Here is a 115,343-nt window from a genome sequence, read left to right on the forward strand (position 1 = left end):
GAGATAACAACTTCTCAGCGACAACGCAAGAAGTATCAGTATCTAAAGCAGGAACGTACACAGTAACAATCACAACTAATGGTTGTACAGCAGTAGCCACGACAACGGTGGAAGTGAAACCAACGGCAGACATTAAAGCTACTTCAGCAGAAGTTTGTACAGGTGGAACAACAACCTTAACGGCAACGGGCGGTGTAACTTACGCATGGTCAGCACCAGATGGTTTCACGGCCACAGGAGCAAATCCAACGGTGTCGGTTCAACAAGTTTATACCGTAATCGGAACAACTGAAGGTGGATGTATCGGAACAGCAACGGCTACTTTAACAATTAAAGATAACCCAACTGTTAAAATTACAGGAGACACCGTTACTTGCTCAGGTGGAAAAGTTACTTTAACTGCCAACGGTACAGGAACATTCGCATGGTCTGGAACTAACAATTTCTCTGCAACAACTGCATCGGTAGATGTATCAGCAGGAACTTATCAAGTGACAGTAACAAATGCAGGATGTAGTGCAGTAGGAACAATTAAAGTGGTTAGTGATAACTTGTCAATCCAAGTAGGTGGAGCAACCATTTGTGAAGGTGGTTCAACAGCCTTAACGGGTGATGCAACCGCAACAACAGGTATTAAATCTTACGCATGGTCTGGTCCAAATGGATTTACTTCAACAGAAAAATCTCCATCGGTAACTAAACCAACTGAGTCAGGTACATATACTTTAACGGTCATCTCAAACGCAGGTTGTACAGCCACAGCAACGACAACGATAACGGTAACACCAGCATCGCTTTCGACGGCAGCAGTTGCCTTCTGTAATGGAGGAAAAGCTACCTTGACTGCAACAGGTGGAACAGGAGCAACGTACTTATGGACAGGCGGATTAACTACTTCAAGTATCGAAGTAGCTACCGATGGAACGTATGATGTAACAATCACGGATGTAACAGGTTGTATCTCGAAAGGTAAATTCACCGTAACGGAAACAGCTAAACCAAATGTGTTAATTACTGGAGCAACTGCATTATGTACATCAGCTTCAACTGAATTGACTGTCAATAAAGAGGTAACCAACGGTGAGACTTACTCATGGTCTGGACCAAGTGGATTTACAGCAACAACTCAGAAGATAAATGTTTCAACTGCTGGAGACTATTCAGTATTAGTGAAAACAGATGGCGGTTGTGAGGTAACAGCGAAAGTAACGGTAACAGCAGGATTTACACCAACCGCAGTATGTGGTCCAGTTTGTGAAGGTCAAGACTTAATCTTGAATGTAACAGGTGGTTTAACTTACGCATGGTCAAGTCCAAATGGTTTCACGTCATCGTCGCAAAACCCACAATTACTGAATGTTAAATTAACTGATGCAGGAGTTTATTCAGTAACTGTTACAGGAAATGGTTGTACTGCAACAGTTGTAGCAACGTTAATCGTTTATCCAAAACCAACGGGTATTACAGTAACAGCTCAAGTTTCAACTTGTGACCAAGATACTCCTAAGAATGACGGTAAAGTTATCTTAGCAGGTACATTCACAGGATTGAAATATGACATCGTTGAAGGAAGCACTTACACAGGAACTAAGAAATACGCAGATGCAACAGATATTCCAACAGATGGAGTTGTTAAATCTGGTATTGCTAATCCAAGTACAAATGCAGGCACGAAATTCACAGTACGTGTATTCAATGCCAACGATTGCTACACGGATTACACCGTAACAATGCAACAAGTTGTATGTTCATGTGGAGAAGCAAGATGTATTCCTTATGGTATCATCAAAACGAAAAGTGCGAAGAAGTAATTAGGTAGTAGGTATGAAGTAGTAGGAATGAGGTATTAGATAAATTTGGAGTGAAGTGGGAAAATGGAACTTGAGATAATCAAAATCCATTTTCTCTAACCTCTAACCTCTAACCTCTAACCTCTAACCTCTAACCTCTAACCTCTAACCTCTAACCTCTAACCTCTAACCTCTAAAGCCTAAAAAGATAATAATAAAAGTAAAGATGGGAGAATCAGGAAAAGAAGTTTTCAATGCGAGCGAAGACTAACCCTAACCCACGTATGCAAAGCCCTCGGACCAATGGTCGAGGGCTTTCTTTTTGACTTTAAGATAAAGAGGTTTTGTAAATGAAAATATTTTATCTTCCAATTGTCTTAATAAGCCTTGAATAGAAAATTTAAAAGATTTTCGTTATCCTATCAACAACAAATTTTGTCAAAAAACGTTGTCGGTAGTATATTTACATATATTTTTCTAACCACTAATTGTTAAAAAGTAAAGTTTTAAACAGAAAAATATAGCAATTGTGCTTAAACAAATACCCCATAAAAATCTATTATTTCTCTTTTTCTTCATTGGTTATACTTGGGTAAGTCACGCCCAAATTACTATCATGAAGAATGGAGCAGGTATTTGCCCAAATGGAAGTATTGGATTATCCTGTTCTGCCCCCAATATAGTTGATTATACATGGGAGTTTTTACGTCCCGCTCCAATAGGGTGGTCAACTCTTACGGGCAAAAACTCAAGTAGCATTACCCATAATGAAATTGGTCAGTATCGTTTAACTGTCAGAGATAACGTTGGTGTAGTTTCTATTTCAAATACCCTTGATATTGTCGGACTAAATAATCCACCAATACCGATAATTACACCAAGTAGAGCAGTTACTCAAATTTGTCAAGGAGATTCTATTATCTTAAAAACGAATTTTCAGTTAGGATTTCAATACTTTTGGTTTTTGGATAATAATTTAATAACACCTTTGCAATACTTTGAAATTACGGCAAAAAAAGCAGGTGAATATATATTGAAAGTAACCGACCAAAGTTCACTGAGTAATGCGTGTTCATCTTTTTCATTACCATACAAACTTGATTATACCTCAGTCATTACGGTTAAAATAGACTCTCTTCCGCCTTTTTGTGGTTTATCAACACCTCCCATTAATTTAACAGCAACACCTGCAAATGGAAAATTCAAGGGGAAAGGTATTACTGATGCAAATGTAGGAACTTTTAATCCTGCAACGGCGGGTGTGGGTAAACACGAAATAACTTACGAAGTTGCTCAAAATGGTAGTTGTCCAAGTGTTTTTGATAAACGAACTTTTATGGTTTCTGACCCAAAATCTATCATTACTACCAATACAGGGAAAACACAATTTTGTCAAGGTGATATTGCAACACTTTCTGCCCCTGCTGGAATGAAAAACTATGAATGGTTTTTAGGGGGGAATTCAGTAGGAACATTAAACAAATTGGACGTTGGAGCAGGTGGAGATTTTCAGTTAAAAATTACTGATGAAGCTCCCTGTACAGATACTTCGCCAGTAGTAAAAATAGAATTTTTCAACGCAACAAGTGTGACAACTGACCCAATTCTATCGGTTTGCGGAACAGAACACGCTGCAATACCACTAAAAGGTACGCCCTCTGGCGGAGCTTTCAGGATTAATGGGGAATTTGCTACAACCTTTGATTATAAAAAGTTAGGTGTTGGCACTTATAAAGTCTTCTATAAATTAGATGGTTCATTGCCATGTTTACAGGGAAGTTCTGAGCAAGAAGTTGAAATTCAAGATTTTCCTAAACCAGAATTGGGAGATGATATTCTGTTAGGAAAAGGCAACGGAATCACACTAAAAGGCTTTATTAACCAACCTAAACTTAGTTACTTATGGTCGCCAGCAACAACTTTAGACGATGCCACAATCGCCAACCCTACTGCTAAGCCTATTGTTAGTACCAAATATTTTGTAACTGTCAAAACAGATTTGGGTTGTGAAGGTAAAGATTCAATCAATGTTGTAGTGTATCAACCTGTTTACATTCCAACGGCATTCACTCCTAATGGCGACGCAAATAATGATACTTGGGAATTAAACGGTTTAGAGGTCTATCCTAATCCAGAAGTTCAGATTTTTAACCGTTGGGGAAATATGATTTTTTATTCAAAAGGCACATATACGCCTTTTGATGGTACAGATAGTGGCAAAACCCTCCCCGAAGGTATGTACGTTTACAAAATTAATCCTTTCCCAGACCGCCCCAATTTTCAATATAAAGGCACATTTATGCTTTTTCGCTAATTTTTTACGCTTCATGCAACCCTTTTTGATTTGACTTCCGTCCATGTTTTTAGAAGGACGATAATTGTTGTATCTTACTATTCAGATAATAAACAACGTCGAACCATAAAAGCATGATGGTATTTTACAAAAAACATAATCAAACGCAAGAAAAACAGCAAAATGGCAGGATAATACAAATTGTCCTCTATTCATTGTTGACTATTTTATCACTACAAAGTTGTGATAAAGTGGTTGATGAAACACCGCCTACTTTACCTCCAACCATTCCACAGGCAACTACTGAGGTTTTCAAATTGACGTATCCCAATGTAAGTTCATTTATTTTCAAACCCTTAGAGCAAGACAAAACCTGGCAGACTGATTTTGTCACTCCTGCTGGAAAAGTATCGTCTTTAGTTGATTATCAAGGTGAAATAATTGACTTGAATGAATTGGTTGGTATGCCCAAAAGCCTTCCAATTACCATAAAACAACACTTTTTGAGTAATTATACTACTGCCGAAATTGTGATGGTTTATGATGTAATGAAATCTCTGACTGTAACAGATGGTTATAAATTAGTTATTCAGACCGATAAGAATACAATTATAAACCTGTATTATGATGCCAATAATAATTTTGTCAGGGAAGAAAATCAACCAAACGTAAAGCCCTCTGCTATCACTTTTACCAGTACCGACCAGATAAATTTTGATGCTTCCATTCCGACCGTAATCAAACAGTTTTTGAGTAATAATCAACTAAAAAGTGCCAGTGTGATTATCTATAATTTGGCTGATAAATCGTATAAAATAGTCTTGAATTTTAGAGAACATCTCAATGGTGCTTTGCAAACGTCCGAAATATTCCTTGCAGATTCGGGACAAATTTTGCAATGGGTATCTACCATTGAAAACGAATATACTTACAAAGTTTTAACCAAAACAAATCTACCAACAGACCTTACCACTTATTTAGAGGCTAATTTTCCCAATTGGCAATTTGATTATGGTGTGTCAGAAAGCATTTTTGGAAACCACAAAACCAGTTTTGTAACCGTGAAAATTGGTCAAAATGATCGTTATTTACTTATTGATGAAGAAAGTAAGAAGAACGATTTAAAACTAATTCGAACTCAAGTATTAGGTGAAAATTATTTGCCCGAATCGGTCAAAACTACCTTGAATAATAATTTTGCCAATTGGATATTTGTAAAAGCAAATGTAGTTTATGAACCCTACAATCAGGGTGCTTATCAGATTGTTACGAGTGTAAACCATTTTCAGATTGAAGTAAAACAAGGAACGGACCGCTATTCAGTTCGTTTGGCAAGCGACGGAAATATTTTATATAAATTCCGAATTCTATAAATTTTAAGAAAGATTTAGACTTGGAAAGTAATACTTTTTCTACTTGACCACCACAAGTTCATCTCGAATAAAACGTACCTAAACTCTAAATGCCCAATAACGAAAGAGAATTAGTCCTTGCCTGTAAACGCAATGACCCCAAAGCACAAACTGCCTTTTATAATCTGTATAAAGGTCGGCTTTTGGGGGTATGTAGGCGTTATGCACGTACAGAAGCAGAGGCTGAGGACATTTTTCAAGAAGCATTTATTAAAATTTTTAAAAACTTACACACACTCGAAAAGATAGAATCAGTTAATTATTGGGTAAAATCTTCGGTAATTCGTACCGCCATTGACCATTACCGCCACACCTCTCACGAAAGAGAACAGGTTGGTTATGAGTATGTTGCAGAGTTTAGTGAAAATGATGAAAATATATTTTCACGTTTGAGTAGAGAGCAAATATTGAATATTATCAATACCTTGCCCGACGGTTATAGGATGGTGATAAACTTGTATTTGATTGATGGTTATAATCACGCTGAAATTGCTGGAATGTTGAATATAACCGAAGGAACATCAAAATCGCAATTATCAAGAGGGAGAGATTTATTGAAAAAAGAGTTAATAAAAATTGGTTATCAAGATGTAACAAGAGTTTATTGAGTAGTAATTGGGAATTAGCTGTTCGGTGAATTTGTACCCCTCCCAAGGGTTTAAAACTCTTAGGAGAGATAACAGAGAGATTTTATCGGGTATAACTTAGCTAACCAATTCAACTAAAAACTCCCATACTTAATTTGTAAAAATACAAAAATGCAAAATCCAGAAGAAGATATACTCAAACGCTTTCTCCAAGATACTTTCTCGGATTATGAGCCTGAGCCATCCGAACAAACTTGGGAAAATATATATACTGCCATTCAGCCCGATAAACCTCGTTGGGACGGTGGAATGAAACGGTTTTTGATTCCCGTTGTGGCTTTGCTTTTGTTATTGAGTGGTGTAATTATTTGGGAGAAAAAATCGACTGAAAAGGTAGAGAATGAATTGGTTAAAAACACTAAAGTAACGCCTTTTAATAGCCCAGTTGTTGGTCAGAGAATTGAAAAGTATATTGAAAAAAATAAATCAACTGAAAATAAAAATCAGATTTATTCGACAAAAACATTAATTGTAAATAGCGTTACGCCCTATTTTGAGGAGGATGAAATACTTCCGATTGTCCAACAACAATCGGAAGTATTAGTGATTGGAGAGCAAGTGCTTGAAAAAACAATTGTTTCAACTGAGAAAATAAACACGCAGCCACTTCTGGTAAGTTTAGATGAAAAAAATGCTTTGATAGTAGGTGAAAATAATGAAATACAAAATGTTGCGATTGAGCATAAAGACGTAGAGCGAGAAAATATATCACCGATAAATCATGTAAAAACTAAAAAAACACAGATTAAAATTGGACGTGTTTTGAAAGAGAAAAACGTTTCTAATGTGTACAATGAAGAAATAAAATTGGGTGAAGAATCAGCTAAAAATATATCAGAAAATCAGATTGCTACTAATGAGGCGACAATTGAAGAAGTGAGATATACAAAACCTCTTGAATTGCTCAAAAATAAGGATATTGTCTTTGTAAAAAGCGATTTGATAACTCCCCAAATCTCTGAAAATCCATTGAGTAAGGAAATCAAACCAATTCGTAGAGCCATTTATTTGAGTGTCAGTATCACACCTTTACAAACGTATAGAATATTAACGGTAAATAATCGTGCTATTCAGAATTTACAAAAAAATGGGCTTTTTGATGCTGAACGAAATGGTTATGCTTTTGAGATTGGTGTGACAAAACCTATTGGTAATACTTGGAATTTTAGAACGAATATTTCGTATTTAAAAATGCGTCAATGGGCTGACTATCAGGTTTCTACTGATGAATTATTGGTGGAGAATATTGCTGCAAATACCAACAACAGGATTGAACAGGTTGTGCAACATAGAACCGAAAGCAATACCCTCGAAATGATAGGTTTGAAAGCAGATGTTCAGAAATTTTTAAGAATATCAGGACGAAATCGTTATTTCATTGCCACAGGTACGCAATTGATGTATGACCCCGCTAATCGTCAGACCAACGTGTTTCTAAACGCTTCGGCTGGTTTTCAGCACATTATCAATAAAAATTGTTTCTTGACGGTAGAACCAACCGCCAATTATTTATTAAACAATATCAATAATTCAAAAAGCCTCATACAGTCCAATGCGTATAATTTAGGGCTAAAAATTGGGCTGAATTTTAAAGTTCAATAAATCTAAAAATCATGAAAAAATTTACACTTTTATTCGCTACGTTGCTGGCGATGTTTGGCGATGCTTTTGGGCAGAAGGAAGGGAAGGTTTTATGGGAGAAAAAAATAGACGAACTCGATACTAAAAATATGGATACGTTTTTTTATAGAACATCTATTTTTGCTTCTCCTAATGGTAATTTATTACTATCAAGTGAAGAAACGCCACCACGTCGATTTATGAAGCCGACAAATCAGGAACTTATCAAGTGAAAGTATCCAAAGATGGTTGTGTGAAATTATCAGAGCCGTTCAAAATCAGTATTTTAATTCCTTTGGCAAATGAAAGCGAAGTAGGAGAGGAGGAAGTTCAAGTTTATCCCAATCCGAGTAGAGGAGAGTTTAATGTTATACTTTCAAAATCTTTGCAAAATGCTGATGTTCAATTATTTGACAGTTATGGACGTGAACATTTACTTAATTATGTCAATGAAACCGTAGCAATAAGAGGTTTTCAACAGGGCATTTATTTCTTGCGAGTATCTAAACATGATAGGAGTGTGACCTCTAAAATTGTGATTGAGTAAATTTATTGAGCAATAAAAAGAAAGCCACTCCGAATATCGGGGTGGCTTTGCTGTGAAACCTCTTTAAACTTCTCAATTAAATCTTTTAGTATTTATGATGAAATATAATTCGACCATTGGAGATTTGTAAATATTGAACTTTTCTAAGAAATCAAATATTTGGCTACTAATCTTTATCTGTTACTTAACTACCAAAGTGAAAATGCTATTTAGATAACACCACACTCTCAATATTGAATAACATCTTTTGTCTATTACTGAAACTAAAATTAGTGGATGATTTTTACTTTTTCTTGAGAATGAGACGAAACCTTAAAAAGAAAAGACGAAAATATTATTTCATCATAATTGATGTAGTTTTTAGCAATTTTATGATTTTTATCATTTCAAAGCTTGATTTTTAATCCTTACCCTGTCAAGTGTCAAAATGTTGGTTTTTAATCAAAAAATGGTGTTTTTTAAAAAAATAGGGTTTGTTGGATAGCCATTTTAAGTAAAAAAACTTGTTTTGTTTAAAACCCAATTCCTTTGAAACATACTCTCTGAAATTGTACTTTTTTACCTGATTTTCAACATGAACCTCTTTTGCCAATAAATACATTTTTTACTAAAAAGCCGTATTTGACTGATGATTACATTTATGATACGTTTTTGAAAAAATCTTATTAATGCTTGGAATTATTATATTTAATCGTAAAATTTATGTAACAACTGAGTAAAAGCACTCAAACATCAACGTAAAATTTTAAGAAAATGACAGTAGAAAATCAATTCCAAGCCATAACAGATAACTTAAATACAACCAATAATGAGGTGGAAATACTTGATTTATTAGTTGATAGCAACAATATGTTTTATGATTATTCTAAGAATAGAGTGATTTCATTTATTCATGGAAGAAATTATCATTTAGTATTATTCAACGCTCAAGACAATGACAGAGGTTTCACGATGTACACCGTTGAGAATTTTTGTGAGTATGAAGCTGATTTAGTGATGTTGCGTAATATTTTTGCTTACGCTATTCATAATGGCTTGAATAATTATCTCATGCGTTTGGCACGTAGTAAAGTGGAGGACATTTTCTACATGACAGATACTTTTAGAGCTTTATTTAATAAGCCAAAACCAATTGACGACTACGAAGTACAAACGCCAAGATTACCTTCTTCGTTAACATATTGATACGGAATAAAAATGTTAAGGGAATTGCTCGTCGGTGGTTCTGGTACATAAACGTCACAATTCCATACAGATAAAGCAAGCCTCTCTAAATTATTAGGGAGGCTTTTTATTTATTCAACGGTAAAGGTCAATTGAAAAAATATAGGGAATTTCATAGAAAAATAAAACCAATTTTCATGAAAAAGAGACTGTTTCCCATACTGTTGGTGTGCGTATTGTTATTTTCCTGTGGAAAAGTAAAAGATGCCGCAAATGCTGCTGAAGGTTTGAAAAATTATGCTGAAGGCATGAAAGAATCTGACAATAAAATGAAAGAAAGAAGAGCCAAAGGTGATACTATTTCGATGCCTTATGGTGAATTGCAAAAATTACTTCCTTTGAGTATTGCGGGCTATGCAAAAGATGGAGAACCCAAAGGTGAATCAGTAAATATGGCAGGAATATCGTATTCGACGGCATCGCAGATTTATAAGAATGGAGATGCTGAAATAACCGTAAATATTATGGATTATAGTGCTTCGTATGCAGCTTTTGGGGCAGCAACAGCTATGTTTTCAACAGGTTTTTCGGTAGATAATGACCAAGAACATTTGGGTGCCGTTGACCTTGGAATTAGTGGAATAAAGGCTTGGGAGGATGTTAAGAAAAAAGAGAAAAAAAGCACCATTATCGCAGGGGTCAATGAACGTTTTTTAGTAACTGCCGAAGGACGAAATGTTGAATCTGATATGGTAAAAGAAGCCGTAAAAGCAGTTGATTTGAAGAAATTAGCAGGAATGTAAATCAAATTTAAAAATAGTTATTTACTTAATTTGAAAATGAAGTATTGGGTAGTAAATTGGTCTCAATGATTAAATCAAGACTATCCAAAAGCTTTAAAATGATTATCTTAAAACGTATTTTTTTATTGGTATTGACAGTCGTAAGTCTATTTTCATGCAAAAAAGACTTACGACTTTTTGATAAAGACCCTAAAACATTCTTGACTGAATATGGAAAGGAAAATCCTGAAAATGAGGTAGTTATTAAAACCGTTGGAGGTGATATTACGATAAAACTTTATGATAAAACGCCTTTGCATCGTGCCAATTTTATCAGATTGGTCAAATCAAATTATTATATTCACCGTACTTTTTATCGCAATGTTTATCTGACAGCTATTCAAGGTGGAGGCGAATATTTAGACCAATTGGATTATCTCGTTCCGCCCGAATATTTCCCAGAACTTACCCACAAACGTGGAGCAATTGCGATGGCGAGATACGACGAAGGCAATCCCGAAAAAGCGTCGTCACCTACGGAGTTTTTTATCGTAACTAATGCGGCAGAAGCTCAAAAATTAAATGGACTTTATGTGGTTTTTGGAGAAGTAATCAAAGGAATGGATGTAGTAGATAAAATTCAACAAGCTCCAGAATATTACGAAAAACCAGCCATTCCTGTTTTTTTTAGAATTGAAATGCCGTGAGGGAGGGGATGTGGTTGTGAGTTATGGAGTTAAGGGTTTATGAGGGTATGGAGTTTATGAAGTTATGGGTTGTGAGTTTATGGGTTAATGAGTTAAAGGGTTTATCAATTTGACATCATAATACATTACGCCATAACCACTTCACCCATAAACTCTTAACCCCATAACTCCTTCACTCATAACCTCATCAACTCTTTAAAACCATTCTCATAATTGACTCACTATCGTTGAGTTTTTGTACTTCTGAAATCGCAACCCATGCTAAATCTGAAGATTCTGACGAAATCGTTAATGGTTCGTTCATATCAGCTTCTAATAAAAATCTTACATCATAGTGCAAGTGGGCAGGAATACCTTTTCGTTCAGGAATTTCGTGAATGTCAATGTCAAAAATATCAGAGCTAATAACTTCAATATCAGTAAGTCCTGTTTCTTCTTGAGCTTCTTTTAAGGCAACATTTAGTACGTCAGAATCACCATCGCAATGTCCGCCTGTTTGAAACCATTTATCTAATTTTCGATGATGAGTCAACAAAGTGAATTGTCGAGATTTATCAACAATCCAAGCCGACCCCGTAACGTGTCCGATGAGTAAAGAGCGTTCAAAACAATCAGAATGTTCTTTGACAAATGCTATCATTTGTTCAGTAAAAATAGCCTCTTGTTTGTTGAAGGGTTTGTGTTTTTGTAGTAGTTCGTTTAATTGATTTCTGTGCATGATTTTAGATTAATGCGGGTAAAAAATCGGAAAACCATTTAGGCAAAGAGTCCGAGATATATAATTTTTGATGATTTGAAGTTACTAATAAGATTTGTGGTATTCCAGAAGATGTATCCCAAATGTGTAAATTATCAATAAGATGAAACTTCTGATTTAAGAAACGTAAATTGCCAAAATAGTTATGATAAATTGCGTAAGAAGGTACTAAAAAACCATTGCCTTGAACTCTATCTTTTACCCTTTTTTCAGATAATTTTAAAGTAACTAAGCCCAAGAATATCATATTTATAGTATAGCCATTTTCTTTAAAATGAACAATGGTGTCCCATGAATTAGCATTACTAAAATGTCCTTCATAAGCGAAATCATTCTGCAAGGTAATTGCCTCGCTACTTAATTGTTTAAAGGTTATAACTGTTTCTTCCTCAGCTTGTTGTATTGCATATTTATGTACATTGATTGATTCTTTTACTAATTTTAGCTTTTGACTAAAAATGATGTCTCCGTCAAAAATGGGCAAATTTTGAGCAGAACTGGGCAATAGTTTTCTTCCAAATGTAGATTTCCCAGCACCGTTATGTCCTGCAATTATGTATAAATTGGGCATGGTAATAAATTGAATTTTTCTCGTAGTTTTTCTGCTTCTTCAAAGGTTAAATAGCGTAGAGTTTTATGATGTTTTTGGTGAGTTTCAAACTCAGCTATCGAAATATCTCCATTGGCATATTCATAATAAAATTGGTTGTCTCTAAGGTCTAATTCACCAAGCATAAAAGGCAGATTTTGAGCAAATTTTTGTTCTCTTAATTTTTCAATAGATAGACTTGCTTGCGTTTCTAAATCAAGAATAAAATCGGGCTTTTGCATAATATTATTGTTTAGTTTAATGGAACAAATCTACTAATTTGTCGTGAATAATTGCCCATTCGACATAAAACTAAACTCTTTTGAAGATATACTGTTAAATTTGAGGAATTCAATCTAATTTAAAATAATCTAAAACAAATGAAAAAACTGTTTCTTGCCGTTTTAACGTGCATTTCTCTATCTGCTACGGCTCAACTTCGTTTACCACAACCAAGTCCAGTGGCTTCGGTTTCACAGGTAGTTGGTACTACTGATGTCTCTGTGAAATATTCTCGTCCAGGATTAAAAGGACGTGATGTTTTCGGTGGTGTTGTTGCTTACGATAAAGTTTGGAGAACTGGTGCAAACGGTGCTACTCAAATTACCATTTCAAATGATGTATTGGTGTCAGGACAAAAATTGACAGCAGGTACTTATTCTGTATTTTCAATTCCTACTGCTGGTACTTGGACGTTGATTTTCAACAAAGATATTTCAGCTTCTGAGCAAACGTATTCACAAGATAAAGATGCTTTGCGTGTGAGTGTAAAACCTACTTCGGTAGCTAAAACAGAGTGGTTTACGATTGATTTTTCAGACCTTTCTGATAGCACTGCCAACATGAATATCACTTGGGCTGATAAGAAAATAGTTGCTCCTTTGGCGGTTGAAACTTCTAAAATGATTGAAACTGCTATCACAAAGGCTACTACTGACAATGCAGGTTTAATGCGTGGTGCGGCTGATTATTTGCAAGGAAAAGGTAAATTAGACCAAGCCTTGAAATTGGTAAATACATCTATCGCAGGTGCTGAAACTTTTCGTAATCTTTGGACTAAAGCTCAGATTTTGAGTAAATTAGGAAATTATGGTGAGGCTTTGCCATTGGCTCAAAAGGCTCTTGCAATAGGACAAGGCGACCCATCTTTCGGATTCTTTAAAGATGCTATCGCAAAAGGTGTTGCTGACTATACGGCTAAAATTCCTGCCGCTGTACAAACTGTTCCTTTGAAAAAGAAGAAATAATCTTAAGGGAAATTGTAAAAAATAACGTACCATATTTGGCTTGGACAAACTTCCCGAAAGTTTAAAATTTTCGGGAAGTTCAGCGGCGAATAGTTGGTACTTTTAATTTTACAATTTCCCTTAAGTAAAAAGGAGGGAAGGGGCAAAGTAACTAATTCTACTTTGGCGTTTCAAAGATAAACGTGATAATTTAGGTTTTTGGGGTTCAACTTCCCGAAAGTTTTAAGCTTTCGGGAAGTTCCTCAAAATTCTACTTCTTCTTCATATAAGTAATCAAAACTTTTCTGACATCGTTACGAATATCGTTTATATCTTTTTCGTCTGATTCAGTTACTTTAATGACATCAGGATTTTGGTAGGTCAAAAAGCCTAAATTAGTTTCTTTTCCTTCCATCATAAATTTTGGAATTGAAACGTAATAATCTTGATTTACGTCCAATAATTTACCGTTGATTAACCACTCATTTTTAGCTTCATCGTGGCTGATTTTATCCCATTGTAAAAAACCTCCGCTTCCTTTATTTTTCAAACCAGTTTCTAAAACACGTTCCAATAAACGTCCTTTCATGGCAACTTCGACGATTTTTCCACCGTAAGGTAAAATTCTCATGATGTCCAATTGCGTAATTCTTCCCGAAACTTGGTCGTCAATTCTTACCGAACCACTATTGAAAACAGTACAATCAACAGGTTTTGAGGCCGAAGCAGTCATAGCTTGTGCAATCAAATTTCCTAAGTTGGTACGTCCATTTCTAATGCTACTTTCACGTCCGTCTAACGGTTCAGAAAGTTCTGCCACAACATCATTTCTGCTCATTCCTACTTTGGTCAAAGCCACATCCATAATGTCGTCCCATTTTTTTACAACTGCTGCCACGGTCGAATCTTGTGGAATACTATCGTCAATTTTACGCAAATCACTTTTAACGGTTGCCGTTTTAGTTTCAGTATCATAAGAAATAGTATGAACATAAGCCGTTTTTGCGTTTGCATCAGCTTTGGCAATGACTACGCCTTTTACAGTTTCTATCATATTATCATGGTCATGTCCGCCCATTAATAATTTTACATCGGGCAACATTTCAGCCAATTTTGCATCATCAGCTTTGTTGATATGCGTAATACCAACCACAAAATCACATTCATTTTTAAGAATTTCATACGTATTTTTGGCACTTTCAAAAAAGTCTCCATAATACACAAAATCCTTTTTATTAGACGGTAAAACGATTGAGAACATTCCCATTTTTACCGATTTACCTTGTGCATTTTTGAAAGTCAAAATTGCCGTTTTCGGGAATGGGACTTTTACGCCATCAACAGTTTTACTGAAAGGCTCTAAAACACCTTTTTTGTTTTGTAATGCGTTAGAAGACAGCCAATTAAACTTAGATTCGTCGATGCGTTTTTGTAAATCTGCTTCGTCCAAATCAAATTCATGGTTTCCTAAACCAACCCAGTCGAAACCAATGGCATTCATCACTTCTACCATTTGGCGACCTTTGATGCTTTTTCCCTCATATTTGAAGGTACTGATAAGGGCAGGGTTCAAAAAATCTCCTGCTAAAACTGTAAGCGTATTTGGATTTTTCTGTAATAATTCTTTGCGTAAAGTAGCTATACGAGCCATTCCGCCTACTTTTCCTCCTTCTAATGGCGAGATTTCGTACACGTCATTTACGTGAAGAAAGGTAATATCTACCGTATTGTCGGAAGTTTTATTAGTTGTGTTTTGTGTTGATTTACACGAGAATAGAAGGGCTGTAATTAAACAGCCATATAAGAATAGTTTGTTCATATTGGTTGATGTTTGCTGTTCCAAAAATGGTTTTCGAAAGTAAAAGTAAATTTTATTTTAAAGACTTTCAATCAAATACTGATGAAACCCCGAAATCTGCCATAAGAGGGATAAACTGGTTATTTCGTTTTTGCAAGCTAACAAAAATAGACATCTGAGCGAGAAGTTATAAACTCAATAGTTGACCAATGACATTCGCAAATAAACTTGTTTTCAACGCTTGAAAATCCATCAATTCTACATAAATTCAATAAATCAATATTGCCTTGTAGTTTAATGTATAATTGATGAAAATGGTAGTCTTCCATTCGTTGTTCAATAATGACGAAACCTTTTTCTAACAATTCGTTTACCAATCGGTTGACAGGTTCGCAGGCTTGGCAATCATCTACTATCATTTCATCTATTATTTTAAAGGAATTTCTTTCAGGAAAGTTAACTTTTTAGTGTAATCATTTACAAAAACTTGCCAAGCTCCGCCTACTCCATGTTTGGGATTAGCCAAAGTTAACGAAACCGCTACTTTTATCATGTTGTTGACAGAATATTCTCCCACTTTTGGACGAAACCCAAATTGCGGGTGCGGACTAACTTGTAAACTCGCCCAGTATTTTACTTTGTCGTAATTGACATCCGTTAAAGATTTTTCGATGCTGTAAAACTCTGACTGTCCAGGTAAGCCACCATACAATTTTGTTTGGGCAGGAATTTCAAAAACTTCCCAATTATCCACACCAGGGTAATTTCCAGAACCTTGCCAGCGTTTTGCTTTTATCAATAAAGAATCGTCGGTAGCCTTAACCGCTTTGATGCCCGATTGTGCGATGAAAGAAGATAAAAGAGCCGAGTTTTTTAATGTTGGAACATTTTTCTGTCCGCAGGCAAAAAATAAATATGTTGCAATGAGGAATAAGGAAAATCTACGTGTCATAGTTTTAAGGTTTTTATTTCTAAAATTAACAAATGTTACTTTTAGAAATCTTGAAACAGTAGATTTTTATTTTTAGAAGACAATCTTTCAGAGCGATGGCGTTAAATTGGAATAATTATTGAAAGTAGAGACAAGGCACTGCCTTGTCTAAAATCGGGGTATAATCGTATATTGCCTTGTCTAAAATCGGGGTATAATCGTGTATTGCCTTGTCTAAAATCAGGGTATAATCGTATATTGCCTTGTTTAAAATCGGGGTATAATCGTATATTGCCTTGTTTAAAATCGGGGTATAATCGTATATTGCCTTGTCTAAAATCAGGGTATAATCGTATATTGCCTTGTTTAAAATTGGGGTATAATCGTATATTGCCTTGTTTAAAATCGGGGTATAATTGTATATTGCCTTGTTTAAAATCGGGGTATAATCGTATATTGCCTTGTTTAAAATTATAATTCAATTTCCTGAGATTAGACAAGGCATTGCCTTGTCTCTACCTGTTTGACAAATTGATACAAATTCATCATTATACCATTTTCCGTTTATCTTTGTTATTGTTACTACAAATAACGCATTTACAAAATATATGCAATTTCTATTTCCAACCTTTCTTTGGGGACTTTTGGCTTTGTCAATTCCCGTAATTATTCACCTGTTCAACTTCCGTAGAACTAAAAAAGTGCTGTTTACCAATGTCGCTTTTTTGAAGGCAGTTAATACCACAACGTCGTCTTTTCGCAGATTAAAACATTTGCTGATTATGGCGGCTCGTATGGCGTTTATTGCTGCTTTGGTTTTGGCTTTTGCACAACCTTTTTTACCCTCAAAATCGGGAAAAGGCGTAAATGCGGGCGGTGTGGCGAGCATTTATGTGGATAATTCGCTTTCTATGCAAAATGAGTTGGATAAAAAATCTTACTTGGATAAAGCCATCGCCAAAGTGGAGGAATTATTGACGGCTTTTCCGCAAGGTTCTCAATTACAATTAATTACGAATGATTTTTCGTCGGACGAACATAGCGTTGGCAATACGCAACAAATAAAAGACCGAACTACCACCATCAAGTTTACGCATACGCCACGCACTTTTGAGAATATTCTGAAACGTCAGGCGAACTTGGCTTCAAAGCATAATTCGCAAGGAGGGAATCAATATTTATGGTTTTCAGATTTTCAAAAATCTACTTCTGGGGATTTAACAAAACTGAAATTAGACTCGTCTTCACGCCTTTTTATTGTACCTGTACAAGCAAAAGCCTTGCAGAATGTATTTGTAGATTCAGTTTGGATGAGTACGCCTTTTGTACGTGAAATGTCCACCAATCAATTGACCGTCAGATTGTTTAATACAGGAGAACGTACCGTTGAAAATTTACAAGTAAAGTTGTTTATCGACGATACACAAGTTTCTTCAACCATTGCCAGTATTCAATCAAAGTCTTCAACAATCGCAAATTTTGCATTTACCGTAAAAGGAAAAGGCTTCAAAAAAGCTCGAATTTCATTTGACGATACGCCCATCACTTTTGATAATGACTATTACTTTGTGTTGAATGCCGCTCCAACCATTAAGGTTTTACATCTTTATGGACAAGCATCAGTTGGTAAATATGTTCAGACGGTTTTTGATAATGATAGTGTTTTTGCGTTCAGAAGTTTCTCGGCTTCTAATGTGGACGTTGGGCAGTTCAAAACCGCAAATTTAGTAGTTTTAGAAGGTGTACAAAATATTGATGGAAGTATCAAAACGGCTTTACAAGACTTTGTACGTGCGGGCGGAAGTTTGTTTGTGATTCCTGCTCAAGCATCTGATTTACAGAGTTATAATAATTTTTTGGGTTCGTTTAATATTCGGAGTATTCAGTCGAGAACGATTACGCAAGCTGATTTTACACCATTGGCTGAACCCGTGAAATCTTCATCGTTTTTCGTAGATATTTTTGATAATTCAACACAAAAAGAATTGCTACAAATGCCAAATCAGGGTGGTGTTTTGACGTGGCAAGCGATGGGAGATAAGCTCTTGAATTTTAGAAATAATCAGCCGTTCCTGACGGTTTCTAATGCTGGAAGTGGGAAGGTTTATTTATTGGCTTCACCATTGGATGCAACCTTTGGCGATTTTGCCCGCAATGCCCTTTTTGTACCCATCATGTACAAAGTTGGAGCGTTGAGTGTTCGTCAAGAACCAACGGCTTATTCTTTTGAACAAAACACGTTTACGGTAGAAGTGGACGATATTCCGAAGACTTCCACTTTTAAATTGAGAAAAGGAAAATTAGAGATTATTCCAGTACAAAATCTCAACGGAAAACAATTAACGATTGAATTGCCCAAAGCTAATCAATTAGCCGATAATCAAGCAATTGAATCGGGTTATTACGAATTAGTTTTGAACGGAAAAGTGGAAAGATTGGTGGCATTCAATCACGACAATAAAGAATCAATGATGAATTTTTATAGCGTTGATGAATTGAAATCTATCTTTAATGGAAAGAAAAACGTACAGATTTTTGATAAAATTGACGATGCTGATTTTGTAAAAACTTTCAAAGACCAAAACTTTGGCGTTGCTCTATGGAAATACTTTGTAATAGCCGCTTTACTATTTTTAGCCCTTGAAATTTTATTGGTGAGATTGATGAAATAATTTTCCCCAAAAAAGGAGTAAAAAAGAATCTCTATTTTACTCCTTTTTCCTTTCTTTTTCCATTTTTACCCTTTCCCTCTTTCTCCTTTTCCATCTTCCCCTTTCCCTCTTTCCATTTTCACCCTTTTCCTCTTTCCATCTTCCCCTCTTTCCATTTTCACCCTTTCCCCTTTTCCCTCTTCACCCTTTTCCTCTTTCCCTCTTCCCCTTTCCCTCTTCCCCTCTTTCCATTTTCACGCTTTCCATCTTTTTGGGCTTAATTTGACATTCAAAGATAGGATTAATCAAATTTTCGACTAACTTGTATAAAAATTAATCAGGCATTTTAAATTTATAATCGTATGCTTAGTAGAGTCGCAAATTCTATTTATTGGATGAATCGGTACATTGAACGTGCCGATAATTACGCCCGTTTTATCTCGGTAAACTTCAACCTTGCTTTAGATTTACCTCCGAATGTTCCAGAACAATGGCAACCTTTGATTATTGCAACTGCCGATAATTTTATTTTTGAACAGTATTATGACGCTCCCACTCGTGAGAATGTTTTATACTTCATGGCCTTTGATGTCCGTAATCCTAATTCTATTTTATCGTGTTTGTTAGAAGCTCGTGAAAATGCAAGAACGATTCGTGAAAGTATTTCTCGTGAAATGTGGGAATATGTCAATCAGATTTATTGGACAGTAAAAGATGCGGCGGCAGAAAGTAAATCGTGGGAATTAGCTCGTTATCAAGGATTTTTAGAGAATATCAAAACGGGAAGTCAGTTATTTTACGGAATTGTTGATTCAACCATTACACGTGGAGAAGGTTGGCATTTTGGTCGTTTGGGAAGACTTTTAGAACGTGCAGATAAAACAACTCGTTTCTTAGACGTGAAATATTTTACGCTCCTTCCCGAAATTGATGCCGTAGGTTCGCCACTTGATTTATTATTGTGGTCGGCGGTTTTGAAATCGGTAAGTGCTTACAATATGTTCCGTCAGCAATATCAAATTGTTAATCCGACTGCCATTACAGATTTTTTGTTATTGGATAAAAAATTCCCTCGTTCGGTCATGCACTGTATTCGTCAGGCTGAATTATCATTATATGAAATTTCGGGAACGGCAATTACCAATTCATATTCAAATCCTGCCGAGAAGGCACTCAGCAAATTACGTTCAGAAGTAGAATTTACGGAAGTAAAAGACATATTTAAAACAGGATTACATCAATATTTAGATGAATTTCAACAGAAAAATAATGGCGTTGGGGCGGCTATTTTCAAGACTTATTTCGATTTAAAACCAGTTATTGAAGAAGAATCTATGAATCTTGTGGTTAATCAATAAGGAGTTTTTTACTTTTGTAAACTCATAGGTAATAGGTGAAAGGTATTAGATATCAAATTAACACAGTAATTTTCTAATACTTAATACTCAATCCCCAATCCAAAAACCACAAAATGACATATTGTTTAGGAATTAAAGTTAAAGGCGGTCTCGTTGCCATAGCAGATAACAGAATTACAGCGGGAACAGAAGTTTACTCAAACAAAAAAGTTTCGACGCATCAAATCGGAAATCACTCGTTGTTTATTATGACGGCAGGTTTGCGGTCAATTAGAGATAAATCTATTATCTATTTCAACCAATTAACAAAAGAAAAAGGCTTCACTTTTGACTATATGTTTGAGGCTGTGAATGCTTTTGCGGAGATGGTTCGCAAAGTTGCTGAAGAAGATAAAGCGAGTCTAAAAGAAGAAGGATATAAATTTAATTTGCACTCCATCATTGGTGGGCAAATGGAAAAAGATGATGAACACAAACTGTTTTTAATTTTTCCAGAAGGCAATTGGATTGAAATTAACGAAGGCTTGAAATTTCAAATTATTGGTAATTCAAATTATGGAAAACCTTTATTAAATAGAGCATTATCTTATGAAACGTCAATTGAAGAAGCCTTAAAATTAGGTTTTCTTTCTTTTGATGCTACTCAAGTAAGTGCCAGTGATGTTGATTATCCGATTGATGTAATTGTTTATCATAAAAACTCTTTTCATCTTATCGAACATCGTTTGGAAAAAGAGCAAATGGAGGGCGTTACCAAACAATGGAATGCCTTGATGAAAACTTCGGTTGATAGTTTACAAACTGAATGGATTAATGATGTACTTGGTAATAAATAAGCGAGTTAGATAAAACCTTGAATAAACAAATCAATACGACAGCTTTATGGCTAAACATAAGGTTGTCGTATTGATTTGTTGAACCTGTTTAAACTTTCTGTTTTGAGGAGAAATTTGAATCATTTTGAATCTGATACGTTGAGGAAACAGGTTCATTTACTACCCAAACACTAAATATACTAAAAGCTTAAAATTATGCTTCTAAAAATCGAACATGAACTTGACTATCAATACTCAAATGCGGTTTTTTTAGAACCGCATTATCTTTATTTGCATCCCAAACGAAGTTCTTTACTGTCGCTACAATCATTTGATATTCAGATTAGCCCAGAGCCTACTACAATTGCCAAAAATCTCGATACTTCTGATAATACCCAATACATTCTCTTTTTCAAGAATACAACTTCTGCTCTCAATATAAAAGTAACTTCCATCGTCGATACGACCGTTTTCAATCCGCTTTCATTTATTTATCATCCTTTTGAGAATAGTTCTTTGCCCATTCAATATTCAGAGGAGGTAGCTCAAGCATTGAGTCCGTATTTGGTGAAAGATGGAATTACAACGCTAATTGACCAAACGGCGAGACAAATTGCAGGAAGTGTTGATTGGAATACGACATCATTTTTAACAAGATTGAATGCTTATATTCATGAATTCGCCTATGAAGTTAGAGATGAAGGTGAAGCACATTCACCCGAAATTACGCTTCTGAGTCGATACGGGTCGTGCCGAGATTATTCAGTCTTGTTTATGGCAATGTGCCGAGTTATGGGTATTGCGGCTCGTTTTGTGAGTGGCTATTATTCAGCCGTAGAACCCGAAGACCCAACGCAACCACAATATCTTCATGCTTGGGTAGAAGTTTATTTACCAGGAGGAGGTTGGCGTGGTTTTGACCCAACCCAAAACTGTTTGGTATCGGGCAATCATATACCTGTGGGTGCATCTGCTATTCCCCATTTAGTTACGCCCATCAGAGGAACTTTCAGAGGAAGTGCATCGGGAACTTTTGAGGCAAAGGTAAACATCACGAAACTTGATGAATTACATTAATTTCTTCATCACAGGTGAATGCACGATGATTTTACCGTTGATAAACTCTACCTTTTCTTGTTCGGTAATGTCGTTGTAAAAAGCGATTCTACGTGCTTTTTCGTCTTCGAGAATATTTTCTATTTCTTGGATTATCAAATAAGCATCAGGTTCTTTGAGGAGTTCGGAAATTAGACGATTACTCATTTGTTTAAGATTTATAGTCAAATATACAAAAAAGAGATTTTACTTGTATCATTTATGTAATTTTGAGTAGAACCTTATTTTTAGTCTTATGATTTATTTAAACGGAGAAATCCTTCCTTCTGAAAAAGCTCAAATCCATGTTTCTGACCTTGGTTTATTAAGAGGTTATGGTATTTTTGACTTCTTCCGTGCCATTGACGGACAACCGATTTTTATCGAAGACCACCTCGACCGTTTTGAAAATTCTGCTCGTTTAATGGGATTGCCAATTCCTGAATCTCGTGAACGTTTGCGAGAAATTATTTTGGAAATTATTCGCTTAAATCCGCACCCTTTATTGGGAGTAAAAATGATTATGACGGGTGGTTATTCAGAAGATGGTTATACGCCCGCTGAGCAATCCAATTTGATAGTGATGGGAAAACCTTTTGAGTTTAAACCTGCTGATGTTGGCATGAAACTGATGTCTATGGAATACCGCAGAGAAATTCCCGAAATCAAAACGCTTAATTACATCGTACCTATCAGAGCAATCCAACAAATGAAAGCTCAAGGTGCGGATGATTTGCTGTATTATCGAGACGGAAAAATCTCAGAATCGTCGAGAAGTAATATTTTTATCATCAAAAATGAGAAAATTATCACACCAGTTGACGGTGCATTATTTGGTGTTACGAGAAAACATATCCTAAATTTTGCCAAAAAACATTTTTCTGTCGAAGAAAGAGACGTAACCATTCAAGAGTTTTGGGAAGCCGATGAGGTATTCACTACGGGAAGTACAAAACGTATCGTGGCGATTACCAAGACTGATAATCAAGTGTTTAGTGACGGAAAAGTTGGGCGTATTACTAAAAAACTTCAAGAACTATTTTTAGAGGAAGAAAAAGCTAATGAAAAAATTATGCTCTAAATTTTGAGGGAATGTTTAAAAAATCTACATTTGAGTAGATGTTTAGAGAATAATAGGTGACGGAAAAACAATTTATACGTTTTAACCCTATAAGCTATTATTTTGCTATTATTCCTAATTTTAAACTTTAAACAATAAACTGTCGAACAATTATGGGCTTAATGTCATTTTTTAAAGGTGTCGGAGAAAAAGTTTTCGGAGGACACAAAGAGGTAGAACCTGCTAAAGCTGCGGAAGTTGAACCACTAAGAGCAAGTGCTTTGTTGGCACACGTAAAGAGTTTAGGTTTACCTTACAACTCTTTGACCGTGAAAACTGCTGGTGATACAGTAATTTTAGAAGGTGAAGTTGCTAAACAAGAAGATTCAGAAAAAATTGCTTTGGCTGTTGGTAACGTAGAAGGCGTAACTGTGGTTGATAATCAATTGAATGTTGCTGAACCTGCTGAAGAAGCAAAATACCATGAAGTAGTTAAAGGAGATTCTTTGTCTAAAATCGCTCAAGAATACTATGGCGATATGATGAAATACCCTGTGATTTTTGAAGCTAACAAGCCGATGTTATCACACCCTGATAAAATTTATCCAGGTCAAGTATTACGTATTCCACCATTGGCGTAATTTTTTAAGGATAGTAAAGAAAGAAGGGAGGAAGAAAAATAAGAGAGAGACGAATAAGTCTAACTTCTATTTTTCTTTCTCCCTTTCTCCTTTAACCCTCTTCTCCTTCCTGCTTTCTACTCTTTCCTCTTTTCGCTTCTACTTCTTTCTGTTTCTTTTCTCGGCTTGCTAAGGCTTTTAATTTCTTTTCCATTTCTACTGGATAACCCAATAAATCCCGTAAAACAACTGAGGCACAACCGCCACCAAATGCTGCTGGCATATAAGAAATGGTACCATAAGCAGATTTCTTGAAGTTTGAACCATCCGTTAGCATTAAAGACTCCTCAATCATTTTTTCGGTAGAATAAACGGCTTTTATTCCCGATGAAATACCCAATTTACGCAAACGTTTCCGCATGAGTGATGCCAAGTAACATTCACGAGTATCAAATAAATCGGCTGTCCTGATTTTGGTAGGGTCAACTTTTCCACCTGCACCCATTGATGAGACGATTTTTAACCCTTTTTTATGTGCCGTTGTCAATAAGGTCAATTTTGGCGTAATGGAATCAATACAATCCATTACATAATCAAAAGGTTGACTACTTAATATTTCTTCGGCGGCTTCGGGTGAAAGAAATTCACGAATAGAAGTCAGCTTTAATTCTGGATTAATTGCCAATAAACGTTCAGCCATCAAATCCGCTTTGGGTAGTCCGTGCGTAGTAGCAAGGGCAGGTAATTGACGATTACGATTTGATGGGTCAACTACGTCACCATCCACAATGGTCATTGTTCCCACGCCCGAACGAGCAATAAATTCGGCGGCAAAAGAGCCAACGCCACCCAGTCCCACGACTAAAACATGGGCATTTTGCAATTTTTGGAGTCCATCATCTCCAACTAATAATTTGGTTCTTCCAAGCCAAGCTAAATCACTCATTTAATTGGTGTTAGGATTTAGGTGTTAGGGGTTGGGAGTACATTCATAATCCCTAAAACCCAACTTTCAACAGAAACGTCTGCCTTCCCTACTCACTAACTTTATAATCTTTAAAAATATCTGCAACACTTATTTCAAAATCCTCTAAAACGGGTTTAGCGGAACAAATATCGTCATCAAAACAAATTTTGACATCTTTCCGAGAAGTGTAAACATAAACGACTTCTTGCTCAGGAATGATATGCCAAACTACTTTTACATCTGCTTTGAAATACTCAATTAATTTTGCTTCAACATCAATCAGATGGTCATTTGGCGAAATCACTTCGATAGCGAAGGTAGGAATAACATCAATTCCTTCTCGACCTTGATAAATTTGTTCTCTGCTAAAATAAGCAATATCGGGTCTTCTCATTTGGAATTGAGTAAGCATCACGTCAGGTTCAGCCATCAATGTCCCTTTTCTGTGATACCCTTTCTCAATAAATAATATATTAAGAATATCAAAGATGTAGTATTGTTTCTTTTTCATACCTTCAAATTGAACTAACTCATCGTTATACCATTCATACTTCACGCCATCGTTGGGTTGTTGCCAATCCAAAAATGCTTCCAACGTTTTGGGAAATTGTATGATGTTATCTTGTATCTTGACCATTGGAATATTATTTTATTAAGAAAATTAAGTGCTTCAACAAGATTAGTTTAGCTTATTTTATCTTAAAGTGTTTAACGTGTTGAAAGTTAATGCCTTATGGAAACAAATCAACCAATAACTAATTTCCAGTAACTAATTTCCAGTAACTACTTACCCTACCGTTTCCCGAATTTGATAATCGGTAGCTTTATCTGAATTTCGGGTCATTAATTCCCCAATAAATCCTGCTACAAATAGCTGAACGCCAATAATAATGGCAACTAATGCCAAGAAGAAAAGTGGATTATCGGTTACATTTCTGAATTTTAAATGATTGGCAATGGCATAAATTTTATCCCCAATCAAATACAAGGTTATGATTGTTCCAATCATGAAGGACAGTATGCCGAAACCGCCAAAAAGGTGCATCGGTCGTTTGCCGAATTTTTGGACAAAAGTAATAGAAAGCAAATCTAAAAATCCGTATAAAAAGCGTTCAATACCAAATTTGGTTGTACCGTATTTTCGGGCTTGATGTTGTACTACTTTCTCACCAATTTTATCAAAACCATTCCATTTTGCCATTACGGGAATGTATCGGTGCATTTCGCCGTAAAGTGTTATTGTTTTGATTACTTCATTTTTGTAGGCTTTTAATCCGCAATTAAAATCATGTAAATAAACGCCTGACATTGAGCGGGTTGCGGCATTGTAAAGTTTAGTTGGAATGGTTTTAGTAATTGGGTCAAAACGCTTTTGTTTCCAACCTGAAACTAAATCAAAATCATCTTCCATTATCATTTTGTACAATGCTGGAATTTCGTCGGGACTATCCTGCAAATCGGCATCCATCGTGATAACTACCTTTCCTTTTGCATCCTTAAAACCTACATGAAGAGCCGCAGATTTACCGTAATTTCTACTGAACGAAATACCTTTGATATTTGTATTTTTCTCTGAAAGATTTTTGACCACTTTCCAAGAATTATCACGACTACCATCATTTACAAAAATGACTTCGTAGCTAAATTTATTTTCATTCATCACCCGTTCTATCCAAGCGGCAAGTTCGGGTAATGATTCATCTTCATTATAAAGTGGTACGATGACTGATATGTCTAACATATTTATATCTGTAAGGTTTTACTTTTTGTTGCCACGAAGGCACAACGTTTCAAAGTTTTAGTTATTAATATTTTGTGACTTAGTGTCTTTGTGGCTAAAATCAAAATATCAAATAATATTCTTTTAAAAGCTTTTGAAAATCATGGGTATAATTTTCGTTTGAATCTTTGATGAATAGTTCTTGGTTTTCAAACTCTTGATTTGCTTGTCCAAAGGTCGTAATAATTCTTAATATTTTACTTCCTTCTCGATGTCTAATCGTAAGTTTTTTGTGTGGATAAAGTTCTTTTGAAACAGATAATTGCTCAAAAACTGAACTCTCATACGCAGGCAATAAGACAACAAATGTGCCATTAGGAGAAAGTAATCTTAAAACAGCCTCTACCAAATCCTCAAAAGAAAGCGTATCTGTATGCAGTGAATTATTACGAGATTCGGTTTCAGACTTTAAATGATTCTGGAAAAATGGTGGATTACTAACAATTAAATCGTACTGATTTTGATGTTCAAGGTGTTCCGCAAATGATTGAATCGAAGTATTGAAAACATTTATTTGCTCTTTGAAAATACTCTTTTGAATATTATTAAATGCCTGATTATAAGCATTTATGTCAATTTCTACGGCATCAATTTTTGCATCAGTGCGTTGGGCGAGCATCATGGCTACCAATCCCGTTCCTGTGCCAATATCCAAGACTTTTTTAGCTTTATCAACACTTGTATAAGCACCCAAAATACAAGCATCGGTGGTTACTTTCATCGCCGTTTGGTCTTGATGAATAGTGAATTTTTTGAAAGAAAAGTGCGTATTAGCAGGCATAATTTTGATAAAATACAAAATTACGGGCTTTCGGGTCATTGAGGTTTATAAAGTGCTATTTATTCTCGCATTTGTATGCTAACTCATTGTTTCTTCATTATTTATTTAACAGTGAAAATTAATCTTCTTATAAGATTGGATACTATTTTGACACCTTAAAATAAGTAATATTTTACAAAACATTAAAAACTTTTATGATTTAATAATAAATATTTAAAAACATTTTAATTTTTTTATAAAAGTTTTCTATATTTGGCATATCATTTCTATTTAAGTAAGTGGGATATTTAAAAATATAGAATTAGTAAGGGATAGAATTAGTAATTTGGTTTGATATTTAGCAGACTTGCCACTTGCTGCTTTCAATATATTTAACCAATACTCAAATGAGCACTAAAAAACTATCAAATAAGAACCGAATAATCAAGCAACTGTATTTTTCTGGTTCGATGTCGTGTGCAGACTTTAGTATGCAACTCAACAAAAGTCTTCCATTTATTACCAAATTGGTGAATGACTTGGTGGAGGAAGATGTCATTGTAGAAACAGGGTTTGCTCCTTCAACGGGAGGACGAAGACCATTGATGTATTCTCTTAAACCTGAAACATTGTACATTGTCTCGGTTTCGATGGATCAATTTATTACGAGAATTGCTTTGATGGACACGAATAATCAAGTAATTGGGGAAGTTGAGAAGGTAGAGTTAGCCCTAAGTGATAATCATAATTCATTGTTAACGCTTTATGAAGAACTCGAAAAATTTATTCAGAGCTCCAAAGTTGATAGGAAAAAGATTGTTGGTATAGGCATTGGAATGCCTGGTTTTGTGGATATTAAAAATGGGATTAACCATAGTTTCCTAAAAACTCCGCTTACGTATGGTAATGAGAGTATAACCCAATTTATCTCTGAAAAACTGGATATTCCCGTTTTTATTGATAACGATTCGAGTGTAATTGCTTTGGCTGAACTTCGTTTTGGGGAAGGTATCAATCGAAAAAATATAATGGTTGTCAATGTGGGTTGGGGAGTGGGTTTAGGAATGGTTTTGAATGGCAATTTGTACCGTGGAGCAAGTGGATTTGCTGGAGAATTTAGCCATATTCCACTTTTTACCAATAATAAATTATGTAGTTGTGGCAAGAGTGGATGTTTGGAAACAGAAACTTCTTTATCTGTTTTAATAGAAAAATTCAAAGAGGCTATTGCACAAGGAAGGGTGTCAAGATTAAAAGAAGTTCCCGCAAATAATATTGAACAAGCGAGTGAATTGATTGTTCAATATGCCATTGAAGGTGATAGACTTGCGGTTGAACTTTTATCAGAAATTGGGTACAAAATTGGGCGTGGAGTAGCTATACTTATTCATCTTCTGAATCCAGAATTAATCATTTTGAGTGGAAGAGGAACGCAAGCAGGACAAATTTGGCAAGCTCCTATCCAACAGGCACTTAACGAGCATTGTATTCCAAGATTATCACACAATACACCTATTAAAATTTCAAAATTAGGCTTCGATGCTTCACTGATTGGTGCGGCGGCTTTAGTGATGGAAAATTATGACCATATTTATTCTTCGTAATATGGAATCATAATTTTGAGGAGAGGAAAGGATAAAGCGAAGTCATGAACATAAATTATCTGTTTTTTTATAATTTATACTTACTCACTTTATCACTTTTATCCTATGGGAAGAAAACTACTTCTCCTTGTCGTTATGCTCATAATGATAAGCGACCCCGTATTTGCTCAATCAATCACAGGGCAAGTCGTATCTAAAACCGATGGACAACCACTAATTGGAATGTCCGTCAAAATTAAAGGTACAACCGCTGGAACAACCACCGACTCTAAGGGAAAGTTCAGCTTAAACACTTCATCACAAAGTACCCTCATTTTTACTTACATTGGCTACAAAACACAAGAAGTATTAATTGGTGGACGCTCAGTCATTAATGTTGAAATGGACGAAGATGCTTCGCAACTCTCAGAAGTTGTGGTGACAGCTTTGGGTGTGTCAAAAGACCAAAAATCACTTGGTTATGCTACCACGACTATTAAGGCAGAGTCTATTACTCGCACAGGTTCGCCCAATTTTGCTTCGGCACTTTATGGAAAAGCCCCAGGTGTGCGTATTGCTTCTGCCCCAGGTGGTGCTACCAGTGCAGTAAACATTACTATTCGTGGAACAAACTCAATTACTGGAAGAAGCCAGCCATTAATCATCATGGATGGTGTGCCAATCAGAGATGGAGAAGTAAACAATGGTAATTATTGGGGCGACCAAAGACTAAGAGGAAATGGTTTATTAGATGTAAACCCAGAAGACGTAGAAAATATTTCTATTCTAAAAGGTGCTTCGGCAGCGGCTCTTTATGGTTCGGAAGCGGTAAATGGCGTTGTTTTAATCACTACCAAAAGTGGAAAAGGTAAAAAAGGTTTTAGTGTTGATTTAAATGCTAATTATAGTGTTGATAACATTGCTTTTTTACCAAGATACCAGAATGTCAGAGGACAAGGTTACATGACAACTTTTGCCAATGCAGGACAAGATGCCAACGGATTTTTGTATTATGACACCAACGGAGATAACGTCAAAGAAACCAGAGGTTTAATTGGAACATCGGTAAATTTTGGTCCTAAATTCGATGGAAAACCAGTTTTGTCGTGGGATGGCGTGATGAGACCTTACGAGTCGCAAGGAGATAATTATGCAGGTTTATTCCAACAAGCACGCAATTCAAATGTCAACTTGGCAATTTCTCAAGCATCCGAAAATGCTAATATTCGTTTCTCTTTAACCCATCAAGAAAATCAAGGTTTGAGCATTGGAGCTACCAATAGTAAAAATATCGCCAATCTTAACAGTTCGTTCAAATTAGGCAAAAAATATACTGCCGACCTTGTGGTAAATTATGTCAATCAATACACACACAACCGTCCGTATTCAATTGACCGAATGATGAACAACTTTACGGGTATGATGCCTCGTTTTGATAATGCCGCATGGTATCTGAACAAATACAAAACAAGTTTAGGGTATCGTTTTGTAACAGGCTCAAATCAAAGTTTAACGCCCGACGAAAACATTAAATATGGTGGTTTCAGAGGAGATATTGCTGATTATATCTGGCGTGTCAAAGAACACAATGAAGATGAATATAGCAATCGTGTTATTGCGAGTATGACTCATAATTTCCAGATTACCGATGACTTGAAATTGAGAGGAAGAATTGCCACAGATTTTACCTCTTTAAGAAGTGAAAGCAAACAATCAACTGAAATTCCATTGGCATTTGGCTACTCAGGTTATTTCGGTATGACTTCAAATCTTTATAATATTCTTTATGGAGATGTATTGTTGACATACACCAAAAAAGTATCAAAAGACGTTCAGTTGACTGCAATGGCTGGTTATACTGCTACTAAAGAATCAAGAAGTTATTTAGAAAGAGGTACAAATGGCGGATTAAGTACGGAAAATCTATTCGACGTGGCGGCATCAGTAAACACGCCAGTGAGTAATTCAGTTAGAAATTCGGTGGCAAAAGACGCTTTTATCGGAACAGTTAATTTTGATTACAAAGGTTTCTTATTTGTGGAGGGAACATTGAGACGAGATAGAACGTCAACCATGAACCCAAATAACAATACCTTCCTTTATCCTTCAGTCAATTCAAGTCTTGTATTCTCTGAGGCACTCAATTTACCAAATTATGTAACTTATGGTAAACTACGGGCATCGTGGGGTATTGTAGGAAATTATCCGCAGATGTATTTGGCCAATATTGCTTATCAACAAAATACGTATGGTATCCAGCAAACAGGCGGAAAATCAGTGCTTTATACAACATTACCAAGTGCTTTTGGTAATGATTTAATCAAACCAGAGCAAAAACACGAATTTGAAATCGGTTTAGAAACTAAGTTTTTCAAAAATCGTCTGGGTTTAGATATTTCTTATTACAACGCCAAAATTGTTGACCAAATCTTACCACTAACCTTAGCACCTACTACGGGAGCAGCATCGGTTTTAAGTAATATTGGTATTTTGAGAAACGAAGGAATTGAAGTTGCTTTGACTGGTTCGCCTATCAAAACCGCAAAATTTTCTTGGGATGCAGGAATCAACTTTGCTGCCAATCGCAACGTAGTTGAACAATTAGCCAATGGTTCAACTGAATTACTCCACGCAGATTATGACGGAAATGCCGCTCAATTACGCTCAGTGGTTGGTCAGCCAATGGGAGATTTTTACGTTCACCCAATTGCAACGAATACCAAAGGAGAGAAAATCGTAAACGCTTCGGGTCTTTATGTTTTAGACAATGATAAAATGATAAATGTTGGCAATGCCATGCCTAAATTGACAGGCGGTATCACCAATACTTTTAGCTACAAAGGTTTCACATTAGACGTTTTGGCTGACTTCCGTTGGGGCGGTTATATTATGCCTACGGGGTTAAACTGGATGATTAGTAGAGGTTTGTTAGAAGAAAGTACCAAATATATGGATGCCGAAAGCGGAGGCTTGAAATATTATGTAAGCAACGGAAAAGGCATACAAACAACGGCGGATAAAGGACCAAACGGCGAAACTGTTTATAACGACGGTATGCTAATGGATGGTGTTTCGGTGGGTGGCGAAAAGAATACAAACGTCATTTCACAAGCCGTTTATTATTTCAATACTTATAACTGGGGTGGGCCACAGTATAGCTCTGCCCGTTATGAATTGTATGTACAAGAAAATTCATATATCAAGTTGAGAGAACTTTCTTTAGGCTATAATGTTCCTGCGAATATCGCCAGAAAGATTGGAGCAAAGAAAATGACAGTATCGGTATTTGGCAGAAACTTAATGTACATCTACCGAACCATCAAAGATATGGATGCCGAACAAACAACGGCTGGTTCTCGTTGGTTTGAAACCCTCACGAACACAGGAACGAACCCTGCAACTCGCTCAATTGGTTTTATGGTAAGAGCAAGTTTCTAACATCAAATTCATTCTGATATAAATTCTGAAAATATGAAAAAAATACTTTTTATACTATCAATGGCACTTTCTATGACTTTTGTGGCTTGTCAAAAGTCAGATTTTGAAGAAAGTTATGCCGACCCTTCAAAGATTTCTGTAACCACCGTAGAAAAACAATTTACAGGTTTTTTAGGCTCAAATAAAAGCTACGTTTTGCCTGATTACGGTAATTACTTCGTAGTGCTTAGAACAACGCTCAATCATTACACACAAGTGGTTGGTTGGGAAAATTCGCCAAATCAGTATAACCCAGGTTCGGCAGGAATCAACGACAGATGGACAAATTATTACAATTTTTTAGCTCAATATCGTGAACTTGAAAAAATATACGCAAAGTCAACCGCCGCCGAGCAAGCTGATAAGCGTATTTATAAAATTGCTTCTGCTATTTATTTTTATGACCATACTCAAAAAGTGGTTGATTTGCATGGTGATATTCCGTTTTCAAGTGCAGGAATGTTGAGCATAAACGGTGGTGATTACACTAATTCATTTGCTAAATATGACAATGCGGAGACTGTTTATACCAAAATGTTGGACGATTTGAAGGCTTTTGCTGATGAAATGAATACGATTACGGTAAAAGCTGGAATTTTGACGGGATTCAAAACTCAAGATTTTGTGAATAAAGGGGATTTGATGCTTTGGAAAAAATATTGCAATTCATTGAGAATTAGAATGTTGATGAGAGCATCGTCTTCAAGCAAATTCCAAAGCAGAGCAACGGCAGAAATGACAGAAATTTTAGCTAATCCAACGAAATACCCTGTTGTTTCTGCTAATGCCGATAATATCCAAATTAATGTGTTTGATATCAATACTGAAATTCATTCAAAAGGGTTTCGTAATGGTTTAGAAGATTGGGACGGGAATTTGGCAGGAAAAGCAATGATTGACCACATGAACGCCAATAAAGACCCACGTATCAAAGTGATTTTTGAAGCAGGAGATAATGCAGTTGGCGTTTATAAAGGTTTAGACCCATTGGCGGAATCAGCGGTACAATCAGCGGCTATTGCGGGCGGAACACTTTCTCGTTACAATCGCTCAACATTTAGCCGTAACCAATTTTTTCCAGGTGTACTCATCAATGCCGCAGAAGTTAGCTTTTTCATTGCAGAGTTTTACTTGAAAAATGGAAATAATGCTTCGGCAAAAACGGCTTACGAAAATGGAATCAAACTTTCAACGGAGGCATATTACAAATATCGTACTTTGAGTAACGACAATACCGTTCCTGCTGCCACCGCAGCGACTACGGCAGAGGTTCAAAGTTATATCAATAGCTCAGGAATTAATTGGGCAAATGCCAATACTGATGCCGATAAGCTCAGCTTAATTGCAAACCAAAAATGGATTCATTACGGAATTTTACAACAAACTGAAAACTGGGCGGAAATTAGAAGATTTGATTTGCCGAAACTTTCTTTCCAAGCAGATAATTCGAGTGTTCAGAAACAACCGCCTTTACGTTGGGTGTATCCGTCGAGCGAAGCGGTTTATAACACCGTGAATTATAGCGAAATAAAGGCTAAGGATAATTTGACAAGTAAAATATTTTGGGATAATCAGTAGTGGTTTTACGTATAAAATCACCGAAGATTATAAAATGAATTCAAATATAAATTGGGATAATGGTTGAATATCTCTACACCTGTTACATTTTATTTTAAAAGGCATTGAAATATACTTCATCATAATTTATCAAACCTATTTACCATAAAAAGCCGTTAAAAGTAAAGTGATTTACGATTAACGGCTTTAATTTTGAGAATATACTACGCTTCTTCTTTCGTTCTAACTTTAATATTCAAGACTTCCACCAATAAAGAGAAAGCAATGGCAAAGTATAAATATCCTTTGGGAACAGCCCCAATGTGCGAGCCTAAAATAGAAACATTGGCATTATGAGCAGCCTCAGCAATGAGCATAAAACCAATCATAATCAAGAATGCCATACCTAACATTTGAATAGAAGGGTGACGATTCACAAACTCGCCCACTGGCCCAGAGAAACCCATCATAATAAAAATAGAAAGCACCACAGCGGCAATCATAATTGGTAAAACCTGCGTTAAACCGATAGCCGTAAGAATAGAATCAATCGAGAAAACAATATTAATCAAAGCAATTTGAATAACAACCGCCGTTAATTTATCTGAAGCAGAGGTTTTTGGTTTCGCTTCATGTTCGTGTTTTTCCAACTTCTCATGAATTTCTGACGTTGCTTTGTACAATAAAAATAATCCACCAATGAATAAAATTAAGCTCTGTCCTGATATTCCTGCATGAAACCAACCCCAATTAATGTGTGTAAAAGGTTCTTGTAGAGAAATAATAAATGACAACCCAAATAATAGGATGACCCTAAAACCCATTGCCAAGAGCATACCGATATTTCGAGCTTTAGGTTGGTCTTTTTTGGATAATTTATTAGCGGCAATTGAGATAAAAATGATGTTGTCGATTCCTAATACAATTTCGAGGAAAGTCAGGGTGATTAAACTAACAATATTGTCGGCTGAAAGTAATTCTTGAAAATTCATTGATGTTTTGGTTTATTTAGTTTAACGAATAATGAGTTGCTGATTTTAGCACTAAACTCTGAAATCTTAATTATGAGAACCAATCTACTAATAACCAATTCCCAATAACTACTTATAACTCCTTTCTACAAAAATATTGAGATTCGGGGATATTCAAAACTCATTTCTTTATAAATGGTTATATTACGATGTTTTTTCTTGTAAAATCTTTATGAATAGTTTTATAAAAAAAATTAGACCTTTAAACCCAATATGAGTAAAAGTCAGGGTTAATTTGTAGTTTTGTAACAGATTTTATAATTTCAATGTCATATTAAATTTAGTGTATGCCATTTACAGAACAATTCTTCTACTGTAATGGTATAAATTTTGGTGACTCATTGTTAGTTTTTAAATTATTCCCCTGACATTTTCCTAAAAATATATTTCAATAATGAAATTCGTCGTATCTTCTTCAGTCTTACTAAAACAGCTCTCGGCAGTTAATGGCGTTATCGCTAACAACCCAATTGTTCCAATTTTGGAGAACTTTTTGTTCCAAATTGACCAATCTCAACTTACCGTAACAGCCTCTGATTTACAGACTGTTATGATTACGACATTGACAATTGAGTCAACCGATTCTGGTGCAATTGCCGTTCCTGCTCGTTTGTTGTTGGATACCCTTCGTGGTTTACCCGACCAACCAATTACGTTCAAAATTGATAGTGAAACTTTCGGAACAGAAATTATTACCGAAAATGGTCGCTATAAATTATCGGGCGAAAATCCGATAGATTTCCCGAAAGTACCACAAGTAACTAAAAGTCTTTCGGTACAAATTCCTGCTGATGTATTAGCAGCAGCAATTGCGAATACAATCTTTGCCGTTTCAAATGACGATTTACGTCCAGCCATGACGGGTGTTTACGTACAATTATCACCAGAATACACCAATTTCGTAGCCACTGACGGACACCGTTTGATTCGTTACAGAAGAGCAGACGTAAAATCTGAATATGATTCTACGATGATTATTCCACGTAAGGCATTAAACTTGTTAAAATCAACGTTGCCATCTGACGATACCACCGTTACGGCAGATTTTAGTTCAGCCAATGCGTTTTTCAGTTTCAATAATATCAGAATGATTTGCCGTTTAATCGACGAGCGTTTCCCTGACTATGAAAATGCGATTCCTCAGAACAATCCAAATGTCATGATGATTAATCGTGCAGAGTTTTTAGGTTCATTGAAACGTATTTCAATTTATTCAAACAAAACAACGCATCAAATTCGTTTGAAATTAGCGAAAAATGACTTAGTTATTTCAGCGGAAGATTTGGATTACTCAAACGAAGCCAACGAAAAACTCATGTGCGACTATGACGGCGAAGAAATGGAAATTGGCTTCAACGCAAAATTCATGGTAGAAATGTTGGGTAACATCAGCTCAAACATGATTTCGTTGGAAATGTCACAACCAAACCGTGCAGGCTTAATCATTCCTTCTGACAAAAAAGAAAACGAAGATATTTTATTATTGGTAATGCCAGTAATGTTGAATACTTATGCGTAATTCAGTAAACAGTTATCAGTTAAAAATGAAAAATAACTCTCTTGAAGATGAATTATCGCCTTCTCAGAAAAAAACTTGGACAACAATTAAAGAAGGTTTTGAAGAGATGAAATTGATTGAGGCGGGGAAGATGAAAACAACTCCTGCAAAAGATTTCTTACTTGAATTAAAAAGAGAAGGATATTTATAAAAACAGGCTTGCGAAACATATTCGCAAGCCTGTTTTGCTTTAAGGGCTTTATAATCATATATTAGCGTATAATTTACGCAGATAAATAGGCAATAACCGCATGAATAAGAACTCTATAGAATATTTAGCTTACCTATTAGACAAAGCCAAACAAGACCGAAAAGATAATGCTATCGTTTTTTTAGGGGCGGGTGCTTCTGTTTCTGCAGGCATTCCGCTTACTCATGTTATCGTTAGACATATCAAATTAAAATTCAGAAAAAATCCTATTATAAAGCAAAACACCAGTAACGATTATTATCAGTTGATGGGTGCTTTAACTGCCGATGAAAGAAGAGATTTGTTTCATGATTATGTTACAAGAGATAAAGTAAAACTCAATATTGCCAATGTCTATTTAGCTCAATTACTGAAATTAGGCTATGTAGATTATATCGTTACTGTCAATTTTGATGACCTGATTTTAAAGGCGTGTACACTATTTAATTTCTTGCCCCCTGTTTATGATATTTCTAACATCAAAACAATCACCACTACTGATATCCGTACCAATTCTGTCATATATCTGCACGGGCAATATTTTGGGCAGTGGTTGTTAAACAATGAGGAAGAACTTATAAAAGTTGAAGATGAAATTTTAAACTTATTCAATACCATCAAAACCCGAAGAACGTGGGTTGTGATAGGTTATAGTGGTAACGATGGCATCTTTGAAAAAATTAAAGCATTAGGGAGTTTTTCTAATGATTTGTTTTGGGTTAAGAAGCAACTGAATGCTGTGGACGACAAGCACGTGATTGATTTTTTAGAAACTCCCAATGTAAATGCTCATAAAATAGAAGGCTATTATGCCGATTCATTCTTTTTGAAACTTCATGCCGAATTAAACAGATTAGACCCTAACCTCAAAGCTCCTGATATTTTTTATAAACCATTTTCTTTCTTAAAATCTATGATGCAGAGTGTGAATGAGTTGAATGAAAATGACGACCTGAGCAAGCAAACCGCTAATTTGATAAAAGTTTGCAATAGTAGAATTTCAAAAGCTATTGACACCTTTGAAAATGAAAGAACTATTGAAGCCTTGAACCAAAATATTATTGATGCTTATATTAAAGGCGATTTTAGTGAAGAGCAAGCGAAGGAGTTTGAAAATGAAATAATAACTCATAACTATATTGATGCGAAAGAAGAACTATCTGAGTATTTTAATAACTGGGGAAATAGCTTATCTGATTTAGCTAAACTAAAAAGAAATGAATCTTTATTTTTAGAATCCTTTGAAAAATACCAAAAAGCAAGTGAACTAAATCCTAATAATGGTATTATTTATAATAACTGGGGATGTGCATTATCTGATTTAGCTAAACAAAAAGGCGATGAATCTTTATTTTTAGAATCAATTGAAAAATACAAAAAAGCAAGTGAGTTAAATCTTAATAATGTCGTTATTTATTCTAATTGGGGAAATACATTATTACAATTATTTAGATTAAAAGGAGGTGAACAGTTACTCATTAAAGCAGAAGAAGTATTAAAAAAAGGCATTGAATTAGGTGGAGGTGTATATAACCTTGCCTGTTTGTTTGCCGTTCGTAAAGACAAAAATAATGCTTTAGCATATTTAGAAAAATCATTAATAAATAAGGGAATTTCTATTAAACATATTGAAGATGATGATGATTGGAAAGATTTAAAAACGGATATTGATTTTATGAATTTGTTAAACAAATATAGGTAAAATAATGCTATTAATCTTTTCAGAAGGCAATAATTGAGTAATTTGAGGTGAAGTAACAGGCTTGCGAATATGTTTCGTAAGCCTATTTTATTTTTTCTGAACTAATAAAAATTAATTAAATAATTCAATCTGATAATTGGCAAGATTCTTGAAAGTGTAGAGATAGAAATAATATCTATCAAGTCTTTTTCGTTTAGGTACAAAGACACAGACACATGAAAAAAACACAAGTATTCATTTTTGCTATATTCGTTTCTTTAACTTGGCTTTCGGGCTGTAAAACGGTTCAACAAGCACCCGTAATTACAAAAACGGAAGAAGAAGTTATTGCAGAAATACCTCAAGAACAAGGAGTTACTTTTTTTGAAGGAACATTGCAAGCAGGTTTAGAAAAAGCAAAAACTGAAAATAAGCTAATCTTTGTAGATTGCTATACTACGTGGTGTGGCCCTTGTAAAACCTTGAAACAATATACTTTTAAAGATGCCAATTTAGGGGATTTTATGAAGCAAAATTATATCTGTTTGGCCATTGACATGGAAAAGCCAGAAGGAATAACTATTGCAAAAAAATACGGAATAGAAGCCTATCCAACGCTTTTGTTTTTGGATAAATACGGCAGAGTAGTCAATCATCAAGTAGGCGGAATAGGAGCGGAGGCATTGTTAGCAAAAGCAGAACAAACCGTCAGAAAATCAATGTAGCCTTAGTAAATAGTTTAATAATACGAAGCCTTCGCAATTTGTGAAGGCTTTTTTTTATTGTAACTTTGCAATCGGGTTTTGTGTGTAAATATTCACTCATTCACTCATTCACTCAATCACCATTGCAAGAATGAAAATATCTCTTAATTGGCTTAAACAATTTGTAGAAATAAATGAAAATGCTCAAGAATTAGATGAGCTTTTGACAGGTACAGGTTTAGAAGTAGAATCTATCGAACGCCACGAGGCTATCTTGGGTGGTTTACAAGGTTTTGTGGTGGGCGAAGTCCTTACTTGCGAACGTTTTGAAGTTAAAGAAAAACAATTGAGTCTCACAACGGTGGACATCGGTACGGGTACGCCTTCGCAAGTAATTTGTGGTGCATCTAACGTGGATGCAGGACAAAAAGTGATTGTAGCAACTGTTGGCACTACGCTTTATGACCATGCCGCAGGTAAAGCAATTTTCCAGATTACGAGCAAAAAAACCTATGGACATCTTTCGGAAGGAATGATTTGTGCCGAAGACGAATTGGGTTTAGGAACATCACATGACGGAATTTTGGTACTTGATACTGAGCTTCCAAACGGAACGCCTGCTGCACAATATTTCAACTTAGAAGCAGATTTGTTAGTTGAAATTGGTTTGACACCAAACCGTGCTGATGCGGCTTCGCATTGGGGCGTTGCTCGTGACGTGAAAGCAAAAACGGGTCGAGCTATCACGTTGCCTTCGGTTGAAAATTTCAAAGTTGAAAATAATAATTTCCCGATTGAATTAGTCGTAGAAAAACCAGAAGATTGTCCTCGTTTTTGCGGAGTAACGATTGATGGCGTAAAAGTGCAAGACTCGCCAGAGTGGTTACGTAAGTATTTGGAAACCATAGGTTTGCGTCCAATCAATAACATTGTGGATATTACCAATTATATCTGTCACGGACTTGGTCAGCCAATGCACGCTTATGATTGGCACGCTATCAAAGGGCAGAAAATTGTTGTAAAAACATTGGAAGCAGGTACAAAATTTACAACATTAGATGAAGTTGAGCGTACTTTGGGTGAAACCGATTTAATGATTTGTGATGCTGAAGAAGCTGTTGGAATTGCTGGAGTTTTTGGTGGAATGAAATCTGGAATTAAGCCAGAAACTACTCGTGTTTATTTAGAAGTGGCGTATTTCGACCCTGCTTCTGTACGTAAAACGGCTCAACGTCATGGCTTGAAAACAGATGCTTCATTCCGTTTTGAGCGTGGAACAGACCCAAAGGCAAAATTATTTGCTTTAAAACACGCTGCTTTGTTGATTCAAGAATTGGCGGGTGGCGTAGTGGCTTCGGAAGTTACAGATTTTTATCCTTCTCCAATTGCTGATTTTAACATCAAGGTTTTATACAAAAATATTGATCGTTTGATTGGTAAAAAGTTAGAAAAAACGCTGATTAAAGATATTCTGACGGCTTTGGATATTCAAATTCAGGATGAAAATGAAGATGGATTTACGGCAATTGTGCCTCCATTCCGAGTAGATGTGACCCGTGAAGCAGACGTAATTGAAGAAATTTTACGTATTTATGGTTTCAACAATATCGAACTTTCAGAGAATTTAGGAACGGATTATCTTTCGAGTTTTCCTGCGAAAGACCGTGATAATTTACAATTGAAATTGTCACAAATTTTGGCAGCCAATGGTTTCAACGAAATCATTACCAACTCTTTGACGAAACCTGTTTATGCAGAATTAATCAAGGCTGATTTGCCGAATGATAACGTTGAAATTTTGAATAAACTTTCAGAAGATTTGGGCGTAATGCGTCAGACAATGTTGTTCTCAGGTTTGGAAGTGTTGGCTTATAATATCAACCGTCGCCAGAAAGATTTACGAGTATTTGATTTCGGAAAAACGTACCATAAAATCAACGATAAATACGTAGAAAAACGTCATTTAGCCATTTTTATTACGGGTAATACCGAAAATGAAACTTGGCAAATGAAATCTCAAAAAGTAGCATTCCATACGCTTGCAAGTGCGGTGAATAAAGTTTTGGGCAGTCTTGGTGTGAAAAATTTCGACAGTAAACCTCTTGAAAATTCGGCTACTTTCGAATATGGTTTGAGTTATTTAGTGAATAAGAAAGAAGTCGTGAAATTAGGTTTAGTTAAACCAAACGTAGCCAAAAAAGCAGAAGTAAAACAACACGTTTTCTTTGCGGATATTGATTGGGATTATTTATTCAAACAATATAATGATAAGGCGGTTTTTGCTGAATTACCGAAATTCCCAGAAGTGCGTCGTGACCTTTCATTAGTAATTGACAAAACGGTAAGTTTCGACCAAATTCAGAAATTTGCTCGTAATTATGAGAAAAATTTGTTGAAGCAAATCAATGTTTTTGACGTGTATCAAGGCGATAATTTAGGTGAAGGTAAAAAATCATATTCGGTGAGTTTCACTTTACAAGATTACGAACAAACGCTTACCGATAAAGTTATCGACAAAACAATGGAGAAATTGATGGGAGCATTTGAGAAGGAAATTGGGGCGGTGATTCGGAAATAATATTTAGGTATAAGGGTTTGTAGATAAGTTTACAAACCCTTATTTTTAGCATATCAATTGAGTTTTACCTACTTTAAAATTAACAAAAAAGCTATGTCAATTATCAAACAACCTTTACTTTTTGCAGGCTCATTAGGCGAAAAGCATCTTTATACCCTTTATGATTCTGGGGCAAATCTTTCATGTATAAACCCAGAGTATTTAGAAAATTTAGAAAACCCAACTCAATTGGGGCGTATTCGTATGATGGGTACTGCCGCTGAAGGACATTATATTGAAGTAACACAAAGAGTAAGTCTTGACTTTTATATGGACGATGTACTTTTATCGGATGAATTTTTAGTGATTCCTGGATTGAGTGAAGAGGCTATTATTGGTGCCGCAACAATGCAGAAATGGAGAATAAAATTAGATTTTGAACACGATGTAGCTATTGTCGACCCGAAGGTTGCAAAAATGCAATTAGTATAGCATAATATTTGTCATAATTATTCGTATATAATTCAAATTTAAAAAAATAATAAAATGTTAAAATCAAATTTCTTAACCGCTTTACTTATTGTTTTGTCAATCAGTGTTTTTGCGGGAAAAAATCCAGCTAAAAAAGACGGAACCACAGGAATCCAATTCTTTAACGGAACCTTTAAAGAAGCCTTAGCGAAAGCTAAAAAAGAAAATAAAATGGTGATGATGGACTGCTACACTACTTGGTGTGGACCTTGCAAAATGCTAAAAAAGCAGGTATTTGTGGATAAAGCATTAGGTGATTACATGAATTCAAAATATGTTTGCGTAGCAATGGATTACGAAAACGGAGAAGGCCCAGCAGTAGCCCAACAATATCCAGTTGAAGGTTATCCAACACTTTATTTCTTAGATGCTTCTGGAAAGGTGAAAAAGACAATTGTAGGTGTGCCAAATCCAGTTTCTGGAGCAGCAGGGGCAATATTAAAAGAAGCTAAAAAATACGGGAAGTAGATTTAAGTTAAAATGAAAGAGGGAAGATTGTAGATACTTTTAATCTACAATCTTCCCTCTTTTTGTTACTCGCTAAAATTAGTTTCTTCTTCCAAATTTACCTTTCATACGGTCTTTTGCCTCATCTTTAATATCTTCATATTTGGTATATTGCTCAGCAGAAAGAATTGTTTTCATTTTTTCATCTTGCGATGTTACCAAATCTTTCATTTCCTTCATAGCAGCACGTTTGTCAGGGGCATCACGCATCGCTTCTCTTTTCTGATTTAATTCTAATAATAATGGTTTAATTTGACCAACTTGGTCTGTTGACAAATTCAAAGCCTTTGTCCATCTTTGAATTTGATTATCTACTTTTTGAGCAGGAGTTAAATTTTGTTGTGAACGTTCCCCTCTACCATCTTGGGCTTTTACTGATTCTGTGCTAAGAGCAAATGTGGCTGCAAAAATACCTAAAGCCAATACTAATTTCTTTTTCATGCTTAATGTGGATTAATATATTTATTGATTTTTCTGGTTAGATAACAGATAATATTAAAGGTTTAACGGAAAAATTAAAAACATATTTTGTAGAAATGGTCATAAAGCTGTAAATTTGCACTACAAAGAAATTAAACGCTTTGTAGGGCCTATAGCTCATTCGGTTAGAGCAACTGACTCATAATCAGTAGGTGCTTGGTTCGATTCCAAGTGGGCCCACTTAAAGGACTTATAATCAATTGATTATAAGTCCTTTTTTGTTATATCGGCAAATCCTTTCTTCGCTTTATGACTGATTACTATAAAATATCGTTAGAAATATTATCCCAAATCCTTAAAACTGAAGGCTACGACCATTGGGAAAAATGGATGCAAGAGGATATGAAATTATGGGAAACTTCAAAAAGTGTCGAACATCATTTGCATGCTTATGGTGGAATGGGGTCATTTAATGATGTAGTTATTGGCAATAATGATATTGGTGGTTTGTGGAAAGGGAGAATTTTTGGAGCTTTTCAATCACTCGCTTACGGACTTGCTTCTGGGGATTCTTTAGCAACTATTCTCGACCGAATGCAAAATGATTCTCACATAATCAGCGGGTGGAGATGTTTAGCTTGTGGAAATGCTAAAATCACAATAACAGACGTTGAGGCTTACGTTGCGTCATATTTTATTCCGAAGCTTTTTGTCGAATATATCAATAAAAATCAATTGGTAGATTTAATTGATGTTGATAAAATACTAACTTCTGAATTTATTACAAATAAGAGAAACGCTATCAAAAAGATAATTATTGAGGCAAGTATTACTTTGAGTGATGATACTAATTGGCAGTGGAAATGTCCGAAATGTGGCAGTAATGAAACTTGTGCGTATCGGTGGGAATTATTGGAAAATGAAACAAAAATCGTTGAAGCTAATGATAATTTACCTTTAAAAAAGTAAAACAGTATAAAACAAAGAAAGCACCTCATTTGAGGTGCTTTCTTTGTTTTTATGTATTCAAATCTTAATAAAACTTAGCTCTGTTATCAACCACTTTAGCATTTTCTTTGATTGCTTCGTTGATATAGAATGATGTTCTTTGTGCTGCCATCATTTTTGCTGAATTTTTATACATTGTCAAATCTGCAATAGCTGGAGCTGGAGTAGATTTTGTTGTTTCCATTACAAATACACCTGCTTCTCCTTTGAAAGGCTTAGATTTTTGTCCTACTTTTAAACCGAATGCTTTTCCTAATGCAGTTGGGTCAGCACCTGCACTTGTCAATACACCTTGTGCAAGCGTTAAATCGCTTACTGTTTCAACTAATGCACCTGCACCATACTTCTGAGCAATTTGCTCTAAAGTACCTGAAATACCACCTAATTTCTTCGTGATTTGCTCTGCTTTTAAATCACCTCTAACACGAGCAGTCAATTCATCACGGAAGTCATCAACTTTCACAACATCTTTGCTTGTTGCACCAGTTTCAAGAGCAACGATATATTGATTGTCATTTTGGAAAACTTCTGAAACCTCACCTATTTTAGTATCGTTATTAAATGCCCAACGAACAATATCACGAGCATTTTGCAAGTTATTTACACCAGTTGCTCCTTCTTGGATTTTGTCAGCACGAAGCATCAATAATGATTTATCTTTTTTCAAAGCTGCTTCAAATTTATCTTTAGTATCATTTGCTGAAGCAAAAGCATCTGCTTTACGTAATATTTCGTCCATTGTAGCTTGGCTTGGAGAGATTGTACGGTTAACTGCTGCTAATTTATAACGAGTGTTAGTTTTAGCTTCTGTAACTTTTACTACATGATAACCGAAATCTGTTTCAACAAGACCTGGTAACAAACCTGTTCCTGAATAACCAAATACTGCGTTTTCAAACGACTTAACCATTCCACCATTATTTTTGAAATAACCTAAATCTCCACCTTGTTGAGCTGTTCCGTCTGAACCAAACTGTTGTGCCATCGCTTCAAAAGATGCACCACCTTTAATTTGTCCTAAGATTCCCTCAGCACGTTTACGAGCTGCAGCTTTTACTGAATCTGGTGCGTTTTTGTCTGCATTGATTAAGATATGGCTTGCACGAACTGTGTATAATGAATCTTTCTGAACACCACCATATTTATAGATTGAATATGATAAACCGTTTTTGAAAGGGCCATAAATACCTCCAACTACCATTGAACTTAAAGAACCTTTTACTGCTTCTGGAATTTCAGCTAAAGTAGCATAGTATGGCGTTTTCACGTCTGAATTCATCATTGCAAAAGCTGAATCATTCTTTGTTACCGCTAATTCTTTTGCTAAACGCTTAATGTCGTTATAAAAAGATGCTGTATCGGCTTTTGAAGGAATTACAGGGAAAGTAACATACTGTAAAGAACGAGTGCTTTGTCCTTTGAAAAGGTCTTTGTGGCTATTCAAATATTCTTCCAATTGTGAGTCTGATACTTTAATCGCAGAATCAGCAACTGAATAGAATGGAACATACAAATAACGAACGTCAACTTTAGCAGTTTGAGCAGTATATTCTTTCTGAGCTTCTGCGTTAGTTGTGTAGGTTGACATTCTCAATAAATTCTCATACTTGCTTCTCAAACGGTCTTGGCTTAATGATTTTTCAAAATTTGCCCATGCTTGTTGTTGTGCTACTGGCATCGTTTTGAAGTTTTTCAAAAACTGAATAACGTAGTTTTTATCAAACTGCCCTGTTTGTGGATTTGTAAATTGTTGACGTACCGAAGGGTGAATATTTTCACCTTGAACCATGTCAACTAATTCTTTTGGCGTAACCGCTAATCCTAAAGATTCGTACTCTTTTCCATAAGCCAAATCCATAATGTATTGATTCCAAACTTGTTCACGCATTTGAGCTAATTCTTGCTCACCCGGACCACGACCAGCCTGTTGTGTATAGTTTTGAGAAAGTTCTTCAACCTTCTTTTGGAAATCCTGAAACTTGATGTTTTCACCACCAATTTCTCCCACAACATCACTTGAGCCGCCAAAGAAGCTTGAACGACCTTGGAAAATATCCCCACCGATAAGGAAGAGAATTAAACTGATAGCAATAGCTGCTGCTGCCACTCCCGACTTCTCTCTAATTTTGGTAATTAATGCCATTTTTAAATAGTTATTTATTTGTTATCTGCTGTTTGCCTCTCTTTCAGAAAGACATATTGTAATACAAAATTATTAATGAAAGTTTCTTTTAATTACGTTTAAAATAACGCAAAAGAAACGCAAAAGAAACGCAAAATAATCACATTCTGAGTTAATATCAAAATGTATGGCGGTCTATTGCTGATACCTCTTTTACAAAACCCTTGCCAAAAATATACTATACACGATAAGGAGGGTTGTTTTAATGGTTTATTAATTGCTAATTAGACCGATAAGTATTTGATAATCATCTCTTTTAGGATTTATAAATCGTAAAAGTCAGTGAATTGAAAATTTCTACTTGCATCTGTCAGATTCGAGAGTTTTTTTAAGTTTTTTTATTCAATTTCTGTTACCTATTCACTAATTTTCAGTCTTCAATTATATAAACTGTAATTATTTCGCTAAATAAGTCGCCTGTTTTACGGCGTTTTTATTTTCATAAAATCTGAATTAGCCCTAATGTTAAAAATAGACTACATATTATTGGCAAGGCATTTTCGTGGGGAAACTTCCGAAGAGGATAGTATTACAATTGATTTATGGAGAAACGAATCTGTGATGAATGGATTAACTTATAAAAGATTAGAGAGTGTTAGTAAATCTGAAAATTCAACAGAAGAGAAAATTATTAGCAAAGAAGAAACGATTGTATGGAAAAAAATAATTACTAAAATTTTAGCTGAAGAAGATTCTCCGATATAAGTAAGTATAATGACGAATTACAATTATTATAAGATTGATTATCAATGGTTTGTGGGATTTAAAAATGGTGTTTTGTCCTATTACTTAATCGCAAATAAAAAAGGCTGATAAATCAATTATCAGCCTTTTTATATTTTAAATTAGTTTATGATTAATAGTACGTTATAGCACTAATAACTAAATGCTACACTTTTACTGTTTGCGATAACGCTTCTAAGAATCTATCACATTCCGCTTGTCCTAAAGCTAAACTTGGTAAAAGTCTGAGTGTATTTTTACCTGCGTAACCACAGAAAATTTTGTGTTCAAACAATAATGTATCTCTAATGGCATCGACTGGTTTTTCAAATTCAATACCAATCATCAAGCCACGTCCACGAAGTTCTTTGATGCCATTTATTTGCTTTAAATTTTCAAATAAATATTCTCCTTTTTGAGTGGCATTTTCCATTAAATTCTCGTCTTTCATCACATCTAAAACCGCTACTGCTGCCGCACAAGCTAAGTGATTTCCTCCGAAAGTGGTGCCTAACATTCCAAATTTTGCCTTGAATTTTGGAGAAATTAATACGCCACCAATTGGAAAGCCATTACCCATTCCTTTGGCAGTAGTCATAATATCAGGACGAATTCCAGAGAAATCATGCGAGAAGAATTTTCCTGAACGACCGTATCCACACTGAACTGAATCCAAAATTAAAATGGCTCCAGTTTTATCACACATTTCACGAACAGTTTTCAAAAATTCGTCAGAACAAACATTAATTCCTCCAACGCCTTGAATTCCTTCTACAATAACCGCACAAACTTCTTCCGTGATGTTTTCTTTTAGAGCTTCAACGTCATTAAAAGGTAAAAACGTTACGTGTTCGTCGTAATTGATAGGGGCGATAATTGCTTTATTATCAGTTACCGCTACTGCACCTGCCGTTCTTCCATGAAACGCTTTTGAAAAAGCAATTACTTTTTTACGACCATTATAAAATGATGCTGTTTTTAAAGCATTTTCGTTGGCTTCTGCTCCCGAATTACAAAGGAATAACTCATAATCATCATAGCCCGAAAGCTCGCCCAATTTGGTAGCTAATTCTTGCTGAATGGGAATATTTACTGAGTTTGAGTAAAATCCTAAGTTGCTTAATTGTTCCGTTAATTTCTGTACATAATGTGGGTGAGAATGTCCAATTGAAATTACGGCATGACCTCCATAAAGGTCAAGATATTCTACGCCATTTTTGTCCCATAATTTGCTCCCTTGAGCTTTAACAGGAGTAATGTCGTAAAGTGGATATACATTAAAAAGATTCATTGTATCAGTTATTGGTTATTAGTTATTGGTTATCAGTAAAGCAAAGCAGTACTGTGCTTGTTTACCAGTAACTGATAACCAATAACTATTTTATTTATTTCTATGTCTTCCAAATTTGTAACCCAATGCTCCATAGAACTGACCAAACCAAATGCTTTGTTGAGCATAATCTGTGTCGTCTCTACCAGTTGTATGAACGTTGGTCATCCGAACGAATCCTCCCATCACGTCCGTTTGGAAAAAGAGCCTTCGTGATAAGTCAAATCGTAATCCAGTTTTGGCAGAAAAACCATAGCCTGCAAAATTGAAATGGTTATTTTTACCGACTTTAAAAAGATAAGAATCTGTGCGTGGAATTAAAGTTCCTGCACCCACGCCTACAAGCCAATCAACGCCCTGAATATCATTTTTGGCTTTCCAAAGGCGGTCATAACGGTCGAGTTCAAAATGGACGTAGTTAAAACCGTCGGTGTGTTCGTAAGTCAAAAAATCCTTATTTATTTTAAAGGGTTGATTGTCAAAATCCCCAACATAGGCAGGATTTATTGCTTGAACGTCAATCGCAGGAGAAGAAACCTGTGCTGAAATATGCCCCGAAATGGTTGACATTTGCTCGTTGACCATTACGTATTTCATGTGGTCTGAACCAAATGAAACTGCCCAATGGTCTTTGAAGAAATAACCAACTCTGAAATTATACTGTGGAATAGAAAGTCTGGTTATGTCTAAATATTCTTCCGCACTAAATGGAATTGGTAAATCATTGGCAACCACATCTTTTAACGTAAATTCATAACCAATTCCTTTAAATGTAATATCTGATTTGGCGTATTCTGAACGGTTATATCCCCAAAAAAAGTAATATTCTCCTTTGCGACTATATGGTTTCTTTTCTTGTCCTAAACTGTTGAAAACTATTGAATTGAGCAGTAAGATTAGTAATAATAGCTTTTGCATTTTGTGGGTTTATTAGTAACACAGATTTTAGTCTGCTTGGAATTTAACAGATTGAAGTCTGTGTTACGATTACATTCCAACAGATTTTAAACCTAATCCTGTTTTTTCATCAAGACCAAACATCAAGTTCATATTCTGAACCGCTTGTCCTGATGCTCCCTTCGTAAGGTTGTCGATGATGCTGGTTATCAATAAATTACCATCGTGAACTTCTAAAGAGATTAAACATTTGTTGGTATTAACTACTTGTTTCACATCCACAGCTACATCACTTACGTGTGTGAATGGGTGCGATTGATAATAATTTTTATAAAGTTCAGTTGCTTCTGCTAATGTTCCCGAAAACTTGGTATAAACATTTGCCATAATTCCACGAGTGAAAGTACCACGATACGGAATAAAATTAACCGTTGGATTTGTTCCTTGAAAAGAAGAAATCACCATGCCGATTTCCGTTAAATGCTGATGCGTGAAGGCTTTATAAATGGAAATGTTATTGCTTCTCCAAGAAAAATGCCCTGTTGGCGAAAGGCTTTGTCCCGCCCCCGTAGAACCCGTAACTGCCGACACATGAACATCGTCATGGATTAAACCCGCTTGAGCCAAAGGCAATAAAGCCAATTCAATGGAAGTCGCAAAACATCCTGGATTAGCAATATGATTTGCCTGACGGATTTTATCACGTTGCAATTCTGCCAAACCATACACAAAACCTTCCGATTGGTCACGGTAGTCGGTACTTAAATCAACGATTTTAACTGATTTGAATTCAGGATTTGCCGCTAAAAATTTCTTAGATTCTCCGTGTCCAGAGCAAAGAAAAATAACATCAACGTTGGTATGTAAGTCGTCGGAGAAGCGTAAATCTGTATCGCCTAATAAATCAGTGTGCGTATTATAAACAGGTTTTCCTGCTTGCGATTTTGAGTTTACGTAAACTATTTCTGCTTCGGGGTGATGGATTAAAATTCTGAGTAATTCGCCTCCTGTATATCCTGCACCGCCTATTATTCCTATTTTCATTTTTTTAGTTTATGAGTTCAGGAGTTTATGAGTTTATGAGTGCTAAAGATGACAATTTGTAAGATAGATATATTTTCTTTACTCATGTTTCCTTTAATTGTACTGCATAAAATTAACCCGTAAACTATTTATTCCGAACAGTTTTTATTAATGCAACCAACATAGCCTTAACTTCTCTAAATTGTTCCTCTAAGTTTTTGTACTCCTCTTCAGAGATATAAGCTAAATCTTTACTTAATAAATTGTAATATTCACTTTCATGGAGTGAACCAAGTGCAATCTGAAAGAAATTAGCAATATCATTTGATGAATATTTGCCACATCCTTCTACCAAATTTGCTGAAACAGAAACCGCACTTCGTCTATATTGACTTACCAAGCCGTAAACTTCACTTTTAGGAAAGCCATTCGTGAGTTGATAAACTTTTAGAACAATACGGTGTGATTTCTGCCATACTTTGAGGTCTTTGTAGTTTTGCATAATATATTGATGTGGTTTGTAGAATTTTTATCAAAGAAAATATTGATTAAGTGCCTATGAGAATACTTCTTAGAAAGATAAACTCATAAACACTTGACTCATAAACTTTCTTTATTTCCCCGCATAATCCGTCACCTTCCGATGAATCATCGTCTGATTTGAAACAATTTTTGAGAATCCTCTTACATCATCACCTGTCCACGAATTATTCATCTCTCCGTAAGTTCCAAAAATAGACGACATCAAATCGTATTTAGATTCAATTCCAATCATTTGATAACGATATGGTGCTAAATGAATATTAACCGTTCCCGTTACATTGTCTTGAGTATCAGCCAAGAAGGTTTCAAAATTACGCATGACAGGCTCTAAGAATTGTCCTTCGTGGAGCATTGTTCCGTAAGATTCCCCCAGAGTCTGTTTCCAGTATAATTGTTGCTTGGTAAGCGTGTGTTTTTCCAATAAATGGTGAGCTTTGATAATCAATAAAGGAGCAGCGGCTTCAAAACCAACACGTCCTTTAATACCGATGATTGTGTCTCCCACGTGAATGTCACGACCAACGCCATAAGGAGCTGCAATGTCAGTTAATTTACAAATTGCCGCAACTGGTGACATTGTCTCGCCATTGATTCCCACTAATTGACCTTTCTCAAAGTGTAATTTTACCGTTTCTTCGCCTGTTTTAGTCACTTGCGTTGGCCAAGCAGATTCTGGTAAATATCCGTTTGAAGTCAAAGTTTCTTTTCCGCCAACCGATGTTCCCCAAAGTCCTTTGTTGATTGAATAAGTAGATTTTGTCCAATCACGAACAACGCCTTTTCCTTTCAAATATTCAATTTCTGCTTCACGAGATAATTTCAAATCACGGATTGGCGTAATTACTTCCACATCAGGAACCATAATCTGGAAAACCACATCAAAACGAACTTGGTCGTTTCCTGCTCCTGTACTTCCGTGTGCGATGGCTTTTGCACCTAATTTGTTAGCATATTCAGCTACGGCAGTTGCTTGGAAAACACGCTCTGCTGATACTGAAAGCGGATAAGTATTGTTTTTCAAAACATTACCATATACCATGTAGCGAATACAATCATTGTAGTATTTTTCAACTACATCCAATGTTACGTGACTGGCAACGCCCAAACCGTAGGCTTTCTGCTCAATGTCTTTCAATTCCTCATCGCTGAAACCGCCTGTATTTACAAGGGCAGAATGTACTTCAAATCCACGGTCTTCGGATAGATATTTTACACAAAAGGAGGTATCAAGCCCTCCCGAAAATGCTAAGATTACTTTTGGTTTACTCATTTTTTGTTGTCAGCACCACGTAAATTGTGATGGGCTGGTATTTTTGAATTTATTTTAAAGTCGTTTTGTAAATAGTTTTTTACTGCCATTGTCTGTGTCTCCACAGACGACTATATCAATTTAATTTGGCATGGTTGTCTGTGGAGACACAGACAACGGCGAGGAAAGCTCTCGAAAATGCTAAGATTACTTTTGGTTTGGTCATCATTTGTCCATTATTTCCGAGGTAAACGTCTGATAATTCCAAGTAGATATATACTGAATATTGTCCATGAAAGAAAACCAATAATTGTTAGTTTGTCTGCTTTACTGAACCCAATCTCCCCTCTGACATCAGAATCAATATCGTAATAGAATGCTAAACCAAGTAAAATATATATTAAGAAAAAAGCATAAACAATAATCTGTACTAATACGAAAAGTAATATAGAAATTTTTCGACCCATTTTTACTTTTGTTGGTGTTTTAAGCTCCCCATCAATCGCTCGCATCTTGCGAGTGATTAGTATTAACAGGCTTCCAGCCTATACAATTACATAAAATTAGGCTGGAAGCCTGTTAATACCAGTAACTCGCAAGATGCGAGCTACTAAACAGTGCTTCCAATTCCATTGTGGACAAGATGCGAGCTACTAATCGAGAGTTTGTAATATCCCTAAACCGCCTGTCTCTCAGCTCTTTTAGCTTGCATTTTCAAAAACATCTTTTCTTTGATAGACTTCAAGCGTTCTAATACTTTTACGTCTTTCAAGAAATTCCACGGTTCGTGTTCTTCTTGTTGTGGTTGTTTTATGGCTTCGCTTTCTCTTTTGGCTTTGTTTTTCTCCCACTCTGGGTCGAAAATCATACCTGTGCATAAGCAATGCTTACGGTCGGTGCGAGTCAAAACGTCGTAATTTACGCATGATTTACAACCATTCCAGAAAGCATCATTTACTGGTAATTCTGAGAAAGTAGTTGGTTCATAACCCAATTCAGAGTTAATTTTCATCACCGCCAACGACGTAGTAATACCAATGATTTTGGCATCAGGATATTTACTTCTTGATAATTCAAAAGCTCTTGCTTTTACGGCTTTGGCAATGCCATATTTACGCCATTCGGGTTTTACGATGAGTCCAGAGTTTGCCACGAATTTTCCATGTTCCCATGTTTCTACGTAACAAAAACCAATGAATTCACCTGCATCATCGGTAGCGATAATTGCCTTCCCTTCGTTGATTTTATCACGAAGATATTCGGGAGAACGTTTGGCAATACCAGTTCCACGAGCTTTGGCAGATTCTTCCATTTCGTAACAAATGGCTTCAGCAAGATGTAAATGTTCAGTTGTAGCAACTTGAACTGTATAATTATTGGTTAAAACCTCAGAAGCTGATTCTTTTTCCACTATAAGTTTTAGCTAAAATTGTTTTTGAGTAAAAAAACAAGATGATGAATAACTATGGCTTAATAGAAAGCCTTAGATTGTTAATAAATACACGAAAAATATTTCGATAAAATATCCGTCACATAGACAGACAAAAATGCATTAGGGTATCAGACCCTACGGAAGAACGTACACCTAAAAATAGGTGTGGGGAGATAAGAATATGATATGAATTTTACTTCGTATTCCATTTTTATTAATAAATTAACCGACCTTGAAATGCTTGAAATCGAATAATCATGCAAAGTTTACCAAAACAAAATGGAAGATGCAATGTTTTTTTGCGTTTTTATTTTTTTTAGGATATGAAGGCGACTAAGAATCGGTGTTTAAAAGTGATACAGACCTGTTTTTATTGTTCTTTTATAAAGATTTATAATAATTTATCTTTGAAAACATTTTGGTGCTATCTCCCGTTATTTATGAAAAATATCAAAAAGTTTCATTCTTTCACTACTCAATGTATTTTAATGGAAAAAGAATCGGATATATCGTTAAGGTATTAAAAATCAAATAATTAGTCATTTTTCGGGTTAGTAATATTTGGATTTTAGAGATATTTTTTATAAAATTGATAAATGCTTTTATGAAAATATGGCATTGATAAACCTAAAAATGAAATGTTGTGCGTTATATTAAGATTGAAGTGAAAATTAGGCTTGAAGTTTGAGATGATTACTTAATTTTAATTAGTACAAAATACTTAACATTAAAGAATGTCTGTTTCTCCGAAAATAAATACAAATAAGCTCACAGCAGATGACCTAATTTATGGCTACATGAATGGTATTTTCCCGATGGCAGATACTGATGGGACGTTATATTGGTATTCGCCAGACCCAAGAGCCATAATTCCGATTGATACTTATAAACCGCCCAAATCGTTGCGTCCTGTCCTTAATAAAAAAACTTTTGAGGTAAGAATTAATACCGACTTTGAGGGTGTCATGAGAAATTGTGCCGCTGCTCGAAAAGGAGATGACGAAACTTGGATTTCGGAAGAAATTATTGAAGCCTATTGCGAATTACACCAAATGGGATTGGCTTATTCTGTTGAGACGTATATTGAAAACCGTTTAGTTGGAGGTCTTTATGGTGTTTCTATTGGAGGAGCTTTTTTTGGGGAATCAATGTTTTATAAAGTACCCGATGGCTCAAAAGTTGCGTTTCATTATTTAATGGAAATTTTAAAGTGTCAAGAGTTTGAATTGCTTGATACTCAATTTATTAATGATAATGTTCGTCGTTTTGGTGCAATTGAAATTCCTCGTGGAGAATATGTAAAAGCTCTCAAAAAATCACTTGAGAAGCGTTGTCTATTTACTGAATCATCATTAGAGCATCTCTTTAGGGTTTGATAGAAAAGGAAAGAATAGCCGTTTGTAGAGAAAAGATATACTGAACAAAAAGTGATTTGCGAAAAGGCGAATACCACTAAACATGGATTTTCAAAAAGGCGAATCAATACACTTTCGTAAATCTAAATGTTTTCAGTATAATTCGTATTTTTGCAGGGTAAAATTAATCACTCATTCCATTATTCTTCAATCATATATTTAGAAATGTCTAAACCAATCATCGTTATAAAATTTGGGACTGCTTCAATTACGCATAAAACAGGCGAGTTAAATGAAGATATTTTGCAAGAAATAGCTCGTCAGATTTCGATTCTTCATGTTGATTATCAGATTGTTATGGTGTCGTCGGGGGCAGTAGGAGCAGGGAGAGGGTTTATCCAAAATTATAAAGGGACAATTTCAGAACGCAAAGCTGCCGCTGCCATTGGTAATCCTTTATTGTTGGCAAAATACACACAATATTTCTCAAAATACGGAATTACCGTTGCTCAAAGTTTGTGTGAAAGACATCATTTTGCCAACAGAAATCAGTTTTTACAATTGAAAGAAACCTATCAAGAACTTTGGAAAAATGGTATTATTCCAATTGCCAATGAAAATGATGTGGTTAGTAATTTAGAATTAAAATTCTCCGATAATGATGAATTGGCAACGCTGATTGCCACTGGTTTTGGGGCAGATACATTGCTTTTATGTACTTCTGTTGGTGGACTTTTGGATGCTGATAAAAATATTATTCCTTTTATTCCGAAGGTGGATTCTTCAGTGCTTGGATTAGCTAATGACGATAAGTCTTCTTTAGGTTTGGGCGGTATGATTTCTAAATTAACTTATACTCGTATGGCTACACGCATGGGTACACGAGTAGTTATTTTTGGTATGAAGCCGATAGACGGAATGTTGAAAGCGATTGAAAATCAGAATGGTACAAGTTTTTCTCCTGAAAAAGTAGCGTTAAATGCTCGCCAGAAATGGTTGGCTTCGGGCAGTCTAATTGCGGGAAAAGTACAAGTAGATGCAGGAGCGAGCAATGCTTTAGAGAATAGAAAAAGTTTGTTGGCAGTGGGTATCAAAAAAGTGATAGGTTCATTTGATAAAGGTGAGGTTTTTGAGGTTTTAGACGAAAAGAAAAACGTCATTGCTATTGCCAGAGCAAGAGAATCGTCGGAGGTAATTGCCGCAAATTTGAAGACGCAAAACTTTGAAGTGGCTAATGCTGATGAGATTGTGGTTTTGTAGTTCCCCCATTTAAGTGACCCTGTCTGCACTACGATTTTTAAGTTAACTTAATTTTATGATGATAAAAAACCTTAAAATTAAGTTATCCTTCAAATCATAGTTCAAACAGAATGTTTAATCTACGCTCGATGATTTTCCAATTTCTCCCAAGTATCGCCTGAAAGAATATTTTTTACATTATCCGAAGCTAAAAAATCATGCGGAAAACCTAAATCAAACTTACTTACTTCGTCTAATTTAATAATTTGTTCGGTAGATAATTTGAAATTTACACAACCCAAAGAATCTTCAATTTGCGTTAAAGACCTTGCTCCAACAATCGGAATTACCACCTGATTTTTCTGACGGCACCAGTTTAATGCTACTTGTGCGGGAGTTACGCCCATCTCCTCTGCCACATTTACAACGGCTTGAGCAATTTTCTGAGAACGCTCATTTATTCGTAAACTATTGTCTGGTACACGCCCTTTTTCACCTTTCAAATATTTTCCTGACAATGCACCGCCTGCCAATGGAGCCCAAGGTGTAACTGCCAAATCGAGCGACTTAGCCATAGGTAATAAATCACGCTCTGGGGTGCGTTGTATCAGTGAATATTCAACTTGTAAGCCCACAAAACGACTCCAACCTCTCAAATCTGCCATTGTATTAGCTTGTGCAACGACCCAAGCAGGCGTGTCCGAAATGCCTATATATTGCACTTTTCCTGATGAAACTAAATCATCTAAACCACGCATCATTTCGTCAACAGGTGTAGTGCCATCCCAAGCGTGAACCCACAAAAGGTCTATAAAGTCAGTTTTTAATCTTTTTAGTGATTCATTGACCGAACGAATCATATTTTTACGGTGATTTCCAGAAAAATTTGGGTCACCTTTACGGTCAAAAAGGGAATATTTTGTAGCTAAAACAAAGTGGTCACGGTCGGTATTGATAAAATCGGCAAGCATTTTTTCGGAAGTACCTTCTGTGTAACGATTGGCGGTATCAATAAAATTGCCGTCGGCATTGGCATAAGCATCAAAAATGGATTTTGATGTTTCATAATCCGCTCCCCAACCCCATTCTGTTCCGAAAGTCATTGTTCCCAACGCAATTTCTGCAACCCTTAATCCAGATTTTCCTAATAGTTTATAGTTCATAGATAATGATGATTTATGTTTTTCTTATTTGATGAACGCCTTTTAAAACTCAATGGTTCAGTAAAAATATGATGATAATTTTAGATTTTTTTGGACTAACATTCGGTTTATTTGTTTCTTTGTAAGATAATCAAAAACAATCAGCGGATGTTAGATAAAAATCAAATTGCTCAACGAATTGCTCGTGAAGTAAAAGACGGATATTATGTCAATTTAGGAATCGGGATACCAACACTTGTGGCAAATTATATCCCCGAAAATATAAATGTTGTTTTACAATCTGAAAATGGGTTGCTTGGAATTGGTCCTTTTCCAACTGAAGAAAACGTTGACCCTGACTTGATTAATGCAGGAAAACAAACGGTTACAATGGTTGATGGTTCGTCACTTTTTAGCTCTGCCGAAAGCTTTGCCATGATTCGGGGTGGTCATGTTGATTTGACTATTTTGGGAGCAATGGAAGTTTCTGAAAATGGAGATATTGCTAATTGGAAAATTCCGGGAAAGATGGTAAAAGGCATGGGTGGAGCAATGGATTTGGTGGCTTCTGCTGAAAATATCATTGTGGCGATGCAACACATTAATAAAGCAGGAGAGTCTAAGTTGTTGAAAACGTGTTTATTACCATTGACAGGTTTGCGTTGTGTAAAGAAAATTGTTACTGAATTAGCAGTATTAGAGGTTCTGCCCGAAGGAGGATTTAAACTGTTAGAAACGGCTCCAGGTGTTACCATTGAAGATGTTCAGAAAGCAACAGAAGGAAAACTAATTATAGGTGAGGATGTGGTAGAAATGAGTTTTGTTTAAAATTTAGATAAAAATAATAGCGTTCAGATTTTGAGAATTTCTACAAAATCTGAACGCTATTATTTTTACTCATCTTTCAAAACGATAGTACGATTGGTTGTCATCACTTCTTTTCCATTCACTTTGGCAGTTGTTAAATCACCAGATTGAAGGCTAACGTGTTTGATGAAAAAGTTATTTTCTGTTTTCACAACAAAGGTATATTCGTCGTCTTCAAGTGGAGAAAGCTCCAGAAGCATAGAAGCCTTATTTTCTTTACCTAATAATTTTTCAAATAAGAAGGTATAGTCATTGCGTCTGCGTAAATATGCCTTCATCGTTTCTTTTGAAGGATTACTGATATTTACTTTTAAGTTTAACGGATTTTTTTCATCTTCTGAAAGTGTGACTTTAAAAGCATTTTCAGCATTTTTTGATACTTTTTTCTTTGAGTCATTTGAAGTTGTTTGTGCGTCAACTTGCGAAATTGTACATAAAAAAAAGGCTGAAATTACTGCACCTTTCAAAATCATATTGGTTGATTTTGTCATGGTAAGTGTGTTGGTTAGGAAATTGTTTTAGATTTATGGGTTAAAATTGAAATAAACGTTATTTGGTATCTAAAATTTCTACTTTTCTATCTAAAAACATTTGTCCATTTCTTGTTCCCAATTCTTCTGTGGTAATAACAAAATTTTTCGTAAATGATTCGTAGTTGGTAGTAATTGAGAGGGTGTAAATGCCATCTTCTAATTTTTCAAGACCAAGAAGCATGGAGTAATTGGGTCTGCGATGAAAAATATCATCTTGAAAAAGCTGACCATTTTGATTTTTAAGGTTAACATTTAGAAGTTCTTGTGCAGGATTATTAACGACAATCCTAAAGTTAAGATTGCTGGCTGTTTCCTGATTGACAGAGACTTGAAATAAATTTTTAGTGCTTTTGTCTATCTTTGGACGTTCTTCACGCATAGATAAATACTGAGCTGAAGCGGATACGGTTATAATTGTAAATCCAGTAAGGAAAATAGACTTAATAATGCTGTTTCTCATTTTTAATGCTGTTTGAGGAGTTATAAAAACTCATTGGCGGAAACTCAAAAAACAGTGGTTATAAGTTTATGATAAAAACGTAAAAGTACCTTTTCTCGTGTGGAGAAGTTATTTTTTTACGTCAAAGTTAGTAAACGGTAGTTTTCGTAAATGACGAATTTAAGAGAATAAAGGTGAAGAAGGGATTTTTTTGAAAATTTGTATGAGAATAAAGTTTAGTGTATATACTTGACTAAACTCTATTCTCTATAAATTATACTCTAATTAATTTATCTTTTCATCAAATTTTTCATGTTTGGCATTTTCATTTTGCCATCTTGTACATTGTTCATCATACGCATCATTTTACGCATTCCGTCAAATTGTTTCAAGAGATTGTTTAATTCTGTAACGCTTGTTCCTGAGCCTTCTGCGATACGTTTCTTGCGAGACATATCCAAAATTTCAGGTTTCTGACGCTCTTTTGGTGTCATTGATTGGATAATTGCTTCGATAGATTTGAACGCATCATCTGGTACATCAACGTCTTTCACCGCTTGCGACATTCCTGGAACCATACCCATCAAATCTTTCAAATTACCCATTTTCTTGATTTGTTGTAATTGAGCGTAGAAGTCTTCAAACGTAAATTGATTCTGACGAATTTTCTTATTGATACGTTCTGATTCTTCTTCATCAAATGCCATTTGAGCTCTTTCTACCAAACTCAACACGTCACCCATGCCCAAAATACGGCTTGCCATACGGTCAGGATAGAATTGGTCAAGAGCGTCCATTTTCTCACCTGTCGATATAAACTTGATTGGCTTATCTACAATATGACGAATTGAAAGGGCAGCACCACCACGAGCATCACCGTCTAATTTGGTGAGGACAACCCCATCAAAATTTAAGCGTTCGTTGAAGGTTTTAGCAGTATTTACGGCATCTTGTCCTGTCATTGAATCCACCACAAAGAGGATTTCTGAAGGTTTAATTGCATCTTTTACCGCTGCAATTTCGTTCATCATCGCTTCATCAACTGCCAAACGTCCAGCAGTATCCACAATAATTACACGCTTGCCCATTTTACGCCCATACGCCAAAGCGTTTTGAGCAATTTCAACGGCATTTTTATTTTCAGGTTCAGCATAAACGTCCACACCTACTTGTTCTCCAAGCACTTTCAACTGGTCAATTGCCGCAGGACGGTAAATATCACAGGCTACTAAAAGGACGTTACGACCGCTTTTCTTGAGGTATTGGGCTAATTTTCCTGAGAAAGTTGTCTTTCCAGAACCTTGCAAACCTGCAATTAAGATAACGGCAGGATCTGGTTTCAAGTTAATGGCTTGTACCGACGAACCCATTAATTTAACGAGTTCTTCGTGAACAATTTTCACCAACATTTGCCCTGGGTCAACGGCAATCAAGATTTTCTGCCCCATGGCTTCTTCCTTGATACGGTCGGTGATTTCTTTGGCAACTTTATAGTTTACGTCAGCATCCATCAAGGCCTTACGGATTTCTTTGATGGTACTGGCTACGTTTACGTCAGTGATACGTCCCTTACCTTTAAGGGTACGCATTGCGGTGGTAATTTTACTGCTTAAATTTTCAAACATTACGTAATGTATTTATTTCAATAATTCTGTTAAAACCTTATTTGTCAATCGTTTATCAAAAATTACTTTCTCTCGAAACTTTTTCGTTGTGGTCTGCTTCTTTCATCATCATTGCTAAACCCAAATCTTCTTGAATTTCATCAGAAACTAATTGCGTTTGAATTTGCATTTTTTTGAATAAATCTGATAATAATTTCATCTCAGATTTATTTCGAGGAGTAATTACCATTGATGTCATATTCACGAACGATTTTATGTTTACAACAAAGGTACAAAATAAAGTCTAAACGGTTTTTTGCTTGTAGGTTCAAATTACATTAATTTCAAGCATGAAAACACTGCAAAGCCTTAAAATAGTTAGCATTTTATATTTATTGATTCCCTCAATTTTATTTTTACTCACTTGGATTCACCTTTGGATGGGTATTCCGTGTGTGCTTTTTGTTGCTTTTTATACTTGGAAAACCGTTTTTCAACATCCTTTTAAGCAAGAAACGGAGCATTTAACACTCCAAAATATTTTACTGAGTGTGGCTTTGTCGATTGCCATAAATTTTATTTTGGGTATTGGAGAGTTTCGCCCACAAACGTATGATTTTCAGGCAAATAATTTTAAATATTATGATTTAATGACTAATGATTTACCCGTTTACTACGCCAAACAACAGACTTATCTTTGCTATTACACGGGTTATTATTTGCCTTCGGCTTTGTTGGCAAAGGTATTTGGCTTGGCAAGTTGTAAGTATATTTCTTTCGTTTGGAGTGTACTCGGTTTAGCTCTTGTTTTTACTTGGATAACCACTTTTACAGTTAAAAGAACGTTTTATCTTTTGCTTGTTGTTGTGTTGTTTTCTAATACTTGGATAGTGGTTAAATTGCTCATGAATTTTGAATTTTTCCAAGAATATCTTCAGCCGTATTATTTCCAACTCAATCAATTTAAACTCATCACTCAGTCATTTGTCAAGAACTACGCATGGGCAACTCAACACACTTTGCCAGCGTGTTTGGGCGGGTGTATTATTATTGAAGATTTTAGAAAAAAACAAACTGAAAGTGATTTGAAATACTTGCTTTTGATGTTACTTTCAACCATGTTTTGGAGTCCATTAACGACAATTGGCTTATTTCCTTTTGTGGCAATTTGTTTTGTAAAGAACTTGAAAAACTTGTTTTCTGCTTCAAAAATGCAAGATTTAGGAATGATGATTTTGGTTGTTTTAGCTTTTTTTCCGTTGATGTTATACTTTATTAGTACCGAAGGCGTTCACGCTAATAATACCGAATTTATTTGGCAAACGGGTATTGCTTGGTGGTTATTCTTCTATTTACTTTATGCTTTTTCTAACTTTATCGGTTGGGGATTTTTCTTGAAATATTATAAAAATAATGCAAAATTACTTTGGAAAATTGCGGTGATTTTTCCTTGCTTAATAGCTATTTACAGAATTGGAATTTATAACGATTTTAATATTAGGGTTTCATTCCCTTCTTTTTTTATTCTCTCTATTTTGGTAGGAATTTCGATGGTGGAACGTTTAACTTGGAAGTCGGTGGGAGGGGCGATAATTCTGTTCATTTTTTTTCTGAATTCAATTTCAAACCTTAATCAGATTGCCAAAGGAATTTTACCTGCAAAAATTCTCACGACGATTGAAAAACCATTTATTTTCAAAGCTACCAATATGCTTGAATTTCAGCGAGTTGCTTATGGAGACGAATCGGCAGTGTTGGAATATTCTTTGAAAAAAGATTCTGTTTTTGAGCGGTATTTTTTGAAAAAATGATATTTGTGTACGCCACGAAGGCACAAAGTCTCTAAGTGATTGTGATAAAACTTATATCCTTAGCATCTTTGTGCCTTCGTGGCAAAACTTTTGAGAAACCATTTATTTTCAAAGCTACTAATATGCTTGAATTTCAGCGAGTTGCTTATGGATACGAATCGGCAGTTTTGGAATGTTTTTTGAAAAAATGATATTTGTGTACGCCACGGAGACACAAAGTCTCTAAGTTATTGTCATAAAAAAATATCCTTAGCGTCTTTGTGCCTTAGTGGCAAAACTTTACTTCAAAACCTTCTTTAAAAACTCATCAACATACTTAATTGTTGGCTCAAACCAAGGATTGAAAAGGCAAAACGAATGTGGGGCATCTGGAAATGAATGGACTTCTGAATAAATCTGATTTTGGTCTAAAACCTTTCTGAAATCGTCTCTGCCTGCGTGCATTCTATCTACGGAACTATTCAGGAATAAGATGGGAGGCGTGTTTTTGCCAACATGAGCAAGTGGTGATGCTTCTTCCCAAAGTTTTAAATTGTCAATTTTTGAATAGCCAAACCAATAAGTGGCGGCAGAAGTACGTTTGCTATCGTCGCCCTCACCTGATTCTGGATGTACAAAAGACAGCGTTCCATCAATATCAACGACTGCTTGTACTTTACTTGAATGGTTCAAATTACCGTTATTTCCTTCAAAAACTGGATTTTGAGCCGTTACACCCATGAATGCGGAAAGTTCTCCTCCTGCTGAAAAACCTAAAGTTGCAATGCGACTTGTGTCAATATGATAAGTTTGAGCATTGGCTTTCATCCAACGTAAAGCCGTTTTTAAATCATGAACTGCGGCAGGATAAAGTGCTTCCGTTGAAAGTCGATATTCGGGCGTAAAACAAACGTAACCCAACTCGGCCAAGCGTCTTGCTAATTGATAATGTTGCGTTCTGTTGCCCGTTCGCCAGCCACCACCGTGAATTATCATGATGGCAGGTGATGCTTTTTTCGCCATTTTTTTAGGAGAAAATACGTCTAATAATAAGGCTCTTTCTCCAATTTTTCCATAAGAAATTGCCTTTAATTCATTGACTGAATTCAATGTTTTTTCAGAAACGATTTCTGTAGTTGGGTGCGATTTTTTACTGCTTTGATAGGCACTAAAGTTAGAATATGAAGTGTCAACTTTGCCAGTAATTCCTATAAGTGAAGGTTGAGTCCAGAAATTGTTTAAGTTTGGGTTAATACTTCCCGCAAAAATCTTCTCATTACTGTATGTCAGTGCCTCATTATCAATTAGTTGATGCGACCATTTTGCTCTTGCATTGACGTTTGCTCCTTCGCCAACGTTTTTATATTCGGCATAAAAAGTGGTAGTTTCATTGGCAACATTCGACCAATTATCCCAACCCGAAGCGACAATATGTTTGCCTAATTCACAATTGATAAAAACTGTTTTGGCAAAACTTCTCCACGGGCGACCCAAAAAAACTTTGTCAACATTAGCTTCAGCAGTTAATTTGCAGTTTTTGAAAACGTAACCATAATTGACCCAGTTTGGCGTAGAAGCGGCTGAAACATAGCCATTTAACTTGCTGTGAATAGTGCAATTTTCAAATAAAGCGGTGGAAGAACCGAAAATAAAATCGACCGTTCCTTCAATGTAGCAATTGACAAAATGCTGACGAGCGTTTTCTCCAGAAGAAAAAATAGTGTCTTGATTTCCTAAAAATCTGCATTTTCGCATTACACAGCGGTCGCCTTCAATATGCAGAGCAACGGCTTGTCCAACTCGTCCAGCAGTATTTTCGATGATGAGATTTTCCAACGTAATATCGTTCCCCATTACTTTTAGTGTGTAGGAGTCAAATGTCTCGAATTTCCCTTTGCCCGAGTAATCATCATAGCTAATAACGGTGCCGTCTTCACCCAATAAAGTTACGTTTGATAGTGTGCTTGGAATGGAGATTTTCTCTTTGTAAATTCCCTTTTTGATGCGAACAGTAATACGTTTTGGAAGATAAACCCTAATGGCATCAATGGCATCTTGGATGTATCTAAAATCGCCAGAGCCATCTTTGGCAACTACCAAATCGTGCTGGATTTTAAGGGCTTGTGAATTTGCACTTAAAACCGTCATGAGCGATAAGAAAAGGGATAAGTAAATTTTGGATAGAGAGAATTGTGATAAATTTTTCATGAGATTATTAATCAATTTTATAAAACAGTAAATGATTAATAATCAATAATCTACTCTAAATTATGGTGCTATTTATTTTCTTGCCGTGAAAAAAAGAGAACTTCCAAAGAAACCCTTTTTGAGAATCTTTTCTTCAATTTTTACAACTTTATAAAACAGTTCATTGAGCCAATGAGGAGGCACATTTACGTCTGAAACCAACTTTGAGGTATCAATCAATCCTAATTTTAATTGTAATTGTTGAGAAATTCTGATAGCTAAAACCAAAGGAGAAAGTAAACAAGTCCAGTAAGAATGATATTGAATTTTCAACGTAGATTTTGCCGTAAATACCTGAAAATCCTGTAAGGTGAAACGCCATTTTCCACCAACTGCAATGTCGTGTGTTCCATAGAAAATAGGGAAGGCATTGTTATTAGAAAGGAAAATTCCGTTTGGTTTTAGAAGATGCGAAATATTCTGTAAAGCCTTGATAATCTGAGATTTTTCTAAACAATAAAATACATCATTGCAGATAATTACGTCGAATTGCTGAGGAAGGAAATTTGTATTGAGGTCATCGATACTCATTTTTTGTACATTCAAATTTCGAGATTTTGAAAAGTGAATGGAGTAATCAGAATAGTCAATACCTTGAATATTTGAGTAGTTATTTTTACGTAAAAAAGTCAATAAACCACCCGTTCCACAGCCAATATCTAAAATATTGATGCCTTTGTTTTCATGGAATTGATGGATTATCTCAGCCAATATTTTTTCGTGAAGAATTCTATACCACCAAAGTTTTTCTTCGGCTTCATACATCATTCTAAATTCATCTTCACTACTATTCAGCATTGTTTAAGCGTTTTATTTTGAGGGTATATTGTGGCGTGTTACTCTGTGTTAAAAAGGTTTTTCCGATGTATTCTCCAACAATTCCGATAGAAATTAACTGTATTCCTCCAAAAAATAAAATGACTAATCTAATTGGGTAATCAACGATGGCAAAAAACTGCAATAAGGATAATATAATGGCAGTAAATGTTGATAACATTCCTAAAAATAACGATAATCTAACTGGTAAAAGGGAATAACCAAATATGATATTGAGGAATAAACCTGCCAATTTTTTGGCTGTATAATTGGATGCCCCGTGATAGCGGTCGTTGTGAATAACCGTGATTTTACCAACATTATCAGTAATATTAAAAATTATGCCGTCAAGATAAGGATATGGCCCTTTGTACTTACAAATTTCTTTAACTACCTCATTCTTAATAAGTTTAAAACTGGACAGATACAAATCTTGAGGTTTTTTAAATAAAGAGGTAGTTACTTGATTGACTAACCAACTCCCAAAATTTCTCATGGGATGATGCTTTTTTTCATCGTACTGACTATAAACAACATCGAAATTACCTTTTTGAGCGGTTTCTAATAATTTAATTATTTCTGAAGGTGGATTTTGAAAATCATCATCAATAATAACAGTATATTCACCTTTGGTGTAATTTAAACCACACATTACGGCGTTAAACTCTCCAAAGTTTTTACGAAGAGATAAAAAAGAAACGTTTTTATACTTTTCAGAAAGCCCTATACATACTTGTTCGGAATTATCTTTACTGCCATCATTTATTAAAATAATTTCAAAGGCATAGCTCTTTAACTGTTCTTGTACGGTTTCGACAAGTTGAGTTATGGTAATTGCTCCGTGATAGACAGGAATAACGACAGATAATAACATTCTATAAGGTTTGGGAAATTGGGTGATTCATAATTAATATTTATTAATAAAATGAATGATGTAGGTGATTTCTTCTTCTGTAAGAGATGTATTGAGGGGTAAACTCACCACTTGATGGTGTATTTTTTCAGTAATGGGCAGTGTTAATTCACTCCATGACTTATATGCTAATTGTTGATGTGGTGCAAGTGGATAATGGACATCTGTTCCAATACCATTTTCACTAAAAAATTGTCGAAATAAATCTCTATTTTCAAGTCTAACGACAAACAAATGCCAAACATCATTGTCGATAGAATCTGACGAAGGCAGGGTAATTTTAGGATTATCAATTTCAGTTAAATATCGCTTCGCAATCTTTTTGCGGCAATCGTTTTCTGTATCAAGATAAGGTAATTTTACATTTAAAATAGTAGCTTGAATTTCGCTCAATCTACTATTATATCCCTGATAGTCAAATATATACTTTTGAGATGAACCGTAATTTCTTAAGGCATATATTTTTTCAGCAAGTGCATCGTCATTTGTTGTGATTGCCCCAGCATCGCCCATTGCTCCTAAATTTTTGGAAGGGTAAAAACTAAAGCCTGCTCCATCAGATAAATTCCCAGCTTTTTTGTTTTGATAGATAGCACCATGAGCTTGTGCGGCATCTTCAAAAACTTTTAAATCATATTTTTGGGCAATAGCGTTGATTTCATCCATTTTACAGCATTTTCCATAAAGATGCGTAACTAAAATGGCTTTCGTTTTGGCTGTTATTGCCTTTTCTATGGCATGAGGATTAATTAGGTAATCTTCTAAGGTTGGCTCAACTGGTATTGGTACAAGATTGGCGTTGGATACCGCCAAAATGGTAGCAATATAAGAATTTGCGGGAACGATAACTTCTGAATCATGAGGAAATTCAGAGGCTTTAAGCATAATTGTTAGGGCATCCAAACCATTGGCAACACCAATGCAATATTTTACGTTGCAGTAATTGGCAAAACTTGTTTCAAATTGCTTTAATCTTTCTCCTAAAATGTACCAGCCAGAGCAAACGGCTTTGGAAATTTCTTCTGTGATTTGGGCCTCATAAATCTGATTGATAGATTTAAGATTGAGAAACGGTATTTGCATTTAATTCAATATCAAGTATTAACAGTTGGGGAAGATTGTGTATATGGTTCAAATATATAGTCGTCTTGGTCATACTGTGTATTTGCCAATACTAAAAGTATTGATGAATCTGTGAACTCATCCATAACGTGCCAATCTTCAGGTGCTAATAAAAGACATTTGTCGGGCGAATCTAATTGAAAAAAATCTTGAGTTATATTATTATCTACCCAAACTCTGCAACTACCCGATATGCAAATTAAAGCTTGCCATGTTTTCAGATGGCGGTGAGCTCCTCTTTCATGTCCTTCTTTACCTCTAATGTAAAATACTCTTTTAATATCTCCAGGTAATATTTTTTCAAAAACTGTTAGGTCGCCTGCATCAGATTCAAATGTACTTAATTGTAAAATTTTTGCCATAAACTATTTAGAGTTTGTTAACTAATGGTGTAAAGATACAGGTTTTTGTAATTAAAGAGATTACCGTTTTATAATTCTACTCATTTTTGATTTTTTTATATAAAAAAACCGTTCTAAAATAAGATTTAGAACGGTTTTAGGAGCGATGTAACGGTATCTAAGTTATTAAGCTATTACCACCGCAGTTCCTTTTTCTACATCATGTTCAACCGTTTTGTACTTAACGTTTTCTTTGATTGAACCGTCACGATATTGAACTGTTACTCTTTGGTTACGGTCAGCAATTTTAACGGCTTGACGTGGTACAATTTTCTCAACTGACTGACCTCCACTTGGGTCATGATAATCCTGTTCGTCACCTCTGCCACCTGCCAAACCGCCAATTAATGCAGAAAGTGCATCATCTTTTTGAGTTTGTAATTTAGGCTGAGGAGCTTGCTTTACGGGTGCTTTTGGAGCTTCTGCTTCTTGAATTTCTGGCATATCTGCTTTCATCAAGAAACTAACGGTATCAATGTTGATTCTGCTCAAGAAACGTTCAAATAATTTAACTGCTTCGAACTTATAAATTAATAATGGGTCTTTTTGTTCGTAAGAAGCATTTTGAACTGATTGTTTCAAATCGTCCATGTCTCTCAAATGCTCTTTCCATTCTTGGTCAATTAAACTCAAAGCAATAGATTTCTCCATTTCTTGAATCAATTTACGACCATTTGTATCAATTGTTTCTTGTGCATCAGCAAACATTTGTGACATCATATTGCCACTCACAATTGGTACTTGCATACCTGTGTAGCCATGAGAAAGAGCCTCTTGTGCAAAATTTACAACTTTCTCCATCAAACCTCTATTTTTCGCTTGATAATGTTGCTCGGCTGCTTCGTACAAACGGGTAGTACGTTGTTGGGTATTGAATTTGCCAATTTCATCACGTGAGAATGGGGGAATGATTCCCAAAATCTCAATACAACGCAATTCTAATTCATCATAATTCGCATTGTTTTGTACAATTTCAGAACAAACATCATACGTATTATTGGCAATATCTAAGGCTAAACGTTCTCCGAAAAGGGCATTTTGACGACGTTTGTAGATGGCATTTCTTTGGTAGTTCATTACGTCATCGTATTCTAATAGACGTTTACGAATACCAAAGTTATTTTCTTCTACTTTTTTCTGAGCTCTTTCTACCGAAGACGTAATCATTGAGTGTTGAATCACTTCGCCTTCTTCCATTCCCATTCTGTCCATCACTTTAGCGATACGGTCTGAACCGAATTTACGCATCAAGTCATCTTCTAATGAAAGGAAAAATTGAGAAGAACCAACGTCTCCTTGACGACCCGCCCGACCACGTAACTGTCTGTCCACACGGCGAGATTCATGTCTTTCTGTACCTACAATGGCTAAACCGCCTGATTTTTTGGCATCAGTTGATAATTTAATATCCGTACCACGACCCGCCATGTTGGTAGCAATCGTTACTTTTCCTGCATGGCCAGCCTCCGCAACAATGTCTGCTTCACGAGCGTGTTGTTTGGCGTTCAATACGTTATGTTGAATTTTACGAATTGAAAGCATACGGCTCAATAATTCGGAGTTATCAACCGAAGTTGTACCTACCAAAACTGGACGACCTGCATCTACTAATTCCTGAATTTCGTCGGCAACGGCATTGTATTTTTCACGAACGGTTTTATAAACTTTATCTTCGTGGTCAAATCTTGAAATTTGACGGTTTGTAGGAATTGTTACTACGTCTAACTTATAAATCGTCCAAAATTCACCTGCTTCTGTTTCAGCCGTACCCGTCATACCGCAAAGTTTGTGGTACATTCTGAAATAATTTTGAAGCGTAATGGTTGCATAAGTTTGCGTTGCATCCTCAATATTGGCACTTTCTTTGGCTTCAATGGCTTGGTGTAATCCGTCAGAATAACGACGACCTTCCATGATACGACCCGTTGACTCATCTACAATTTTTACTTTACCGTCTGTTTCGTCAACGATATATTCAACGTTTTTCTCGAATAAAGTATAAGCCTTTAATAATTGGCTTACCGTGTGAATACGTTGTGTTTTTGCTGAATAATCACGAATTAGAGCTTCTTTTTCAAGTAATCTTTCTTGTTCTGTAATCTCTGCTTTTTTCTCAATGGCAGTTAAATCTACCGAAAGGTCAGGAATTACAAAGAAATCAGGGTTTTCTACCATGCGAGTCATGAAAGTCAAACCTTTTTCAGTCATTTCCACCTGATTGTTTTTCTCTTCAATCGTAAACATCAACGGAGCATCCGCTTCTGGCATCAATTTCTGATTTTCTGCCAAATAGATATTTTCCGTTTCCTGCATGATTTGCTTGATACCTGTTTCAGAAAGATATTTGATTACAGGACGAGCCTTCGGTAAACCTCTGAATGCACGGAAAAGAGCTAAACCACCTTCTTTTTTATTACCAGCAGCGATTAATTTTTTGGCTTCTACCAATAAATCTTGTACCAATTTCTTTTGTTGCTCAACCATGCGAGCTACCAAAGGATTGAAAGCATCAAATTCTTGTTCGTCTCCACGAGCCATTGGTCCCGAAATAATCAAGGGTGTACGGGCATCGTCAACTAAAACTGAATCGACCTCATCGACCATTGCGAAGTGATGTTTGCGTTGTACTTGCTCTTCTGGCGTGCGAGCCATGTTATCACGGAGATAATCGAAACCGAATTCGTTATTTGTTCCGTAAGTAATATCCGCTAAATATGCCTGACGACGTTCATCTGTGTTGGGTTCGTGTTTGTCGATACAGTCAACGGTCAAACCATGAAATTCAAATAAAGGAGCATTCCATTCAGAGTCACGTTTGGCAAGATAATCATTGACCGTAACCAAGTGAACACCACGACCTGCCAAAGCATTTAAGAAAGCAGGAAGGGTAGAAACCAACGTTTTACCTTCACCCGTTGCCATTTCTGAAATTTTACCTTGGTGCAATACAACTCCACCGATAAGCTGAACATCGTAATGAATCATGTTCCACTCAATTTCATTACCTGCGGCATTCCATTTGTTGTGCCAAATGGCAGTTTCACCAATAATTTCAACGTTTTTCTTCTTAGCAGCAAGAAATTTATCTTGAACCGTAGCGGTTACTTCTAATTTTTTATTTTCGGTAAAACGTCTGGCGGTTTCCTTGACGATGGCAAACGCTCGGGGCAGAATGTCCAGAAGAACAACCTCTAATTGCTTATTACGGTCAAGACCAAGTGTATCAATTTGGTTGAAAATAGTTTCTTTAGCATCTACTGACATCTCAGGATTTGCTTCGACCTCCATTTTCAAATCAGAAATATCAGCATCAATCTTTGCAAGATTTTTCTGAATAATTTCTTTTAATTCGGTCGTTTGCTGACGAAGTTGTTCATCAGATAGGTTACGCAGTTTTGAAAATTCGGCATTTGTTTTTTCAACGTAAGGCATCAATTCCTTGATGTCACGGTCAGATTTTGTTCCGAAAAGTTTGGTTACTGCTTTGGTGATGTAATTTATCATTATACTGTTTTTATGTTCTGTGTTTTAATTCAATATTCATGATTTGATGTTTGATGGTCGTGATTCGATGTGTGATGTTCTACAAATATTGAAATACGATAATCTAATATCAAGCAACGAAAACCGAATATTTCCTGTCTCTAAAATGGAAATACTTACAAATTTAGTTCATTCGTCTTGATTTTTTTTAAACGAATCAGATTTTAAAGTGTCGAAGAGGGTAGTTGTTGTGATATTCGGTCATAATCAAGTATGACCGATAAGTAATTTATGGTCAGTTGTAACAAGTATTCTCAGTTTTTTGATTTTATTTTGTAAGGTTAAACAATCTCTCATTTTTACAAGAATGAAATATTATATCGCCCATTTTTTATCAACAAAGATATTTTCCTTTGCTATTAAAATGAAAAAACTCTTTTTGATATCTTTTATGATACCTGTTTTTTCTTTAAGTTTTGGGCAGGTTTCTGGTTTTCAAGATGAATTAAAAATTAAAGGAAGTCATGGAAATGGCTTTTTTGGTTTAGTAGGGAGTAGCTTTGACCAAACTGGAAGAATGTTTGCCTACGAAACTAATGGTAAACTATGGGCTGTTCGTTATGATTCCAGTAATGTTGAACAACGTTATTTAATGCTTGATATTTCTAATGAAGTATTAAGTACAGGAGATTTGGGTTTAGTTTCTATGGTTTTAGACCCTGATTTCCTTGTAAATGGGTATATCTATCTGATGTATTCTGTTAATAGACAGTTTTTGTTGACTGGTAATGATGGAGGCGATGACGTGAGTCAGGCAGGAACAATAGTCCGAGTGACACGCTATACTGCTGATATAAACACTGATTTTACGACTTTGATTGCTGATAGTCGCTTCATTTTAATTGGTGATGTACCCTCTGATGGAATTCCTGTTTTGGGACCAAATCACGGAGGAGGATGTTTGGTATTTGGTAATGATGGAACATTGTTGATTTCAACGGGAGATGGTTCGGTAGTTGGAAACGATACAGGGAATAATGGTTATGTCTTTGAAGCGATTGATGCAGGAATTATCACACCAGCCCAAAATGTGGGTAGTTACCGTTGCCAAATGGATAGCAGTTTGAATGGTAAAGTGCTAAGAATTAACCCAATGACAGGTGAAGGTTATGCTTCAAATCCGCACTATGAGCCTAATAAACCACGTGCTGCACAGTCAAGAATGTGGGCGAAAGGGTTTAGAAATCCATATAGAATGACCTTAATGCCAAATACTGGAGGGCATCATTCCGAAGAAGGAAATCCTGGCGTTTTGATAGTGGGAGACGTTGGGGGGTATCAAAGAGAGGAAATAAATACAGTTACGGCGAGTGACCAAAATTTTGGTTGGCCACATTATGAAGGCATAGATTCGAGCAATGAAGCATTTGACGATTCTACTTATATTCCTGCTATTAATAGAAAACCTGTTTTTGAGTATAGAGAACACGCTTTTCATGCCAATGTTTTTCTGAATCAAGCTACAAAGAAACAATTGGGAACTCACGAAGGAGAATTTTTCTATAATGGCTTGGATGTTTTTAAGGGTAGCACGATTGTTATTGGTAATTTTTATCAAGGAAGTCGTTTTCCTGCAAAATATCATAATGCTTTGTTTTTTGCCGATTTTGGAGCAAAATGGATTCGAGCTATGACTTTTGATGCAAATTATGACCCAGCTACTATTGAAGATTTTGTCCAGATTCCTGACCAGATAGTAGGTGTAACGTTCAACCCTAAGGAAGATGCCATTTACTATATAAGTGGTAACACGGCACCCTGCGACGAAGCTCATAAAATTACTTATTCATCGGCAGATACGCCACCCATTGCAAAGATTGAAGTGGATGTAAATAATGGAATAGCTCCGTTACCAGTTGCCTTTAGTGCCATAAAATCTTATGACCCCGATGCCACAGAGCTTACTTACGAATGGCGTATTGATGATGTCGTTTTTAGTACAGGACTTGCTCCACATTATTTATTTAAACCTTCTGGAGATACCTCACAAACCTATAAAATAAAGCTAAAAGTGACCGACCAAAATGGTACAGGAACTTCTGCGGTTGATTCTGTTTACATTTACGCTAATAATACACGACCTATCGTTTTAAGTACCAGTTTGGATACTGTTACTTCCATTCCTCCCAATCAAAACTATAATGTTAATCTCTCTGCAATAGTTACAGATGCTCAGACGAGTGCCAATAATTTAATCTTGAGTTGGACGATTGCTTTTGCTCATAACGGGCATGAACACAAGGATAGTCCTTTGATTGGGAATAATATTTCTGCTACGTTGCCCGCCGTTGGTTGTGAAGTTGGGGAGGCTACTTACTGGTACAAAATTTATTTAAAGGTTACTGACATTCAAGGTTTATCCGAAACCGTCGTGAAGAATATTGAAGTAAATTGTGCTGGAATGGCTCAAACAATTACTTTTGACGCAATCCCGAATCAAGAAATTAATATTAATGCACTCAATAGTTTATCTGCTTCTGCGGTATCGTCGGTCGGAGTAACGCCTCTGTACTACTTTACTATGACAGGTCCCGCCTACACGATTGATAATCAAATTAAACTGACTGGTAAACCTGGGAAAGTTGCCATCAGAGCGGTTCAGCACGGAAATGTAAACTACAAACCTGCATTGCCTATTGACCGATTTTTTGATGTTGATAGAACAACTACTCATTACGTGATGCGTTTTGATTCTATTCCTGATAAATTAACCACTGATACTTCCTTTACAATTATTGCTACAACCACACCGACAGAGGAAATTTCCACGTATATGTTGATTTCTGGTCCAGCAACTTTGTCTGGGAATACGGTCAGTTTAACAGGAGACACAGGAACTGTAAGAATTAGAGCGTATTTTGAGGGGAATTATTTTAAGAGAGGAGTTTATATGGATAGAGTTTTTAAGGTAAATATTACAACCTTACAACTTCCCCAAGATGAAATCATTTATGGGGATGCTTTAAACCCAAATTGGCAAAATTTTTCCTCAATTTCTTCTTTAGATATTGCAAACACAAGTCCACCATTTATCAATACTAAATCTATCAAAATAACTAATCCAATAAGTGATGAAACGTTAGATTTTAGGAAAAATGCTGCTCTTCATGTGGCAGATTTTCCTCATGGTATTGAATTTTGGGTTTATAATGAAGGGAATACTCCTTTTCCTCTTCAAGTACAAACATTTGAAACCAATAATGGCGGAGGAGGCAATATAATAACTGTGATGGCAGACCCTAAAAAATGGGTGCATTATGTTTTGGAATGGAATCTATTCGGAAGCCCAACACAGATTGGCAAAGTGATTATAAAATTAAATCAGTCGCAAGCAGAAAGTCTTTATTTTGATGAAATAAAATTGCTTTATTGTGCTGATATGCAGTCTGTTAAAACGGGTAATTGGAATGATGCCAGTGTTTGGTCTTGTGGTCGGATTCCCATTGTTACTGATACCGTTACAATTAATACAGAACATACTGTTACCATTGCAAATGGACAAAGTGCAACGCTCAATTTATTGTACCTGTTGGGTACATTGAATAAAGAAGTTGGTAGTGTTTTGAATATTAACAATTATTGATTTGCTTTGATGAACAAAAAACATCTCATCAAACATATTAATGAACGCAAATCAAATTTTTAGTCTCGAAGGAAAAGTTGCCTTAATCACAGGAGCATCCAAAGGAATTGGTGAAGCCATTGCACGGTTTTACGCTGCTTGTGGAGCAAAAGTTGTTATCAATTCTCGTAAACAAGAAGAATTAGACAAAGTAGCTGATGATATTCGCTCGCAAGGAGGAGAATGTACGGGCATTGCTGCCAATGCAGGTGATATTGCGAGTTGCAAATTATTAATACAGCAAACCGTTGAATTGTACGGAGGCATTGATATTTTGGTGAATAACGCCGCTACCAATCCTGTTTATGGCCCAGTTTTAAATGCAGAAGAATGGGCTTTTGATAAGATTATGAATATCAACGTAAAAGCTCCTTTTGAAATTAGTAAAATGGTTCATCCTATCATGAAACAGCGTGGAGGAGGTTCAGTTATCAATATCAGTTCTATTGCAGGCATTACGCCCGACTCAGGTTTGGGCTTGTATTCGGTGTCAAAAGCAGCCTTAAATATGCTTACAAAAGTAACCGCTAAAGAATGGGGAACTGACGGCATTAGAGTAAATTCTATTTGCCCAGGATTAATCAAAACGAAGTTTTCAGAGGCTTTGTGGCAAAACGAACAAATTTTAAATCGTTTCGTGAAAAACTTACCTGTCGCCCGTATGGGAACCGTTGAGGAAATTGCAGGATTAGCCCTTTTCTTAGCTTCCGATGCTTCGGGTTACTGCACAGGAGGAATTTATACGGCTGATGGCGGAACGACGATTTAGATATTAGATGACAGAGAATAGAGGTTAGAGGTTAGAGATTTTGTCATCTAATCTCTGTTCTCTAAACTCTATCATCTATTCTCTATTAAACCCTTATCTTTGTCAAAATAAAAATAATACATTGGCAACATTCAAAGAATTAGGCGTTTCGGAGCATTTCATTCAAGCATTGACTGAAATGAACATCAACAAACCCTCAGAAATACAGGAAAAATCAATTCCTTTTTTACTCAAAAATCAAAACGATTTTATTGGTCAAGCACAAACAGGAACGGGCAAAACAGCCGCTTTCGGTTTACCGCTTTTGATGAGAATTAATCCGAAATCTACGGAAGTTCAAGGCTTAATTTTAGCTCCAACTCGTGAATTATGCCAGCAAATTGCGAAGCATTTATTCAAATTAACAAAATTTGCTCCCGAAAAAATCTTTGTTGGAGCCGTTTATGGCGGTGAAAAAATAGATATTCAACTCCGAAATTTATCAAAACCTACTCAAATTATTGTGGCAACGCCAGGAAGATTAATTGACTTATTAGACCGTAAAGCGATTAGTTTGAAAGCCGTCAAAACGCTTATTTTAGACGAAGCCGACGAAATGTTGAGCATGGGTTTTAAGGATGAATTGAATACCATTTTACGTCAAACACCTGCTGATGGCAAAAAATGGTTATTCTCGGCAACACTTCCAACGGCTCTACAAAAATTGGTAGATATGTACATGGCGAAGAATACGCACACGGTACAAGTGAGTAAAAATGAAGTAGTTAATAATCTGATTGAACACCAATATTTTGTTTGTGAAGAGAGAGATAAATTTGATTATGTCGTTCAATTTATCCAAACGATGTCTTCGGCTTCAGGAATTATTTTTTGTAGAACCAAAGCCGCAGTTCAAACCTTGACGAAGCAATTAATCAGTAAAAATTTTGCTGCCGATGCCATTCACGGTGATTTGCAACAAAAGGAACGGGATAAAGTAATGCGGGCTTTTAAGAATCATAAACTCAAAATTTTGGTAGCAACGGATATTTCTGCACGTGGAATTGACGTAGATGATTTAGCGTATGTTATTCACTATCAATTACCTGACCAACCAGAATATTACACTCACCGAAGTGGAAGAACGGCTCGGGCAGGGAAAAGAGGCATTTCAATTTGTTTCGTAACACAGTCGGAAGTAAAAAGACTGAATGAATACACCAAATTGTTGAACATTTCTTTCAAGAAAATTTAAGTTAATATTTCTGTTATATAATTTCGGCGAGCATTTTCAATCATAGATTTTATTCTATGAGGAAATACTCGCCGATTTTTGTTTGAATAAACTTAACGTAAGTAGTAATATTTTGATGTTTATTTTTTAAGGCTATCCGCTTGTATTCGTTCAATGGCAGCCTTTTTCTTGTTCCAAGGGGCAGTCGTATTCATTCCCATTTGAATGGCTAATATTGCCATCAAAACCGTGAAAATAATAAATACCCATCTAAATATTTTTTGATTTTTATTCATGTTAATTCTTGCCTATTATCCTTTATTGGTATCGTTTAAAATATTTTTCGCAATAAAATTAACTAATTAACATTAACCAATGAAGATTATCTAAAGAATCTAATTATTTTGCGAATTAATTAACCGCTGATACGATTTCAAAAGCATTTATCAAGTGCATAATTTACCCCCATGAAAAATAAACTAAAATATTACTTATTTCTTATTCCAGCGAGTAGCCTTGTGCTAAGTTGCTCGGATGCAGGTAAAAAGTACGAAGACGTTGAAGAAGCAAAAACGTGTTCTATGATTTTTATTGACAAATCGGTAAGTGTAAATGTCAATAAGAAATTTATTAACGAAAAATATACCAAAGTAATTAGCCAATTGATTGATGAAAATGTGAAAGGAAAAGGCGATAAAATTGAGGTATATTTCGTGCATGAAAATACTGCAAAAGGTAAGGCGGTTGAGGTAACAAGTAGAACTGAAAAAGGAGAAGTAGCAGGAGCGAGTTCTACTGATTCAGAAGCTATTGCAACGGAGTATAATATGTCGATGGATAAAGAGCGTAGTGTTTTCAAGAAAATTGTTTTTGCTCAATTGGCTTCTCAAAATACGTCTTCAAGCAAAAACAACACGGATATTTGGGCAGCGTTGCCATTAATAAATAAAGTTATTGCGAAAGGCTATAACGTAAAAGCCTACTTTTTGTCGGACATGGTAGAAAGCATGAAAGCAGAAGGTCGTAGAGATTTTCATACCAATCCACCTGTTGATGATGCTGCCGCAGTAGGTTGGGCAAGAGAAGATGCCGATGCTTTAAAATCATCAGTTTCAAATATTGGTTTAGCACAAATATTTATAGCCAAACCATTTGAACCAACGGCTTCAAGAAAGAAAAATAATCCAGCTATTTCAACTTATTGGCAACGTTTATTTTTAGAATTAGGCGTTACGTCGGAAGTTGTGGAACTTTAAAGGGGTGAGGAGGTAGGAGTAATGGAGTTAAGTTAAGGGTAAAGTAGCTTTTCCCTTAACTCCTCTCCCTTAACTCTTTCCTTATTTCCCCTTCTCTCTTCCCTCTTAACTCTTCCCCTCTATCAATAAAAATATGCTAATCGTCAAAATTCCTTCAACTGCCCAAGAATGGGAACAATATTACAATCTTCGTTTTACCGTCTTGCGTGAACCTTGGGGACAACTCAAAGGGAGTGAAGTTTTGAAAGATGAAGACCAAGCCGACCACGCAATGATTGTCGATTCTGAAACTGACGAAATTGTGGGCGTAGCACGTATGCAAACAAACACGCCTACGCAAGGACAAGTGCGTTGTGTGGCAGTATCGCCCGATGTACAAGGCAAAGGAGTTGGTAAATTATTAATGAAATATTTGGAAGATGTAGCCAAAGAAAAAGGCATCAAAGAAATTATCCTTGATGCCCGAGAAAATGCTGTAAAGTTTTATCAATCAATTGGTTATACAATTTTTGAAGATTCATATTTGCTATTCGGTGAAATCCAACATTATAAAATGAGAAAAGAATTAAGTAAGTAGTGGTGATTTGTAATTCAAAAATAACCTCAAATTAGTTTCCCAAACGGAACTAATTCCAACAAACGATGCTTCACTCTAATCTCTAATCTCTAATCTCTAATCTCTAATCTCTAATCTCTAATCTCTAATCTCTAATCTCTAATCTCTAATCTCTAATCTCTAATCTCTAATTTCTAATCTCATCTCTGCACTTTAACATCAAAATTAACCAATCCAGATGTTAAAGTAGCCCCACTTGTTGATGTTGTATTGGTTATTGTATTTACCTTAATTAACCCTTTTCTGGTTACTGATTTTCCATTTCTGGTAGTTCTTGTATGTTGAAACATATAGATTTTACCTGCTTCAATGGCTAAGTCTTGCGTAGTTGTGGGAATCGCTAAATTATTTAAAACTATATCGCTCACCGTTATCCAGTCAATACTAATATTTGTTGGTGCGTAAAAAACCGTAGTTCCACCAGAAGTTGATACTCCAGAACAGTTTTTGTCAGTAGCCGTATTGCCCAATCCCAAAGCACTTCTTCTTGGATTTGACAAAAATGTAGGTTTTATCGACGGAGAACCGATTGTTGCGTAAGAAATATCGACAAAATTTAAGTTAGAATCTAAATCACAGGCAGTATATAAATCGCCAGTAGTTGATGAAAAACGACTTGGCGTATTACTTGTTTGAACTCCCAAAGTTATATTACTGAATGACGAAATTTGGTCTGTTGGAGAAGGAAGAAGATTAATTGCTTTTCGAGAGACATTTCCTTTATTATCTGTAATTTCAACATAAAAAATCCGATAAACAGTTGTACCCACAGATGGCAAAGTCAATTCCAAACTTCGTGTTTGTTCATCTGTATTTTTTAGGCGAATATTGTCCAATAACAGTGTTCCAATTTTTTCAGGATTATTCGTCACATAAGCCGCCATTTTAACTGGTTTTCCTCCATCAGTTCCTTTTTTTATATTAAAAGAAATAGAGATAATATCGTTATTGGCAATAGTAATATCTGGTTTGGTTTCCCATCGGCTATCGGTAAATTTAATAGCTAATTTTCCATTGGCAGTAGGCAAAGGAGCGTCTCCAGGTTCGGGGTCAGGCCCACTACAAGACCAAAAAATTGAATAGATTAAAGTGAGGATAAAAATATTTTTCATGGGTTTTATTTGTATGACTAAATATTAGGAATAGGTTATTGTTTTGAAAATCAATGTGTTATTTAAAATCTTTCGATAATCATTTCAAATATAATTAAATCAAACTTAAAATCCTGATAATCAATCGACTATCAGGATTTTGAGTTTATAATTGTTTAAAATGATGTATCATAGAAAAACATTACATATTAACGAAACCCAATTTTATCTCTTTGGTACTGGCTTTGTATCATTTTAAAGGCTTCTATGGTTGCTTGATGCTCAAATTTTTCACGCCAATAATTGGTTTCTGCTCTGAGTTTTTCGGTTTCTTCTTTTAATAATTCTAAATCAGTTTTTTGCGGATTTGGCAAAATTTCAGGCGTTTGAATTTCTTCACCTAATAATTCCAAAATACTCATTTTAAGAATATTTGCTAACTTTTTGGCTCTGCTGAGGGTCAATTCTGTTTTATTGCGTTCAATATCTCCATAAGCGGAGGTTGAAATTCCCAAGAAATCAGCCATATTTTCCTGAGAATAGCCTTTTGAAAGGCGAGCATAACGTATTTTCTCTCCGATTTCCATAATTTCTTAATTGTTAATTTTTTGAGTAATATAATCGTAATTTATTGATTTATAGGTTTTTGTGAAGGATTTTCTGTTGCTTTAATGAACAAAATCATTTTTTCTGATAAATTCTCTGTAAAACTGACAAGAATTATTTCATAGTTTTTGCATCTTTGCTGTCGAAGTTTTTTCGATAACATAATTGTTGTTCAGATAAGTTTCAAGTTTTTTTCGCTCGAACTATTTGCGTAATCAGTAAGTTATTGATGAGAAGATAAATTTTAGACTTAAAAAATCACATTACATAAATCTAATTTAAAATATGTTTCCAAAAGAATTAAGTTCAGAAGAATTCAGAAAATACGCCGTACATCATAGAGGTTTGAACGGTTTGGCAGTTGACCAATACATGAATCAGGCAAATAATATTGGCGGTACAAGTCGTCCATTTATTGAAGATATGACACAATACATCATCGAAGAACGCCCAATGCGTTTTGCTCAGATTGATGTATTTTCTCGTTTAATCATGGACAGAATCATCTTCATGGGTGTTCCTGTGGATGATTATATGGCAAATATCATTGTTGCTCAAATGTTATTTATGGAATCAACCGATGCCAAAAAAGACATTATGATGTATATTAACTCGCCAGGTGGTTCGGTTTATGCAGGTCTTGGAATTTATGACACCATGCACTATATCCGTCCTGACGTTTCAACAATTTGTACGTCGTTGGCGGCATCAATGGGTGCAGTTTTATTAGCAGGTGGTACGGCAGGTAAGCGTTCAGCATTGCCACACGCACGTATCATGATTCACCAACCTTCGGGCGGAGCTCAAGGACAATCTCGTGATATTGAGATTACAGCTCGTGAAATCGTGAAAATTCGTAAAGAATTGTACGAAATTTTAGCTCATCACTCAGGAAAATCATTTGAAGAAATCGAAAGAGATTCAGACCGTGACTACTGGATGCGTGCTGAAGAAGCAAAAGAATACGGTTTAATTGATGAGGTGTTAACAAGATAATCTCCAATTTTATTGAAATTTATTGTAGAGACAAGGCATTGCCTTGTCTCTACTTCTTTATAGATAGGTAAGCATTTTTCATTTTAAATTCAGTATTTTTGCACACTTAAAAATCAAAATTGATAGCCGAAGCTTTTGGCTGAAAGCTAAATAACATGAAACAGCAACAACAACCATATTGCGTCCTGTGTGGGCGTTCACAGCGTGAAGTGCCTTTGTTGATGGAAGGTATGGACGGACATATTTGTAGCGATTGTGTGTCGCAGGCGTATCAGGTCGTGCAGACGGAACTTCATTCTGAAAAACAAAAACAAAAGAAAGCTCCTAAGTTTCAATTGATTAAGCCAATTGAAATGAAAAATTATATCGACCAATACGTCATTGGTCAGGACGAAGCCAAGCGTCACCTTTGTGTTGCGGTGTATAATCATTACAAAAGATTGATGCAGCCCAAAGTAAAAGAAGATGATATTTATATCGAAAAATCGAATATTATCATGGTGGGTGAAACTGGAACGGGGAAAACCTACATGGCTCGTACCATTGCCAAAATGTTGCAAGTACCTTTCTGTATTGCCGATGCCACCGTTGTGACGGAAGCAGGTTACGTGGGTGAAGACGTAGAAAGTATCTTGACACGTTTGCTTCAATCGGCTGATTATGACGTGGCAAAAGCAGAAATGGGTATCGTATTTATTGACGAAATTGATAAAATTGCTCGTAAATCTGATAATCCATCAATCACCCGTGACGTATCGGGCGAAGGTGTGCAACAAGCTCTTTTGAAATTGTTGGAAGGTGCGGTTGTAAACTGCCCACCACAAGGCGGACGTAAGCACCCAGACCAGAAAATGATTCCGATTAATACCGAAAATATCCTTTTCATTTGCGGAGGTGCATTCGACGGAATTCAAAGACATATTTCAAAACGTTTGAACACCCAACCAATTGGCTTTAGTTCGGATGATAATTTCTTTGAAGAATTTGACGATAATCACTTGATGCGTTATATCACATCGCAAGATTTAAAATCTTTTGGTTTAATTCCAGAATTATTGGGTCGTTTGCCAGTAGTTACGTTCTTGAATCCTTTGAATAAAGATACCTTATTAACCATTTTGACTGACCCTAAAAATGCTCTTACCAAGCAATATCATAAACTTTTCAAGATGGAAGGTATTGATTTGGAATTTGAAAAAGCAGCTTTAGAATATATCGTTGACCAAGCGATGGAATATAAATTAGGGGCGAGAGGTTTGCGTTCAATCTGTGAGGCAATCATTACCGATGCCATGTTTGAATTACCTTCTCAAACGGATATTAAACATTTGACCATCACGCTTCCGTATGCCCGTGAGAAATTTGAACGCACAGTATTTCATAAAATGAAGAAAGCAGCGTAAAGAATATCTGTAAGTTTTATCAAAAATGCCTGCAAATTTAGTTTGTGGGCATTTTTTGTCTGAACTAATAGCATTACGATTTATTAATTTTAGGATGACAAAATCTGATAATCCTGATTTTAGTTTTTGTAGTAAGGAAAAATATTAACTTCAATTCATCAAATAAATCATAGTTCTGAAATAATCTTTAAAGCCATTTTATCGTTGAAAAATAAACAACAAACCTTAATTCCTCATGCGTTCATCTAAACTAATCTTAGCCGCAATTTCAGTTTTAGCAATTGCTCAATCTTGTACACATCAAAAAGGCTATTTTACGGTTGTAACTCAAAATCATTCCGTAAAATCATCAATTAAGCCTAAAATCAACTCTACTTCAGAATCTATTGTGGTTTTATCAGAAACGCCAAAAATTGAAAATGTAGAGCCAACTTTGGTCGCTTCAAATTCAGAAATTATTGCTTTAGAAAATGCCGTAAAAAACACCAAATACGAGAATGAAGTGAAGCAATTTTTGACCAAAGTAGCACAACCGAGTGACGAAGTAAAAGCCAATACGAAAGTCGTAAAAATGAATTTCGCTCAGAAAATCATTTTAAAGAAAATACAGAAAAAAATGGCTAATACTGCCAAGCCTTCTGGTTTTAGTGATTTGAGTCCATTCTTGAAAATTGGTTTAATTTTGTTAGGAATCGGTATCGTTTTGGCTATTTTGGGATTATTAAATTTTGTAGCTGGACTTGCAGCCTTTATTGGCTTAGTTTTTACAATTTTAGGGCTAATTGGCTCTGTTTAGTTCCTTAAAATAGCCATTCTTCATATTTTCGTTGGCTAATCGGAGATTTTTCTTCAATTTTAAGCCTCACGCCCAACTATTCAAACTGTCAATGTCCGTTTTCGATAAAATAAAGTCCATATTTAAGTTGCCTTTGGCAGATAAAAATAAAAACGTCGCAGAGCCGTCGGTAGAAGTATTGCCTGCCACTGAAGTTATCCGTGAAGATACAGAAGTGGTAGAATTTGTAAATTTACCTTCCTCGCAAGTACAAACGGCAGATTTCCGAGAACCTGATTGGCTCATCAATCAAGATATTTTACGAGATGAAGGCGTTATTTTTGGACTTTCAGGTTCAAATCCCGACGAAAAAATCTCTATCATCAAGCATTATTTCGCCCAACAAACGGCTGAAACTGACCGTGTTATTGAGCAAAAAGAGGAAAAAATCGGCGAACTGAATTATTGGGTAAACGAAAAAGAAAGTTTGGTAAAAGAATTGGAACAAAAGATTCAAGACCTTAAAAGTCAGGAATTTACCGAACAGCATCACTTACCAAGAACAACCGTTGGTTTACTGTTAGCGTGTGGAATTGCGGTTGGGAATTATTTTTTGATTGAAGAATCTTTGCGTGGACAATTTCAGCAAAGTCAATTAATTGCCGCAGGGGTTTTTATGGCAGGGATGTTTAACCTTTTCGGTAGAATTTCATTCCTACACGATGACGTAAAAGAAAGCACGTGGAAACGAATCTTGGAAGAAGTTGGAATGCCTTTAGCTTCTGCATTTTTTGTTTTTGCACAGATTTATGCTACGCAATCACCTATGAAATCAGTAGCTTTATTTGGCTTCATTTTCTTTTTATTCATGTTTTCGGGTAAATTATTGTTGGGAAATTTAACGGTTTTGAAAGATGATTTAACTATTTTCCAAAAGAGAAATCAATTACAAAAAGACAAAGTAAAAAAAGTGGCTGATTGGGAAACAGAAATAGAAAAACATAAAACAGAAATAGAAAAACATCGTCAAGAAAAACAAGATGTTTTACCAGAATTAACCAAATTAAGCACCCAAAATTCCAAGATAAAAGCCCAAAGAGATATGCTCATCAAGGTTTTTGAAAGTGAGTATCTTTTGGCACAACAGTACCGTAATCGTTTGAGTGGCAAGCAAATGAAAGAGATTTTGGGCGGAGAGGAAATGTAACACAGGTTTTAACCTGTAAATAATTCAGTCGCTTGCCTCGCCCACAATGGAATTGGAGTGACCAGTATTATTAGGCTTCCAGCCGTTTTGACTATACTACGGCTTGAAGCCGAAGAAAGGTCGTCACTCCAATTCCATTGTGGGCGAGGTAAGCGACTAATTTTTGGGCAGTTGACCAGTAGGTCAGGTTTCTAACCTGACGTAATTTTTTCCATCGTAGCTATTTGAACTTTATTGACAGGTTGAAAACCTATCTTACAATATAAAATGAACGAAAATAAAGAACAATCACACACTGAAAACTACGATTTTCAACACGGCTATCATAGCGGTTTGGAATCAGTTGATAAAAATACTTACGAAGGTTATTTATCGTCGCAGGTGAATTTTGAATGGCTGACTCGACAATTAGTTGAAAAACGTCAGGAACTTTCGGACTTAAATAAAGTTATTGACCACGTAAAAGTGCGTTTTAAGGAGGCTTACGATGCTCTTCAAGACCGTATTTTGAAAGTTAATTTAGCGGGTAAAAATAAGGAACGTACCGAAACTTTATTGACTGAAAATCAGGAATCTATTCGTCATTTTTCAGAAAAGAGAACTTCTGTTGCTCATAAATATTCCCTTTTTGCGGGACTAATTTACTTGTTGGCGGGTATTTCTTTCGTGGCAGGGGATTTAATTATTTCGCACGAAATTGTAGCGTATGCCCTCAATATTCGCAATAATTTTGAAGCATGGGCTTTTGCTATTGGTTTGGCGATGGTTTCTGTATTATTAAAACCCGCTTACGAGCGTTTGATAGAATCTCCTTACACAGATAATAATTCGGTAAAAAGTAAGCGTATTTATGCGTGGTTCAAGGGCGTAACGGTGGTTTTTGCGATAGCAACTTTGTTTATTTTGGGTTGGTTTAGGTACGAAGCTTTCAAAACTGATAAAATGAAAGAAGGCGTAAATAAATCTATCAAGCAACTTCAAAATCAAGCTTTTGACCCATTAAATCCTTCTGCTGCTCCATCGCCTGAACTAACTCAGCAGATTGATGCAAAAATGAAAACCTTTGATATTCTGAACGAAAAATTGGTAAATAGTCCTTGGGCATTGGCATCGTTTGTTTTATCAGGAATTTTGTTTGCTTTGGCGGGAGCAATTTGTTTGGGAATTGCTTTTCCAGTTTTGCAGTGTTATTGGCAAAGATGGTTGCAAATTGACCCTAAACTGAAACGTTTACGCAAAGAACAAAGAAGTTTAACGACCGATTTACAAGGTTTTGAAGTAGAATTGTCGGAGCAAATTGTTCAGAAAAATATTTTAGAAAACGACTTGAAATTATTGCCAAGTTTAGAAAACTTAGAAAGTCAAAAGCAGAGTTTACAAGAAGAAATTAAAAGTATAGAAAACGAAACTCGCTTAGCCGAAACCGATGCCAGAATTGGTGCTTATAACGATGGCTTTGGCAAAGGCTCAATGGTTAGAGAAGTCATAAATGACGACGAAGTGAATCAATTTGTAAGAGAAAACTACTTCGATACCAGCACGTTAGCGAGTAAAGCCAAAGCTGCGTCGGGTGGAAATGCTATTTTCTCAAAACGTCCAACTCTTCGACCACATCAGCAATTGAGGAAATTGATTTCTGAGGATTTTTCGGATGGAGAATAAATAAAAACGGCTCGTTCCTGATTGGAGCGAGCCGTTTTTATTTATTCAATTCTATTAATAAGCCTTAGCAAAAATCACTCTACGGCTTGAAGGATTTCCTGTCAATACGCATTTGCCCTCTTCTTCTTCCGCATCCAACGTAATACAACGAATGGTGGCTTTAGTTAATTCTTTGATTTTTTCTTCTGTTTCTGGCGAACCGTCCCAGTGAGCAGAAATAAAGCCTAATTCGTCGCTTTCTATAATTTTCAAAAACTCGTCCCAAGTATCAACTTTGAAAAGGTGATTTGCTCTGAAATCCAACGCTCTTTGATAAATATTCGCTTGAATATCTTCTAATAAATTCGTTACCGTTTCCACAACGCTATCAATCTGATAAGTTGCTTTTACTTTGGTATCTCTGCGGGCAATTTCAACTGTTCCGTTAGCTAAATCTCTCGCTCCAATTGCCAAGCGTACAGGTACACCTTTCAATTCGTATTCTGCAAATTTAAAGCCTGGAGATTGTTTATCTGAATTATCAAATTTCACCGAAACGCCTTGTTTTTTCAATGTCGCAACGATTGGTGCAACTGCTTCTGAAATCTGAGCTAATTGCTCTTCTCCTTTAAAAATAGGTACAATTACTACTTGAATAGGGGCTAATTTTGGCGGTAGAACCAACCCTTCATCATCTGAGTGAGCCATGATTAATGCTCCCATCAAACGAGTTGAAACGCCCCAAGATGTTCCCCAAACATAATCTTGTTTGTTTTCTTTGCTAACAAATTTCACGTCGAATGCTTTAGCAAAATTTTGTCCCAAAAAGTGAGATGTTCCCGCTTGTAAAGCACGTCCGTCTTGCATCATTGCCTCAATACAGTAGGTTTCGTCTGCTCCTGCAAAACGCTCATTAGCCGTTTTCTTACCTCTCAAAACAGGAACAGCCATAAACTGCTCAGCAAAAGTGGCGTAAACTTCCAACATTTGTTCTGTTTCAAAAATAGCCTCCTCACGAGTTGCGTGTGCGGTGTGTCCTTCTTGCCACAGAAATTCAGCGGTACGCAAGAATAAACGAGTACGCATTTCCCAACGCACAACGTTTGCCCATTGATTGATTAACAAAGGCAAATCACGGTATGACTGAATCCAGTTTTTGTAGGTACTCCAAATGATAGCTTCCGACGTTGGACGCACTACCAATTCTTCTTCCAATTTTGCTTCTGGGTCAACCATCAATTTCCCTGGTTTATTAGGGTCATTCTTTAGGCGATAGTGCGTTACTACGGCACATTCTTTGGCGAAACCTTCGGCGTTTTTCTCCTCTGCTTCAAATAAACTTTTAGGTACGAAAAGTGGGAAATAGGCGTTTGTATGCCCAGTTTCTTTAAACATATCGTCTAAAGCACGTTGCATTTTTTCCCAGATAGAATAGCCATACGGCTTGATAACCATGCAACCACGCACGGCAGAATTTTCAGCTAAATCAGCTCGCTTCACGAGTTCGTTGTACCACTCAGAATAATTTTCGCTACGTTTTGGTAGGCTTTTGCTCATTTTGTACTAAAGTTTTAGTGATTTGGTTTTAGGTAAATTTCTAAAGCTAAGTTCACTATTTATAAATAATTTATTATTTCGATTTTATAAGTTATAAGGAATTAGGGTTTAGTTGAATTGCCAACTAAGTTGTACATATTAGTCACGATTTACGATTAAAAACTAAGCGGAATTATAAACTTTGAGTCAAAAAAACTGAAATTAACCGCTGACGAGGTGAAAACCGTCGTCAGGGGCATCAACCTAAACCATGACGACGGTTTTTCACCTCGTCAGCGGTTCTCTGCGACATAATCTTTATAATTCCGATACTAAATTCGTAATTAAATCAATCGTAATTCTACTTTTAGTTTAAGACTATTAAAAATACTGCCATTCTAAACTCTAATCATATTTTAAGCCATCATTTTATGTAAATACATTTTCTTAAAATATATTCGTTAAATAAATAGGGGATGAAGTGTGTTTGGTTGTCTTAAATCTAACAATCAGAAGTTTATTTTAAGTAGTTCATTTTGAGATATTTAAACGTTAATGAATATTCTCTATGTACTATATAAACTTTCCAAGAAATAATTTTGTTAATGATGTGTTAAACATCTTGCAAAGATAAGTTTTTGTAGTAAGTTTGACACGAAATTATCAATTTGAAAATGCGTTAATTTGAAAATTTATAGATTCGTCAGGCTTTCAAATATTTTAATTGAGTAATTTCCCAAAATTCAAATACCTAAAATCATGAACATTACACAATCCATCAAACTCTTTTCAGTCGCAGCATTGATGAGCGTTGTTTGGGGATGTAGTTCCTCAAAGCAAGTAGCAAAGTCTTCAACCTCTGAGGTTTACGATGATATGTATGCTTCTGCAAACGAAGCACGTCCTGCTACTTTAACCAGCCGTGAACGTTATTACCAAGCTCAAGAGGAGGAGTATTTAAACCGTAATCCTGAGTATAGAGGACAAAATCATAACAATGACCAAAACGCTCAGGGTACAGACGAGTATTATTCACAGAATTGGATAAATTCTCGTGGGTATTACCAGAATCAAACGCCTTACAGCAATGGTTATAGTGATTTCAACAACGGATTTAATTCTCCATTCAACAATTACGGTTTCAATAATTGGTACGGAAACCCTGGTATTTCATTTGGAATGGGTTTTGGAGGATATTATAACAACCCTTGGAATACATTTGGTGTTTATAACCCCTATAATGCCTTCGGAAATGGAATGTACGATAGTTGGGGATATTCGGGATATAGACCATGGGGATACAGCAATGGTTTCTCTTTAGGTTGGGGTTCTTATGCTTATAATCCTTTTGGCAATATTTATAGCCCTTACGGATATGGGTACAATAACTATTATGACCCTTGGAATTATGGCAGAGGTTACGGAAATACCTATGTGTATAATTATGGTTCTGGTGTGACAGGTGCTAATGGAAATTATAGCAACCCTGTACCACGTACACCACGCCAGAGAGATACTTATTCATCATCCGCTTATAACGGAGATTATAACGCTAATCGTAGCGGAAATACTTCTCCTCGTGGTAATAGAAACGATGCAGGTTATACAACAGGCAATACAAGTGGTAATGGCAATAATGATTATTATTCTCGTCCGAGACGTGATAATGGTTATTCAAGTGGAACAACTGCTGGAAATTCCTCGAATGCCAATACTCGTTCTAATAGTTCTTGGAACTGGTCAAATAATAATTCAAATAGTAACTCATCTTCAGGGACAAATCGTAGTACAACGACTACATCAAGTCCATCATGGGGAGGTTCATCGAGTAGTAGTAGCTCAAGTGGAGGTTCGTCGGGTTCATCTGGTGGTGGCGGAGGTGGTAGTTCAAGAGGTCCACGTTAATATTAACATAAAATATACCCCTCAAAATAGCAAATTGAGGGGTATATTTCGTTTAAAGGTAAGGGGAGATAAATATTTAGTTGTCTTCATTATATAAAACTCTTATCCTTCCACAAATCTTAAATCCATTAAATACATGAAAATTTCATTTGGCTTTTTTGCATTTATATTAACATTTGCTTCGCTTCAGGTTGTCGCACAAGATAATAGTTATGAAGCCTTAGCAAAAATGTTTTCACAATCTGCTCCTACGGGAACAGCTCGTTTTCAAGCAATTGGTGGTAGTCATTCAGCTTTAGGGGCAGATATAAGTTCAGCGGCGGGTAATCCAGCAGGATTGGGCTTTTATACACGTTCAGAATTTAGTTTTACACCTGGTTATCAAAGTGCCAGTAATAGTTCAATTTATGCGATTGAGCCAAGTCGTACTACGAATTCAAACGTAAATAATTTTAATATTGCCAATATCGGCGTTGTTTTTGGTGGAGCTGAACCTCAATATCGTGAAGGTTGGAGAGGGTCATTTTCTATTTCATACTCACGCCAAAATACTTTGTATAATAACCTTAGTTTTGCAGGCAATGGGGCGGGTAGTTCTATCACAGATAGTTATGCAGAGGCTTTGAATAGACAAGTTACTTATGATGCTGTTTATAACCCAAATCCACTTACCCCGTCAGATTTGTTGTATGCTCTCAATAATAATGCTCCCAATAATTTTGGAGGAACTTCAAGTATGAATTATTGGGGATATTTAGTAACGGCTACCAATAATACTGCAAACCCTTTTGTAGGTGCAGAACCCAACGCAAAAGTAAATCAGAGTTTTAATTTCCAATCAACTGGACGTGTAAGCCAATGGACGCTTGCTTATGGAGGGACTTCAGACGAGAAATTTTATATTGGTGGTAGCTTAGGAATTCCAAGTTATCATTACGAAACGGTAAAAAATTACACGGAAAATTTTCAATCTTACCAAGAAATTAAAGGTTTTACAGATTCTCGTTTGCTGACATCAAGTGGAACAGGGATTAATTTGACCGTTGGAACTATCTATAAACCAAATGATATGATTCGCTTTGGGTTATCGGTGGTTACGCCAACTTGGTATGATGTAGATGAAACAAGTTCTTCAGCAAAAGTTATCAATGTAGATGAAACAAAAGGAATTGATTTAGGGACAAATCCAGACCAAAATATTTTAAATAAATTGGTAAGTATTGGATACAAAGTCGCTCAGAGAAACAACGTTTATTATATTACGAGCATTCCGAGACTTTCAACGGTGACTTATGAAGATAACTATCAACTTCGTACACCATTTAAAGCTAATGGAGGTGTTGCTTTATTCTTCAAGAAAAAAGGATTTGTTTCTGCTGATATTGAATATGTAGCATACAAAGGAATGAATGTAAGTACGGCCAATCCAGATTCGGAGATTATAGGAGATTTAGAAAATTCGGCTGCCAATATAAAATTGTTTTATAATAATGTATTGAATGTAAAGGTAGGAGGAGAGTATCGTGTAGGAAATGTTAGCTTGAGAGGCGGTTTCAATTATATGCCAACACCGTACAGTACAAATTTTGATAATAGCAAAAGCATTGACCGTTCTCAGAAAATCTATTCAGCAGGACTTGGTTATAGAACCAATGAATTTTATATTGACGTTACTGGTATGTACGGAACAACGCAACAATCATTTACGCCATATTCATTAGCAAATTCTGGTGATTATGCTTCTGCAAAAATTGATAATAGCTACGTAAAAGGCTTAGTAAGTTTCGGAATATTCTTTTAGGATAATTATAGCCTTGACCATTTTGACGACCTCCGAATTTTTGGAGGTCGTTTTGTTTGTATCAAGTCGAAAAAAAGGTAAATTCGTTGTAACACGAAATTCAAGTTTGTAAAATATAGAATAGACGATGAACAAACGCTTACTTTCACTTGATGTTTTTCGGGGTATGACAGTCGCCCTGATGATTTTGGTAAATAATGCAGGAGATTGGGGACATATCTATCTCCCACTCGAACACGCTGAGTGGAATGGTTGTACGCCCACCGATTTAGTTTTTCCCTTCTTTTTGTTTATTGTAGGCGTTTCTATTTCTTATGCTTTTCAAGGGAAAGTAGCTGATAAAGAGACGATTATTAAATTAATTATTCGTTCTTTAAAACTATTTGGCTTAGGGCTATTTCTGTCTCTCTTTCCCAAATTTGATTTTTCAATTGTGCGTATTCCAGGAGTGCTTCAACGCATTGCGATGGTATTTTTTATTTGTTCTCTTATTTATTTGACTACCAAAAATCGGACTCAACAAATAGTATTTGTTGCCATTCTGATTATCTATTGGGTATTGATGACTTTTGTTCCAGTTCCCGATTATGGAGTTGCTAATCTACAACCCGAATATAATTTAGGAGCGTATTTAGACAGATTAATCATGGGAATTCCTCACCTTTATAAAAATGGAAAAACTTGGGATCCAGAAGGTTTATTGAGTACCTTACCTGCTATTTCAACGGGACTTTCGGGTGTTTTGACGGGGACTTGGTTACAAAGAAAAGATAAAGAAGTTGGAGATAAATTGACCGTTTTATATTTGTCAGGTTGTGTGTTTATGCTTTTGGGTTGGACTTGGGACGTAGCAGGTTTTCCCATCAACAAAGCACTCTGGACAAGTTCTTATGTACTGTGGACTTCTGGATTGGCATTGTGCTTTTTAGCCAGTTTTTATTGGCTTATTGATGTAAAAGGCTATCAAAAATGGACGAAACCTTTTGTGGTTTATGGTGTAAATGCCATTACGGTTTTCTTTTTATCAGGATTAATTCCAAGAGTTTTGTGGATGATAAAAGTTAAGTTGGCTAATGGTGATGAAATGAATTCGGAGAGATGGATGTACAAAACGCTTATTGCTCCAATGTTTGAAAACCCATATAATGCCTCAGTCGCAGGTGCTTTGACTGTTGTTTTTATTTGGCTCGGAATTTTGTGGATAATGTATGAGAAGAAAATAATTGTAAAAGTGTAAGCTGAGGAGGAATGTAGAAATGAGTAATAGGAAAAGGGAGAAATGAAGATAGGATTACCCTTTCTCCATTCCTCTTTCCTTTTATTAAAGAACGACTACTGAGTTTTCGTCAGATGAAACGCCACTTGGTACATATTTATCTGCCGCTTCGTCGTTCATCCAATTATCGTTATCAACTAAATAACGAAATGCAAATTCTCTGCCTTTTTCTAATTCTACCGAAGCCTTAAAAGTACCATCTTTTTGTTTTTTCAAAGCTGTCGGATTCCATTCGTTAAAATCTCCTACTACGCTTACTGATTTTGCTCCGTTTACTGTATCTGCCGAAACTGCAAAAGTTACTTTACATACAGGTTTACTTTTTGAATACGTTTTGCTAATTGCCATGAGTGTAATGAGTTTTAAGATTAATATTTTGTTAATAAATAAATTCTATCATAATTGTAATATAGTGCAAATATTCAAAAAATATTTTCATACTAACCTAATTATCAAATAATTAATTTTTTAAAATATTGGAATATTTATATATTTTAAATTAAAAAGTAAATATTTTATTTGGGAGGAAATCTAAAAATACAATTAAGGGAATAAATAGCGTTTTTTTCATAAATCAGTCATCAAAACATCTTTATATTCATTATTAATCTTTATTTTTAAGAGTGGATAATCATGTTTATCCACCAACATTAATTATAATACGGCAATCATTTTTTACTCATAAGCCTTACCTTTGTACATTATCTCTATCATTTCCTACAACAAATATCCATGAAAAATACCTTCTTTTTAATATTCGCTCTTTCATCTTTTACGGCATATACCCAGCAAAAGCATTTAACAGTTTACACAGAAGATTCTGACATCAGACACCAAATTTATGTGGGCTCATCGTTTCCATTAAGGGTTCAAGCAGGGTACGAATTTCAGTACAAAAGATTACAGATTGGAGTGTTTGCAGGTTTCACGCCAAAAAAATACCAGAATTTTGTGATTGAATTTTTGAGGAGTATTCAAAGTTCGTACAGAGATGAATTAACTTATATAAAAGTTATGGCTGATCCTAAATTTCAGTATGGAGGAGAATTAAAATTTAATATTGGTAGGAATATTTCAATTGGCGGAACTGCACAAACTTTTAATGGAACAATTACGGATACTCCCAAAAAAATGGTAGAAGGAATTTTGCCAGAAGAAGCAGTAAACATTGCTTTATTGGCAGACTATTCTGCCGAAGCAAAAAATGCCTATGAAAATAAACAAGTTGAAGCAGTTATGAATACCATCATGGCAGGCCCAACGATTGAAAAAACATTTTGGTTGAATGCCAACGAAACGATTTTTATTAAAGCCAAAGTAGCTTATTGGTTTTTGGTAAAGCGTGAATACGACTTGAATACAACAGATTTTTCAACACTTGAACAATTAGGAGTAGAGACGTTTAAACCACGTTTTGTGAATAAATTAGAAAAGATTTCTACTCAACTCCAAGCTCCAAGTTTTGGTTTAGAGTTAGGTATTTCATTTTAATCATTGAACGGATTTGACAATCCGTTCAATGATTCTTTTTTTTATAAATCTCCCAATTGAGGACGAATTAAAATTTCTTCTAAAACTGTTGTACTTGGCAAACAATGAGCCGTCCAAACAATTTGGGCAATATCATCAGAAGCGATGAAACGTTCGGCTGGTAATTCTACACCTGCCCAAGAGTCTGTTAACGTTGCTCCTGGCAAAATACTCGTCACCCGTACATGATGCGGTTTCAACTCTTCTCGTAAAACTTTACTCATTCCTAACAAGGCAAATTTTGAGATACAATAAGAACCTCCGTTGGTATAAGCTGTAATACTTGCCGTTGAACAAATGTTAAAAATGTGTCCTTCTTTTTTGGTAATCATGTCGCCAACCAAGGCTCTTGTGAGGTAATAAGCACTGTATAAATTAGTCTCAATCATGGCTTCAAGTGTACCTTCGGCTTCATTATTAATTTCACCTGGAAGAAAGAAACCTGTATTGTTTACCAATATATCTACTTGATTTACAGTTTGTTTGACGAAATCAGCAAAGGCTAAAACGTCATCTTTCTTGGATAAGTCAGCTTTGAAAAAATGTACATTTTCTGGGAAGTTATCATCTTCTGTTCTTGCACAAGTCAATACGGTAAAGCCTTCTTTGGCAAATTTTTCCACAATGGCTCTGCCAATACCTTTTGTGCCACCTGTTACAACTATCGTTTTGTTCATTATCTTTGCTTTTATTGAACCGTAAAGTTAAAGATAAAAAGTAATACAGACTTTAGTCTGTCATTGTAAACAGACTAAAGTCTGTATTGCAGTATCAACTTCTAAAACTAAAAAGATGTCAAGATTAGGTAAATATTTAATTTTTCTGGGAAAACTCTTCACAAATAGAGAAAAGTTTAGGGTTTATTTTGCCTTAGTATTTGATGAAGCCGTTCAGATTGGTATCGGCTCGTTATTGATTGTTGCTATCGTTTCATTTTTCTTGGGGGCAGTTACGTGCGTGCAAACGGCAGCAAACTTGGATAATCCATTTGTTCCGCATTATATCATTAGTCTTATCGTAAGAGATTCAACCATTTTGGAATTTGCTCCGACCATTACAGGGATTGTTTTGGCGGGAAAAGTGGGTTCAAATATTGCAGGAGAATTGGGAACAATGCGAATTACTGAACAAATCGATGCTTTGGAAGTAATGGGAATTAATTCAACATCATACTTGGTTTTGCCTAAAATTATTGCGGCAGTTATGGTGTTCCCGATGTTGGTAACGTTAGCGGCTTTCCTTTCTATTTGGGGTGGATATTTGGCAGGTTGGATGACAGGAGCGATTTCTCCACAAGAGTATATTCAAGGTATTCAGTTTGAATTTAAGGCTTTTAATGTGCCTTTTGCTTTGATTAAAGCGGTTGTTTTTGCCTTTTTAATTGTATCAATTTCTGCTTATCAAGGATATTTTACCAGCGGAGGAGCTTTGGAGGTTGGTCAAGCAAGTACAGCAGCGGTAACAAACAGTTGTATTGCCGTTTTGATTGCTGATTATTTATTGGCACAATTGCTGATAACTACGTAAGGCAAATGGTTCAACTTCCCGAAAGTTTTTTAACTTTCGGGAAGTTTCAACGTGGAATATTTTACCCCAAAAACGAAATTAGTTTAATCGTTTCCATTGCCTCTTTCACATCGTGAACACGCAAAATATTTGCTCCTTTCATCAAAGCAACGGTATTCAAAACGGTTGAGCCATTTAAAGAATCATTCGGTGAAATATCCAATTTTCTCCAAATCATCGACTTCCTCGAAACGCCTACCAACATCGGACAATCCAACAATCTGAAATCTTCCAAATGTTTCAGTAAAACATAATTTTGGTCGGCTGTTTTAGCAAAACCAAAGCCCAAATCAATGATAATATCTTTTTGTCCTAATTGGCGTAATTGGTAAACCTTCTTCTGCAAATCGTCCAAAACATCCGTTACCAAATCGTCATAATTGGTCATTTGAGTCATGGTTTCAATCGTTCCTCTCATGTGCATTAGCACGTAAGGCACGCCCAAGCTGGCAACGGTTTCAAACATTTTATCGTCCAATATTCCGCCCGAAACATCATTAATTATCACTGCACCCGCTTCTACGCATTTTTTGGCAACCGACGAACGAAAAGTATCAATCGAAATCAAGGCTTCTGGGAATTTTTGTATGATAGCTTCCACAACGGGTAGCACTCGGTTTAATTCCTCTTCTTCACTTACAGGACTTGCTCCAGGGCGAGTAGAATGTCCACCAATATCCAAAAAAGTAGCTCCTTCCGAAAGCATTTTTTCGGCTCTATCCAATACTTTCGACAAATCAGTAAAGCGATTCCCTTTGTAAAAAGAATCGGGCGTAATATTCAAAATCCCCATGATGCGGGGTTGTGAGAGGTCGAGGAGGTTTTGTTTTAGGTTGATTAGCATTTGTTATTTATTAAGTCCTGAGTGTTGGATATTACGCAAGTAAAATTAGTCAATTTGAAGTATTTAGACTTGAAACAGATTTTAAATTTGAAATCTTGATGCGATAAAACTATTTTTGTTATTACTTTCAACTTTACTAAAACAAATTAACTAATTATAAAATGGGACTTTTAAACGCATTAATGGGAAATTCTTCGGAAGTTTCGCCAGATAAAATTTTACACGAATTTGAGCCAATCTTGATTGAAGGCGAAGTTATCGTAAAGTCTTTCAAACTTATCCGTGATATGTTTGTGTTTACGAACAAACGCCTGATATTAGTTGACAAACAGGGAGTTACGGGTTCAAAAACTGATTTTATGACAATTCCTTATAAATCAGTTAATTATTTCTCAAAACGCTCTGCCAGCTTGCTCGACCTTGATGCTGAAATCTTGATTTGGGTGAAAGGCTCAGAAACTCCTATTCAAAAAGACTTCCGCAAAGGTGAAAATATCAATGATGTTTATAAAACCTTGAGTAGCTTTGTACTTGCTTAATTAGGTATGAGTTATGAGTTATTGGTTATGGTTATGACGTGTCACTGCACCTTATAACCATAACCAATAACTCATAATTCATATCTACTACCTAAAATCATGACCCAAACAGAAACAGAATACAGACAAATTATTTCCATTTGTAAATCACTATTTCAGAAGAAAAATAAGGATTACGGCACTTCTTGGCGTATTTTACGTTTGCCAAGTTTGACAGACCAAATATTTATTAAAGCTCAACGCATTCGTTCAATTCAAGAAAAAGGTGTTCAAAAAATTGAAGATGGTATTGAAGGCGAATTCATTGGTATTATTAATTATTGTGTCATTGCCTTAATTCAGAAAAAGTTAGAAAACTCAGATAAAACGGAGTTTTCGGAACAAGAACTGAGTGATTTGTACGATGAACAAGTGGAAGAAACGTTAAATCTGCAAAAAGATAAAAACCATGATTATGGCGAAGCTTGGCGTGATATGCGAATCAGTTCGATGACGGATTTAATTTTGATGAAGATTTTTAGAACCAAGCAAATCGAAGATAATCAAGGAGTTACGTTGGTTTCGGAAGGTGTTGAGGCGAATTATCAAGATATGATGAATTATGCCGTTTTTTGTATGATTAAGATGAAATTGTAAAACGATTTTCCAAAATCGTTGAAGTGTTCCACGATTCTCCAGAATCGTTATTTGTAAATGCACGATTTTGGAGAATGGTGGTACAAATGCACGATTTTGGAAAATCGTGGTACAAATGCACGATTTTGGAGAATCGTAGTACAAATGCACGATTTTGGAGAATGGTGGTACAAATGCACGATTTTGGAAAATCGTGGTACATGCCTGTTTAACTTTTCATTAACAGCACGTTCAATTTTTAAGCACTAATTTAGTAAAATTTATAAAACTATCCCCTCCGATGCGGAATCATCGGGCTAAAAACATGAAATTTATTGCACACTTTTCCAGAATTTTCGTTGGAGTTATCTTTATCTTTTCGGGACTTATTAAACTCAATGATCCCGTTGGAACAGAAATCAAATTAGAAGAATACTTTGATGTATTTGCTACTGATTTTCCCGCTATGGCTGGTTTTTGGCACTTTTGGGTTCCTTACGCTTTGTACGTTTCTATCTTTTTGTGTGCTTTAGAATTGGTTTTGGGTGTTTGTCTTTTGGTACAATATAAGCTCAAATCTGCTTCATGGATATTGTTGGCTACTGTTATTTTCTTCGGTTTCTTAACGTTTTATTCGGCATATTTCAATAAAGTTACAGACTGTGGATGTTTCGGTGAAACCATCAAATTAAAGCCTTGGACTTCGTTCTGGAAAGATATGGTTTTGCTATTTTTTATCTTGATTATCCTTTGGCAACGCAATATTTTTGCCGACAAAAAAACGGGAATGTGGGTTGGAATGTCAATCATTTTCTGTCTTTTCTTAGGTGTTTATGCCGTAAAATTCCTTCCTCCTTACGATGGACTTCCTTATGCTGTTGGTCAAGATATTGCTAAAAATATGAAGCCGTCTGAGCCGTTGAAGTTTAAATATATCTACGAAAAAGACGGTAAGTCTTTGGAAATGAATGATATGCCAACTGATACGACTTATAAATTTAAGGAAATGATAACCTTGAATGAAGAAGCAGCAAAAGCGAAAATTACCGATTATAACATTTGGAAAGATGGTGATTCAACGGATTATAAAACGGAAAGTTTTGTGGGTAAAAAATTGATGATTATCATTCCTGTTGTAGCAAAAGCCAGTACAGATGATGTTGATAAAATTAAATCTTTAGCGAAAAGTTTAGAAGGTTCAGACGTAAAAGTTTGGATTTTGAGTGGCTCGCCAGAGGAAGAAATCAATAATTTCCGTCACGAAAATCAGTTGGCTATTCCAGCATATAGTTCAGATACAAAAGTGTTAAAAACTATCGGCAGAGCAAACCCAACTATTTGGTTATTGAAAGACGGTATCGTAAAAGGTAAATGGGCTCATGCCGAAACGCCTGATAAAGCGGAGGTGATTAGTATGTTTTAGGACTTAGGTATTGGGTGTTAGAATAAGCATTGAAATGTCTTAGCGAAATAGCTTATCCTAATACCCAAGCACTGAACCATAGTGCCAATTTTCTACGTATTTATAACATTTAAGTTCTATATGAAAATACAAAAATTTGAAGACTTGATTGCATGGCAAAAAGCTCAAAAATTAACCTTACAAATATATAAAACGTATGCTACGCTTAAAGATTGGGGATTCAAAGACCAAATTCAGCGGGCATCGGTATCAGTTTCTAATAATATTGCAGAAGGGTTCGGTAGGAATAGTTTGTTAGAGTACATAAGATTTCTTTACATTGCTCATGCTTCTTGTAATGAAGTAAAATCAATGGTTTATTTATCGTTTGGGTTGGATTATATTTCTGAAGAAATACAAAAAGAATTAATCGAAATGTGTAATGAGTAGGGAAGAATCATAAATGGTTTAATCGGTTCTCTACAAAAACTAAAACCTAATTCCTGAGACCCAAAACCTCTTGGTATGAAAAATATTTTCCTAATTGGAATGCCCTCATCGGGCAAAAGTACGCTGGGGCGACAGCTTGCCAAACGCCTTAATTTTCAGTTTATTGACATGGATGATTTAATTACTAATCAAGAATTATCATCCGTTTTTGACATTTTCAAATTTAAAGGTGAAGATTATTTTCGTCAAGTAGAAAGTAAAGTTTTGAAAGGAATTGCTCCTAATCAAAAATTAGTAATTGCTACTGGAGGCGGTGTTCCGTGTTTTTTTGATAACATGGAGTACATAAAAGCTAACGGAACAAGTATCTTTTTGAATGTTCCTCCCGAAGATTTATTAAAGAGAATTCACAAAACGGATGTCAATAATCGCCCGTTGATTGATAAAAGAAAAGCTGATGATGAACTTTTAAAGGAATTGACGGCAAGGTTTGAATATCGCCTTCAGTTTTATGAAAAGGCTGATTTGCAAATAGATGGCAATATTGATGTTGACCAACTTTTGTGGCTTTTAGAAGAAATTGAGAGTAATTAAAGGTGATAGGAATTAGGTATTGGGTTTTAGTTATTGTTTCTGAATATTTCTCTAAAACCTAATTCCTGACCCCTAAAACCTACAATCAAGCATATTTCTTTTTACGCATAAAACTCTTTAGTAATCCTGCCAAAACCAACACTACAATTGGTACAATGAGATTAATGGCTTGCCAATATTCACGGTCGTCTTGCAAGGCTACTTTGTCTAAGGGACGAAGCGTAATTTCCTTATTTCGAGCTGTGATAACACCATTATCGTCCAAAAGATAATCAACGGCATTCAGCACAAAATCTTTATTGGCAAAGGTATTTCCCGAATATTTATCAAAACCTAAAGGCAAAGGTGTATTTTGTTTGCGGTCAAAATCATTCACAGGAATATCACCATCTGAACAAACAATAATTTTTGAAGCCTTAGCACTTGGTTTGAATGTTGCTGAACGTGGGTCGTTGGGTAAAATTCTGTTCTTAAATAATGATTCAAAATTTCCTTCCAATAATAATCCTACCGTTTGCACGCCCGCTTTATACTGACTTGCATCAAGTTCTTTATTGGCAAAATTATAACTCATAATGGCAGGTGCTTTTAATAATTGCGTGTATTGAGAAGTCATCAATAAAGGCGTTTTTGTAATTCCATTTGCTCTAACAGTATCCAAAGAACCCACATATTTGGTATAAACAGCGTCCAAATTCTTGACAATTGGCGATTTTCCGAAGGTATTAATCAAAGGATAATATTGCCAAGGAACAAGCTGAATATTGGCTTTATTACCAAAATTACCTACATCTAAAGGAATGGCGGCACACATTTGAGCATCTTTAATGAGGTTGGGATTGAGACGAACGCCGTACTTAAACAACAAATCTTCCAAACCAACGCTTTGTACCTGAGCTACACTTCCTTCTCTTGCCACAGAATCAACTTTTACGGCATCCATGAAAAAAAGTGCCTTGCCTCCATTGATAATAAATTGGTCAATTTTGTATTTATCATCATCGTTGAACGGTTGGTCGGGCTTCATGACCAAAATACCATCTAAACCATCAAGCGTTGGCGATTGGCGTAAATCGACTGGATATAATTCATAGTTTTTCTTCAAAGCACCAATCAAATCTAACTGATTGACAGCTGGTAATGTTGAGTAATTCACGAAAATCCCAATCTTCTTTTTCTGGCTTGCCGTGAGCGTTTTTATTGCAGAAGCCAATTGATATTCTACGCCTTCATACGACTGATTGAGGACTTCTTGTGGCGATGCCATTTTGTTCCCTTTCAATAAAAGTGTAGCAATTTCTTTGTCTTTGTACGTAATTACTGCTCCTGGAACGACCAAACTTTGCGTTTTTTTGCCGTCTTCATTTGCCATAACATTGGTAGGAGGGATGCCTTTTTGGGCTAATTCTATAATTTTTTCATTACGAGTTTTTTCATCTTTGTATTCAGCATTTAGGTCGATAAAAGCATATTTGATGTTTGTTCCTCCATAAATCTGAAATTCGTCTAAAGTTTCATGTACCGCATTTTCCAAGCGTTTGAAACCCGATGGAATACTTTTTCCTGTCAAATAAACTTTCACATATACTTCATCGTCAAGGTTTTTGAGTAGGTTTTTTGTAGCATCATTTATCGTAAAACGTTTTTCTTCCGTAAGGTCAACTCTAAAGAAAAACTGATTTGCCAATACATTCAAGCCAATTATTGCACCGACTACGAGAAGAATTTGAATGATTTTATTTTTCATGAAAGATATAAATAATTGTGATTTAGTGATTTGTGTTTAAACCTCATCAAAGGTGTCAAATGCAACGACTTGATTAATAACGTTTCAAAATTAGTCCGTATTTGTTTTTTGAAGAAATAAATTTTTAGAACTAACGCAGGTAGGGTTTGAACCCTGCCTGCGTTCATCTCCATATAAATTATAATGTCAGGTGGTTATAGAAACTATTTTCCGATTTCTAATTACCAATAACCAATCCCCACTTCCTAAACTTTCTGCAAAGATTTTGAAACTACTAATGCCATCGCTTCCGCAGATTCACTGGCAAATAAATGTTGCGTCATTTGGAGTAAATGCGAGTTGAAAATATGCTCTTTATACAGTTGATTATCAAGCTTATAAGCAGTGTCACAAATGACTAAATGATATTGCTGACTCAATACATCATAAATGATAATTGGATTTGAAATACTTGTGCCAACCTCGAAACAAAAGATAAAAACAGGAAAATCAAATAGTTGTAAGCCACTCAAACTTGGGACAATTTCAGAATCAAAAAACTCATAATGGAGTAAATGATGCTCGAATCTTCGTCTTTTTAAACATTCAGACAACTCTCTTAACTTCCGATTCATCACTGCCAACGGCGTTTCGGATACCTTAAATTGGCTAATGGGTTGCCATGAATTACTACTCAATTCAAGATATTCCATAGCGTCAGACGATAAATCTAATTTGTAGTCAAACATCGGATAATGCGGAGCAAAATATCCAGGATAAAAGAATTTCATTCCCTGTTTTTGACAAAATTCCATTTTTAAAAGCATCAAATATTTTCCCAAACTATGCTTTTTATAAGCAGGGTCATAAAAACAAACAATGCCTTCTGAACTGTCTTTTCCTAAATCAATAATGCCACAAGCAATTAATTTTTCGTTGTCATAAACACAAATTTCGTAAGAATCATATACGTTTCTAAAACCATTATTATACAAAAGATGGCTTAGTGACGGAGCAGTATCAAAAGGAACGGAATTTTTATATTCATCGAATAAAGTGATTTGTTCTGAAGAAAAATCAGGCGATGTTAGTCGAACCGCAACGTTAAACTTACTGTTCAATTTCCTGATTTTTTGTTGTGTTTTGGAAGGTACAAATGTATTTAAATCGACCCTCAACCAAATTGCACTATAAAATAAGCCCTTAAATTTGAGGAAGTTAGTCGTAAAAATATTTTGCCCCATTCTAAACCAACCCCGTTCTAAATAATCATCCAATTGTTCTGAAAGGATTGGTTCGGATGGAAAATGTAATTCTGCAAGCATTTATTTTTATAGAGCGAAAAGCGATTAGCGAAATTAGTAATTGTATTACTAAGCAGTCAGTTGTCAAGTATTAAGTTGATAGCTGACTGCCGATAGCAAGTTATATCGAAATTCTAATTTTTTGCTCGATAATACATCGTTGAGCAATTGTCTTTTGTTAAGGTTTTTTGGGCATATTTTGAAATCTCATCGGTTGTAACACTTTGAATTCTACTTGATTCCTGATTGGCGTATTCAACATTGCCTGCATTGGCGGCAAAAGCCAAATTCATGGCACGATTCAACAATTCAACTTCTGAGAAAACTAAAGTTGATTCCGCCTGATTTTTTACTTTGGTTAATTCTTCTTCTGAAACTGGGTTTTTCAAGAAATCGTCCAAAACATCTTGAATGGCTGCATCACCTTCTTCAATGCTTACCCCTTGATTCAAATTTCCTTGAATAACCATTAATCCGGGGTCAAGCGAAGCTGTAACGTAAGCATTTACGGAGTTGAAAATTTGATTTTCCATCACCAATTTATAAAGTCTTGACGATTTACTTCTGCCCAAAATATCACTCATCAAATCAGTTGCGTTGAAACCTTCATCGTGTCGTCCTTGGGTATGATAAACCTTGTAAATAGCATCTAAAGGCACTTCTGCTTCCGTTTCTAAAAACCTTGAAGCTGTTTGTATTCCTTCGATTGGCAAGTTTTTTTTCACCACATTTCCCGCAGGAATTGGCTCAAACCATTTTTTGCAAAGTTGTTTTACTTGCTCAACGCTTACATTTCCTGCTACTACTAAATTCGCATTATTCGGCAAATAATGTTTGTAGAAAAACCCTCGAACATCATCCATAACGGCATTTTCAATGTGCGAAATTTCTTTGCCAATCGTTGCCCATTTGTATGGGTGGGTTTGGTAAGCAAGCGGACGAAGTTTCAACCAAACATCTCCATAAGGCTGGTTTAAGTATCTTTGCTTGAACTCTTCAATCACCACTTTTTGTTGTACATCCAAAACCTTTTGGTCGAAAGAAAGAGCCATCATACGGTCAGATTCTAACCAAAAAGCCGTTTCAAGATTTACCGCAGGCAAAGTAATATAGTAGTTTGTAATATCTGGCGATGTAAAAGCGTTATTCTCTCCGCCGACTTTTTGTAATGGCGTATCGTAAGACGGAATGTTTTTTGAGCCACCAAACATCAAATGTTCAAATAAATGAGCAAAACCCGTTTTGTGTTCCTCTTCGTCCCTCGACCCCACATTATAAATGATATTAACCGCCGCAAAAGGCGTAGAATTATCTTGGTGAACGTAAACGTTTAATCCGTTATCTAATATAAAATGCTCGTAACTTATCATTTTTTAGCGTTTTGTTTGAAATTGCTTGCAATTCTCAAGTAACAATTGGTATTTTTAAATTCTCTACCCAAATCCGATTAACAAAGATACTTTATCATTAAAACATTCTCTCTTTCAAACTTGAATAAAATCCAATATGAAAAAAATATATTCGTTGTCAGAACCATCACTTAAAATAACTAAACGCTTTTTGTGCTTATTATTTATTATTTATGGCTTTTTACCTACTGTTTCCCAAGCTCAGATTTTAAATGATGCCCTTACTCGTCAGCAAATTTCACAGGGTTTAGATAAAATGTATTCGTATGATTTTAAGGAATCGGCTGAGATTTTTGCCAGAATTAAAGCAAAATATCCACAACACCCTGTTTTTTATACTTTGATGGCGATTCAAACCGAACTGCAATATTTTCCTTTGAAAGATTATCCTGCTCAACAAAAAGTATATTTGGCATATTTGAATCAGAGTAGAAATCTCGCAGAAGCCATGTTGGATAAAAATGAAGATGACATTGAAGCCAGTTTTTTTGAATTGGCAACGTTGGGTTATATGGCTGCTTTTGATGCTGATAATCAGGAGTTTATGAAAGCGGTTGGCGTGGCAAAAAAAGCCTATTCACACCTAAAAAGAGGTTTGTCTTTAACCGATAAACAACCAGAGTTTTTGTATTCGTCAGGAATTTATAATTATTACCGAATTGAATATCCTGAAACGCATCCTGTTATAAAATCGGTTATTTGGATGTTTGCCGATGGAAACAAAAAATTAGGATTACAACAATTAGATTTAGCGACAAAAAAGACCATTTTTGTGAAAAATGAAGCTACTTTTTATGCAGGATATGTTCACACAAAATACGAATCAAATTTTGCTAAAGCCTTGACTTACAACAATATCCTGATTGAAAAATATCCAGACAATTTACTCTATCAAATGCAAAGAGCAGAGTTTTTGTATGCTGTTGGTCGTTACGAAGATTCGGAGGATTTTGCCGATAAAATTTTGAAACAAAAAGGTGCAATGTTCCAATGTGCAGGTTCGATTTTTAAAGGATTGATTGCTGAAAAGCACAGAAAAGACGATAAAACGGCTGAGGCTTTATTATTGAGAGGAGTCAAATTTCCTTTTGACGAGCGTTTTACCAAAGATTACCACGCCCTTGCCTATATGGGACTCGCTCGCATGGCGAAACGTTCAGGCGAACTTGATAAAATGAAGGAATACGCAAAAAGAGCCACTAAATTGGCAGAATATAAATCTACTTTAGCTGAAGCGAAAGCTATTTTAAAGTAGTTAGTTAGAGGATAGATTTTAGATTATAGAGGACAGAGTTTAGAGGACAGAGTAAAAAGTTATCCTCTATTCTCTGTTGTCTTTTCTCTATACTCTGACATCTATCATCTAAAATCTATTCTCACCCTCGCATTTCCTGCAATAATTTATTCGCAAAAATGAATTCGTTTAACTCTGGAACAGTCGATGTTCTGATATTATTGCTATCGCCTTCCCAAAGTTTTTTGCCTTTGTAGAGGAACATAATCTTTTCGCCCATACCAATTACCGAATTCATATCATGTGTAATTACGATAGTTGTGATATTAAATTCATCTGTGATTTCTTTGATTAAATCATCAATTTTTACAGAAGTCAGTGGGTCAAGTCCAGAATTTGGTTCATCACAAAACAAGTATTTCGGATTCATCACAATTGCTCTGGCAATCCCAACTCTTTTCTTCATACCTCCCGAAATCTCCGAAGGCATTCTTCCACCCGCATTTTCCAATTCAACTCTTTTTAAACAGAATTCTGCACGGTCAATTTTCTCTTTTTCCGACATATCTGTAAGCATATCCAACGGAAATTTTACGTTTTCCAAGACTGTTTTAGAGTCAAATAATGCTCCTCCTTGAAACAAAACGCCCATTTCACGACGAATCGTTTTACGAGTTTCTTCATCAGAATTATGAAAATCTCGACCGTCGTAGAGAATTTGTCCTCTTTCTGGTTTTACGATACCAATCATACTTTTCAGCAACACACTTTTACCCGTGCCACTTCCTCCAATAATCAAAGAAGTATCGCCAGGTTTAAAAGTACCGTTGATACCCATTAATATATCTCGTCCATTAAAGGCTTTATTGATGTCTTTTATTTCAATCATAATAGGTTTACTTGATAATATTTAAAATTCCCATCTTCTGTAATAATTGTCAATTCTTCTTCTTGAGCCTGTGCTATCAAAAGTCTATCGAAAGGGTCATTATGATAAAATGGGAGCTTTTGTAATCGTTCTAATTGTTCAACTGAAGTATTTAAAAGCGTAAATAAATTATGCTTTAAGTGAATTTCAAGCTCAGATAAAGACATTGAAACCGATAATTTCCCAAGACTCTGCTTTATGGCGATTTCCCACAAACTTGCATAACTTACAACAATATTATTAGCCGAATCATTCAATATTTCAGCAAATCGAGGAGCGAGTTTTGGGTCATTTTCAGCGTGCCAAATGAGGATATGTGTATCAATTAAATAATTCATTTTTGAGGCATATAATCTTCAAACCCTTCTGGTGTTGCATCAAAATCATCCGCAACATTACTAAAAATCCCCTTTCCCCAACCAGCTTGACGTGGTTTTGGGGAAGATGTACGCATTTCAGCTTTATCCAAAATCTGTTTGACTCTTGCTAATAACAAGGTGTCTTGCAATAAGGCTATTTTGTTGATTAACTCTAATTTTTGTGCTTCTATCGTCATAACATCAGAATTTTAAACAAATTTAAAGAAACTTACAGATTTTCAATATCATTCAAATATATTTCCGCTTGCTTCAGTATTTCTGCTTTTTGCGAAGGCTGCATTTTGTTCCAAGTTACGTAAGCCATTCCAATTCTTGGATTCTTGGAAAGTTTGTCGGCATGGCGGTCGTAAAAATCCCAATAAAGACTATTAAATGGGCAGGCTTTAAATCCTGTTTTCTTAGATTTGTCATAAAAACACGTGCCGCAATAATGACTCATTTTGTCGATATAATTTGCCGAAGCCACGTAAGGTTTAGACCCAACAATTCCGCCATCTGCATACTGACTCATACCCCTTGTATTGGTAATTTCAACCCATTGAATGGCATCAATATAAACACCTAAATACCATTCGTCCACTTGGTCGGGATGAATGCCTGCCAATAGGGAAAAATTGCCAATAATCATTAAACGTTGAATGTGATGAGCATACGCAAAATCTAAGCTTTGCCCGACAGAATGTTTCAAACAGTTCATTTTTGTTTGTCCATTCCAAAACCAATTGGGTAGTTTTCTTTCGTGATTGAAATAATTAAGGTTTTCATAATCAGGCATTTTTGTCCAATAAATACCCCGCATATATTCACGCCAACCGATAATTTGTCTGGCAAAACCTTCAATTTGCGAAATACTTATTTTATCCTGATTTTCCTCCCAAAACTTCACGGATTTTTCAATGATTTCCAAAGGCGAAATCAATTTTACATTCATTGAAAACGATAAACGAGAATGATAAATAGACCAATAGGAGGGGTGCATCGCATCTTCATAAGTCCCGAAATTTTCAAGGCAATTTTCCACAAAAAAATCTAAAAGTGCTAATGATTCTGTCCGTGTAGTTGCCCAAATAAACGCTTTGGGATTTATTCGACCAATCGTTTTTATTTCTTGTTTTTGTACTAAATTATAAATTTGAGAAACGTCTTTGTCAAAAGTTATCGGTTCAATCGGACGGTGATTATTCGGCAGTTTTTTACGGTTATCGGCATCATAATTCCATTGTCCTGTCAAAGGCTCTGAGCCATCCATCAAAATACCGTATTTCTTCCGCATCATTCGGTAGAAATTTTCCATCAAAAATGTCTTTTTCCCTTTGAAAAAATCCGAGAAATCAGTTGGCGAAATCATAAAATGCTCCGTATCACAACCCGATTTTTGAGCAAAATCTTTCAACTGCTCACTCAACCGATATTCATCAGGTTGTTGATATTCAAAAATTTCAATATCAAGTTCTTGAATAAGATTATCCAGATTATTCGTGAGAGATTGCGTATTCTTTTCATCGTCTAATTTTAGATAAATTACTCGATGTCCTTGCGTCCGTAAGTCTTCCGCAAAGGCACGCATAGCTGTAAAAAAAGCAATGATTTTTTGGATATGATGATTGACATAATTCGTTTCTTGCCGAATTTCCATCAGCACATAAAAGATATTTTGGTCTTTTTGCTGATACCAAGAATGTTGGTGATTGAGTTGGTCGCCGAGGATAAGGCGTAGGGTTGGTTTTTGCATAAAAAAAGCAGAGTCATTATTTAACTCTGCTTTAATAACTTATATCTAATAAGATTGTTAAAATTCTTATTTAGAACTCAAAACTGCACCATAATACTCACGGTTCATACGAGCTATGTTTTCCAATGAAATACCTTTTGGACATTCAGCTTCGCAAGCTCCTGTGTTGGTACACGCTCCGAAACCTTCTGTGTCCATTTGGGCAACCATTTTCTCCGCACGCATAGTACGTTCTGCTTGTCCTTGTGGTAATAAAGCTAATTGAGAAATCTTCGCTGAGGTAAACAACATCGCCGAAGCATTTTTACAAGCTGCTACACAAGCACCACAACCGATACACGCTGCTGCTGCAAATGCCTCATCTGCGTGGTCTTTACCGATTGGTAAAGCATTGGCATCTTGTGCATTACCTGTGTTGATTGAAACATAACCACCTGCCGAAATGATACGGTCGAAAGCTGAACGGTTTACCGCTAAGTCTTTCACAATTGGGAATGCTTGAGCTCTCCAAGGTTCAACAGTAATAGTATCACCATCTTTGAAGCTACGCATGTGTAACTGACAAGTAGTTACTCCTTTATTTGGCCCATGAGGTTCACCATTGATGTACATCGAACACATACCGCAAATACCTTCACGGCAGTCATGGTCGAATGCTACGGGAGAATCTCCTTCATTGATAAGACGTTCGTTCAAAACATCAAACATCTCTAAGAAAGACATATCTTCTGATATGCCCGCAACTTTATAGTCTTGAAAATTGCCTTCTGAGTTGGCATTTTTCTGACGCCACACTTTGAGCGTCAAATTCATATTTCCTTCCATTATTTATTAGGATTTAGGGGTTGGGGGGTAGGATTTAGTGTTGCCCTTCACTCGGAAGATTTAACTTTTCATTCAATGATTTTAATAAGCTGTTTAATAAAATCAGAACTTCTTCTATTTTCTTTTTACCCTCTAACGCCTGAATATTTGTGATATAACCTAAATTCTCTGAAATAATAATACAGGTTTCTGCTTCCATAATTGACCCTCTGGCTATTCTTAAAACTGAATATAACTTTGGGTACTGTGTCGTCCATATCCTTCTGCAATATTGAGTGAAACAGATACTGTTGCACGTCTCAATTGAGAGGTAAGCCCAAATGTTTCATCTTTGGGAAAACTTTTTGATAAATTATATATAAAGGTTACAAGCTCAATTGCTCTTTGCCAAACTCGTAAATCTTTATAACTTTTTATCATTGTTTTTAGAACTATATTATGAAAATCAAGATTTAGAATTTAGTGTATTTTACGTGATTACGTTTCTATGTCTAAATCCTAAATCCCAACCCCTAACCACTATTTATAATTTCTTTGAGCAATTTTAATATTCTCGTAAATCAACTCTTCTTTGTGCAATTCATACGCTGACTGTCCTTTGTATTCCCATGCGGCAACATACATATAGTTTTCGTCATCACGTTTTGCTTCTCCACCGTCTTCTTGGTATTCTTCACGGAAGTGACCTCCACATGATTCATTACGGTTAAGAGCATCAATACACATCAATTCGCCAAGTTCTAAGAAGTCAGCTACACGAGCAGCTTTTTCTAACTCTGGGTTGAATTCGTCTGCATCTCCTGGAATTCTCACATCTGCCCAGAATTCTTTCTGTAATGCTTGAATTTCAACGATTGCTTCTTTCAAACCTGCTTCGTTACGAGCCATTCCACACTTATCCCACATGATTTTTCCTAATTTCTTGTGGAAATAATCAACAGATTTCGTGCCTTTAATACCCATCAATTGGTCGATAGTTTCTTGAACTGCCTTTTCAGAAGCTGCAAATTCAGGAGCATCAGTTGGAATTGCTTTTGTACGAATATCTCCTGCCAAATAAGCACCAATTGTATAAGGCAATACGAAATAACCATCAGCCAAACCTTGCATCAAAGCAGAAGCTCCCAAACGGTTAGCACCGTGGTCAGAGAAGTTGGCTTCTCCCAAAGCATAAAGCCCTGGAACGGTTGTCATTAAGTTATAATCCACCCAAAGTCCACCCATTGTATAGTGAACCGCAGGATAGATACGCATTGGAACTTCGTAAGGGTCTTCACCAGTAATTTGCTTATACATATCAAACAAGTTACCGTATTTTTCCTTCACTACTTCTTTACCCATTACTTGCAATTCGTCAGTAGAAGGATTAGCAAGTCCTTTTTTGTTGGCTTCGATACGACCATAACGCAAGATAGCTTCTGCATAGTCAAGATAAACTGCCATTTTAGAAGTACCTACCCCATAACCTGCATCGCAACGTTCTTTAGCCGCACGAGAAGCAATATCACGAGGTACTAAGTTACCAAAAGCAGGATAACGACGCTCCAAATAATAGTCACGCTCATCTTCTGGAATTTGAACGGCCAAACGAGTATCATTTTGTTTTTTCGGAACCCAAATACGACCATCATTTCTCAATGATTCTGACATCAAAGTCAATTTCGATTGGTGGTCGCCAGATACAGGAATACAAGTTGGGTGAATTTGTGTATAGCAAGGGTTTGCGAAGAATGCACCTTTGCGGTGAGCTTTCCAAGCAGCCGTTACGTTAGACCCCATTGCATTTGTAGAAAGATAGAATACGTTACCGTATCCACCTGTACACAATAACACAGCGTGTCCGAAATGTCTTTCTAATTTACCAGAAATTAAATCACGAGCAATGATACCACGAGCTTTGCCGTCAATCATTACTACGTCCATCATTTCATGGCGAGTGTACATTGTTACGTTACCCAAACCAACCTGACGTTGTAAAGCTGAGTAAGCACCTAACAATAATTGTTGTCCAGTTTGTCCAGCAGCATAAAAAGTACGTTGTACTTGAGTACCACCAAAAGAACGGTTTGATAACAATCCACCATATTCACGAGCAAAAGGAACGCCTTGAGCTACGCATTGGTCGATGATATTACCAGAAACTTCAGACAAACGGTGTACGTTTGCTTCTCTTGCACGGTAGTCACCACCTTTGATAGTATCATAAAATAAACGGTGAACAGAGTCACCATCATTTTGATAATTTTTAGCAGCATTGATACCACCTTGAGCAGCAATTGAGTGAGCTCTACGTGGTGAATCTTGGAAACAAAATGCTTTCACTTTGTATCCTAATTCTGCCAATGAAGCAGCAGCAGAAGCACCAGCCAAGCCAGTACCTACCACGATAACTTCGATATTCCGCTTATTAGCAGGGTTTACTAACGGTACTGATGACTTGAACTTTGTCCATTTCTCATCAATTGACCCGTTAGGTATTTTAGCATCTAATTTAGTTGACATAAACGTATTTATTTCAGTTAGAAGTCTTCAGTTTACAAAATTATGATGTTCTGAAAACTTACAACTATTGACTTATGACTTGCGACTAATATTACTTACGACTTAAAAATTATTGAATCCAACCGAAGTGCATGGCAATTGGCATGGCAGCAAAAATCAAAGGGATAAGAATTGAGAATCCTGCACCTAAACCCTTAACAAAAGGAGTGTATTTTGGGTGATTCCATCCCATTGTTTGGAATGCACTCTGGAAACCATGTAATAAGTGGTAAGCCAAAGAAAGACATCCTAAAACGTACAATGCTACTGGGAATGGATTGGCAAAAACCTCAACCATTTCTTGAAAAAGCGTTTTTTGACCTCCTGTAATAACGTCAGTAAAGCGACTCACAACCCAAAAATGGCGTAAGTGAATTACCAAGAAAATCAATAATAATGAGCCTAAAAGACCCATTGAACGTGAATACCAAGTAGAGTTTGCTTCTCCTTTTACAACGGCATACTTTACTGGACGTTTCTCATTGTTTGATTTCCAAAGCATTAAGCCATCCACAATGTGAATAATGAATCCTGCCATCAGAGCTACTTCCGAAACTCTAATGAATAAATTGTTTGCCATAAATTCAGCGGCTTCGTTGAATGTATGCCCACCATCATTAAGAAAAATACAAGCATTAATTCCACAATGCACTAAAAGAAAGGCAATTAGCGAAAGCCCCGTAACAGCCATGATGAGTTTTCTACCCAATGAACTTGTTAATGTTTTTGTTACCCAAGACATTTGTTATTAGTTTTAGTTATTAAAATTAGGAGTTTAGGCTTAGGGCTTAGGATTTAGAAATGAGAATATTAAATCTTGAAAAGGTAAGATAGTTTAATTACAAAATCATACATTTTCCCAATAAGTCTTTAAATTCCACTTCCTAAATCCTAAGCCCTAAATCCTGACACCTCTTGACCCCAAAACTACTACCCAAACGCCTGTCTTTCAAATTATCTATCACTTTTTAGCAATTATTTATAATGTTTTTACGTTTTTTTACAATAAAACAAGAATAAGCCGTTATTTTCTGTTTTACTGAAATTGTTAAATTGATATTGGTTTTTTAACCTTATGTTTTAAAAATTTGTTTTGTTTGTAGGTAAAAAAAAATAATGTTTTAACTTGTGGGCAAAAGCCTGACCTTTTTATTCAACGTCACATGAAATTAAGATTACTATATATTCTCGTGCTGGGGTTCTTTTTGAGCCTTAACGCTACAAAATCTTACGCTACTCACATGAGAGGAGGTGAGATTTCTATTAAACGGATTTCTACAACATCTCTTACGTATGAATTTACGCTAACCATTTATTGTGATAATACTGGTGGAGGTGGATTGAGAGCTTGGACTGAACAGAAAACGGCTAAATTTTGCTTTGGAGATGGATTAGGTGTTATCATTGAAGCTCCCAGAATTAATGGCGGAGGAAACGGTGAAGACCTTGGAAATGGTGTAGCAAAGGGTGTTTATAAGGCTACTTATACTTTTGCTGCCGCTGCCGATTATAAGGTTTCAGTAGCAATATCTAATAGAAATGCCAATGTTAGAAACGTGGCGGGAGCTTCAGACCAAATTCCATTTTATGTAGAAACTATTTTGAAGGTAAATCCAGGTTTGGGACAAAACTCAACGCCAATTTTATTAAACCCTGCGGTTGATTTGACGGCAGTGATAGGACAGAAGTTTATTCATAATCCTAACGCAATTGACGTTGAGGGTGATAGCCTTGCCTATAAATTAGTTCCTTGTAGAAAAGGGAATCAAGATGATTGTAAAGACCGAGGAACGGCAATTACGGGATTTGTTCAGCCCAACGAAGTGGCTTCTGCCTCAAGTAATTTTACTATCGACCCACGAACAGGGGATTTAGTTTGGGATGTTCCTCAAGAGCAAGGTTTGTATAACTGTGCCTTCATTGTGGAAGAATGGAGAAATGGTGTACTGATTTCAATAACGGTGCGTGATATGCAAATTGAAGTAAAGGATGCTGATAATGCCGCTCCGAAAATAAAAATCCCTGAAGATATTTGTGTAGAAGCAGGAACATTGATAAATGAAATTATCACAGCAATTGATATGCCTGCTAAACAAGGTAGATTGGATAGCTTGAAAATTTTATCAACAGGGGCAGTTTATAAACTTATTGATAGCCCAGCTTATATTTCACCAGAATTTGCCACCTTCACTTCTACAAAGACAACTATTAGTCAATTCTCTCCAGCTTCATATATATTTAGATGGCGAACAAGTTGTAGCCATATCAGGCAAGAACCGTATGATATTTTATTCAAAGTATCGGATTCTCCGCTGTCAAGAAGCATTCCGAGTTTGGTAGATAGTAAAAATTGGCGTATTAAAGTGATTGCCCCAAGGGTTAAAAATCTTAGACTTACGCCAAATGCAGGTAGCCGAACCATGACCCTACAATGGGATAGTTACGCCT

Annotated in this window: 104 protein-coding genes, 1 tRNA gene and 2 pseudogenes (1 of these 107 running past the window's edge); 58 read left to right on the forward strand and 49 right to left on the reverse strand. The window is 35.7% G+C overall.

Annotated elements, in window-relative coordinates; all coding sequences use genetic code 11:
- The 10 genes and pseudogenes from VB796_RS14095 to VB796_RS14140 form a co-directional block, all read left to right on the forward strand.
- Positions 1-1,811: pseudogene (locus tag VB796_RS14095) on the forward strand (hypothetical protein); the annotation flags it as partial.
- Positions 1,812-2,319: 508 nt separating this feature from the next.
- Complete coding sequence (locus tag VB796_RS14100) at positions 2,320-4,104, forward strand: gliding motility-associated C-terminal domain-containing protein (RefSeq protein WP_323347204.1); 1,785 nt, start codon at positions 2,320-2,322, stop codon at positions 4,102-4,104.
- 113 nt (positions 4,105-4,217) lie between these two features.
- Positions 4,218-5,456 (forward strand): hypothetical protein, encoded by a 1,239-nt coding sequence (locus VB796_RS14105; RefSeq protein WP_323347205.1) that lies wholly within the window; start codon positions 4,218-4,220, stop codon positions 5,454-5,456.
- Between the two features lie 89 nt (positions 5,457-5,545).
- On the forward strand, positions 5,546-6,103 hold the full coding sequence (locus tag VB796_RS14110; protein WP_323347206.1) for an RNA polymerase sigma factor: 558 nt from the start codon (positions 5,546-5,548) through the stop codon (positions 6,101-6,103).
- A gap of 150 nt (positions 6,104-6,253) precedes the next feature.
- Positions 6,254-7,744, forward strand: a complete 1,491-nt coding sequence (locus tag VB796_RS14115) for a hypothetical protein (protein WP_323347207.1) — start codon at positions 6,254-6,256, stop codon at positions 7,742-7,744.
- Positions 7,745-7,755: 11 nt separating this feature from the next.
- Positions 7,756-7,995 carry a hypothetical protein gene (locus tag VB796_RS14120; RefSeq protein ID WP_323347208.1) on the forward strand — a complete coding sequence of 80 codons (240 nt, stop codon included), beginning with the start codon at positions 7,756-7,758 and terminating at the stop codon, positions 7,993-7,995.
- On the forward strand, positions 7,992-8,309 hold the full coding sequence (locus VB796_RS14125) for a T9SS type A sorting domain-containing protein (protein ID WP_323347209.1): 318 nt from the start codon (positions 7,992-7,994) through the stop codon (positions 8,307-8,309). The genes VB796_RS14120 and VB796_RS14125 overlap by 4 nt, the downstream gene beginning before the upstream one ends.
- Before the next feature lie 753 nt (positions 8,310-9,062).
- The gene (locus tag VB796_RS14130) at positions 9,063-9,494 is read left to right on the forward strand and encodes a hypothetical protein (RefSeq protein WP_323347210.1); all 432 of its coding nucleotides are present in this window, start codon (positions 9,063-9,065) and stop codon (positions 9,492-9,494) included.
- A 176-nt stretch (positions 9,495-9,670) separates the two neighbouring features.
- The gene (locus VB796_RS14135; protein ID WP_323347211.1) at positions 9,671-10,276 is read left to right on the forward strand and encodes a hypothetical protein; all 606 of its coding nucleotides are present in this window, start codon (positions 9,671-9,673) and stop codon (positions 10,274-10,276) included.
- 98 nt (positions 10,277-10,374) lie between these two features.
- Positions 10,375-10,962 (forward strand): peptidylprolyl isomerase, encoded by a 588-nt coding sequence (locus tag VB796_RS14140; RefSeq protein ID WP_323347212.1) that lies wholly within the window; start codon positions 10,375-10,377, stop codon positions 10,960-10,962.
- Between the two features lie 187 nt (positions 10,963-11,149).
- On the opposite strand, the gene VB796_RS14145 is transcribed toward VB796_RS14140, so the two are convergent.
- Genes VB796_RS14145 through VB796_RS14155 form a run of 3 tightly spaced genes read right to left on the reverse strand, consistent with a single transcriptional unit; the run spans position 11,150 to position 12,550 of the window.
- A complete protein-coding gene (locus VB796_RS14145; RefSeq protein WP_323347213.1) occupies positions 11,150-11,680 on the reverse strand; it encodes an NUDIX hydrolase in 531 nt (176 codons plus the stop codon).
- Between the two features lie 4 nt (positions 11,681-11,684).
- Positions 11,685-12,290 (reverse strand): zeta toxin family protein, encoded by a 606-nt coding sequence (locus VB796_RS14150; protein ID WP_323347214.1) that lies wholly within the window; start codon positions 12,288-12,290, stop codon positions 11,685-11,687.
- Positions 12,272-12,550, reverse strand: a complete 279-nt coding sequence (locus tag VB796_RS14155) for a hypothetical protein (protein WP_323347215.1) — start codon at positions 12,548-12,550, stop codon at positions 12,272-12,274. Before VB796_RS14155 ends, VB796_RS14150 begins: the two co-directional genes overlap by 19 nt.
- Before the next feature lie 138 nt (positions 12,551-12,688).
- Here VB796_RS14155 and VB796_RS14160 point away from each other — a divergent pair, with 138 nt between their 5' ends.
- Positions 12,689-13,555, forward strand: a complete 867-nt coding sequence (locus VB796_RS14160; protein WP_323347216.1) for a DUF2911 domain-containing protein — start codon at positions 12,689-12,691, stop codon at positions 13,553-13,555.
- A 250-nt stretch (positions 13,556-13,805) separates the two neighbouring features.
- Here the strand turns inward: VB796_RS14160 and VB796_RS14165 are convergent, their stop codons facing one another.
- From VB796_RS14165 to VB796_RS14175, 3 genes are all read right to left on the reverse strand, one after another.
- Entirely contained in the window at positions 13,806-15,353 is a 1,548-nt protein-coding gene (locus VB796_RS14165; protein WP_323347217.1) for a bifunctional metallophosphatase/5'-nucleotidase, read from the reverse strand.
- 137 nt (positions 15,354-15,490) lie between these two features.
- Positions 15,491-15,751 carry a hypothetical protein gene (locus VB796_RS14170; protein WP_323347218.1) on the reverse strand — a complete coding sequence of 87 codons (261 nt, stop codon included), beginning with the start codon at positions 15,749-15,751 and terminating at the stop codon, positions 15,491-15,493.
- Positions 15,752-15,759: 8 nt separating this feature from the next.
- Positions 15,760-16,284 (reverse strand): hypothetical protein, encoded by a 525-nt coding sequence (locus VB796_RS14175; RefSeq protein WP_323347219.1) that lies wholly within the window; start codon positions 16,282-16,284, stop codon positions 15,760-15,762.
- 587 nt (positions 16,285-16,871) lie between these two features.
- On the opposite strand from VB796_RS14175, the gene VB796_RS14180 reads away from it, so the two are divergent.
- From VB796_RS14180 to VB796_RS14195, 4 genes are all read left to right on the forward strand, one after another.
- Positions 16,872-18,935, forward strand: a complete 2,064-nt coding sequence (locus VB796_RS14180) for a BatA domain-containing protein (protein WP_323347220.1) — start codon at positions 16,872-16,874, stop codon at positions 18,933-18,935.
- A gap of 341 nt (positions 18,936-19,276) precedes the next feature.
- Positions 19,277-20,272, forward strand: coding sequence for an alpha-E domain-containing protein (locus VB796_RS14185; RefSeq protein ID WP_323347221.1), 996 nt, complete (start codon positions 19,277-19,279; stop codon positions 20,270-20,272).
- Between the two features lie 113 nt (positions 20,273-20,385).
- Positions 20,386-21,108 (forward strand): peptidase, encoded by a 723-nt coding sequence (locus tag VB796_RS14190; RefSeq protein WP_323347222.1) that lies wholly within the window; start codon positions 20,386-20,388, stop codon positions 21,106-21,108.
- Between the two features lie 195 nt (positions 21,109-21,303).
- Entirely contained in the window at positions 21,304-22,164 is an 861-nt protein-coding gene (locus VB796_RS14195; RefSeq protein ID WP_323347223.1) for a transglutaminase family protein, read from the forward strand.
- Here VB796_RS14195 and VB796_RS14200 read toward each other — a convergent pair.
- A complete protein-coding gene (locus VB796_RS14200) occupies positions 22,156-22,350 on the reverse strand; it encodes a hypothetical protein (RefSeq protein WP_323347224.1) in 195 nt (64 codons plus the stop codon). The genes VB796_RS14195 and VB796_RS14200 overlap by 9 nt on opposite strands.
- Before the next feature lie 88 nt (positions 22,351-22,438).
- Between VB796_RS14200 and VB796_RS14205 the strand changes: the two genes are divergently transcribed.
- Both VB796_RS14205 and lysM read left to right on the forward strand, forming a co-directional pair.
- Positions 22,439-23,263, forward strand: a complete 825-nt coding sequence (locus tag VB796_RS14205) for an aminotransferase class IV (protein ID WP_323347225.1) — start codon at positions 22,439-22,441, stop codon at positions 23,261-23,263.
- A 152-nt stretch (positions 23,264-23,415) separates the two neighbouring features.
- Positions 23,416-23,883: a peptidoglycan-binding protein LysM gene (gene lysM, locus VB796_RS14210; protein ID WP_323347226.1), complete on the forward strand. Its 468-nt coding sequence runs from the start codon at positions 23,416-23,418 to the stop codon at positions 23,881-23,883.
- Between the two features lie 91 nt (positions 23,884-23,974).
- On the opposite strand, the gene VB796_RS14215 is transcribed toward lysM, so the two are convergent.
- The 4 genes from VB796_RS14215 to VB796_RS14230 form a co-directional block, all read right to left on the reverse strand.
- Positions 23,975-24,808, reverse strand: a complete 834-nt coding sequence (locus VB796_RS14215; RefSeq protein ID WP_323347227.1) for a tRNA threonylcarbamoyladenosine dehydratase — start codon at positions 24,806-24,808, stop codon at positions 23,975-23,977.
- Positions 24,809-24,896: 88 nt separating this feature from the next.
- Entirely contained in the window at positions 24,897-25,466 is a 570-nt protein-coding gene (locus VB796_RS14220) for a Uma2 family endonuclease (protein ID WP_323347228.1), read from the reverse strand.
- A 150-nt stretch (positions 25,467-25,616) separates the two neighbouring features.
- On the reverse strand, positions 25,617-26,570 hold the full coding sequence (locus VB796_RS14225; RefSeq protein ID WP_323347229.1) for a glycosyltransferase family 2 protein: 954 nt from the start codon (positions 26,568-26,570) through the stop codon (positions 25,617-25,619).
- A gap of 100 nt (positions 26,571-26,670) precedes the next feature.
- Positions 26,671-27,429: a tRNA1(Val) (adenine(37)-N6)-methyltransferase gene (locus VB796_RS14230; protein ID WP_323347230.1), complete on the reverse strand. Its 759-nt coding sequence runs from the start codon at positions 27,427-27,429 to the stop codon at positions 26,671-26,673.
- 347 nt (positions 27,430-27,776) lie between these two features.
- Between VB796_RS14230 and VB796_RS14235 the strand changes: the two genes are divergently transcribed.
- The 3 genes from VB796_RS14235 to VB796_RS14245 all read left to right on the forward strand — a co-directional run bounded on the left by VB796_RS14235 (position 27,777) and on the right by VB796_RS14245 (position 34,007).
- Positions 27,777-28,973 carry an ROK family protein gene (locus VB796_RS14235; protein WP_323347231.1) on the forward strand — a complete coding sequence of 399 codons (1,197 nt, stop codon included), beginning with the start codon at positions 27,777-27,779 and terminating at the stop codon, positions 28,971-28,973.
- 105 nt (positions 28,974-29,078) lie between these two features.
- The gene (locus tag VB796_RS14240; RefSeq protein WP_323347232.1) at positions 29,079-32,390 is read left to right on the forward strand and encodes a SusC/RagA family TonB-linked outer membrane protein; all 3,312 of its coding nucleotides are present in this window, start codon (positions 29,079-29,081) and stop codon (positions 32,388-32,390) included.
- 33 nt (positions 32,391-32,423) lie between these two features.
- Positions 32,424-34,007 (forward strand): SusD/RagB family nutrient-binding outer membrane lipoprotein, encoded by a 1,584-nt coding sequence (locus VB796_RS14245; protein WP_323347233.1) that lies wholly within the window; start codon positions 32,424-32,426, stop codon positions 34,005-34,007.
- A 203-nt stretch (positions 34,008-34,210) separates the two neighbouring features.
- Here VB796_RS14245 and VB796_RS14250 read toward each other — a convergent pair whose 3' ends face one another.
- Positions 34,211-34,978 carry a TerC family protein gene (locus tag VB796_RS14250; RefSeq protein ID WP_323347234.1) on the reverse strand — a complete coding sequence of 256 codons (768 nt, stop codon included), beginning with the start codon at positions 34,976-34,978 and terminating at the stop codon, positions 34,211-34,213.
- Between the two features lie 433 nt (positions 34,979-35,411).
- On the opposite strand from VB796_RS14250, the gene dnaN reads away from it, so the two are divergent.
- From dnaN to VB796_RS14285, 7 genes are all read left to right on the forward strand, one after another.
- On the forward strand, positions 35,412-36,536 hold the full coding sequence (dnaN, locus tag VB796_RS14255; protein ID WP_323347235.1) for a DNA polymerase III subunit beta: 1,125 nt from the start codon (positions 35,412-35,414) through the stop codon (positions 36,534-36,536).
- Between the two features lie 25 nt (positions 36,537-36,561).
- Positions 36,562-36,726, forward strand: a complete 165-nt coding sequence (locus VB796_RS14260; protein WP_323347236.1) for a hypothetical protein — start codon at positions 36,562-36,564, stop codon at positions 36,724-36,726.
- Positions 36,727-36,826: 100 nt separating this feature from the next.
- Positions 36,827-38,467 (forward strand): TPR end-of-group domain-containing protein, encoded by a 1,641-nt coding sequence (locus VB796_RS14265; protein ID WP_323347237.1) that lies wholly within the window; start codon positions 36,827-36,829, stop codon positions 38,465-38,467.
- A 215-nt stretch (positions 38,468-38,682) separates the two neighbouring features.
- The gene (locus VB796_RS14270; RefSeq protein ID WP_323347238.1) at positions 38,683-39,171 is read left to right on the forward strand and encodes a thioredoxin family protein; all 489 of its coding nucleotides are present in this window, start codon (positions 38,683-38,685) and stop codon (positions 39,169-39,171) included.
- 130 nt (positions 39,172-39,301) lie between these two features.
- Positions 39,302-41,728 carry a phenylalanine--tRNA ligase subunit beta gene (gene pheT / locus VB796_RS14275; protein WP_323347239.1) on the forward strand — a complete coding sequence of 809 codons (2,427 nt, stop codon included), beginning with the start codon at positions 39,302-39,304 and terminating at the stop codon, positions 41,726-41,728.
- 93 nt (positions 41,729-41,821) lie between these two features.
- Positions 41,822-42,199, forward strand: a complete 378-nt coding sequence (locus tag VB796_RS14280; RefSeq protein WP_323347240.1) for a hypothetical protein — start codon at positions 41,822-41,824, stop codon at positions 42,197-42,199.
- Between the two features lie 54 nt (positions 42,200-42,253).
- The gene (locus VB796_RS14285; RefSeq protein ID WP_323347241.1) at positions 42,254-42,706 is read left to right on the forward strand and encodes a thioredoxin family protein; all 453 of its coding nucleotides are present in this window, start codon (positions 42,254-42,256) and stop codon (positions 42,704-42,706) included.
- Between the two features lie 78 nt (positions 42,707-42,784).
- On the opposite strand, the gene VB796_RS14290 is transcribed toward VB796_RS14285, so the two are convergent.
- Positions 42,785-43,186, reverse strand: coding sequence for a hypothetical protein (locus tag VB796_RS14290; protein ID WP_323347242.1), 402 nt, complete (start codon positions 43,184-43,186; stop codon positions 42,785-42,787).
- Positions 43,187-43,331: 145 nt separating this feature from the next.
- Here VB796_RS14290 and VB796_RS14295 point away from each other — a divergent pair.
- Positions 43,332-43,405 (forward strand) — tRNA-Ile (locus VB796_RS14295).
- Positions 43,406-43,474: 69 nt separating this feature from the next.
- The gene (locus VB796_RS14300) at positions 43,475-44,134 is read left to right on the forward strand and encodes a DUF6966 domain-containing protein (RefSeq protein ID WP_323347243.1); all 660 of its coding nucleotides are present in this window, start codon (positions 43,475-43,477) and stop codon (positions 44,132-44,134) included.
- Positions 44,135-44,198: 64 nt separating this feature from the next.
- Here the strand turns inward: VB796_RS14300 and VB796_RS14305 are convergent, their stop codons facing one another.
- Positions 44,199-46,316: a peptidylprolyl isomerase gene (locus VB796_RS14305; protein ID WP_323347244.1), complete on the reverse strand. Its 2,118-nt coding sequence runs from the start codon at positions 46,314-46,316 to the stop codon at positions 44,199-44,201.
- Between the two features lie 501 nt (positions 46,317-46,817).
- Here VB796_RS14305 and VB796_RS14310 point away from each other — a divergent pair.
- The gene (locus tag VB796_RS14310; RefSeq protein WP_323347245.1) at positions 46,818-47,060 is read left to right on the forward strand and encodes a hypothetical protein; all 243 of its coding nucleotides are present in this window, start codon (positions 46,818-46,820) and stop codon (positions 47,058-47,060) included.
- Positions 47,061-47,244: 184 nt separating this feature from the next.
- Here VB796_RS14310 and VB796_RS14315 read toward each other — a convergent pair whose 3' ends face one another.
- The 6 genes from VB796_RS14315 to VB796_RS14340 all read right to left on the reverse strand — a co-directional run bounded on the left by VB796_RS14315 (position 47,245) and on the right by VB796_RS14340 (position 53,531).
- A complete protein-coding gene (locus tag VB796_RS14315) occupies positions 47,245-48,369 on the reverse strand; it encodes an aspartate aminotransferase family protein (RefSeq protein ID WP_323347246.1) in 1,125 nt (374 codons plus the stop codon).
- A 90-nt stretch (positions 48,370-48,459) separates the two neighbouring features.
- The gene (locus VB796_RS14320) at positions 48,460-49,326 is read right to left on the reverse strand and encodes a hypothetical protein (RefSeq protein ID WP_323347247.1); all 867 of its coding nucleotides are present in this window, start codon (positions 49,324-49,326) and stop codon (positions 48,460-48,462) included.
- 69 nt (positions 49,327-49,395) lie between these two features.
- Positions 49,396-50,349 carry an N-acetyl-gamma-glutamyl-phosphate reductase gene (gene argC / locus VB796_RS14325; protein ID WP_323347248.1) on the reverse strand — a complete coding sequence of 318 codons (954 nt, stop codon included), beginning with the start codon at positions 50,347-50,349 and terminating at the stop codon, positions 49,396-49,398.
- 124 nt (positions 50,350-50,473) lie between these two features.
- Positions 50,474-50,830 carry a four helix bundle protein gene (locus VB796_RS14330; RefSeq protein WP_323347249.1) on the reverse strand — a complete coding sequence of 119 codons (357 nt, stop codon included), beginning with the start codon at positions 50,828-50,830 and terminating at the stop codon, positions 50,474-50,476.
- 111 nt (positions 50,831-50,941) lie between these two features.
- Complete coding sequence (argG, locus tag VB796_RS14335; RefSeq protein WP_323347250.1) at positions 50,942-52,141, reverse strand: argininosuccinate synthase; 1,200 nt, start codon at positions 52,139-52,141, stop codon at positions 50,942-50,944.
- A gap of 655 nt (positions 52,142-52,796) precedes the next feature.
- The gene (locus tag VB796_RS14340; protein WP_323347251.1) at positions 52,797-53,531 is read right to left on the reverse strand and encodes a GNAT family N-acetyltransferase; all 735 of its coding nucleotides are present in this window, start codon (positions 53,529-53,531) and stop codon (positions 52,797-52,799) included.
- Positions 53,532-54,286: 755 nt separating this feature from the next.
- Here VB796_RS14340 and aat point away from each other — a divergent pair.
- Both aat and proB read left to right on the forward strand, forming a co-directional pair.
- Positions 54,287-54,928: a leucyl/phenylalanyl-tRNA--protein transferase gene (aat, locus tag VB796_RS14345; protein ID WP_323347252.1), complete on the forward strand. Its 642-nt coding sequence runs from the start codon at positions 54,287-54,289 to the stop codon at positions 54,926-54,928.
- Between the two features lie 204 nt (positions 54,929-55,132).
- Positions 55,133-56,167, forward strand: coding sequence for a glutamate 5-kinase (gene proB, locus VB796_RS14350; protein WP_323347253.1), 1,035 nt, complete (start codon positions 55,133-55,135; stop codon positions 56,165-56,167).
- A gap of 119 nt (positions 56,168-56,286) precedes the next feature.
- Here proB and VB796_RS14355 read toward each other — a convergent pair whose 3' ends face one another.
- Positions 56,287-57,309 carry an aldo/keto reductase gene (locus VB796_RS14355; protein ID WP_323347254.1) on the reverse strand — a complete coding sequence of 341 codons (1,023 nt, stop codon included), beginning with the start codon at positions 57,307-57,309 and terminating at the stop codon, positions 56,287-56,289.
- Positions 57,310-57,456: 147 nt separating this feature from the next.
- Between VB796_RS14355 and VB796_RS14360 the strand changes: the two genes are divergently transcribed.
- Positions 57,457-58,116 (forward strand): 3-oxoacid CoA-transferase subunit B, encoded by a 660-nt coding sequence (locus VB796_RS14360; RefSeq protein WP_323347255.1) that lies wholly within the window; start codon positions 57,457-57,459, stop codon positions 58,114-58,116.
- A 65-nt stretch (positions 58,117-58,181) separates the two neighbouring features.
- Here the strand turns inward: VB796_RS14360 and VB796_RS14365 are convergent, their stop codons facing one another.
- From VB796_RS14365 to VB796_RS14380, 4 genes are all read right to left on the reverse strand, one after another.
- Positions 58,182-58,646 carry a hypothetical protein gene (locus VB796_RS14365; RefSeq protein WP_323347256.1) on the reverse strand — a complete coding sequence of 155 codons (465 nt, stop codon included), beginning with the start codon at positions 58,644-58,646 and terminating at the stop codon, positions 58,182-58,184.
- Positions 58,647-58,704: 58 nt separating this feature from the next.
- On the reverse strand, positions 58,705-59,148 hold the full coding sequence (locus VB796_RS14370) for a hypothetical protein (RefSeq protein ID WP_323347257.1): 444 nt from the start codon (positions 59,146-59,148) through the stop codon (positions 58,705-58,707).
- Between the two features lie 269 nt (positions 59,149-59,417).
- Positions 59,418-60,752, reverse strand: coding sequence for a signal recognition particle protein (gene ffh, locus VB796_RS14375; RefSeq protein WP_323347258.1), 1,335 nt, complete (start codon positions 60,750-60,752; stop codon positions 59,418-59,420).
- A gap of 55 nt (positions 60,753-60,807) precedes the next feature.
- On the reverse strand, positions 60,808-60,951 hold the full coding sequence (locus tag VB796_RS14380; protein WP_323347259.1) for a hypothetical protein: 144 nt from the start codon (positions 60,949-60,951) through the stop codon (positions 60,808-60,810).
- 130 nt (positions 60,952-61,081) lie between these two features.
- Here VB796_RS14380 and VB796_RS14385 point away from each other — a divergent pair, with 130 nt between their 5' ends.
- On the forward strand, positions 61,082-62,542 hold the full coding sequence (locus VB796_RS14385; RefSeq protein ID WP_323347260.1) for a hypothetical protein: 1,461 nt from the start codon (positions 61,082-61,084) through the stop codon (positions 62,540-62,542).
- Positions 62,543-62,583: 41 nt separating this feature from the next.
- Positions 62,584-62,733: a hypothetical protein gene (locus tag VB796_RS14390; RefSeq protein WP_323347261.1), complete on the forward strand. Its 150-nt coding sequence runs from the start codon at positions 62,584-62,586 to the stop codon at positions 62,731-62,733.
- A gap of 88 nt (positions 62,734-62,821) precedes the next feature.
- On the opposite strand, the gene VB796_RS14395 is transcribed toward VB796_RS14390, so the two are convergent.
- From VB796_RS14395 to secA, 6 genes are all read right to left on the reverse strand, one after another.
- A complete protein-coding gene (locus tag VB796_RS14395; protein ID WP_323347262.1) occupies positions 62,822-64,729 on the reverse strand; it encodes a pectinesterase family protein in 1,908 nt (635 codons plus the stop codon).
- Between the two features lie 72 nt (positions 64,730-64,801).
- Positions 64,802-65,566 (reverse strand): class I SAM-dependent methyltransferase, encoded by a 765-nt coding sequence (locus VB796_RS14400; protein WP_323347263.1) that lies wholly within the window; start codon positions 65,564-65,566, stop codon positions 64,802-64,804.
- A complete protein-coding gene (locus VB796_RS14405) occupies positions 65,556-66,458 on the reverse strand; it encodes a glycosyltransferase family 2 protein (RefSeq protein WP_323347264.1) in 903 nt (300 codons plus the stop codon). Before VB796_RS14405 ends, VB796_RS14400 begins: the two co-directional genes overlap by 11 nt.
- Positions 66,459-66,491: 33 nt before the next feature.
- Positions 66,492-67,580 (reverse strand): DegT/DnrJ/EryC1/StrS family aminotransferase, encoded by a 1,089-nt coding sequence (locus VB796_RS14410; protein WP_323347265.1) that lies wholly within the window; start codon positions 67,578-67,580, stop codon positions 66,492-66,494.
- Between the two features lie 11 nt (positions 67,581-67,591).
- Complete coding sequence (locus VB796_RS14415) at positions 67,592-67,981, reverse strand: FdtA/QdtA family cupin domain-containing protein (RefSeq protein WP_323347266.1); 390 nt, start codon at positions 67,979-67,981, stop codon at positions 67,592-67,594.
- A 165-nt stretch (positions 67,982-68,146) separates the two neighbouring features.
- The gene (gene secA, locus VB796_RS14420) at positions 68,147-71,524 is read right to left on the reverse strand and encodes a preprotein translocase subunit SecA (RefSeq protein ID WP_323347267.1); all 3,378 of its coding nucleotides are present in this window, start codon (positions 71,522-71,524) and stop codon (positions 68,147-68,149) included.
- Between the two features lie 403 nt (positions 71,525-71,927).
- On the opposite strand from secA, the gene VB796_RS14425 reads away from it, so the two are divergent.
- The 3 genes from VB796_RS14425 (at position 71,928) to VB796_RS14435 (ending at position 77,188) form a co-directional block, all read left to right on the forward strand.
- Positions 71,928-75,146 (forward strand): PQQ-dependent sugar dehydrogenase, encoded by a 3,219-nt coding sequence (locus tag VB796_RS14425; protein WP_323347268.1) that lies wholly within the window; start codon positions 71,928-71,930, stop codon positions 75,144-75,146.
- A 40-nt stretch (positions 75,147-75,186) separates the two neighbouring features.
- Positions 75,187-75,954, forward strand: coding sequence for a glucose 1-dehydrogenase (locus VB796_RS14430; protein ID WP_323347269.1), 768 nt, complete (start codon positions 75,187-75,189; stop codon positions 75,952-75,954).
- A 121-nt stretch (positions 75,955-76,075) separates the two neighbouring features.
- The gene (locus VB796_RS14435; RefSeq protein WP_323347270.1) at positions 76,076-77,188 is read left to right on the forward strand and encodes a DEAD/DEAH box helicase; all 1,113 of its coding nucleotides are present in this window, start codon (positions 76,076-76,078) and stop codon (positions 77,186-77,188) included.
- A 119-nt stretch (positions 77,189-77,307) separates the two neighbouring features.
- On the opposite strand, the gene VB796_RS14440 is transcribed toward VB796_RS14435, so the two are convergent.
- Positions 77,308-77,463, reverse strand: coding sequence for a hypothetical protein (locus tag VB796_RS14440; protein ID WP_323347271.1), 156 nt, complete (start codon positions 77,461-77,463; stop codon positions 77,308-77,310).
- Between the two features lie 171 nt (positions 77,464-77,634).
- On the opposite strand from VB796_RS14440, the gene VB796_RS14445 reads away from it, so the two are divergent.
- Together VB796_RS14445 and VB796_RS14450 are read left to right on the forward strand one after the other, a co-directional pair.
- Entirely contained in the window at positions 77,635-78,423 is a 789-nt protein-coding gene (locus VB796_RS14445) for a hypothetical protein (protein WP_323347272.1), read from the forward strand.
- Positions 78,424-78,556: 133 nt separating this feature from the next.
- On the forward strand, positions 78,557-79,000 hold the full coding sequence (locus tag VB796_RS14450; RefSeq protein WP_323347273.1) for a GNAT family N-acetyltransferase: 444 nt from the start codon (positions 78,557-78,559) through the stop codon (positions 78,998-79,000).
- Positions 79,001-79,179: 179 nt separating this feature from the next.
- On the opposite strand, the gene VB796_RS14455 is transcribed toward VB796_RS14450, so the two are convergent.
- Both VB796_RS14455 and VB796_RS14460 read right to left on the reverse strand, forming a co-directional pair.
- Positions 79,180-80,151, reverse strand: coding sequence for a hypothetical protein (locus VB796_RS14455; RefSeq protein WP_323347274.1), 972 nt, complete (start codon positions 80,149-80,151; stop codon positions 79,180-79,182).
- Between the two features lie 188 nt (positions 80,152-80,339).
- Positions 80,340-80,717, reverse strand: coding sequence for a helix-turn-helix transcriptional regulator (locus tag VB796_RS14460; protein ID WP_323347275.1), 378 nt, complete (start codon positions 80,715-80,717; stop codon positions 80,340-80,342).
- Positions 80,718-81,021: 304 nt separating this feature from the next.
- Between VB796_RS14460 and VB796_RS14465 the strand changes: the two genes are divergently transcribed.
- The 5 genes from VB796_RS14465 to VB796_RS14485 all read left to right on the forward strand — a co-directional run bounded on the left by VB796_RS14465 (position 81,022) and on the right by VB796_RS14485 (position 86,779).
- Positions 81,022-81,732, forward strand: coding sequence for an ATP-dependent Clp protease proteolytic subunit (locus tag VB796_RS14465; protein WP_323347276.1), 711 nt, complete (start codon positions 81,022-81,024; stop codon positions 81,730-81,732).
- Between the two features lie 155 nt (positions 81,733-81,887).
- The gene (gene clpX, locus VB796_RS14470; RefSeq protein ID WP_323347277.1) at positions 81,888-83,135 is read left to right on the forward strand and encodes an ATP-dependent Clp protease ATP-binding subunit ClpX; all 1,248 of its coding nucleotides are present in this window, start codon (positions 81,888-81,890) and stop codon (positions 83,133-83,135) included.
- A 235-nt stretch (positions 83,136-83,370) separates the two neighbouring features.
- A complete protein-coding gene (locus VB796_RS14475) occupies positions 83,371-83,931 on the forward strand; it encodes a hypothetical protein (protein WP_323347278.1) in 561 nt (186 codons plus the stop codon).
- Between the two features lie 91 nt (positions 83,932-84,022).
- Positions 84,023-85,117, forward strand: a complete 1,095-nt coding sequence (locus VB796_RS14480) for a hypothetical protein (protein WP_323347279.1) — start codon at positions 84,023-84,025, stop codon at positions 85,115-85,117.
- A 267-nt stretch (positions 85,118-85,384) separates the two neighbouring features.
- A complete protein-coding gene (locus VB796_RS14485) occupies positions 85,385-86,779 on the forward strand; it encodes a hypothetical protein (protein ID WP_323347280.1) in 1,395 nt (464 codons plus the stop codon).
- Between the two features lie 54 nt (positions 86,780-86,833).
- On the opposite strand, the gene proS is transcribed toward VB796_RS14485, so the two are convergent.
- Positions 86,834-88,315, reverse strand: a complete 1,482-nt coding sequence (proS, locus tag VB796_RS14490) for a proline--tRNA ligase (protein ID WP_323347281.1) — start codon at positions 88,313-88,315, stop codon at positions 86,834-86,836.
- A gap of 738 nt (positions 88,316-89,053) precedes the next feature.
- On the opposite strand from proS, the gene VB796_RS14495 reads away from it, so the two are divergent.
- The 3 genes from VB796_RS14495 (at position 89,054) to VB796_RS14505 (ending at position 93,237) form a co-directional block, all read left to right on the forward strand.
- Entirely contained in the window at positions 89,054-90,199 is a 1,146-nt protein-coding gene (locus VB796_RS14495) for a hypothetical protein (protein ID WP_323347282.1), read from the forward strand.
- A gap of 136 nt (positions 90,200-90,335) precedes the next feature.
- On the forward strand, positions 90,336-92,000 hold the full coding sequence (locus VB796_RS14500) for a hypothetical protein (RefSeq protein ID WP_323347283.1): 1,665 nt from the start codon (positions 90,336-90,338) through the stop codon (positions 91,998-92,000).
- 127 nt (positions 92,001-92,127) lie between these two features.
- A complete protein-coding gene (locus VB796_RS14505) occupies positions 92,128-93,237 on the forward strand; it encodes an acyltransferase family protein (protein WP_323347284.1) in 1,110 nt (369 codons plus the stop codon).
- Positions 93,238-93,321: 84 nt separating this feature from the next.
- Here VB796_RS14505 and VB796_RS14510 read toward each other — a convergent pair whose 3' ends face one another.
- A complete protein-coding gene (locus tag VB796_RS14510) occupies positions 93,322-93,624 on the reverse strand; it encodes an isoamylase early set domain-containing protein (protein WP_323347285.1) in 303 nt (100 codons plus the stop codon).
- A gap of 384 nt (positions 93,625-94,008) precedes the next feature.
- Here VB796_RS14510 and VB796_RS14515 point away from each other — a divergent pair, with 384 nt between their 5' ends.
- Positions 94,009-94,767 carry a hypothetical protein gene (locus VB796_RS14515; protein WP_323347286.1) on the forward strand — a complete coding sequence of 253 codons (759 nt, stop codon included), beginning with the start codon at positions 94,009-94,011 and terminating at the stop codon, positions 94,765-94,767.
- A 41-nt stretch (positions 94,768-94,808) separates the two neighbouring features.
- Here VB796_RS14515 and VB796_RS14520 read toward each other — a convergent pair whose 3' ends face one another.
- The gene (locus VB796_RS14520) at positions 94,809-95,483 is read right to left on the reverse strand and encodes an SDR family oxidoreductase (protein WP_323347287.1); all 675 of its coding nucleotides are present in this window, start codon (positions 95,481-95,483) and stop codon (positions 94,809-94,811) included.
- Between the two features lie 115 nt (positions 95,484-95,598).
- Between VB796_RS14520 and VB796_RS14525 the strand changes: the two genes are divergently transcribed.
- The gene (locus tag VB796_RS14525) at positions 95,599-96,333 is read left to right on the forward strand and encodes an ABC transporter permease (RefSeq protein WP_323347288.1); all 735 of its coding nucleotides are present in this window, start codon (positions 95,599-95,601) and stop codon (positions 96,331-96,333) included.
- Between the two features lie 61 nt (positions 96,334-96,394).
- Here VB796_RS14525 and folP read toward each other — a convergent pair whose 3' ends face one another.
- Positions 96,395-97,216: a dihydropteroate synthase gene (gene folP, locus VB796_RS14530; RefSeq protein WP_323347289.1), complete on the reverse strand. Its 822-nt coding sequence runs from the start codon at positions 97,214-97,216 to the stop codon at positions 96,395-96,397.
- A 161-nt stretch (positions 97,217-97,377) separates the two neighbouring features.
- Here folP and VB796_RS14535 point away from each other — a divergent pair, with 161 nt between their 5' ends.
- From VB796_RS14535 to VB796_RS14560, 6 genes are all read left to right on the forward strand, one after another.
- On the forward strand, positions 97,378-97,755 hold the full coding sequence (locus VB796_RS14535; RefSeq protein ID WP_323347290.1) for a PH domain-containing protein: 378 nt from the start codon (positions 97,378-97,380) through the stop codon (positions 97,753-97,755).
- A gap of 96 nt (positions 97,756-97,851) precedes the next feature.
- On the forward strand, positions 97,852-98,391 hold the full coding sequence (locus VB796_RS14540) for a DUF1599 domain-containing protein (protein ID WP_323347389.1): 540 nt from the start codon (positions 97,852-97,854) through the stop codon (positions 98,389-98,391).
- Positions 98,392-98,414: 23 nt separating this feature from the next.
- On the forward strand, positions 98,415-98,603 hold the full coding sequence (locus tag VB796_RS14545) for a hypothetical protein (protein ID WP_323347291.1): 189 nt from the start codon (positions 98,415-98,417) through the stop codon (positions 98,601-98,603).
- A gap of 92 nt (positions 98,604-98,695) precedes the next feature.
- Positions 98,696-99,793 (forward strand): BT_3928 family protein, encoded by a 1,098-nt coding sequence (locus VB796_RS14550; RefSeq protein WP_323347292.1) that lies wholly within the window; start codon positions 98,696-98,698, stop codon positions 99,791-99,793.
- A gap of 120 nt (positions 99,794-99,913) precedes the next feature.
- The gene (locus VB796_RS14555; RefSeq protein ID WP_323347293.1) at positions 99,914-100,222 is read left to right on the forward strand and encodes a four helix bundle protein; all 309 of its coding nucleotides are present in this window, start codon (positions 99,914-99,916) and stop codon (positions 100,220-100,222) included.
- 75 nt (positions 100,223-100,297) lie between these two features.
- Positions 100,298-100,816: a shikimate kinase gene (locus VB796_RS14560; RefSeq protein ID WP_323347294.1), complete on the forward strand. Its 519-nt coding sequence runs from the start codon at positions 100,298-100,300 to the stop codon at positions 100,814-100,816.
- Between the two features lie 85 nt (positions 100,817-100,901).
- Here the strand turns inward: VB796_RS14560 and gldG are convergent, their stop codons facing one another.
- The 3 genes from gldG to VB796_RS14575 form a co-directional block, all read right to left on the reverse strand.
- Positions 100,902-102,563: a gliding motility-associated ABC transporter substrate-binding protein GldG gene (gldG, locus tag VB796_RS14565; protein ID WP_323347295.1), complete on the reverse strand. Its 1,662-nt coding sequence runs from the start codon at positions 102,561-102,563 to the stop codon at positions 100,902-100,904.
- Positions 102,564-102,808: 245 nt separating this feature from the next.
- Positions 102,809-103,867 (reverse strand): arginyl-tRNA--protein arginylyltransferase, encoded by a 1,059-nt coding sequence (locus VB796_RS14570; RefSeq protein WP_323347296.1) that lies wholly within the window; start codon positions 103,865-103,867, stop codon positions 102,809-102,811.
- A gap of 113 nt (positions 103,868-103,980) precedes the next feature.
- Positions 103,981-105,216, reverse strand: coding sequence for a pitrilysin family protein (locus VB796_RS14575; protein ID WP_323347297.1), 1,236 nt, complete (start codon positions 105,214-105,216; stop codon positions 103,981-103,983).
- 136 nt (positions 105,217-105,352) lie between these two features.
- Between VB796_RS14575 and VB796_RS14580 the strand changes: the two genes are divergently transcribed.
- Positions 105,353-106,510, forward strand: coding sequence for a hypothetical protein (locus tag VB796_RS14580; RefSeq protein WP_323347298.1), 1,158 nt, complete (start codon positions 105,353-105,355; stop codon positions 106,508-106,510).
- A gap of 121 nt (positions 106,511-106,631) precedes the next feature.
- Here VB796_RS14580 and VB796_RS14585 read toward each other — a convergent pair whose 3' ends face one another.
- The 8 genes and pseudogenes from VB796_RS14585 to VB796_RS14625 form a co-directional block, all read right to left on the reverse strand.
- Complete coding sequence (locus VB796_RS14585) at positions 106,632-107,378, reverse strand: ABC transporter ATP-binding protein (protein WP_323347299.1); 747 nt, start codon at positions 107,376-107,378, stop codon at positions 106,632-106,634.
- The gene (locus tag VB796_RS14590) at positions 107,375-107,755 is read right to left on the reverse strand and encodes a type II toxin-antitoxin system VapC family toxin (RefSeq protein ID WP_323347300.1); all 381 of its coding nucleotides are present in this window, start codon (positions 107,753-107,755) and stop codon (positions 107,375-107,377) included. Before VB796_RS14590 ends, VB796_RS14585 begins: the two co-directional genes overlap by 4 nt.
- Positions 107,752-107,973, reverse strand: coding sequence for a hypothetical protein (locus tag VB796_RS14595; protein WP_323347301.1), 222 nt, complete (start codon positions 107,971-107,973; stop codon positions 107,752-107,754). The genes VB796_RS14590 and VB796_RS14595 overlap by 4 nt, the downstream gene beginning before the upstream one ends.
- Positions 107,974-108,005: 32 nt before the next feature.
- Positions 108,006-109,529, reverse strand: a complete 1,524-nt coding sequence (locus VB796_RS14600; protein ID WP_323347302.1) for a cryptochrome/photolyase family protein — start codon at positions 109,527-109,529, stop codon at positions 108,006-108,008.
- Positions 109,530-109,595: 66 nt separating this feature from the next.
- On the reverse strand, positions 109,596-110,342 hold the full coding sequence (locus VB796_RS14605) for a succinate dehydrogenase/fumarate reductase iron-sulfur subunit (RefSeq protein ID WP_323347390.1): 747 nt from the start codon (positions 110,340-110,342) through the stop codon (positions 109,596-109,598).
- Positions 110,343-110,388: 46 nt separating this feature from the next.
- Positions 110,389-110,774 (reverse strand): annotated as a pseudogene (locus VB796_RS23785) (four helix bundle protein).
- 99 nt (positions 110,775-110,873) lie between these two features.
- Positions 110,874-112,856, reverse strand: coding sequence for a fumarate reductase/succinate dehydrogenase flavoprotein subunit (locus VB796_RS14620; protein ID WP_323347305.1), 1,983 nt, complete (start codon positions 112,854-112,856; stop codon positions 110,874-110,876).
- A gap of 109 nt (positions 112,857-112,965) precedes the next feature.
- A complete protein-coding gene (locus tag VB796_RS14625; protein WP_323347306.1) occupies positions 112,966-113,637 on the reverse strand; it encodes a succinate dehydrogenase cytochrome b subunit in 672 nt (223 codons plus the stop codon).
- A gap of 421 nt (positions 113,638-114,058) precedes the next feature.
- Here VB796_RS14625 and VB796_RS14630 point away from each other — a divergent pair, with 421 nt between their 5' ends.
- A protein-coding gene (locus tag VB796_RS14630) for a gliding motility-associated C-terminal domain-containing protein (RefSeq protein WP_323347307.1) crosses the window boundary here: on the forward strand, positions 114,059-115,343 show its start. The gene runs 1,586 nt beyond the window's last position; only the first 1,285 of its 2,871 coding nucleotides appear in the window; the start codon lies at positions 114,059-114,061; the stop codon falls past the right edge of the window.

Source organism: Arcicella sp. LKC2W (assembly GCF_034931005.1).
Taxonomy (GTDB): Bacteria; Bacteroidota; Bacteroidia; order Cytophagales; family Spirosomataceae; genus Arcicella.

Excerpts from the sequence above, each read along its gene's own strand:
- VB796_RS14535 (WP_323347290.1), top strand. The coding sequence starts at position 97,378 with ATGGGACTTTTAAACGCATTAATGGGAAATTCTTCGGAAGTTTCGCCA.
- VB796_RS14360 (WP_323347255.1), top strand. The coding sequence starts at position 57,457 with ATGTTAGATAAAAATCAAATTGCTCAACGAATTGCTCGTGAAGTAAAA.
- VB796_RS14495 (WP_323347282.1), top strand. The coding sequence starts at position 89,054 with ATGAACATTACACAATCCATCAAACTCTTTTCAGTCGCAGCATTGATG.
- VB796_RS14600 (WP_323347302.1), bottom strand. The coding sequence starts at position 109,529 with ATGCAAAAACCAACCCTACGCCTTATCCTCGGCGACCAACTCAATCAC.
- VB796_RS14330 (WP_323347249.1), bottom strand. The coding sequence starts at position 50,830 with ATGCAAAACTACAAAGACCTCAAAGTATGGCAGAAATCACACCGTATT.
- VB796_RS14175 (WP_323347219.1), bottom strand. The coding sequence starts at position 16,284 with ATGACACGTAGATTTTCCTTATTCCTCATTGCAACATATTTATTTTTT.
- VB796_RS14475 (WP_323347278.1), top strand. The coding sequence starts at position 83,371 with ATGCGTTCATCTAAACTAATCTTAGCCGCAATTTCAGTTTTAGCAATT.
- VB796_RS14555 (WP_323347293.1), top strand. The coding sequence starts at position 99,914 with ATGAAAATACAAAAATTTGAAGACTTGATTGCATGGCAAAAAGCTCAA.
- VB796_RS14205 (WP_323347225.1), top strand. The coding sequence starts at position 22,439 with ATGATTTATTTAAACGGAGAAATCCTTCCTTCTGAAAAAGCTCAAATC.
- VB796_RS14520 (WP_323347287.1), bottom strand. The coding sequence starts at position 95,483 with ATGAACAAAACGATAGTTGTAACAGGTGGCACAAAAGGTATTGGCAGA.
- VB796_RS14405 (WP_323347264.1), bottom strand. The coding sequence starts at position 66,458 with ATGTTATTATCTGTCGTTATTCCTGTCTATCACGGAGCAATTACCATA.
- VB796_RS14510 (WP_323347285.1), bottom strand. The coding sequence starts at position 93,624 with ATGGCAATTAGCAAAACGTATTCAAAAAGTAAACCTGTATGTAAAGTA.
- VB796_RS14625 (WP_323347306.1), bottom strand. The coding sequence starts at position 113,637 with ATGTCTTGGGTAACAAAAACATTAACAAGTTCATTGGGTAGAAAACTC.
- VB796_RS14585 (WP_323347299.1), bottom strand. The coding sequence starts at position 107,378 with ATGATTGAAATAAAAGACATCAATAAAGCCTTTAATGGACGAGATATA.
- VB796_RS14575 (WP_323347297.1), bottom strand. The coding sequence starts at position 105,216 with ATGATAAGTTACGAGCATTTTATATTAGATAACGGATTAAACGTTTAC.
- VB796_RS14140 (WP_323347212.1), top strand. The coding sequence starts at position 10,375 with ATGATTATCTTAAAACGTATTTTTTTATTGGTATTGACAGTCGTAAGT.
- VB796_RS14150 (WP_323347214.1), bottom strand. The coding sequence starts at position 12,290 with ATGCCCAATTTATACATAATTGCAGGACATAACGGTGCTGGGAAATCT.
- VB796_RS14315 (WP_323347246.1), bottom strand. The coding sequence starts at position 48,369 with ATGAATCTTTTTAATGTATATCCACTTTACGACATTACTCCTGTTAAA.
- VB796_RS14240 (WP_323347232.1), top strand. The coding sequence starts at position 29,079 with ATGGGAAGAAAACTACTTCTCCTTGTCGTTATGCTCATAATGATAAGC.
- VB796_RS14300 (WP_323347243.1), top strand. The coding sequence starts at position 43,475 with ATGACTGATTACTATAAAATATCGTTAGAAATATTATCCCAAATCCTT.
- VB796_RS14320 (WP_323347247.1), bottom strand. The coding sequence starts at position 49,326 with ATGCAAAAGCTATTATTACTAATCTTACTGCTCAATTCAATAGTTTTC.
- folP (WP_323347289.1), bottom strand. The coding sequence starts at position 97,216 with ATGCTAATCAACCTAAAACAAAACCTCCTCGACCTCTCACAACCCCGC.
- VB796_RS14200 (WP_323347224.1), bottom strand. The coding sequence starts at position 22,350 with ATGAGTAATCGTCTAATTTCCGAACTCCTCAAAGAACCTGATGCTTAT.
- VB796_RS14580 (WP_323347298.1), top strand. The coding sequence starts at position 105,353 with ATGAAAAAAATATATTCGTTGTCAGAACCATCACTTAAAATAACTAAA.
- VB796_RS14570 (WP_323347296.1), bottom strand. The coding sequence starts at position 103,867 with ATGCTTGCAGAATTACATTTTCCATCCGAACCAATCCTTTCAGAACAA.
- gldG (WP_323347295.1), bottom strand. The coding sequence starts at position 102,563 with ATGAAAAATAAAATCATTCAAATTCTTCTCGTAGTCGGTGCAATAATT.
- VB796_RS14605 (WP_323347390.1), bottom strand. The coding sequence starts at position 110,342 with ATGAATTTGACGCTCAAAGTGTGGCGTCAGAAAAATGCCAACTCAGAA.
- VB796_RS14235 (WP_323347231.1), top strand. The coding sequence starts at position 27,777 with ATGAGCACTAAAAAACTATCAAATAAGAACCGAATAATCAAGCAACTG.
- VB796_RS14185 (WP_323347221.1), top strand. The coding sequence starts at position 19,277 with ATGCTTAGTAGAGTCGCAAATTCTATTTATTGGATGAATCGGTACATT.
- VB796_RS14110 (WP_323347206.1), top strand. The coding sequence starts at position 5,546 with ATGCCCAATAACGAAAGAGAATTAGTCCTTGCCTGTAAACGCAATGAC.
- VB796_RS14305 (WP_323347244.1), bottom strand. The coding sequence starts at position 46,316 with ATGGCATTAATTACCAAAATTAGAGAGAAGTCGGGAGTGGCAGCAGCA.
- VB796_RS14590 (WP_323347300.1), bottom strand. The coding sequence starts at position 107,755 with ATGAATTATTTAATTGATACACATATCCTCATTTGGCACGCTGAAAAT.
- aat (WP_323347252.1), top strand. The coding sequence starts at position 54,287 with ATGTCTGTTTCTCCGAAAATAAATACAAATAAGCTCACAGCAGATGAC.
- VB796_RS14250 (WP_323347234.1), bottom strand. The coding sequence starts at position 34,978 with ATGAATTTTCAAGAATTACTTTCAGCCGACAATATTGTTAGTTTAATC.
- VB796_RS14465 (WP_323347276.1), top strand. The coding sequence starts at position 81,022 with ATGTTTCCAAAAGAATTAAGTTCAGAAGAATTCAGAAAATACGCCGTA.
- VB796_RS14505 (WP_323347284.1), top strand. The coding sequence starts at position 92,128 with ATGAACAAACGCTTACTTTCACTTGATGTTTTTCGGGGTATGACAGTC.
- VB796_RS14560 (WP_323347294.1), top strand. The coding sequence starts at position 100,298 with ATGAAAAATATTTTCCTAATTGGAATGCCCTCATCGGGCAAAAGTACG.
- VB796_RS14220 (WP_323347228.1), bottom strand. The coding sequence starts at position 25,466 with ATGGTCAAGATACAAGATAACATCATACAATTTCCCAAAACGTTGGAA.
- VB796_RS14105 (WP_323347205.1), top strand. The coding sequence starts at position 4,218 with ATGATGGTATTTTACAAAAAACATAATCAAACGCAAGAAAAACAGCAA.
- VB796_RS14285 (WP_323347241.1), top strand. The coding sequence starts at position 42,254 with ATGTTAAAATCAAATTTCTTAACCGCTTTACTTATTGTTTTGTCAATC.
- VB796_RS14370 (WP_323347257.1), bottom strand. The coding sequence starts at position 59,148 with ATGAGAAACAGCATTATTAAGTCTATTTTCCTTACTGGATTTACAATT.
- VB796_RS14290 (WP_323347242.1), bottom strand. The coding sequence starts at position 43,186 with ATGAAAAAGAAATTAGTATTGGCTTTAGGTATTTTTGCAGCCACATTT.
- VB796_RS14260 (WP_323347236.1), top strand. The coding sequence starts at position 36,562 with ATGAAAAATAACTCTCTTGAAGATGAATTATCGCCTTCTCAGAAAAAA.
- VB796_RS14485 (WP_323347280.1), top strand. The coding sequence starts at position 85,385 with ATGAACGAAAATAAAGAACAATCACACACTGAAAACTACGATTTTCAA.
- VB796_RS14515 (WP_323347286.1), top strand. The coding sequence starts at position 94,009 with ATGAAAAATACCTTCTTTTTAATATTCGCTCTTTCATCTTTTACGGCA.
- VB796_RS14245 (WP_323347233.1), top strand. The coding sequence starts at position 32,424 with ATGAAAAAAATACTTTTTATACTATCAATGGCACTTTCTATGACTTTT.
- VB796_RS14155 (WP_323347215.1), bottom strand. The coding sequence starts at position 12,550 with ATGCAAAAGCCCGATTTTATTCTTGATTTAGAAACGCAAGCAAGTCTA.
- VB796_RS14450 (WP_323347273.1), top strand. The coding sequence starts at position 78,557 with ATGCTAATCGTCAAAATTCCTTCAACTGCCCAAGAATGGGAACAATAT.
- VB796_RS14190 (WP_323347222.1), top strand. The coding sequence starts at position 20,386 with ATGACATATTGTTTAGGAATTAAAGTTAAAGGCGGTCTCGTTGCCATA.
- VB796_RS14455 (WP_323347274.1), bottom strand. The coding sequence starts at position 80,151 with ATGAAAAATATTTTTATCCTCACTTTAATCTATTCAATTTTTTGGTCT.
- VB796_RS14215 (WP_323347227.1), bottom strand. The coding sequence starts at position 24,808 with ATGAGTGATTTAGCTTGGCTTGGAAGAACCAAATTATTAGTTGGAGAT.
- lysM (WP_323347226.1), top strand. The coding sequence starts at position 23,416 with ATGGGCTTAATGTCATTTTTTAAAGGTGTCGGAGAAAAAGTTTTCGGA.
- VB796_RS14440 (WP_323347271.1), bottom strand. The coding sequence starts at position 77,463 with ATGAATAAAAATCAAAAAATATTTAGATGGGTATTTATTATTTTCACG.
- VB796_RS14430 (WP_323347269.1), top strand. The coding sequence starts at position 75,187 with ATGAACGCAAATCAAATTTTTAGTCTCGAAGGAAAAGTTGCCTTAATC.
- VB796_RS14415 (WP_323347266.1), bottom strand. The coding sequence starts at position 67,981 with ATGGCAAAAATTTTACAATTAAGTACATTTGAATCTGATGCAGGCGAC.
- VB796_RS14135 (WP_323347211.1), top strand. The coding sequence starts at position 9,671 with ATGAAAAAGAGACTGTTTCCCATACTGTTGGTGTGCGTATTGTTATTT.
- VB796_RS14595 (WP_323347301.1), bottom strand. The coding sequence starts at position 107,973 with ATGACGATAGAAGCACAAAAATTAGAGTTAATCAACAAAATAGCCTTA.
- VB796_RS14355 (WP_323347254.1), bottom strand. The coding sequence starts at position 57,309 with ATGAACTATAAACTATTAGGAAAATCTGGATTAAGGGTTGCAGAAATT.
- VB796_RS14280 (WP_323347240.1), top strand. The coding sequence starts at position 41,822 with ATGTCAATTATCAAACAACCTTTACTTTTTGCAGGCTCATTAGGCGAA.
- VB796_RS14365 (WP_323347256.1), bottom strand. The coding sequence starts at position 58,646 with ATGACAAAATCAACCAATATGATTTTGAAAGGTGCAGTAATTTCAGCC.
- VB796_RS14425 (WP_323347268.1), top strand. The coding sequence starts at position 71,928 with ATGAAAAAACTCTTTTTGATATCTTTTATGATACCTGTTTTTTCTTTA.
- clpX (WP_323347277.1), top strand. The coding sequence starts at position 81,888 with ATGAAACAGCAACAACAACCATATTGCGTCCTGTGTGGGCGTTCACAG.
- VB796_RS14410 (WP_323347265.1), bottom strand. The coding sequence starts at position 67,580 with ATGCAAATACCGTTTCTCAATCTTAAATCTATCAATCAGATTTATGAG.
- VB796_RS14160 (WP_323347216.1), top strand. The coding sequence starts at position 12,689 with ATGAAAAAACTGTTTCTTGCCGTTTTAACGTGCATTTCTCTATCTGCT.
- VB796_RS14385 (WP_323347260.1), top strand. The coding sequence starts at position 61,082 with ATGAAAACACTGCAAAGCCTTAAAATAGTTAGCATTTTATATTTATTG.
- proB (WP_323347253.1), top strand. The coding sequence starts at position 55,133 with ATGTCTAAACCAATCATCGTTATAAAATTTGGGACTGCTTCAATTACG.
- VB796_RS14460 (WP_323347275.1), bottom strand. The coding sequence starts at position 80,717 with ATGGAAATCGGAGAGAAAATACGTTATGCTCGCCTTTCAAAAGGCTAT.
- proS (WP_323347281.1), bottom strand. The coding sequence starts at position 88,315 with ATGAGCAAAAGCCTACCAAAACGTAGCGAAAATTATTCTGAGTGGTAC.
- pheT (WP_323347239.1), top strand. The coding sequence starts at position 39,302 with ATGAAAATATCTCTTAATTGGCTTAAACAATTTGTAGAAATAAATGAA.
- VB796_RS14130 (WP_323347210.1), top strand. The coding sequence starts at position 9,063 with ATGACAGTAGAAAATCAATTCCAAGCCATAACAGATAACTTAAATACA.
- VB796_RS14270 (WP_323347238.1), top strand. The coding sequence starts at position 38,683 with ATGAAAAAAACACAAGTATTCATTTTTGCTATATTCGTTTCTTTAACT.
- VB796_RS14395 (WP_323347262.1), bottom strand. The coding sequence starts at position 64,729 with ATGAAAAATTTATCACAATTCTCTCTATCCAAAATTTACTTATCCCTT.
- VB796_RS14180 (WP_323347220.1), top strand. The coding sequence starts at position 16,872 with ATGCAATTTCTATTTCCAACCTTTCTTTGGGGACTTTTGGCTTTGTCA.
- VB796_RS14525 (WP_323347288.1), top strand. The coding sequence starts at position 95,599 with ATGTCAAGATTAGGTAAATATTTAATTTTTCTGGGAAAACTCTTCACA.
- VB796_RS14480 (WP_323347279.1), top strand. The coding sequence starts at position 84,023 with ATGTCCGTTTTCGATAAAATAAAGTCCATATTTAAGTTGCCTTTGGCA.
- VB796_RS14265 (WP_323347237.1), top strand. The coding sequence starts at position 36,827 with ATGAATAAGAACTCTATAGAATATTTAGCTTACCTATTAGACAAAGCC.
- VB796_RS14115 (WP_323347207.1), top strand. The coding sequence starts at position 6,254 with ATGCAAAATCCAGAAGAAGATATACTCAAACGCTTTCTCCAAGATACT.
- VB796_RS14195 (WP_323347223.1), top strand. The coding sequence starts at position 21,304 with ATGCTTCTAAAAATCGAACATGAACTTGACTATCAATACTCAAATGCG.
- ffh (WP_323347258.1), bottom strand. The coding sequence starts at position 60,752 with ATGTTTGAAAATTTAAGCAGTAAAATTACCACCGCAATGCGTACCCTT.
- VB796_RS14550 (WP_323347292.1), top strand. The coding sequence starts at position 98,696 with ATGAAATTTATTGCACACTTTTCCAGAATTTTCGTTGGAGTTATCTTT.
- argC (WP_323347248.1), bottom strand. The coding sequence starts at position 50,349 with ATGAAAATAGGAATAATAGGCGGTGCAGGATATACAGGAGGCGAATTA.
- VB796_RS14500 (WP_323347283.1), top strand. The coding sequence starts at position 90,336 with ATGAAAATTTCATTTGGCTTTTTTGCATTTATATTAACATTTGCTTCG.
- argG (WP_323347250.1), bottom strand. The coding sequence starts at position 52,141 with ATGAGTAAACCAAAAGTAATCTTAGCATTTTCGGGAGGGCTTGATACC.
- VB796_RS14170 (WP_323347218.1), bottom strand. The coding sequence starts at position 15,751 with ATGATAGTAGATGATTGCCAAGCCTGCGAACCTGTCAACCGATTGGTA.
- VB796_RS14230 (WP_323347230.1), bottom strand. The coding sequence starts at position 27,429 with ATGACCCGAAAGCCCGTAATTTTGTATTTTATCAAAATTATGCCTGCT.
- VB796_RS14620 (WP_323347305.1), bottom strand. The coding sequence starts at position 112,856 with ATGTCAACTAAATTAGATGCTAAAATACCTAACGGGTCAATTGATGAG.
- VB796_RS14145 (WP_323347213.1), bottom strand. The coding sequence starts at position 11,680 with ATGCACAGAAATCAATTAAACGAACTACTACAAAAACACAAACCCTTC.
- VB796_RS14225 (WP_323347229.1), bottom strand. The coding sequence starts at position 26,570 with ATGTTAGACATATCAGTCATCGTACCACTTTATAATGAAGATGAATCA.
- VB796_RS14380 (WP_323347259.1), bottom strand. The coding sequence starts at position 60,951 with ATGAAATTATTATCAGATTTATTCAAAAAAATGCAAATTCAAACGCAA.
- VB796_RS14445 (WP_323347272.1), top strand. The coding sequence starts at position 77,635 with ATGAAAAATAAACTAAAATATTACTTATTTCTTATTCCAGCGAGTAGC.
- VB796_RS14400 (WP_323347263.1), bottom strand. The coding sequence starts at position 65,566 with ATGCTGAATAGTAGTGAAGATGAATTTAGAATGATGTATGAAGCCGAA.
- VB796_RS14120 (WP_323347208.1), top strand. The coding sequence starts at position 7,756 with ATGAAAAAATTTACACTTTTATTCGCTACGTTGCTGGCGATGTTTGGC.
- VB796_RS14165 (WP_323347217.1), bottom strand. The coding sequence starts at position 15,353 with ATGAACAAACTATTCTTATATGGCTGTTTAATTACAGCCCTTCTATTC.
- secA (WP_323347267.1), bottom strand. The coding sequence starts at position 71,524 with ATGATAAATTACATCACCAAAGCAGTAACCAAACTTTTCGGAACAAAA.
- VB796_RS14310 (WP_323347245.1), top strand. The coding sequence starts at position 46,818 with ATGTTAAAAATAGACTACATATTATTGGCAAGGCATTTTCGTGGGGAA.
- dnaN (WP_323347235.1), top strand. The coding sequence starts at position 35,412 with ATGAAATTCGTCGTATCTTCTTCAGTCTTACTAAAACAGCTCTCGGCA.